Annotated in this window: 107 protein-coding genes and 1 tRNA gene (2 of these 108 running past the window's edge); 52 read left to right on the top strand and 56 right to left on the bottom strand. The window is 65.1% G+C overall.

Annotated elements, in window-relative coordinates; genetic code table 11:
- The 4 genes in view from FCT00_RS03255 to FCT00_RS03240 are tightly spaced (at most 11 nt apart) and all read left to right on the top strand, a layout consistent with a single transcriptional unit that may run on beyond the window.
- Window positions 1-901: the 3' portion of a phosphotransferase family protein gene (locus FCT00_RS03255; RefSeq protein WP_138421822.1), read on the top strand. It extends 122 nt beyond the left edge of the window; only the last 901 of its 1,023 coding nucleotides appear in the window; its start codon lies beyond the left edge, outside the window; its stop codon occupies window positions 899-901.
- Window positions 894-1,676 (top strand): SDR family NAD(P)-dependent oxidoreductase, encoded by a 783-nt coding sequence (locus tag FCT00_RS03250; RefSeq protein ID WP_138421821.1) that lies wholly within the window; start codon window positions 894-896, stop codon window positions 1,674-1,676. Before FCT00_RS03255 ends, FCT00_RS03250 begins: the two co-directional genes overlap by 8 nt.
- Window positions 1,677-1,687: 11 nt before the next feature.
- Window positions 1,688-2,506, top strand: a complete 819-nt coding sequence (locus FCT00_RS03245) for an IclR family transcriptional regulator (RefSeq protein ID WP_008334005.1) — start codon at window positions 1,688-1,690, stop codon at window positions 2,504-2,506.
- Window positions 2,503-2,907 carry a PaaI family thioesterase gene (locus FCT00_RS03240; RefSeq protein ID WP_138421820.1) on the top strand — a complete coding sequence of 135 codons (405 nt, stop codon included), beginning with the start codon at window positions 2,503-2,505 and terminating at the stop codon, window positions 2,905-2,907. The genes FCT00_RS03245 and FCT00_RS03240 overlap by 4 nt, the downstream gene beginning before the upstream one ends.
- A 213-nt stretch (window positions 2,908-3,120) precedes the next feature.
- Here the strand turns inward: FCT00_RS03240 and FCT00_RS03235 are convergent, their stop codons facing one another.
- The 4 genes from FCT00_RS03235 to FCT00_RS03220 are packed head-to-tail and all read right to left on the bottom strand — an operon-like array spanning window position 3,121 to window position 8,999.
- Entirely contained in the window at window positions 3,121-4,179 is a 1,059-nt protein-coding gene (locus FCT00_RS03235; RefSeq protein ID WP_138421819.1) for an acyl-CoA dehydrogenase family protein, read from the bottom strand.
- A 1-nt stretch (window position 4,180) separates the two neighbouring features.
- Window positions 4,181-5,368 carry an acyl-CoA dehydrogenase family protein gene (locus FCT00_RS03230; protein ID WP_138421818.1) on the bottom strand — a complete coding sequence of 396 codons (1,188 nt, stop codon included), beginning with the start codon at window positions 5,366-5,368 and terminating at the stop codon, window positions 4,181-4,183.
- Window position 5,369: 1 nt separating this feature from the next.
- Window positions 5,370-7,466 (bottom strand): 3-hydroxyacyl-CoA dehydrogenase NAD-binding domain-containing protein, encoded by a 2,097-nt coding sequence (locus FCT00_RS03225; RefSeq protein ID WP_138421817.1) that lies wholly within the window; start codon window positions 7,464-7,466, stop codon window positions 5,370-5,372.
- 18 nt (window positions 7,467-7,484) lie between these two features.
- Window positions 7,485-8,999 (bottom strand): class I adenylate-forming enzyme family protein, encoded by a 1,515-nt coding sequence (locus FCT00_RS03220; RefSeq protein ID WP_138421816.1) that lies wholly within the window; start codon window positions 8,997-8,999, stop codon window positions 7,485-7,487.
- Window positions 9,000-9,216: 217 nt separating this feature from the next.
- Between FCT00_RS03220 and FCT00_RS03215 the strand changes: the two genes are divergently transcribed.
- Complete coding sequence (locus tag FCT00_RS03215) at window positions 9,217-10,071, top strand: urea carboxylase-associated family protein (protein WP_138421815.1); 855 nt, start codon at window positions 9,217-9,219, stop codon at window positions 10,069-10,071.
- Between the two features lie 6 nt (window positions 10,072-10,077).
- Here FCT00_RS03215 and FCT00_RS03210 read toward each other — a convergent pair whose 3' ends face one another.
- Genes FCT00_RS03210 through FCT00_RS03195 form a run of 4 tightly spaced genes read right to left on the bottom strand, consistent with a single transcriptional unit; the run spans window position 10,078 to window position 16,806 of the window.
- Window positions 10,078-12,147: a hypothetical protein gene (locus FCT00_RS03210; RefSeq protein WP_138421814.1), complete on the bottom strand. Its 2,070-nt coding sequence runs from the start codon at window positions 12,145-12,147 to the stop codon at window positions 10,078-10,080.
- The gene (locus tag FCT00_RS03205; RefSeq protein WP_138421813.1) at window positions 12,144-14,936 is read right to left on the bottom strand and encodes a DUF4159 domain-containing protein; all 2,793 of its coding nucleotides are present in this window, start codon (window positions 14,934-14,936) and stop codon (window positions 12,144-12,146) included. Before FCT00_RS03205 ends, FCT00_RS03210 begins: the two co-directional genes overlap by 4 nt.
- Entirely contained in the window at window positions 14,936-15,802 is an 867-nt protein-coding gene (locus FCT00_RS03200; protein WP_040885145.1) for a DUF58 domain-containing protein, read from the bottom strand. The genes FCT00_RS03205 and FCT00_RS03200 overlap by 1 nt, the downstream gene beginning before the upstream one ends.
- Window positions 15,799-16,806: an AAA family ATPase gene (locus tag FCT00_RS03195; RefSeq protein ID WP_138421812.1), complete on the bottom strand. Its 1,008-nt coding sequence runs from the start codon at window positions 16,804-16,806 to the stop codon at window positions 15,799-15,801. The genes FCT00_RS03200 and FCT00_RS03195 overlap by 4 nt, the downstream gene beginning before the upstream one ends.
- A 286-nt stretch (window positions 16,807-17,092) precedes the next feature.
- Between FCT00_RS03195 and FCT00_RS03190 the strand changes: the two genes are divergently transcribed.
- Window positions 17,093-17,662, top strand: a complete 570-nt coding sequence (locus tag FCT00_RS03190) for a DUF1285 domain-containing protein (protein WP_138421811.1) — start codon at window positions 17,093-17,095, stop codon at window positions 17,660-17,662.
- 3 nt (window positions 17,663-17,665) lie between these two features.
- On the opposite strand, the gene FCT00_RS03185 is transcribed toward FCT00_RS03190, so the two are convergent.
- The 4 genes from FCT00_RS03185 to FCT00_RS03170 form a co-directional block, all read right to left on the bottom strand.
- Window positions 17,666-18,370 carry a hypothetical protein gene (locus FCT00_RS03185; RefSeq protein WP_138421810.1) on the bottom strand — a complete coding sequence of 235 codons (705 nt, stop codon included), beginning with the start codon at window positions 18,368-18,370 and terminating at the stop codon, window positions 17,666-17,668.
- Between the two features lie 108 nt (window positions 18,371-18,478).
- On the bottom strand, window positions 18,479-19,168 hold the full coding sequence (locus FCT00_RS03180) for a HupA family protein (protein ID WP_138421809.1): 690 nt from the start codon (window positions 19,166-19,168) through the stop codon (window positions 18,479-18,481).
- A 75-nt stretch (window positions 19,169-19,243) separates the two neighbouring features.
- Window positions 19,244-19,567 (bottom strand): ArsR/SmtB family transcription factor, encoded by a 324-nt coding sequence (locus FCT00_RS03175; RefSeq protein WP_008334031.1) that lies wholly within the window; start codon window positions 19,565-19,567, stop codon window positions 19,244-19,246.
- A gap of 76 nt (window positions 19,568-19,643) precedes the next feature.
- Window positions 19,644-20,324, bottom strand: a complete 681-nt coding sequence (locus FCT00_RS03170) for a hypothetical protein (RefSeq protein ID WP_138421808.1) — start codon at window positions 20,322-20,324, stop codon at window positions 19,644-19,646.
- A 415-nt stretch (window positions 20,325-20,739) separates the two neighbouring features.
- Between FCT00_RS03170 and FCT00_RS03165 the strand changes: the two genes are divergently transcribed.
- From FCT00_RS03165 to FCT00_RS03145, 5 genes are all read left to right on the top strand, one after another.
- Entirely contained in the window at window positions 20,740-21,087 is a 348-nt protein-coding gene (locus FCT00_RS03165; protein WP_138421807.1) for an AtpZ/AtpI family protein, read from the top strand.
- Entirely contained in the window at window positions 21,077-21,838 is a 762-nt protein-coding gene (locus FCT00_RS03160; protein ID WP_008334041.1) for a F0F1 ATP synthase subunit A, read from the top strand. Before FCT00_RS03165 ends, FCT00_RS03160 begins: the two co-directional genes overlap by 11 nt.
- Window positions 21,839-21,912: 74 nt before the next feature.
- The gene (locus tag FCT00_RS03155; protein WP_008334043.1) at window positions 21,913-22,149 is read left to right on the top strand and encodes a F0F1 ATP synthase subunit C; all 237 of its coding nucleotides are present in this window, start codon (window positions 21,913-21,915) and stop codon (window positions 22,147-22,149) included.
- A gap of 80 nt (window positions 22,150-22,229) precedes the next feature.
- On the top strand, window positions 22,230-22,781 hold the full coding sequence (locus FCT00_RS03150) for a F0F1 ATP synthase subunit B' (RefSeq protein ID WP_040885150.1): 552 nt from the start codon (window positions 22,230-22,232) through the stop codon (window positions 22,779-22,781).
- 4 nt (window positions 22,782-22,785) lie between these two features.
- Entirely contained in the window at window positions 22,786-23,343 is a 558-nt protein-coding gene (locus FCT00_RS03145) for a F0F1 ATP synthase subunit B (RefSeq protein WP_008334045.1), read from the top strand.
- 60 nt (window positions 23,344-23,403) lie between these two features.
- Here the strand turns inward: FCT00_RS03145 and FCT00_RS03140 are convergent, their stop codons facing one another.
- From FCT00_RS03140 to FCT00_RS03130, 3 genes are read right to left on the bottom strand one after another with little or no spacing between them, the layout of a single operon-like run.
- Window positions 23,404-23,730 carry a hypothetical protein gene (locus FCT00_RS03140; RefSeq protein WP_138421806.1) on the bottom strand — a complete coding sequence of 109 codons (327 nt, stop codon included), beginning with the start codon at window positions 23,728-23,730 and terminating at the stop codon, window positions 23,404-23,406.
- Window positions 23,730-24,431 carry a DUF599 domain-containing protein gene (locus tag FCT00_RS03135; protein ID WP_138421805.1) on the bottom strand — a complete coding sequence of 234 codons (702 nt, stop codon included), beginning with the start codon at window positions 24,429-24,431 and terminating at the stop codon, window positions 23,730-23,732. Before FCT00_RS03135 ends, FCT00_RS03140 begins: the two co-directional genes overlap by 1 nt.
- A 3-nt stretch (window positions 24,432-24,434) precedes the next feature.
- Entirely contained in the window at window positions 24,435-24,845 is a 411-nt protein-coding gene (locus tag FCT00_RS03130) for a CopD family protein (protein WP_138421804.1), read from the bottom strand.
- Window positions 24,846-24,947: 102 nt separating this feature from the next.
- On the opposite strand from FCT00_RS03130, the gene FCT00_RS03125 reads away from it, so the two are divergent.
- The 6 genes from FCT00_RS03125 (at window position 24,948) to FCT00_RS03100 (ending at window position 31,068) form a co-directional block, all read left to right on the top strand.
- Entirely contained in the window at window positions 24,948-26,378 is a 1,431-nt protein-coding gene (locus tag FCT00_RS03125) for an FAD-linked oxidase C-terminal domain-containing protein (RefSeq protein ID WP_138421803.1), read from the top strand.
- Between the two features lie 84 nt (window positions 26,379-26,462).
- Window positions 26,463-27,587 carry an FAD-binding protein gene (locus FCT00_RS03120; RefSeq protein WP_171042869.1) on the top strand — a complete coding sequence of 375 codons (1,125 nt, stop codon included), beginning with the start codon at window positions 26,463-26,465 and terminating at the stop codon, window positions 27,585-27,587.
- On the top strand, window positions 27,588-28,874 hold the full coding sequence (gene glcF, locus FCT00_RS03115; RefSeq protein ID WP_138421801.1) for a glycolate oxidase subunit GlcF: 1,287 nt from the start codon (window positions 27,588-27,590) through the stop codon (window positions 28,872-28,874).
- Window positions 28,875-28,958: 84 nt separating this feature from the next.
- A complete protein-coding gene (locus FCT00_RS03110; protein ID WP_138421800.1) occupies window positions 28,959-29,789 on the top strand; it encodes a trypsin-like serine peptidase in 831 nt (276 codons plus the stop codon).
- A gap of 139 nt (window positions 29,790-29,928) precedes the next feature.
- Window positions 29,929-30,384 (top strand): Hsp20 family protein, encoded by a 456-nt coding sequence (locus FCT00_RS03105; protein WP_040885152.1) that lies wholly within the window; start codon window positions 29,929-29,931, stop codon window positions 30,382-30,384.
- Window positions 30,385-30,549: 165 nt separating this feature from the next.
- Entirely contained in the window at window positions 30,550-31,068 is a 519-nt protein-coding gene (locus tag FCT00_RS03100) for a globin domain-containing protein (RefSeq protein ID WP_171042868.1), read from the top strand.
- 182 nt (window positions 31,069-31,250) lie between these two features.
- On the opposite strand, the gene FCT00_RS03095 is transcribed toward FCT00_RS03100, so the two are convergent.
- The 10 genes from FCT00_RS03095 to FCT00_RS03050 form a co-directional block, all read right to left on the bottom strand.
- A complete protein-coding gene (locus FCT00_RS03095; RefSeq protein ID WP_138421798.1) occupies window positions 31,251-32,729 on the bottom strand; it encodes an NAD-dependent succinate-semialdehyde dehydrogenase in 1,479 nt (492 codons plus the stop codon).
- 87 nt (window positions 32,730-32,816) lie between these two features.
- Window positions 32,817-33,371, bottom strand: coding sequence for a hypothetical protein (locus tag FCT00_RS03090; protein WP_008334072.1), 555 nt, complete (start codon window positions 33,369-33,371; stop codon window positions 32,817-32,819).
- A gap of 59 nt (window positions 33,372-33,430) precedes the next feature.
- On the bottom strand, window positions 33,431-34,423 hold the full coding sequence (locus FCT00_RS03085; RefSeq protein ID WP_138421797.1) for a P1 family peptidase: 993 nt from the start codon (window positions 34,421-34,423) through the stop codon (window positions 33,431-33,433).
- Between the two features lie 80 nt (window positions 34,424-34,503).
- Window positions 34,504-35,244, bottom strand: a complete 741-nt coding sequence (locus FCT00_RS03080; protein WP_138421796.1) for a glucose 1-dehydrogenase — start codon at window positions 35,242-35,244, stop codon at window positions 34,504-34,506.
- Window positions 35,245-35,280: 36 nt separating this feature from the next.
- Window positions 35,281-36,438, bottom strand: coding sequence for a winged helix-turn-helix domain-containing protein (locus FCT00_RS03075; RefSeq protein ID WP_138421795.1), 1,158 nt, complete (start codon window positions 36,436-36,438; stop codon window positions 35,281-35,283).
- A 111-nt stretch (window positions 36,439-36,549) separates the two neighbouring features.
- Window positions 36,550-38,001: an aldehyde dehydrogenase family protein gene (locus FCT00_RS03070; protein WP_138421794.1), complete on the bottom strand. Its 1,452-nt coding sequence runs from the start codon at window positions 37,999-38,001 to the stop codon at window positions 36,550-36,552.
- On the bottom strand, window positions 37,994-39,580 hold the full coding sequence (locus FCT00_RS03065; RefSeq protein ID WP_138421793.1) for an ABC transporter ATP-binding protein: 1,587 nt from the start codon (window positions 39,578-39,580) through the stop codon (window positions 37,994-37,996). The genes FCT00_RS03070 and FCT00_RS03065 overlap by 8 nt, the downstream gene beginning before the upstream one ends.
- Window positions 39,577-40,398, bottom strand: a complete 822-nt coding sequence (locus FCT00_RS03060; RefSeq protein ID WP_407943648.1) for an ABC transporter permease — start codon at window positions 40,396-40,398, stop codon at window positions 39,577-39,579. The genes FCT00_RS03065 and FCT00_RS03060 overlap by 4 nt, the downstream gene beginning before the upstream one ends.
- On the bottom strand, window positions 40,395-41,342 hold the full coding sequence (locus tag FCT00_RS03055; protein ID WP_008334094.1) for an ABC transporter permease: 948 nt from the start codon (window positions 41,340-41,342) through the stop codon (window positions 40,395-40,397). Before FCT00_RS03055 ends, FCT00_RS03060 begins: the two co-directional genes overlap by 4 nt.
- Window positions 41,343-41,574: 232 nt before the next feature.
- Window positions 41,575-42,102 (bottom strand): CoxG family protein, encoded by a 528-nt coding sequence (locus FCT00_RS03050; RefSeq protein ID WP_138421792.1) that lies wholly within the window; start codon window positions 42,100-42,102, stop codon window positions 41,575-41,577.
- Between the two features lie 290 nt (window positions 42,103-42,392).
- Between FCT00_RS03050 and FCT00_RS03045 the strand changes: the two genes are divergently transcribed.
- Genes FCT00_RS03045 through FCT00_RS03035 form a run of 3 tightly spaced genes read left to right on the top strand, consistent with a single transcriptional unit; the run spans window position 42,393 to window position 46,475 of the window.
- A complete protein-coding gene (locus FCT00_RS03045; protein WP_138421791.1) occupies window positions 42,393-43,070 on the top strand; it encodes a response regulator transcription factor in 678 nt (225 codons plus the stop codon).
- Between the two features lie 34 nt (window positions 43,071-43,104).
- Entirely contained in the window at window positions 43,105-44,280 is a 1,176-nt protein-coding gene (locus tag FCT00_RS03040; RefSeq protein WP_138421790.1) for an FIST N-terminal domain-containing protein, read from the top strand.
- Entirely contained in the window at window positions 44,277-46,475 is a 2,199-nt protein-coding gene (locus tag FCT00_RS03035) for a hybrid sensor histidine kinase/response regulator (protein ID WP_171042867.1), read from the top strand. Before FCT00_RS03040 ends, FCT00_RS03035 begins: the two co-directional genes overlap by 4 nt.
- A 74-nt stretch (window positions 46,476-46,549) precedes the next feature.
- Here FCT00_RS03035 and FCT00_RS03030 read toward each other — a convergent pair whose 3' ends face one another.
- The 10 genes from FCT00_RS03030 to FCT00_RS02985 all read right to left on the bottom strand — a co-directional run bounded on the left by FCT00_RS03030 (window position 46,550) and on the right by FCT00_RS02985 (window position 56,164).
- The gene (locus tag FCT00_RS03030) at window positions 46,550-48,019 is read right to left on the bottom strand and encodes an ABC transporter substrate-binding protein (RefSeq protein WP_138421789.1); all 1,470 of its coding nucleotides are present in this window, start codon (window positions 48,017-48,019) and stop codon (window positions 46,550-46,552) included.
- A gap of 120 nt (window positions 48,020-48,139) precedes the next feature.
- Window positions 48,140-48,817: a DUF1523 family protein gene (locus FCT00_RS03025; RefSeq protein WP_138421788.1), complete on the bottom strand. Its 678-nt coding sequence runs from the start codon at window positions 48,815-48,817 to the stop codon at window positions 48,140-48,142.
- 7 nt (window positions 48,818-48,824) lie between these two features.
- Window positions 48,825-49,100, bottom strand: a complete 276-nt coding sequence (locus FCT00_RS03020; RefSeq protein WP_008334104.1) for a hypothetical protein — start codon at window positions 49,098-49,100, stop codon at window positions 48,825-48,827.
- Between the two features lie 4 nt (window positions 49,101-49,104).
- Window positions 49,105-50,454, bottom strand: a complete 1,350-nt coding sequence (locus FCT00_RS03015) for a DUF6638 family protein (protein ID WP_138421787.1) — start codon at window positions 50,452-50,454, stop codon at window positions 49,105-49,107.
- Window positions 50,451-51,065 (bottom strand): hypothetical protein, encoded by a 615-nt coding sequence (locus FCT00_RS03010; RefSeq protein ID WP_138421786.1) that lies wholly within the window; start codon window positions 51,063-51,065, stop codon window positions 50,451-50,453. Before FCT00_RS03010 ends, FCT00_RS03015 begins: the two co-directional genes overlap by 4 nt.
- 307 nt (window positions 51,066-51,372) lie before the next feature.
- Window positions 51,373-51,708 (bottom strand): hypothetical protein, encoded by a 336-nt coding sequence (locus tag FCT00_RS03005; protein WP_138421785.1) that lies wholly within the window; start codon window positions 51,706-51,708, stop codon window positions 51,373-51,375.
- On the bottom strand, window positions 51,705-53,642 hold the full coding sequence (locus tag FCT00_RS03000) for an AAA family ATPase (protein WP_138421784.1): 1,938 nt from the start codon (window positions 53,640-53,642) through the stop codon (window positions 51,705-51,707). Before FCT00_RS03000 ends, FCT00_RS03005 begins: the two co-directional genes overlap by 4 nt.
- Window positions 53,643-53,737: 95 nt before the next feature.
- Entirely contained in the window at window positions 53,738-54,880 is a 1,143-nt protein-coding gene (locus tag FCT00_RS02995; RefSeq protein WP_008334108.1) for a hypothetical protein, read from the bottom strand.
- The gene (locus FCT00_RS02990; RefSeq protein ID WP_138421783.1) at window positions 54,873-55,082 is read right to left on the bottom strand and encodes a hypothetical protein; all 210 of its coding nucleotides are present in this window, start codon (window positions 55,080-55,082) and stop codon (window positions 54,873-54,875) included. Before FCT00_RS02990 ends, FCT00_RS02995 begins: the two co-directional genes overlap by 8 nt.
- A 2-nt stretch (window positions 55,083-55,084) precedes the next feature.
- Window positions 55,085-56,164 carry a coiled-coil domain-containing protein gene (locus FCT00_RS02985; protein ID WP_138421782.1) on the bottom strand — a complete coding sequence of 360 codons (1,080 nt, stop codon included), beginning with the start codon at window positions 56,162-56,164 and terminating at the stop codon, window positions 55,085-55,087.
- A gap of 156 nt (window positions 56,165-56,320) precedes the next feature.
- Between FCT00_RS02985 and FCT00_RS02980 the strand changes: the two genes are divergently transcribed.
- The gene (locus FCT00_RS02980) at window positions 56,321-57,601 is read left to right on the top strand and encodes an acetylornithine deacetylase/succinyl-diaminopimelate desuccinylase family protein (RefSeq protein ID WP_138421781.1); all 1,281 of its coding nucleotides are present in this window, start codon (window positions 56,321-56,323) and stop codon (window positions 57,599-57,601) included.
- Window positions 57,602-57,704: 103 nt separating this feature from the next.
- On the opposite strand, the gene FCT00_RS02975 is transcribed toward FCT00_RS02980, so the two are convergent.
- From FCT00_RS02975 to FCT00_RS02960, 4 genes are all read right to left on the bottom strand, one after another.
- A complete protein-coding gene (locus FCT00_RS02975; protein WP_138421780.1) occupies window positions 57,705-59,183 on the bottom strand; it encodes an inorganic phosphate transporter in 1,479 nt (492 codons plus the stop codon).
- An 84-nt stretch (window positions 59,184-59,267) separates the two neighbouring features.
- Entirely contained in the window at window positions 59,268-59,726 is a 459-nt protein-coding gene (locus FCT00_RS02970) for an NUDIX hydrolase (RefSeq protein ID WP_138421779.1), read from the bottom strand.
- A gap of 102 nt (window positions 59,727-59,828) precedes the next feature.
- On the bottom strand, window positions 59,829-62,243 hold the full coding sequence (hrpB, locus tag FCT00_RS02965) for an ATP-dependent helicase HrpB (RefSeq protein WP_138421778.1): 2,415 nt from the start codon (window positions 62,241-62,243) through the stop codon (window positions 59,829-59,831).
- A gap of 36 nt (window positions 62,244-62,279) precedes the next feature.
- Entirely contained in the window at window positions 62,280-62,909 is a 630-nt protein-coding gene (locus FCT00_RS02960; protein WP_083783417.1) for a DUF3108 domain-containing protein, read from the bottom strand.
- A 149-nt stretch (window positions 62,910-63,058) separates the two neighbouring features.
- Between FCT00_RS02960 and meaB the strand changes: the two genes are divergently transcribed.
- The 3 genes from meaB (at window position 63,059) to FCT00_RS02945 (ending at window position 68,090) form a co-directional block, all read left to right on the top strand.
- Window positions 63,059-64,036 (top strand): methylmalonyl Co-A mutase-associated GTPase MeaB, encoded by a 978-nt coding sequence (gene meaB, locus FCT00_RS02955; RefSeq protein WP_138421777.1) that lies wholly within the window; start codon window positions 63,059-63,061, stop codon window positions 64,034-64,036.
- A 350-nt stretch (window positions 64,037-64,386) separates the two neighbouring features.
- The gene (locus FCT00_RS02950; protein WP_138421776.1) at window positions 64,387-66,210 is read left to right on the top strand and encodes an ABC transporter ATP-binding protein; all 1,824 of its coding nucleotides are present in this window, start codon (window positions 64,387-64,389) and stop codon (window positions 66,208-66,210) included.
- 47 nt (window positions 66,211-66,257) lie between these two features.
- Window positions 66,258-68,090, top strand: coding sequence for an ABC transporter ATP-binding protein (locus tag FCT00_RS02945; protein WP_138421775.1), 1,833 nt, complete (start codon window positions 66,258-66,260; stop codon window positions 68,088-68,090).
- A 1-nt stretch (window position 68,091) separates the two neighbouring features.
- Here FCT00_RS02945 and FCT00_RS02940 read toward each other — a convergent pair whose 3' ends face one another.
- Complete coding sequence (locus tag FCT00_RS02940) at window positions 68,092-69,309, bottom strand: MFS transporter (protein ID WP_171042866.1); 1,218 nt, start codon at window positions 69,307-69,309, stop codon at window positions 68,092-68,094.
- Between the two features lie 242 nt (window positions 69,310-69,551).
- On the opposite strand from FCT00_RS02940, the gene FCT00_RS02935 reads away from it, so the two are divergent.
- The 5 genes from FCT00_RS02935 to rpmB all read left to right on the top strand — a co-directional run bounded on the left by FCT00_RS02935 (window position 69,552) and on the right by rpmB (window position 72,844).
- On the top strand, window positions 69,552-70,199 hold the full coding sequence (locus FCT00_RS02935; protein ID WP_040885162.1) for a DUF1236 domain-containing protein: 648 nt from the start codon (window positions 69,552-69,554) through the stop codon (window positions 70,197-70,199).
- A gap of 147 nt (window positions 70,200-70,346) precedes the next feature.
- Entirely contained in the window at window positions 70,347-71,099 is a 753-nt protein-coding gene (locus FCT00_RS02930) for a hypothetical protein (RefSeq protein ID WP_138421773.1), read from the top strand.
- Between the two features lie 57 nt (window positions 71,100-71,156).
- Window positions 71,157-71,369 carry a hypervirulence associated TUDOR domain-containing protein gene (locus tag FCT00_RS02925; protein WP_008334131.1) on the top strand — a complete coding sequence of 71 codons (213 nt, stop codon included), beginning with the start codon at window positions 71,157-71,159 and terminating at the stop codon, window positions 71,367-71,369.
- A gap of 1 nt (window position 71,370) precedes the next feature.
- Window positions 71,371-72,342, top strand: a complete 972-nt coding sequence (locus FCT00_RS02920) for a DNA topoisomerase IB (RefSeq protein ID WP_138421772.1) — start codon at window positions 71,371-71,373, stop codon at window positions 72,340-72,342.
- Between the two features lie 214 nt (window positions 72,343-72,556).
- Window positions 72,557-72,844, top strand: coding sequence for a 50S ribosomal protein L28 (gene rpmB / locus FCT00_RS02915; RefSeq protein ID WP_008334140.1), 288 nt, complete (start codon window positions 72,557-72,559; stop codon window positions 72,842-72,844).
- A 212-nt stretch (window positions 72,845-73,056) separates the two neighbouring features.
- On the opposite strand, the gene FCT00_RS02910 is transcribed toward rpmB, so the two are convergent.
- Window positions 73,057-74,070 carry a methyltransferase gene (locus FCT00_RS02910; RefSeq protein WP_138421771.1) on the bottom strand — a complete coding sequence of 338 codons (1,014 nt, stop codon included), beginning with the start codon at window positions 74,068-74,070 and terminating at the stop codon, window positions 73,057-73,059.
- Between the two features lie 119 nt (window positions 74,071-74,189).
- Here FCT00_RS02910 and FCT00_RS02905 point away from each other — a divergent pair, with 119 nt between their 5' ends.
- Together FCT00_RS02905 and FCT00_RS02900 are read left to right on the top strand one after the other, a co-directional pair.
- The gene (locus FCT00_RS02905; RefSeq protein WP_138421770.1) at window positions 74,190-74,528 is read left to right on the top strand and encodes a hypothetical protein; all 339 of its coding nucleotides are present in this window, start codon (window positions 74,190-74,192) and stop codon (window positions 74,526-74,528) included.
- A gap of 34 nt (window positions 74,529-74,562) precedes the next feature.
- Window positions 74,563-75,042: a copper chaperone PCu(A)C gene (locus tag FCT00_RS02900; RefSeq protein WP_008334146.1), complete on the top strand. Its 480-nt coding sequence runs from the start codon at window positions 74,563-74,565 to the stop codon at window positions 75,040-75,042.
- Here the strand turns inward: FCT00_RS02900 and FCT00_RS02895 are convergent.
- Complete coding sequence (locus tag FCT00_RS02895; RefSeq protein ID WP_008334149.1) at window positions 75,039-75,725, bottom strand: NAD-dependent deacylase; 687 nt, start codon at window positions 75,723-75,725, stop codon at window positions 75,039-75,041. The two genes, FCT00_RS02900 and FCT00_RS02895, sit on opposite strands and share 4 nt — an antisense overlap.
- Before the next feature lie 73 nt (window positions 75,726-75,798).
- Here FCT00_RS02895 and FCT00_RS02890 point away from each other — a divergent pair, with 73 nt between their 5' ends.
- The 10 genes from FCT00_RS02890 (at window position 75,799) to FCT00_RS02845 (ending at window position 87,523) form a co-directional block, all read left to right on the top strand.
- Window positions 75,799-76,224 carry a hypothetical protein gene (locus tag FCT00_RS02890; RefSeq protein ID WP_008334150.1) on the top strand — a complete coding sequence of 142 codons (426 nt, stop codon included), beginning with the start codon at window positions 75,799-75,801 and terminating at the stop codon, window positions 76,222-76,224.
- 77 nt (window positions 76,225-76,301) lie between these two features.
- A complete protein-coding gene (gene pcaD, locus FCT00_RS02885; RefSeq protein ID WP_138421769.1) occupies window positions 76,302-77,096 on the top strand; it encodes a 3-oxoadipate enol-lactonase in 795 nt (264 codons plus the stop codon).
- Window positions 77,096-77,809 (top strand): alpha/beta fold hydrolase, encoded by a 714-nt coding sequence (locus FCT00_RS02880; protein ID WP_008334152.1) that lies wholly within the window; start codon window positions 77,096-77,098, stop codon window positions 77,807-77,809. Before pcaD ends, FCT00_RS02880 begins: the two co-directional genes overlap by 1 nt.
- A gap of 78 nt (window positions 77,810-77,887) precedes the next feature.
- The gene (locus FCT00_RS02875) at window positions 77,888-78,979 is read left to right on the top strand and encodes a Zn-dependent alcohol dehydrogenase (protein ID WP_138421768.1); all 1,092 of its coding nucleotides are present in this window, start codon (window positions 77,888-77,890) and stop codon (window positions 78,977-78,979) included.
- A gap of 322 nt (window positions 78,980-79,301) precedes the next feature.
- Window positions 79,302-80,018, top strand: a complete 717-nt coding sequence (locus FCT00_RS02870) for a Crp/Fnr family transcriptional regulator (protein WP_008334154.1) — start codon at window positions 79,302-79,304, stop codon at window positions 80,016-80,018.
- A gap of 13 nt (window positions 80,019-80,031) precedes the next feature.
- A complete protein-coding gene (locus FCT00_RS02865) occupies window positions 80,032-82,185 on the top strand; it encodes a cyclic nucleotide-binding domain-containing protein (RefSeq protein WP_171042865.1) in 2,154 nt (717 codons plus the stop codon).
- Window positions 82,182-82,562 (top strand): DUF3307 domain-containing protein, encoded by a 381-nt coding sequence (locus FCT00_RS02860; RefSeq protein WP_008334156.1) that lies wholly within the window; start codon window positions 82,182-82,184, stop codon window positions 82,560-82,562. Before FCT00_RS02865 ends, FCT00_RS02860 begins: the two co-directional genes overlap by 4 nt.
- 136 nt (window positions 82,563-82,698) lie before the next feature.
- Complete coding sequence (locus FCT00_RS02855) at window positions 82,699-84,081, top strand: TolC family protein (protein ID WP_138421766.1); 1,383 nt, start codon at window positions 82,699-82,701, stop codon at window positions 84,079-84,081.
- Entirely contained in the window at window positions 84,078-86,216 is a 2,139-nt protein-coding gene (locus tag FCT00_RS02850; RefSeq protein WP_138421765.1) for a type I secretion system permease/ATPase, read from the top strand. The genes FCT00_RS02855 and FCT00_RS02850 overlap by 4 nt, the downstream gene beginning before the upstream one ends.
- Window positions 86,216-87,523 carry an HlyD family type I secretion periplasmic adaptor subunit gene (locus tag FCT00_RS02845; RefSeq protein WP_138421764.1) on the top strand — a complete coding sequence of 436 codons (1,308 nt, stop codon included), beginning with the start codon at window positions 86,216-86,218 and terminating at the stop codon, window positions 87,521-87,523. The genes FCT00_RS02850 and FCT00_RS02845 overlap by 1 nt, the downstream gene beginning before the upstream one ends.
- 12 nt (window positions 87,524-87,535) lie before the next feature.
- Here the strand turns inward: FCT00_RS02845 and FCT00_RS02840 are convergent, their stop codons facing one another.
- Window positions 87,536-89,728 (bottom strand): CHASE2 domain-containing protein, encoded by a 2,193-nt coding sequence (locus tag FCT00_RS02840; RefSeq protein WP_171042864.1) that lies wholly within the window; start codon window positions 89,726-89,728, stop codon window positions 87,536-87,538.
- 237 nt (window positions 89,729-89,965) lie between these two features.
- On the opposite strand from FCT00_RS02840, the gene FCT00_RS02835 reads away from it, so the two are divergent.
- The 3 genes from FCT00_RS02835 to FCT00_RS02825 all read left to right on the top strand — a co-directional run bounded on the left by FCT00_RS02835 (window position 89,966) and on the right by FCT00_RS02825 (window position 96,176).
- Window positions 89,966-94,786: an Ig-like domain-containing protein gene (locus FCT00_RS02835; RefSeq protein WP_138421762.1), complete on the top strand. Its 4,821-nt coding sequence runs from the start codon at window positions 89,966-89,968 to the stop codon at window positions 94,784-94,786.
- 78 nt (window positions 94,787-94,864) lie between these two features.
- Window positions 94,865-95,830, top strand: coding sequence for an MDR family oxidoreductase (locus FCT00_RS02830; protein WP_138421761.1), 966 nt, complete (start codon window positions 94,865-94,867; stop codon window positions 95,828-95,830).
- A gap of 4 nt (window positions 95,831-95,834) precedes the next feature.
- Entirely contained in the window at window positions 95,835-96,176 is a 342-nt protein-coding gene (locus FCT00_RS02825; protein ID WP_138421760.1) for an ArsR/SmtB family transcription factor, read from the top strand.
- Between the two features lie 95 nt (window positions 96,177-96,271).
- Here the strand turns inward: FCT00_RS02825 and FCT00_RS02820 are convergent, their stop codons facing one another.
- Window positions 96,272-97,171 carry a LysR family transcriptional regulator gene (locus FCT00_RS02820; RefSeq protein WP_235888928.1) on the bottom strand — a complete coding sequence of 300 codons (900 nt, stop codon included), beginning with the start codon at window positions 97,169-97,171 and terminating at the stop codon, window positions 96,272-96,274.
- 127 nt (window positions 97,172-97,298) lie between these two features.
- On the opposite strand from FCT00_RS02820, the gene FCT00_RS02815 reads away from it, so the two are divergent.
- From FCT00_RS02815 to FCT00_RS02795, 5 genes are all read left to right on the top strand, one after another.
- Window positions 97,299-98,306, top strand: coding sequence for a TAXI family TRAP transporter solute-binding subunit (locus FCT00_RS02815; RefSeq protein ID WP_138421758.1), 1,008 nt, complete (start codon window positions 97,299-97,301; stop codon window positions 98,304-98,306).
- Window positions 98,307-98,414: 108 nt separating this feature from the next.
- Complete coding sequence (locus FCT00_RS02810) at window positions 98,415-100,331, top strand: TRAP transporter permease (RefSeq protein ID WP_138421757.1); 1,917 nt, start codon at window positions 98,415-98,417, stop codon at window positions 100,329-100,331.
- Window positions 100,318-101,364 (top strand): amidohydrolase family protein, encoded by a 1,047-nt coding sequence (locus FCT00_RS02805; RefSeq protein ID WP_008334170.1) that lies wholly within the window; start codon window positions 100,318-100,320, stop codon window positions 101,362-101,364. The genes FCT00_RS02810 and FCT00_RS02805 overlap by 14 nt, the downstream gene beginning before the upstream one ends.
- Window positions 101,361-103,010, top strand: coding sequence for an FAD-dependent monooxygenase (locus tag FCT00_RS02800; protein WP_138421756.1), 1,650 nt, complete (start codon window positions 101,361-101,363; stop codon window positions 103,008-103,010). Before FCT00_RS02805 ends, FCT00_RS02800 begins: the two co-directional genes overlap by 4 nt.
- Window positions 103,007-103,978, top strand: a complete 972-nt coding sequence (locus FCT00_RS02795; protein ID WP_138421755.1) for an amidohydrolase family protein — start codon at window positions 103,007-103,009, stop codon at window positions 103,976-103,978. The genes FCT00_RS02800 and FCT00_RS02795 overlap by 4 nt, the downstream gene beginning before the upstream one ends.
- A 254-nt stretch (window positions 103,979-104,232) precedes the next feature.
- Here FCT00_RS02795 and FCT00_RS02790 read toward each other — a convergent pair.
- The 10 genes from FCT00_RS02790 to lepA all read right to left on the bottom strand — a co-directional run bounded on the left by FCT00_RS02790 (window position 104,233) and on the right by lepA (window position 110,375).
- A tRNA-Arg gene (locus tag FCT00_RS02790) sits at window positions 104,233-104,309 on the bottom strand.
- A gap of 52 nt (window positions 104,310-104,361) precedes the next feature.
- On the bottom strand, window positions 104,362-104,538 hold the full coding sequence (locus FCT00_RS02785) for a hypothetical protein (RefSeq protein WP_008334176.1): 177 nt from the start codon (window positions 104,536-104,538) through the stop codon (window positions 104,362-104,364).
- Between the two features lie 82 nt (window positions 104,539-104,620).
- On the bottom strand, window positions 104,621-104,797 hold the full coding sequence (locus FCT00_RS02780; RefSeq protein ID WP_138421754.1) for a CTP synthetase: 177 nt from the start codon (window positions 104,795-104,797) through the stop codon (window positions 104,621-104,623).
- A complete protein-coding gene (locus FCT00_RS02775; RefSeq protein ID WP_008334179.1) occupies window positions 104,794-105,279 on the bottom strand; it encodes a cytochrome b in 486 nt (161 codons plus the stop codon). Before FCT00_RS02775 ends, FCT00_RS02780 begins: the two co-directional genes overlap by 4 nt.
- A gap of 68 nt (window positions 105,280-105,347) precedes the next feature.
- Window positions 105,348-105,569, bottom strand: coding sequence for a hypothetical protein (locus tag FCT00_RS02770; RefSeq protein WP_138421753.1), 222 nt, complete (start codon window positions 105,567-105,569; stop codon window positions 105,348-105,350).
- Between the two features lie 63 nt (window positions 105,570-105,632).
- Window positions 105,633-106,007: a DUF4112 domain-containing protein gene (locus FCT00_RS02765; RefSeq protein ID WP_138421752.1), complete on the bottom strand. Its 375-nt coding sequence runs from the start codon at window positions 106,005-106,007 to the stop codon at window positions 105,633-105,635.
- Between the two features lie 83 nt (window positions 106,008-106,090).
- A complete protein-coding gene (locus FCT00_RS02760) occupies window positions 106,091-106,522 on the bottom strand; it encodes an adenylyltransferase/cytidyltransferase family protein (protein ID WP_138421751.1) in 432 nt (143 codons plus the stop codon).
- Entirely contained in the window at window positions 106,495-107,277 is a 783-nt protein-coding gene (locus FCT00_RS02755; RefSeq protein ID WP_171042863.1) for a LicD family protein, read from the bottom strand. The genes FCT00_RS02760 and FCT00_RS02755 overlap by 28 nt, the downstream gene beginning before the upstream one ends.
- Before the next feature lie 328 nt (window positions 107,278-107,605).
- Window positions 107,606-108,583, bottom strand: a complete 978-nt coding sequence (locus tag FCT00_RS02750; protein WP_138421749.1) for a hypothetical protein — start codon at window positions 108,581-108,583, stop codon at window positions 107,606-107,608.
- Window positions 108,576-110,375: a translation elongation factor 4 gene (gene lepA / locus FCT00_RS02745; RefSeq protein WP_138421748.1), complete on the bottom strand. Its 1,800-nt coding sequence runs from the start codon at window positions 110,373-110,375 to the stop codon at window positions 108,576-108,578. Before lepA ends, FCT00_RS02750 begins: the two co-directional genes overlap by 8 nt.
- A 124-nt stretch (window positions 110,376-110,499) precedes the next feature.
- On the opposite strand from lepA, the gene FCT00_RS21380 reads away from it, so the two are divergent.
- The gene (locus FCT00_RS21380; RefSeq protein WP_008334195.1) at window positions 110,500-110,664 is read left to right on the top strand and encodes a glycine zipper domain-containing protein; all 165 of its coding nucleotides are present in this window, start codon (window positions 110,500-110,502) and stop codon (window positions 110,662-110,664) included.
- Between the two features lie 9 nt (window positions 110,665-110,673).
- Complete coding sequence (locus FCT00_RS21375; RefSeq protein WP_171042862.1) at window positions 110,674-110,832, top strand: hypothetical protein; 159 nt, start codon at window positions 110,674-110,676, stop codon at window positions 110,830-110,832.
- Window positions 110,833-110,839: 7 nt separating this feature from the next.
- Here the strand turns inward: FCT00_RS21375 and FCT00_RS02740 are convergent, their stop codons facing one another.
- Window positions 110,840-111,679, bottom strand: a complete 840-nt coding sequence (locus FCT00_RS02740; RefSeq protein WP_138421747.1) for a helix-turn-helix domain-containing protein — start codon at window positions 111,677-111,679, stop codon at window positions 110,840-110,842.
- A gap of 119 nt (window positions 111,680-111,798) precedes the next feature.
- Here FCT00_RS02740 and FCT00_RS02735 point away from each other — a divergent pair, with 119 nt between their 5' ends.
- Window positions 111,799-112,026 (top strand): DUF2061 domain-containing protein, encoded by a 228-nt coding sequence (locus tag FCT00_RS02735; protein ID WP_138421746.1) that lies wholly within the window; start codon window positions 111,799-111,801, stop codon window positions 112,024-112,026.
- A gap of 99 nt (window positions 112,027-112,125) precedes the next feature.
- Here the strand turns inward: FCT00_RS02735 and FCT00_RS02730 are convergent, their stop codons facing one another.
- On the bottom strand, window positions 112,126-112,600 hold the 3' end of the coding sequence (locus FCT00_RS02730) for a glycerophosphodiester phosphodiesterase family protein (RefSeq protein WP_171042861.1). The gene runs 731 nt beyond the window's last position; 475 of the gene's 1,206 nt are visible here — the last part of the coding sequence; its start codon lies off the right edge, out of view — the gene reads right to left on this strand; its stop codon occupies window positions 112,126-112,128.

Below are 112,600 nucleotides of genomic sequence, written 5' to 3'. Positions count from 1 at the left end.
CCGGCTCGACACCCCTACGGGTCCGTATGTTCTGCGGCGAAAGCCGCCCGGGCAGCTTCTGAAATCGGCCCATGCGGTAGATCGCGAGTTTCGGGTGCAGTCGGCGCTGGCGGATACGGACGTGCCGGTCGCCAAGATGCATGTCCTTTGCGAAGACCCCGACGTGATCGGCTCGGATTTCTACGTGATGGAGGCGGTCGCGGGCCGCAACATCGACGACCCGCGCATCCCGGACGTGTCGAACGAGGAACGCGCGGCGATCTATGCCGAAATGTGCCGCGTGCTCGCCGCGATCCACGAGGTCGATATCGAGGCCGTTGGTCTGTCGGACTATGGCCCGCCGGGGAACTACTTCGAGCGCCAGATCGGGCGCTGGACCAAGCAGTATCGCGCTTCCAAGACCGAAAGCATCGCGGACATGGATGCGCTGATCGACTGGCTTCCGACGAACATACCCGAAGACGATCAGCGGCGGCTGGTGCATGGCGACTACCGCATCGACAACATGCTGTTCGAGACGGACGGGCCGCGCTGCGCCGCCGTGCTGGACTGGGAGCTATCGACCATCGGGCATCCTTATGCCGATCTCGCCTCGCTCCTCATGCAGTGGCAGATGCCGCCGGGGGCCGAGGGGCGGGGGCTGGCTGGCGTGGACCGGGCGGCGCTGGGTATCCCGACCGACGAGGAGTTTCTTGCGATGTATTGCCAGCGGCGTGGGCTGCCGGGGATTGCGGGCATGAACTTCTACCTCGCCTTCGCGTTCTTCCGCATGGGGGCGATCATTCAGGGCGTCTATAAACGGGCGCTCGACGGCAATGCGTCGAACCCGGAACGCGCAATGCGGCTGGGCAAGGCGGTTCCACAATTCGCGGCAGGGGGGCTGAAGGCGGCGCATGGCTGAATTCGACGGAAAAGTGGTGCAAATCACCGGCGCGGCTTCGGGTTTCGGCGCGATGGCGGCGACGGAGTTCGCGCGGGCGGGCGCAAAGCTGATGCTGTCCGACATCAATGGCGACGGGCTGGACGAGGTCGCGCGCAATCTCGAAAGCCTCGGGGCCGAGGTGGTTGCCGACGCGCTGTCGGTGTCCGACGACGCTGCGATGCGGGCGCATATCGAAAAGGGCGTGGACCGCTTCGGACGGCTCGACATCGCACTGAACAATGCCGGGATCGGGGGCGGGCTGGCGCGGCTGCCGGACATACCGCTCGACACCTACGATCAGATCATGGAGATCAACGCGAAGGGCGTCTTTATCGGGATGCGACATCAGTTGCCGGTGATGCTGAAGCAGGGGGCGGGGTCGATCCTGAACACCGCCTCGGCTGCGGGGCTGGTCGGGTCGGGGCAGCTTTCGGCCTATGCCGCATCGAAGCACGCGGTGATCGGCATGACCAAGGCCGCCGCCGACGAGGTCGCGCGCAAGGGCATTCGCGTGAACGCGATCTGCCCCAGCTTCGCGTCCACCCCGATGGTCGAGGCGATGGGCGATGCGATGGGCGAACGCCACGGCGTCAGCCGGGACGATGCGTACGGCATGATCGCCAGCCGTGTTCCGATGCGCCGGGTGGCGGACCCAATGGAGGTGGTGCAGGCGATGCTCTGGATCGTCTCGGACGCGAACACGTTCATGACAGGCCAATCCATTTCGATTGATGGGGGCCTGACCGCTGTATAAAGGGGACTGTCATGGGTAAGGACGATCTGATCGACGACATCGACGCGGATGGTGACCGCAAGTTCGTGACCGCGCTTGCGCGGGGTCTCGACGTGCTCAGATGCTTCCGGCCCTATGAAACGAACCTGACCAATCAGGAAATCGCGCAGCGCACGGGCCTGCCGAAACCGACGATTTCACGTCTGACGCATACGCTGCGCAAGCTCGACTATCTCGTCTATTCCGAACGCACCGGCACCTACCGCCTTGGCGCGGGGGTTCTGGCCTTGGGCTTCGGAGTGCTGTCGTCTATCGAGATGACCGACCGCGCCCGGGAGGAACTGGCCGCCCTGTGCGATGAGGGGCCGAACCCGCACATCACCTCGGCGCTGGCCGAACAGCACCGGATGCGCGCGGTTTATACGACCGTTCATCGGTCGAAAGAGGCGATTGCCCTGACGATCAACGTCGGTGCGCGGCTGCCTCTGTTCTACTCGGCCATAGGTCGCGCTATCCTTGTCGGCATGACGGAGAAACAGCGAACCGCACTGGTGGATCAGGGGCTCGCGCAACTGCCCGACGAGCGGGAGCGGATCATCTCATCGGTCGAAAAGGGCCTGCGCGACTATGAAGAGCACGGGCTTTGCACCGGCTTCGGGGAGTGGCGCAAAGATGTGAACGGGCTGGCGGTGCCGGTGTTTTCCCTGAACGGCGACCGGATCTATGGGTTGAACGTCGGGGGGCCGTCGTTCTTCGTCGAGCCGGATCAACTGCTTGAACACTATGCCGAGCGGGTGAAGCGCGCGGCGCATAACCTGTCGTCGGGGGCACCGGGGAAACCGGCGGCGTGAGCCTCGACCCGTCGCTCATCGAAGACCCGTATGAATTCCAGAAGCTTCTGGGGTTCGAGATCGAGGACTGGTCCGAGGACTATGCCCGATTCAGGCTGCCGATCACCGACAAGCTGGGCAACCGTTATGGCATTCCGCATGGCGGCGTCTACGCGACCCTGATCGACACGGTCATGGGGTTCGCTGCCTGCTACACGGGCGACCCGGAAACGCGGCGGCTGGCGATGACCCTTTCCCTGAACGTGAATTACCTGGCGCAGCCCAAGGGCACGGTCCTGATCGCCGAGGGTCGGCGGACGGGCGGGGGGCGCAAGAGTGTCTTCGCCGAAGCGTCGATCACCGATGACACCGGGGTGACGGTCGCGACCGGGACGGGCGTTTTCCGGTATCGCTCTACCTGACATTTGGAGTTTGCCGGGTGTGCATGGGGCCGTGATCGGTGCCTGTTCGCAATACCAGAATACTAGGATTCTAGTATCCTAGGCGGCTCTCAATGCCTTTGAATATATCATAAAATCAGTGGCTTGCTTGATTTTCCGCGTCGCCCGGCGCCGTGAAAAAGTTAATGCGGGGCGATGGCCCCGCATTGGAATTCGCAAGATCAACCCGCCCGATCAGGCCGCGTAGGTCGCGATCACACGTTCGAGGTGGTAGTCCACATCACCCAGTTGCGCGTCGATCATGACGAGCCGTTTGGCATAGTGGCTGACCGCGGCCTCCCAGGTCATAGCGATGCCGCCATGCATCTGGATCGCTTCCTCGGCCACCAGCCGCGCCGCCCGGCCGATCAGAGTCTTGGCCATTGCGACGAACTTCGCCTGCTCCTCGGTGCCCATCTTGCTCGCGGCGAGGATGGTGATGGACCGGGCCTGTTCGATCTCGGTCACAAGGTCCACGGCCCGGTGTTGCAGGGCCTGAAACTTGCCGATGGCCACGCCGAACTGCTTTCGCGTGCGCAGATAGTCGAGCAGGATTTCGTTGGTCGCATCCATCGCGCCGACAGCCTCGGCGCACAGGGCGAGGCGACCTGCGTCCAGCGCGTCTTCGAGCGCGGCGGTGGCATCGGCGAGCACTTCCGTCCCCGGCGTGGCGTCGAGGAACAGTTCCGCCGCGCCGCCGCCATCGATCAAGGCGTAGCCCGTGACCTGCGCGTCCGAGGCCTTGACCTCATAGACCGCGAGGGTGCCACCGGATCTGGCCGCGACGAGGAACACCTTGGCATCAGCGCCGCCATAGACCACGGCCTTGCGGCCCGTCAGCTTGCCGTCCTTCGCCTCGGTCTCGATCGCGTCGAGGTCGTAGGGCGCGTCGAGTTCGCCGATGGCGACCGCGTAGCGCACCGAACCGTCGAGGAGCGCCGACTGGTCGGCCCCGGCGGCGGTCAGCAGTTTCGAGGCCAAGAGCGAACCGAGAACCGGGGCGGGGCAAATGCCGCGCCCGAGCGCCTCGAACACCGTCGTGATGTCGAAGCCAGCGCCGCCGAACCCGCCCGCATCCTCGGGCGCGAGGGCGTAGAGCACGCCCAACTCGCACATCTCGGCCCAGAGCGCGGTGTCGTGGAACGGCAAGTCGTAGGCCACTTTCACGCGGTGGTCGTAGCCGTATTTGTCCGAAATGAAGCGGTTCAGCGAGTCCGATAGCATCCGGCGGTCTTCGGTCAGGGAAAAGTCCATGTCAGAGCTCCAGCATCGCTTTGGTCAGGATGTTTCGCTGGATCTCGTTCGACCCCCCGAAAATCGACAGTTTGCGGTTGTTGAAATAGTCGGCGGCGTTGTTCACGTCGCCCGCTTCGACGAGGGCGGCGTTGCCGAACATCGCCTCGGACGGGAAGGGGGCCGCGGCCGGACCCAGCGCGCGGCGGCTGAGGTCGTTCAACGCCTGACGGATCACGGTTCCCTTGATCTTGAGGATCGAGGTTTCCGGCCCAGGCGCGCCCTGCGTCTGTGCGGTGTAGAGCATCCGAAGGTTGGTGATCTTCATCGCCTCAAGCTCGATATCGACATCCGCGATCCGGGCGGCGAAAAGCGGGTTCTCGATCAGCGGCTTGCCGTTCCGCTTGGTCCGGCGCGCGAGCGCCTTGACCTCTTCCAGCGCCTTCATGCTGAACCCGACACCCGCGATGTTGGTGCGCTCGTGACCCAGCAGGAACTTGGCGATGGTCCAGCCCATGTTCTCTTCGCCCACGAGGTTCGCGGCAGGCACGCGGACGTCGGTGAAGAACACTTCGTTCACCTCGTGGCCGCCTTCGATCAGCTTGATCGGGCGCATCTCGATCCCCGGCGTGGCGAGGTCGACGAGGATGAAGCTGATCCCCTCCTGCGGCTTGCCGTCGGTCTTGGTGCGCACGAGGCAGAAGATCCAGTCGGCGTGCTGGCCGAGCGTGGTCCATGTCTTTTGCCCGTTGATGACGTATTCGTCACCATCGCGCACCGCGCGGGTCTTGAGCGAGGCAAGGTCCGATCCGGCGCCCGGTTCGGAATAGCCCTGACACCACCAGTCGGTCCCGTCGAGGATGCGGGGCAGATAGTGGTCCTGCTGTTCTTTCGATCCGAATTTCTGAAGAACCGGCCCCAGCATGGCGAGGCCGAAGGGCACGATGCGCGGCGCGTTGGCGCGCGCGGCCTCTTCCTCGAAAATGTGCTTCTCCACGGGCGACCAGCCGGTGCCACCGAATTCGACCGGCCAGCCATAGGCGAGCCAGCCCTTGTCGTTCAGGATCGCGTGCCAGCGTTCCATGTCGTGTTTTTCCAGCTCTCCGCCGATCCGCACCTTTTCGGCAAGGTCGTCGGGCAGGTTGTCGGCAAGGAACGTGCGCACCTCATCGCGGAACGCCTCCTCTTCCTTGGTGAAGCTCAGGTCCATCTCACCCCTCCTTGTTCAGATCGGCAAAGGTCGTCCCGTCCTCGGCCATACGCCGCAGGATCGCGGGCACTTTCCAGTAATACGCATCATCCTCGGCATAGCGTTCAATCCGCGCGACGAGTTCTTTCGCGCCGATGGTGTCCGCATAGTGAAGCGGGCCGCCGCGGAAGCGCGGGAAGCCGTAGCCGAACAGGAACACCGCATCCACGTCGATGGGCCGCAGCGCGATCCCCTCTTCGACCACGCGCGCGGCTTCGGAGATCATGGCGGTCATGTAGCGCTCGACGATCTCTTCGTCGGTGAACGGCTTGGGCGTGATGCCTTTGGCCGCCTGTTCCGCGTCGATGATTTCCAGCGCACGGGGGTTCGGGCGGATGCCCTCGTCGTCGTAGATGTAGAACCCCGATCCGGTCTTGCGGCCAAACATGCCCTCTTCGCAGATCTTGTCGTGGATGCGCACGTAGCGTTCGTCGTTCGGGCGTGTTGCCGACATGCGTTTGCGGTTGGCCCAGCCGATGTCGAGGCCTGCGAGGTCGCCGACCTTGTAAGGCCCCATCGCGAAACCGAAATCCTCAAGCGCGTTGTCGATCTGCTGTGGGCTCGCACCATCCTCCATCAGGTATCCGGCGGTCTTGCCGTAATAGGCGAGGATGCGGTTGCCGATGAAGCCGTCGCAGACGCCGGCGCGCACGCCGACCTTCTTCATCTTCTTGGCCAGCGCAAAGCCGGTGGCGACCACTTCCGGCGCGGTCTTGTCGGCGACCACGACTTCGAGCAGGCGCATGAGGTTCGCGGGCGAGAAGAAGTGAAGGCCGATCACATCTGCGGGCCGGGACGTGGCCGAGGCGATTTCGTTGATGTCCAGATAGGACGTGTTCGACGCCAGAATGGCCCCCGGTTTGCAGATCTTGTCGAGCTGACCGAAGATGTCCTTCTTCACGTCCATATTCTCGAACACCGCCTCGATCACGAGGTCGACGTCGGATAGCGATTCCATGTCGGTCGACGGTTCAAGCCGCGCTATCGCGTCGTCGCGCTTGGCCTCGCTCATCTTGCCGCGTTTCACGGCACCGTCGAGGTTTCCTGTGATGAAGCCGACGCCCTTGTCGAGCCCCTCCTGCGAAATCTCGATCAGGCGCACCGCGAAGCCCGAGGTCAGGGCCGCCGTGGCGATGCCGGACCCCATCGTGCCGCCGCCGATGACGCCGATCTTTGCGATCTCGCGCGGCGTCGCCTTGCCTTCGGGGATCTTCGACACGGCGCGTTCGGCGAAGAAGGCGTGGCGCATCCCCTGCGACGCGGGGTCTTTCAGCCCTTCCATGAAACTCTTGCGCTCATAGGCCATGCCGTCGGCCATCGGGCCGGTCGACATCCTGACGGCTTCGATCATGTTCGGCGCGGTCGGGTGGTGCTTCATCTTCTTCGCGACCATCTTGGCCGCATCGTCCAGCGCGGCTTCGTCCAGTTCGACGCCAAGGTCGCTGGTGCGGCGGGTCTTGAGCTTGCCCGCGAGCACGTCTTCGGCGGCGGCGAGCGCCACGTCGCGCGGCGCGCCCGCCTCGAGCCCGTCGATCAGGCCCATCGACAACGCCTCTTCGCCCGAGACCTGCCGCCCGGACAGGGCCATGTCGAGCGTGTTCTTCATCCCCATCAGGCGCGGCCCGCGCTGGGTGCCGGACGCGCCGGGCAACAGGCCAAGGTCCACCTCGGGCAGACCGACGCGCAGCCCCTTGACCCCCACGCGCGCGTGGGTGCCCATGCAGATTTCCAGACCACCGCCAAGCGCGGTGCCGTGCGGGGCAGAGATCACGGGTTTTTCGCTCGCCTCGATCGCGTTGATCGTGTCGGGCAGCGACGGCTCCAGCGGCGTCTTCCCGAACTCCTTGATGTCGGCACCTGCGACGAAGGTGCGTCCTGCGGCGTAGATTGCGATGACCTCGATCCCGGCGTCCGCGTTGGCGGCGGCGACCGCGTCGACCAGCCCCTGTCGCACGGCTTGGCCCGAGGCGTTGACGGGCGGGTTGTCGATGCAGATCAGCCCGACCTTGCCCACACGTTCGAGGGTCATGACGTCGTTGATCTTGGTGGTCTCACTCATGGGTGGCTCTGTCCTCTGTCAGGTCGCGACCGCCGCATCCCGCTCGTCGAGCAGGTGGGCGAAAGTCTCGGTCAGTTTGTGTTTCAGAATCTTCCCGGTCGCTGCCGCCGGGAACTGTTCGATGATGAAGATATGCTGGGGCACCTTGTAGGGCACGAGGTGCTCGTGAAGAAAGGCCTTGAGATCCGCTTCCGACACGCCGGGCTTCGCGGTGACGAACGCCAGCACCTCTTCGTTGCCGGATACGCGACGCCCGACGACGGCGGTCTGGTAGACGTCGGGATGGCGTGTGAGCATCGCTTCGACTTCCGGCGGGTAGATGTTGAAGCCCGACCGAATGATGAGTTCCTTCTTGCGGCCCATGATCCAAAGCGTTCCGTCCGGGTCGATCTTCGCGAAATCCCCGGACCGGAAGAACCCGTCCTCGCGAATGGCGGCCCGCGTCGCTTCGGGGTTTCGGTAGTAGCCCTTCATGATGTTGGGGCCACGGATCAGAAGCTCTCCGATCCCCTCGTCATCCGGCTCGTCGATGATGCATTCCACACCGTCGAGGATCTGGCCGCAGGACGTGTCGTCGCGCGGGGTGTCGCGCCGAGTGCCCGACACGCCGGGAGAGGTTTCGGTCAGGCCATAGCCGTTCTGGAGATGCAGGCCGAAGGTCGCTTCGATCTTTTCCTTCCACTCGGGGTCCAGCGGCGCCCCGCCGGATGAGATGTAGCGCAGGTTCGGGGCGTCGGGCGGTGTGCCACGCTTTGCGAGTTCGGCGAGGATCGCCTGATACATCTGCGGCACGGCGGGCATGACGCTGCCGCCTTCGGCGAAGGCGTCGAGGATTGCGGGCGCCGAGAAGCGCGGCAGGAACCGGATCGCGCTGCCCCCGGCAAGCGAGGCGAGGAAGACCGAGGCGAAGCCGAAGATATGCGTGCCGGGCAAAACGCCGACCACCAGATCGCCGGGGGCCATCCCACGCAGGCGCGCCGATATTTCCGCGTTCCAGATCAGGTTCCCATGGGTGAGCATGACCCCCTTGGGGGCAGATGTGGTCCCGGTCGTGTAAATCAGAGCCGCGACGGCATCGCGCGGTGTCCCGGTCTCGGGTTCGGGCGCGGTGTTTTCGCCGGGCAGGGGGCCAGCCACCAGAACGTCGCCGCAAGACAGGGTGCCGCGCGACGTCGCGCCAAGTCGGTCGGCATGGGCTGCGGACGGCACAGATGCCTCGGGCGTGAAGATCGCGAAGCGGGCGCCTGCGTGGTTGCGCAGGGCGTCCAGTTCATCGTCGGACATGCGGGCGTTCACGGGCATGACCCAGGCACCGAGGCGGCTCGCCGCGAGAATCGCGATGGCATAGGTGGCGCAGTTTTCCGAAACGATCATCAGCCGGTCGCCGCGCTCGACCCCTGCGGCTTTGAGCATCCCGGCCATGGTATCGGCCATGGCTTCGACATCCCCGAAGCTGTAGTGCGCCCCGTCATGGTCGACGATTGCAAGGGCGTCGGGCGACTGCCCGCGGGTCAGTTCGTGAATGCGATCCATTGATCCTCCCTCGGGCTCTGGCGGCCCGTATTCGGACCGTAGTCCAGCAAAGCGAGCAGGTCAATATTGTGAAACGACCGTTTGCATTGCGGAATAATGGCCGACCAGATGGTCGATTATTCACGCCCCATTGCGCCGCGGTCAAGTCTGGTCCTGTCCGCCGCCGATCAGGCTGCACGATCTGGCGCGGATCGCCTTAACCGTTATAGTCCCGCCCATGACGACGATCCCCACGACACCGCCCGAAGACGCAGAAAAGCGCCGCGCGATCGCGCCGGTGATCTGTTATCCGACCGACACGCTACCTGCGCCCGATCTTGCGCTCTATCGGGCGGCGCGGCGGACGGCGCGGAAGGTGGGCGAGGTGCTCGTCCCGCCCCGTGACGCTGCGACCTTCACCGTCCCGGCTGGGTCGTTCTTCCGGATTTCGAGCGTCGAGGGGCCGCAGGTCGGTGACCTGAACCTGTGGAACGCGCAGGATTTGTCGGAGCGATTCTACTCCGGCAAGACCCGCGCCCTTCATGGCACGCATCTGACGGCGGGCGAGCGGATGTGGTCGAGCTTTCCGGGCATGCGGCCGATCGCGACCATCACCGAAGATACGCTCGGCTGGTATGGGATCGACAGCTTCGGCGGTTCGGTCCACGACGTGATCGGCACGCGCTGCGATCCTTACACCAACAATCTGCTGTCGGGCGGACAGTATCACCACTGTTGCCATTCCAACCTGACGCGGGCGCTGGCGGATCACCTTGGGGTCTGTCCGGCCGAGGCCGAGCCGCATGTGCATGACGTGCTGAACGTGTTCATGTGCACCGGCTTCACGCGCGACACGGGGCAGTATTTCATGAAGGCCTCGCCCGTGCGCCCCGGCGATTATCTGGAGTTTTTCGCCGAGATCGACCTTCTCGGCGCCCTGTCGGCCTGTCCCGGCGGCGATTGTTCGTCCGAGCACTCGTCGGACACTGCTGCCTGCCATCCGCTGCTGGTCGAAGTCTTCACGCCCGAGGCCGCGCTGGGCGGTTGGACGCCGCCCGCACTAAACGGCTACGACCGCAGTCACGGGCGCTGAACCGGATCAGGCGGTTTTTCGGGTCCGTGCGCGGCCTTCCCACAACCAAGCGGCAACGGCGAGGCCGGCCGCGATCAGCAGCATGAGCCACGGGGGCGCGAGCGGCATGACGCGCAGGTTTTCGACCACGTATGCCCCGCGCGGGGTGTAGCCGATCCAGCCGCGACCGATGGCGGCGCGGCCCGCGTTGACCGACCGAAGCTGCGGATTGCCTTCTTCGATGGCGGCCGTCCCGCCACGCATCGCGCCCATGATCGGGGCGAGGGGGTCACCGCTGGCGATGGTTTCCTCGAATTCCTTGGGCGAAGCGGGGCCGACCGCGACGACCGATGTCTGGTCGCCCTCTTCGAGCCGGAACAGACCGATCTGGGCCGAGGCGAATTCCGAGCGGTAGAGACCGGGCGCGACCTCTTCCATCTGCACCTCTTCCTCGGTCCCGTCCGGGCGGGTGACGGTGACGGATCTTGCGCCCTCGCTCATGGTGCGGCGGGTGATCGTGACCTGATTGCCGGTGGCTTCCGCGGTCAGCGCCTCTTCCTCCAATTCCGGTTCCTTCATCATCCAGTGGGCGAGGCGGCGCAGCAATTCCAGTTGCGGCCCGCCGCCCTCGAAGCCGCGATCCCAAAGCCACGCGTGGTCGGAGGCGAGGAGCGCGACGCGACCTTCGCCCACGCGGTCCAGTGTGAGGAGCGGACGGTCGCCCGCGCCCTGCATGACGGTCATGCCAGCGGTTTCTTCGAGTTCGACAAGGCGCATCCAGCGGCCCCAGCCGCCCTCGGGCGCGAAATCTTCGAGCCCGCGCGTCACGGGGTGGCGTTGACCCAACTCGGAGATCTGGGGTGAGAAACCTTCCTCGACCACCCGCGCGGTGGGTTCGCCGGGGAGCACCTGCCCGAGAGGTGAGCGCGCGAGGCTCTGGGCTGAGGCGAGGTCTGGGCCAGCCGCGACGAGAACGGCGCCGCCCTGTTCGATATAGTTGCGCACCGACAGGAGGTAGCTGGCGGGTAGGATGCCGCGTAGTTTGTAGCGGTCGAAGATGATGAGGTCGAACTCGTCGATCTTCTCCATGAACAGTTCCTGCGTCGGGAAGGCGATGAGCGACAGTTCCGAAACCGGCACCTCGTCCTGCTTTTCGGGCGGGCGCAGGATGGTGAAGTGGACGAGGTCCACCGCCGAATCCGACTTCAGAAGGTTGCGCCACGTGCGCGTGCCGGGATGCGGCTCGCCACTAACGAGCAGGACCCGCAGGCGATCGCGCACGCCGTTCATGGTGACGACGGCGGTGTTGTTGCGGTCTGTCAGCTCGCCGTCGAGCGTGGGCGTGGTGAACTGGATCACGTTCTGGCCGCCGTGGGTCAGCGTGATCGGCACGGTCAGCTCGCGGCCCGTGGGCACCTGAACCACTTCCGGCTCGCCGCCGTCGATCGAGATCGACAGGTCGACCAGTCCGCTTTCGTCCGCGTCCCCCATGTCGTCGATGCGCAGCCCGATCTGCTGCTCCTCGTCCAGAATGCCGAACGCCGGGGCGTTGGTGACCACCAGCCGCCGGTCCCAGTCCTCTTCCCGGCCGGTCCTGAGCAGATGCAGCGGGGCGGGCAGATCGGGCGCGGCTTCGAGATCGTGCAGGCGGCCGTCCGAGATCAGGACCATCCCGGCGACGCGGTCGCGCGGCACTTCGGCCAGCGCCTCGGCCAAGGTGGTCATGAGGAGAGAGCCGCGATTGTCCTCGCCGTCGCTCATCCGCGTGATGCGCAGTTCCAGACCTTCCGTCGCCGCAACGCGGGCGGTGAGCGCGTCCAGCGCCGCCTCGGTTTGCTCCGCGCGGTCCGACAGGCCCTGCGAGGCGCTTTCGTCCACGATGGCGAGCATGATGTCACCCTCGGGCGCGCGTTCTTCCATCTGAAGCGACGGCCCCGCGAGCGCGAGCAGAAGCGCCGCCGCGCCCAGCATCCTGAGTGCCCAGCCCTTGAGCCCGCGCCAGATGGCGAAGATCAGGATCGCGGCGACGATCCCGCCGGCGATCCAGAGGACCGGCCAGTCGAAGGCCGGGTCGAAGATAACGGACGAGGCGTTCATTGGCCGAGCCTTTCCAGCAGGGCAGGCACGTGGACCTGATCCGACTTGTAGTTGCCGGTGAGCACATGCATCACGAGGTTCACGCCGAAGCGATAAGCCATCTCGCGCTGCCGCTCGCCTGCAAAGCCCCGGCCCACCGGAAACATCGGCGATCCGTTCTCGTTCACCGCCCAGGCCGACGCCCAGTCGTTGCCGCCGATCAGAACCGGCGTCACCCCGTCGTTGAGGTTGCGAAACGGCATGCCCTCGGCCCGTTCGGCGTCGGGCGGCGAGCTTTCGACCCAGACCGACTGACCGAAATAGCGGCCCGGGAAATCGGCGAGCAGGTAGAAGGTGCGCGTCAGCACGTGATCGTTCGGGATCGGCTCCAGCGGCGGAATGTCGAGCGGGCGGGCCAGCGATCTCAGCCGTGTCCCTTCGGCCGTCGCGCCTGAGCCGAACCCGGCCACGTCCCCGTCACGCGTGTCGAACACGATCATGCCGCCACCGCGCAGATAGGCGTTGAGCTTGGCATAGGCTTCGGACGAGGGCGCGGGCTGGGTTTCCTCGACCGGCCAGTAGAGCAGGGGATAGACCGCGAGTTCGTCGGTCTCGATGTCGATCCCGACCGGGGCGACGGGTTCGACGGAGGTGCGGGCGAAAAGCTGTTGGCCGAGGCCCAGAAGCCCGGCCTCGGATACGCGGTCGAGTTGGGCGTTGCCCGTGCGCACATAGGCAAGAGTGACCTCGCCGGCGGCCGCGACCAGTGCCGCTTCGTCGATGGGGGTCGCCTCGGCCTCGTCCTGTGCGCGGGCGTATTGCGGCGCGATCATCAGGGCGACCCCGATCACCGCGGCGGTCGCCGCCGCCTTGCCGCGCTTGCCGCTCAGACGACCCGTGAGGAACAGCGAGGCGATCACGTCGATGGCCAGCGCCGCCAGCGCCAGCAGGAGAAGCCAGCCGGACAGATCGGTTTCTTCGCGCTCGCCCTGCCATTCGGGGACGACGCCCGCGGGCCAAGCGGCGGGGCGCAGCACGGTGTCTTCATCGATCACGTTGACGGCGACGCGGCGATCCTCGTCGGCATAAAGGCCCGGCGGCAGGTCGGGGCCGACGCCCTGTGTCAGTTCCTCGCCCGGCACGCCGGGCCGCTCGCCCGCGTCGTCGAGCGCGCCGAAGCCGTCGAGCAGGGTCTCGGGCACCCATGTCGTGCCCTCCAATTCGCCCGCGTCGGGCGTGCCGGTCCGGGTCGAAACCGCGAGGCGTTCGAGCATCTGAACGAACAGGCCCGACAGCGGAAGCGACGACCATTCGGCATTGGCCGACACGTGGATCAGTACGACCTGACCATCGGCCAGCGTCTTGCGGGTGACGAGCGGGGTGCCATCGACCAGTTCCGCGATGGTGCGCTCGGCCAGCAGGGGGCCGGGTTCGGCCAGAACCTGACTGGTGACTTCGATGTCATCGGGGATCGCGAGACCGTAGAACGGGCTGTCCTCGGGGAACGGGGCCAGCGTGCGGGGTTCACCCCAGCTCATCGCGCCGCCCACTTCGCGCCCGCCCACACGAAGACGCACGGGGAGAAGCGGATCTTCCTCCGCGCGGCCCGTGTCGGCAGCGGCAAGCCGTGGTCCGGCGAAGCGCAGCAGCAGGCCGCCCTCGGCCACCCATTCCTCCAGCGCGTCCTTGTCACTGGGCGCAAGCGCCGCGACATCGGCAAGGACGACCACATCGGGGCTGGCGGCGATCAGGTCGGACAGCGCGCCCTCCAGCACATCCGCGGTCGGCACGAGCGCTTCGCGCAGGTAGTGAAGCGGTGAAAGCAGTTCCAGCCCCTCTTCGCTGTCGCCGCCGATCAGCGCGACCTTGCGGCGGCGCAGGGTGTCGTCGGCCAGCGTCACGGTTCCGGCGCTGCGCACCCCCTCGACCTCGAACCGGGCGATCCGGTTGCGCAGTTCGGGGGGCAGGGAAATCTCGGTCACCGCTTCGGTCGCACCCTGTTCGAAGGTAAGCGTGGCGCGGGCCAGTTCGCGTTCGATGCCAGCCGGATCGGGGCCTTGGCCGGTCACCTCTATGCTTTGCGCGGCATCGGACGTGGAACGGGTGGCCGACAGACGCACTAAGCCGTCCGCGATCCGAGCCGGTTGCAGACCGATACGCGGGGCAGGCGGCTCCGACACCGTCAGCGCACCGCGCGACTGAAGCTCGCGGGCCAAGGCGGCGCGGGAGTCGCCCGCCAATCCGTCGGACAGCCAAAGCGTGTCGAACCCCTCGTCCACCGTGTCCAGCCAATCGAGCGCGGGCGCATGATCGACGGGCCACGCTTTCGGCAGAAGGCCGTCGAGCCGGGCTTGCGCGTCGGCGGCCGAGCGCAGGGGCAGGCCGCCTTCGGGTGGGAGGTCGTTCAGCGCCACCACGGCCACGCGGCGCCCGGTCGATGCCGCCGCCTCCAACCGCCGATCCGCAGCCTCGAGCCGCGGGCGCCAGTCGGGCGCGGCGGCGTAGCTGTCATCGACCAGCACGACCAGCGGGCCTGAGCCGGTCTCGACCGGCTCCGGGTTCAGGATCGGGCCGGAAAAGCCGAAGATCATCGCGGCGACGGCCAGCATCCGCAGAAGGAGAAGCCACCAAGGGGTTCGGTCGGCCTCGCTGTCCTCGTCCTCGAGACCCAGCAGAAGCGCGACACCCGGAAAGGCACGGCGGATCGGTGCGGGGGGGATCGCGCGCAGGATGATCCAGAGGATCGGCAGGGCGGCCAGCGCGATCAGCAGCCATGGGGTCACGAAACCGATGGGACCGAGCGTGAACATCAGGCGCGGCCCTCCAGCGCCTGATACATCCAAAGCAGCGCCGAGGCGGGGCTGTCATTGGTGTGATGCGTGTGAAACCGCCATCCGGTCAGTCCCGCCATCGCGGTCAGCCGTTCCTTGCGCCGTGCCAGCCGGGCCAGATAGCGATCCCGCAATTCACCGGCTTTGCGCGTTTCGAATTCAAGCGTGTTGCCCATCGAATGAAACACGGTGCGCCCGTCGAAGGGAAACGCCTCTTCCGAGGGGTCGAGCACCTGAAGCAGAACGCCTTGCACACCCCGGTCGGCGGCGGTCGCCAGCGCCTCTTCCACCGGGCCGGGGTCCGCCATGAAATCCGAGATGAAGACGGCCCGCGAATGGCGCGGCAGGATCGACACGTCCGGCACGCCGTAATCCTGCGGGGTCTTGTCCGCCAGACGTTCGGCCACGCGGCCAAGCTGGACCTCGCCGCGCATCGGGCGGATGCCCATATCGGTCAGCCCCACGCGTTCACCCGCCTGCACCAGCAGCACGGCGGCCGCGAGCGACAGGAGCGCGGCGCGGTCGGCCTTGGTGACAAGGTTCTTTTCCGACGAGAACTGCATCGACTGGCCGCGATCGACCCAGAAGACGACGGATTGCGCCGCCTGCCATTCTTTTTCGGCGACGAAATGGACGTCGGACCGGGCCGAGCGGCGCCAGTCGATCGACCTGGCGGGGTCGCCGGGTTGAGCCGTGCGGTATTGCCAGAAGGCATCGCCCATGCCGGGTCGGCGCCGCCCGTGTTCCCCCAGCACGACACCCCGGGCCAGTTGGCTGGCCTCGGCGAGCAGGGGGGGGAGCGGCGCGGCAAGCGCCTCGGCCCTTGGGCGCAGGGGAAGGGTCAAGCGGCGGCCTCGGACAGGCTCAGGCTTCCGACCACACCATCGATGATCCCGCCCAAAGATTCGCCACGGGCACGCGCCGCGTAGGTCAGCGCCATCCGGTGAATGAGCACCGGGCGGGCCAGTGCGCGCACGTCGTCGGGGCCGGGGGCGAGCCGCCCGTCCATCAGCGCACGTGCACGGGTCAGCAGCATCAGCGCCTGCGCGGCACGGGGGCCGGGGCCCCAGGCGACGGATTCGCGCACCGTGTCGGGGGCGGACGTGTCGTCAGGGCGGCAGGCCCGCACGAGGTCGAGGATCATTTCGACGATGTTCTCGCCCACCGGCATCCGGCGGAGCAGGCGCTGCGCGGCGATCAGGTCGTCGGTGTTGAACACGGCGCTCGCCTGTTCCTCGTCCGCGCCGGTCGTGGCCAGAATGATGTCACGCTCGGCATCGCGGTCCGGGTATTCGACATCCACCTGCAAGAGAAAGCGGTCGAGCTGCGCTTCGGGCAGCGGATAGGTGCCTTCCTGCTCCAGCGGGTTCTGGGTCGCCAGCACGTGAAACGGCTTGTCGAGCGCGTGTTCGTGGCCCGCGACCGTCACCGCGCGTTCCTGCATCGCCTGAAGCAGCGCCGACTGCGTGCGCGGCGACGCCCGGTTGATCTCGTCGGCCAGCAGGAGCTGGCAGAACACCGGACCCTGAATGAACCGGAACGAACGGGTGCCGTCGGCGCCCTCTTCCAGAACCTCGGAGCCGAGGATGTCGGCGGGCATCAGGTCGGGCGTGAACTGGATGCGCCCACCCGACAGACCCATGACGGTCGACAGCGTTTCCACCAGCCGTGTCTTGCCCAGACCCGGCAGACCGATCAGAAGCGCGTGACCCCCGGCCAGCATCGCCGCCATGACCTGTTCGACCACGGTGTCCTGTCCGATGATCCGCTTGGCCACCATGCTGCGCGCCTCGGCCAGCCGGCCCCCGAGCGCCTCGATATCTGCCACGAGGTCTTCTGCTTCGTCCATGACACGTCTCCGATCTGTTCGTCGGGATCAGTAAAGGGCAAGGACCGGGGGGAAGCAAATGACAGTTATGACAAAAGCCGTTCACGGCACCGTGTCGGCGGCCCTTGCGGAAAATCGAGGCGGATTCTCGCTGTTCGCGTGCCGGAATAGAACGCCGACTGCCCGTGCGGGCGGGCAGAGCATGGCGGGAATCCGGCACCCGCTTGCCGTGGTTCACGGAACGCGGGCCGGATGATACGTGTTGGGAAGGCCAAACAACCAAGGTGTACGGATGACAAAGACCACGATGACCGGACAAGTCGGAATCAGCGCCGAAAGCCTCGCCTCGTCCGCGAAAAAGGCAGCCAAGGGCGGCTTGCCGCCCGTGGACAAGTGGAACCCCGAATTCTGCGGCGATCTGGATATGCGCATCGCGCGGGACGGGACATGGTTCTACCTTGGCACGCCCATCGGTCGGCATGAGCTGGTGAAGCTGTTCTCGTCTATCCTTCGCAAGGACGGGGACGACTATTTCCTCGTGACGCCGGTCGAAAAGGTCGGGATCACCGTCGATGACGCGCCCTTCGTGGCGGTCGATTTCGCGCGCGAGGGCGACGCGCTGCGTTTCGTCACCAACGTCGAGGATGAGGTGCTGGCAGGCCCCGACCACCCGATCCGCGTGGTCCGCGACCCGGAAACCGGCGAGCCGTCGCCCTACGTCAACATCCGCCGCAACCTTGAAGCCCTGATCGACCGCAAGAGCTTCTACCGGCTCGTCGAGATCGGGGAACATGCCGACCACGAGGGCGAAAGCTGGTTCGGCCTGCGTTCGCAAGGCGCGTTCTTCCCGATCATTCCAAGCGCGGAACTTCCCTGAGCCTTAGTCCCGCTTGGCGTATCCGTTCAGGTAAGCGTCGATCTTGTCACCGTTCAGGGTCATCTCGATGTTCCCGAAATTCGTGCCCGTGATCCTCACGCCGTCGGCGTCCGCGCCGGTCAGGAAGCCATAGATCGGGGCGTCGATGTCGATGTCGGTATCGTCGCCGGTCAGGTTGCCCGAAAGCCGCGTGTTGATGTGCTGATCGGTGATCGTCGTCTCGGCGATCTCCAGCGCGCCGGTCAATATCGCCAATGCGTCGGCATTCGTCGCTTCGACGGCGGTGGTCTTCGCCTGTTCGGGCGTTAACGCGCGGTCGGTCAGAAGCGACTCGAACCCCGCGAATTTCGGGTCGTAGACCGGGATGCGCCCCGCGTTCTCCACCCGCCCGGAAATGGTGCCGCTCGACGCCGAGAACGCGGCTTCCAGCGTCATCGAGGCGAGCATCAGGTCGTGGTCCGTCGCGCCCGGTCGGGTCATGTCGAGGTACATCCCACCCGTGTAGGTGGCCGTCCCGCTGGTGGGCAAAGTCGCGGTCTGGTCGGATTCGTCGGTCGCCAGAATCGCGGCGGTGTAGGCGAAGGCAAAGGCTTCGATCCATCCTTCGTCGTTGCCGACGCCCGTCGTCGACGCGATGGTGCATCCACACAGGGACAACGCGGAAACAGGCCAGACCAGATACGACCTGAAAGTCGTCAAGTAACGCATAACGAATCCCCTAAGTGTCCTAATCATTACATTGATGCACAGAACCCGCGATGCGGCCAGAAATACTCTGCATCCGCGAACACGCTCTTGGGGTGAAGATGGTTCGGGTCAGCGGGCGACCGCGATGCTCTCGAACCACCCGATCAGGGTTTCGCCGTTCCTCGTCGCGCTGAACAGACTCCCGATACTCGGATCGAGCGTGCGGCCATGCGTGTCGTTCACCGCGACCACTTCGCCTGAGTTTCCAAGGATGTTGCCCTGCAAGACCCCGTCAAAGGTCGTCTCGCCGCCCGCGCCATGTTCGACCGATCCCGAGGCGCTCGCGAAGAAAACACCGTTCTGCACGGGTGTTTCGGCCAAGGTGATCTGGCCTGAGACCGCTTTCGCAGGCCGCAAGGCCGCAGTGATCCTTGCGCGTGCGGCCTCTGTGTCGACGCAATACCCGCCGCACGAGACGTTGCTGTCGACCGGGTCTTCGTAAACCCCGAGGTTTTCCAGCACGAGAAAACCGGACACTTCCCCTGAAATGCGCCCTCCCGTGGATGAGAACGCGGCGTTGTAGGTCGCAAGCCCGACGTAAAGGTCTTTCGTGTTTCGGTTCGGATCGACCGCACTGACTTCGGCGATCCCTTCATACCGTGCCGTGCCGGAGGCGGGGACATTGGCCACTTGCTGATCGACCGTTGCGTAGAAGTAGGCGCGTTGGGCGTCGACCCAGACATCTGCGTGTCTGGACCCCATGCATCCGGTCAGGATGGTCAACACCGCCATCGACAGGAGCAACCGAAATGAACTCATGGACAAACCCTCAACAATCGTTCTGAGGGTGGCGTATCAATGCTGCCCGATCAAGCGCCGAGCCTGCATGCGCCATCAGTCCTTGAGCGTGGCTTCCAGAAACCGCTCGAAATCGTCGAGGTTCACCGGCTCGAACTGTCCGAACCCCTGCATCCAGACGCTCGCCGCCTTCAGCGCACCGGGTTCCAGCTTGCACCACGTGACCCGCCCGAGTTTTTCCTGACTGATGAGGCCAGCGGCGGTCAGGATTCGCAGGTGCTTGGAAATCGCGGCCAGCGACATGTCGAAGGGTTCGGCCACGTCCGTCACCGCCATGTCGTCCTCGAGGAGCATGGTCAGGATCGCCCGTCGCGTGGGATCGGCCAGCGCGGCGAAGGTGAGGTCGAGCTTGTCATTCACGTTATGGGCGTAGGTCGCGCGGCGGCTTTGGTCAATGCACTTGGCGGGCGGGGGTGTTCCCCGCCCACCCGTGGGATCACTTTCGGGACAGCGACAAAAGGATACCGAACCGATCCTGACCGCCCTGGTCGAAGCTCAAGCCGTCGTCAGAACTCCCATAGACCGCCAGGTATTCGGCACCGTCGCCCATGAAAGCGCCGCTCGTCTGGCCTGACAGATCGGTCACGCGCGTTCCGCTCGTCAAAGTGCCGTCGGTCGCGAACGTCAAGAAAGATGGGTCGTATTCGCCGCGCGCGGTCAGGATAACTTCGCCGTCGACGACCGATGCGTTCTGCATAATGCTCTTCAACGCGCGTTCCTGTTCCGCCGTCGTATCGGCGCTGGCGTATGCGTTCAGCACCTGCTCCAGTTCCTGAACGCTCAGATCCTCGCGAACCACGAAGTTCTGGAGCTTGCCGTCAATGTCGGCCTCGTACCCGGTGAACCGCGCTTCATAGGTCGATGTCCCCGCGAATAGATCCTGTCTCGTGGTCGCCTGATTGCCGACCGCGATCGTGGCCTGACCCTCGTATGTCGCCGTCCCCGAAACCGGCATGTCGTAAGTTGCGTCCGCGTAGAGCGCGCCCTCCGTCGCTTCGGACGCAGCATAGTAGGCATCGAGCCTTGCATCACGCAGACCGGCGGCATCCGACGACATCTGACACCCGGCGAGCAGGATGATGGGCCCTATGAGGGCACCGTATTTTCCGAATTTCATTATTTTCCCCTTCTGGTTCCGACGTCAGGTCGGAGCCAGTACCGATACTAGGCGTCTTGAAAGTAAGCAACTATTTAATTTTATTGGACAATTTCGTACAAGTGGGTCGATTTCGAGTGAGTATCCTGAGCGGCGCAGCTACGAAATGCCGATTGGCCTGAAGCCCATCCGGTTGCGGGCCGGGACCGTCTTGATCGGTTGCGGTCGAGCACGATCAACCAAAAGGTTGAATATGCCCGGACGCACCAAACGGTCCGCCTGCGCGGGGACGCGCGCGCCATTTCGGATTCTCGATATTGGAAAAAGTCAACCATTACAGATGCTTAACTCCATTTCCCGCGAACCGTTCCGGCGTTGACTCCTCACGTCCCACGGATTAGCAATCCGGCAACTCTTCGAAGGGGGCAAATCCGACTTGGCGAACCCGCTGGACGATCTTCCGAAAGACCGCCTGAAGGCGCTCGAGGACCGGATCGCATCGCGAAAGCCGAAGGCCGAGGATAGCCCCCACCAGAAGAAGGACTATGCGATAGCGAACCTCGCCTGGCGCATGGTGATCGAATTGGTGGCCGGTCTGGGGATCGGTTTCGGGATGGGATACGGGTTGGATTACCTGTTCGGCACTCTGCCCCTGTTCCTCGTCATATTCACGCTGCTCGGGCTGGCAGCCGGCATCAAGACGATGCTGAACTCGGCCCGGGAGCTTGGGGAAAAACAAGCGGCCAAGGCCGCAGATGGTAAGGAAGACGCTCGTGGCGACTGAAGCACATGGTGAGGAAGGCGGCCTGGTATTCCACCCGCTGGACCAGTTCATCGTTAAACCGCTGTTCGGTGAGGCGGGTGATGCGGTTCATTGGTACACGATCACCAACGTGACCCTCTGGATGGCGCTGGCCGTCATCGCCATCGTCGCCCTGTTCGTCTTCGGCTCGCGCGGCCGGGCCATCGTGCCGACCCGCACCCAGTCGATCGGCGAAATCCTTTACGGCTTCACCTACAAGATGGTCGAGGATGTGGCTGGCAAGGATGCGGTCAAGTTCTTCCCCTACATCATGACCCTGTTCATGTTCATCCTGTTCGCGAACTACCTTGGCCTTCTGCCGATGTCCTTCGCGACCACCTCGCACATCGCGGTGACCGCCGTGCTCGCGCTGGCCGTGTTCCTGACCGTGACCATCGTCGGTTTCGTCAAGAACGGCGCCAAGTTCCTGGGTCTCTTCTGGGTCTCGTCGGCGCCGCTCGCCCTGCGCCCGATCCTCGCGATCATCGAGCTGATCTCGTACTTCGTGCGCCCCGTCAGCCACTCCATTCGTCTGGGCGGCAACATCATGGCCGGCCACGCCGTCATGAAAGTGTTCGCGGGCTTCGCCGCCGTCGCGGCCATCTCGCCCTTCGCCGTGGTGTCGATCACCGCCATCTACGGGCTCGAAGTGCTCGTGGCCGGTGTTCAGGCCTACGTCTTCACGATCCTGACCTGCGTCTACCTGCACGACGCGCTGCACCCGTCGCACTAATCCAAGGACAACGGGGGCTCAGGCCCGCTTAACCCAAGAATATCAACTCGAATTCCATCGTAAGGAGAAACATCATGGAAGGCGATATCGCACAACTCGGTCAATTCATCGGCGCTGGTCTTGCTGGCATCGGTTCGGGCGCTGCCGCCATCGGCGTGGGCCACGTGGCTGGTAACTTCCTCGCCGGCGCTCTGCGCAACCCGTCGGCTGCCGGCGGCCAGACCGCCACGCTCTTCATCGGCATCGCCTTCGCGGAAGCTCTGGGGATCTTCTCGTTCCTCGTCGCGCTTCTGCTGATGTTCGCCGTCTGATCCTGCCGAACCATCCTTACGACCGGTGGGGTCGGCACTAGCCGATCCCACCGAAGTATTCAGGGTTCCAGGAGGACACGATGGCAACTGAAACAGAAAACGGCGTAGCCGACGCGGCGCATGGCGCAGCCGAGGCCAGCGGTGCTGGTATGCCGCAGCTCGAGTTCTCGACCTTCGGGAACCAGATCTTCTGGCTCGTCGTCGCGCTCGTCATCATCTTCTTCGTGCTCTCCAAGATCGCGCTGCCGCGCATCGCGGGGGTTCTGGCGGAACGTCAGGGCACGATCACCAACGACCTCGCCGCAGCCGAAGAGCTGAAGCAGAAGGCCGTTGACGCCGAAGAGGCGTACAAGAAAGCACTGGCCGACGCCCGTGCCGAGGCGAACAAGATCGTCGCCGACGCCAAGGCCGAAATCCAGTCGGACCTCGACGCCGCTCAGGCCAAGGCCGATGCGGAAATCGCAGCCAAGACAGCCGAGTCGGAGAAAGCCATCTCCGAAATCCGTGCGGGTGCGCTGGAAAGCGCGACCGAGGTGGCAAAGGACACGACCAAGGAAATCCTCGCCGCGATGGGCTTTTCGGCAGATGCCAAGACCGTCGACGCCGCGGTTTCCGAACGGATCAAGGGGTAAGGCCATGAAGAAACTTCTGACCCTTCTCCCCCTCGTCGCCGCCACGCCCGCGCTGGCCGCGACCGGCCCGTTCATCTCGCTCGGCAACACCGATTTCATCGTGCTGCTGGCGTTCATCCTGTTCGTTCTCGTGCTGGTCTACTTCAAGGTGCCCGGCATGATCGGCGGGATGCTCGACAAGCGGGCGGACACGATCAAGGCCGAACTCGAAGAAGCCCGCGCCCTGCGGGAAGAAGCGCAGACCATCCTCGCCTCCTATGAGCGCAAGCAGCAGGAAGTGAAGGATCAGGCCGCGCAGATCGTGGAACATGCCAAGACGGAAGCCGCCGAGGCTGCCGAACAGGCGAAGATCCAGATCGCCGAGTCGATCAAGCGCCGCCTTGCCGGTGCGGAAGAGCAGATCAAGTCGGCCGAAGCCGCCGCGATCAAGGAAATCCGCGACACCGCCATCGCCGCCGCCATCGGCGCGTCGAAAGAGGTGATCGCCAAGAAGATGACCGCGACCGAGGCGAACAAGCTGATCGATGCGTCGATCGGCGAGGTCGAAGCCAAGCTTCACTGAGCTTCACACGCGATGATTTGGAAAACCCGGGCCACGCGCCCGGGTTTTTCGTTTTCGGGCCTAGCGTTTGACGGGCGCGCGCGTATCGCCCCACCCATTCACAAGGCAGCGCGCCCGAATGGTCAGGGCGCCATCCGGCACCTCCGACAGCGTGAGGCTGCGGGTAAAGGGCTGCTCGTCCACATGGGGGTGCACCAGTTCCCGGATGCCCAGCGAGGTGCCATCCGGCCCGAACACCTCCCATGCATCGGCATAGTGATCCCAGCCTTCGTCCGGGTGGCTCAGGGTCACGTTGACCGTCGTCCCCTCAAGCCACGCGCGTTCGATCACCGGCACGTCGGCCAGCGCGGGCAGGGGGATGAGGGCAAGGATCAGCGCGGGTTTCATTAGGGGTCCGGGGTCATCAGGGTCTTGCGGGAATTCGATGCGAACTCCCGCCGCCAGAGGACCACGAAGGTGATGACGGTTGCAATCAATAGTGCGAGAGGTCCCAAGAGCCACGCCAGCGCCGCCATCGCGAAATAGACGGCCCTGAGGCCCCGGTTGTAGCTGCGGGCCGCGTTGATGTTGATTTCGGCGGCCTTCTCGGCGCGCGGGTAGGCGTCGGGATCGTTCGGGTCGTTGGGCACGCTCGCCATGACGATGGCGTTGTAGCCGAACAGCCGATGCGACCAGACGAACGCCAGAAACCCGGCGGTCACGAAGAGCAGCACGAAGAGGATCTTGATCTCCCACACGATCTGCGGGGCTTGGGCGTCGATCAGGTCTTCGGCCACGTTGCCCAGACGTTCGGCATTGCCCAGAAGCGCGAGGCCAGAGCCGATGGCGATCATGCAGGCCGAGGCGAAGAACGTCGTGCCCTGCCGGAGCGACGACAGCACCGAGGCATCGAAGATGCGCGGTTGACGGGTCACGAACTGCTTCATCCAGTCATGACGATACTGACGCATGACCCGGCCCATCGACGGGCGGTGATCCGGCGAATGTTCGATCAGCCAGCGGATGCCGATCCAGGCCATGAGGAGTGACGCCACGGCCACGCCGTCGAGCCAGGAAAACGCGGCGAGAACCTCGGCCACCGTTCCCATCGGTCAGAACGGCTTGGCCACGACGGCCCAGAGGATCGCGATGACGACGAGGACCGAAAGTTCATTGAAGATGCGCAGGTACTTGTCCGATTGCTCGAACGATCCGCGCTGCGCCTTGATGACGAGCCGTCCGGTCCAGACGTAGTGAACCGCAAGCAGGGCGACGAGGCCGAGTTTCAGCCAGACCCAGCCGGGAAACCCCTGATCCCACGCCATCCAAAGCCCGGTGATCGCCGCGATCACGCCGAGCCCGGCGGAAAAGCGGTACAGGCGGAAAGTCAGGTCGCCAATCGGTCCCTGCGCCGTGTGCCGGTCCCAGTCGCGCTTCCAATAGATGATCGCGCGGGGAACGGCGAAAATCGACGTCATCCAGCCCATGACGCAAAGGATATGTATGATCTTGACCCAAACCATGATGCGAGATGACCCGACATCCGATGCGAGCGCAAGGGCGATACACGGGTTTGCGTCGGTGCCGTGCGGGCCGTATTACGGTTCGGGACAGGGAGGTGCGCCATGCAGATGCCAGAACCGCGCGAGGACATCCTCGCCCGAAAGGACCGGATCGTATCGCGCTTGCGCGAGGTGTTGCCCGCCGACGCCGTGATCGACGACGGGATCGAACTCAAGGCATATGAATGCGACGCCCTGTCGGCCTATCGCTGCCCGCCGATGTGCGCGGTCCTGCCCACCTCGACCGCCGAGGTGAGCGCGGTGATGAAAATCTGCCATGCCGAGGGCGTTCCGGTGGTCCCGCGTGGCTCCGGCACCTCGCTCGCCGGTGGGGCGCTGCCCACGGCGGACAGCGTGATCCTTGGGGTGGCGCGGCTGGCGGACGTGCTAGAGGTCGACTACGCCAATCGGTTCATCCGGGTCGAGGCCGGGCGCACCAACCTTTCGGTCACGGGCGCGGTGGAGGCGGACGGGTTCTTCTACGCCCCCGATCCGTCAAGCCAGCTCGCCTGCGCGATTGCGGGAAATATCGCGATGAACTCCGGCGGGGCGCATTGCCTGAAATACGGGGTCACGACCAACAACCTGATGGGCGTGACGATGGTGATGGCCGATGGCGAAGTGATCGAGATCGGCGGCGCGCATCTGGACGCGGGCGGGCTTGACCTTTTGGGCCTCGTTTGCGGGTCCGAGGGCCAGTTGGGCGTCGTGACCGAGGCGACGCTGCGTATTCTCGCCAAGCCGGAAGGGGCGCGGCCCGTGCTGATCGGTTTCGACTCGAACGTCGTCGCGGGCGCCTGTGTGTCGGACATCATCAAGACGGGCATCGTGCCGGTCGCCATCGAATTCATGGACCGCCCCTGTATCGAGGCGACCGAGGCTTTCACCGGCGCGGGCTATCCCGATTGCGAGGCGCTGCTCATCATCGAAGTCGAGGGCAGCGAGGCCGAGATCGACGACCAGCTGTCGCGCATCATCGCCATCGCCGAACGCCACGACCCGGTGGAGGTGCGCCAGTCGGCTTCGCCCGAGCAGAGCGCCAAGATTTGGCTCGGGCGCAAGTCGGCCTTCGGCGCGATGGGGCAGATCAACGATTACATGTGCCTCGACGGGACGATCCCGGTCAGCGAATTGCCGCATGTGCTGGGCCGGATCGGGGAGTTGTCGGATCAATACGGGCTGAAGGTCGGCAACGTGTTTCACGCGGGCGACGGCAACATGCATCCGCTGATTCTCTACAATGCCAACACCCCCGGCGAGCTTGAGAAATGCGAGGCGATGGGCGCGGATATCCTGAAGCTCTGCGTCGAGGTGGGCGGCTGCCTGACCGGCGAGCACGGGGTCGGGATCGAAAAGCGCGATCTGATGAGGGTGCAATACACGCCCGAGGATCTGGACATGCAGATGGCGGTGAAGGACGTGTTCGATCCGGGGTGGCTCCTGAACCCGGCCAAGGTCTTTCCGCTCGACGTGAGCGCGGCGCGGCGCGGATAGATTTCGCCCGGGCTTGGGCCCGGTCGACCCGGTCGGGGGGCCAGCCCCCCGAACCCCCCGAGGTTTTTTGAAACAGAGAAGATGATGCGGATCGAGAGTGAGACGGACCTCGCGGAGGCGGTGAAGGGGGCGAACGGGCCGCTGCGGATCAAGGGCGGTGGCACGCGCGACGTGGGCGCGCCGGTCGTCGGCGAGGTTCTGGAGGTCGGGATCGTTGGCGTGACGCTCTATGAACCGGGTGCGTTGACGCTGGTGGTCGGGGCCGGGACGCCGCTGGCCGAGATCGAGGCGCTTCTGGAGGCCGAGGGGCAGAGGTTGGCGTTCGAGCCGATGGATCATCGGGTGCTCTTGGGCACCTCGGGCGTGCCGACCATCGGCGGGGCGGTCGCGGCGAACGTGTCGGGGCCACGGCGCATCCAGTCGGGCGCGGCACGCGATTTCACGATGGGCGCGCGGTTCGTCGATGGCGCCGGGCGCATCGTGAAGAACGGCGGGCGGGTGATGAAGAACGTCACAGGCTACGATCTGGTCAAGCTCATGGCCGGGTCCTGGGGCACGCTCGGGGTTTTGAGCGAAGTGAGCCTGAAGGTGCAGGCGCGGCCCGAAGTGCAGGCCTCGCTCGTCGCCGAGGGGCTTTCGTCCGCTCAGGCGGTGGGGAAACTGTCCGCCGCGTTGGGATCGCCCTTCGACGTCACCGCGGCGGCGCATCTGGTGGGCGGGCGCACGCAGGTGCGGCTCGAAGGGCTGGCGGGTGCGGTCGCTTACCGGACCAAGGCGTTGCAGAACGGGGCACTCGCCGGGTTCGAACTGGTCGAGGGGGCCGCGAGTGCGGCGCTCTGGGCCGAGGTGCGCGACGTGGCGCCCTTTGCCGGGACGGATGCGGCGGTGTGGAAAGTCAGCGTGAAGCCGGGGGATGCGCCGAGGCTTCTGGACGCTCTCGGCGCACGGGTGAGCGATGCGATCCTCGACTGGGGCGGGGGGCTCATGTGGCTTGCGGTGCCGGAGGCGGGGGACTGCGGCGCTGAGGTGTTGCGGGGTGAGATCGCGCGGCTCGGTGGGCATGCGACGCTGGTGCGCGCGCGTGCCGAGACTCGGGCCGCCGTGCCGGTGTTCCAGCCGGAGCCTGCGCCCATCGCGGCGCTGAATCGGCAGATCAAGACGAAATTCGATCCCCGGGGCATTCTGAACCCCGGTCTGATGGGGGTTTAGGTGCAGACGTTTTTCTCGAAAGAGCAACTGACCGACCCCGGCATCGCCCGGTCGAACGAGATCCTGCGCGCCTGTGTGCATTGCGGGTTCTGCACCGCGACCTGTCCGACCTATCAGGTGCTTGGCGACGAGTTGGACAGCCCGCGCGGGCGCATCTACCTCATCAAGGATATGCTGGAGAGTGGGCGGCCCGCCGACGAGAAGACGGTCAAGCACATCGACCGGTGTCTGTCCTGTCTGGCCTGCATGACGACCTGCCCGTCTGGCGTGCATTACATGCATCTGGTGGATCATGCGCGGGCGCATATCGAGAAAACCTATAAGCGGCCCCTCATGGACCGTGTGCTGCGCTGGACGCTGGCGCGCATCCTGCCTTATCCGGGGCGGTTCCGGCTCGCTCTGTTGGGTGCGAAGATCGGCAAGCCGTTTCGCAGGTTCGTGCCCGACGCGCGGCTCAGGGCGATGCTGGCGATGGCGCCCAAGCAGATCCCGCCGGTCAGCCGCAACGACGACGCGCAGGTGTTTCCGGCAACGGGGCCGCGCAAGAAGCGCGTCGCGCTGATGACGGGCTGTGCGCAGCGGGCGCTGGATACGGATATCAACGACGCGACGATCCGGCTGCTTCGCCGTCTGGGATGCGACGTTGTGGTGGCCAAGGGGCAGGGCTGCTGCGGGGCGCTGACGCACCACATGGGCAAGGAGGCCGAAGCGCATGGGACGGCGGCCAGGAACATCCGCGCCTGGGTGGCCGAGATGGACGGCGAGGGGCTGGACGCCGTGGTCATCAACACCTCGGGCTGCGGGACGACAGTCAAGGATTACGGCCATATGTTCCGCACGACGGACATGGCGGAGGAAGCGGCGCGGGTGTCGGGGATCGCGATGGATGTCTCGGAACTGCTCATGCAACTCGATCTGCCCGAGGGCACGCAAGACATGCGCGTGGCCTATCACGCGGCCTGTTCGCTTCAGCATGGCCAGCAGATCAAGACCTACCCCAAGGACCTGCTGAAACGCGCCGGGTTCGAGATTGTCGAGCCTGCCGACAGTCACCTGTGCTGCGGCTCGGCGGGAACGTATAATCTGATGCAGCCAGAGATCTCGGGCAAGCTGAAGGAGCGCAAGGTGCGCACGCTCATGGCGAAAAGGCCTGAGGTGATCGCGGCGGGCAACATCGGCTGCATGATCCAGATCGGGAGCGGCGCGGACGTGCCGGTGGTGCATACGGTCGAGCTTCTCGATTGGGCGACGGGCGGGCCGCGTCCGCGCAAGATGGCAACAGACTGAGGTGCGCCGCGCGCCGGGCCACATTTTCGCCCTAAACCCCCGGTAGCCCGAACCTCGACCCGAATTGCAGGCCGAGGTTCACCGATGATCCGATTGTTCGCCGCCCTCATGGCGTTTTTCGCAGCGATGCCCGTGGCCGCGGATCCGTCGGAACTGCGCGCGCTGATGACGGCGAACGACAGCAAGGGGTGGGAAGCGGTCGGGCGGCTCAATATCGCGGGCGAGGCGTTCTGCACCGGGGCGCTGATTTCGGAAACGCTCGTGCTGACGGCGGCGCATTGCGTCTACAACGCCGATACGGGCGAACGGTATCCGGCGAACAGCATCGAGTTTCTCGCAGGCTGGCGCAACGGGCGCGCGGTCGCCTATCGCAGCGTGCGCCGCTACGTCGTGAACGAGGCGTATGATTTCGCGGGTGAGGACAACACCCGGCGCGTGGCGAACGACATCGCGCTTCTGGAACTCGACCAGCCGATCCAGAAAACCAACGTGGCCCCCTTCGCCGTGGGCGACTGGCCGCGCAAGGGCGATGAGGTCGGTGTCGTGTCTTACGCCTTCGACCGGGCCGAGGCCCCGTCGATACAGGAGACGTGCAAGGTGCTGGGTCGTCAGGGCGGATCGCTCGTCATGAATTGCGACGTGGATCACGGATCTTCCGGTGCGCCGATCTTCATGATCCAGTGGAACCGCCCGGTCGTGGTCTCGGTCGTGTCGGCCAAGGCGACGGCGGGTCAGCTTCCGGTGTCACTGGGCACCAGCCTGGGCGAAACGCTCGACACCCTGAAGGTGGCTCTCGCCAATTCGGACGGCATTTTCGTTCATGTCGCGGCCCCGACCGAGGGGGCCGCGCCGGTCGTGGTGCGCCGCGATACGGGCGCGGCGTCGACCGCCAAATTCCTGCGTCCGGGCCACTGATCCGGAACCGTTCGCGCGGGTCTTGAAACCCCGAAAATCCTTCCCCATCTGACTATCACGGGCGCCGATGACCGGGTCCGTATCCCCGCCTGTCCCCTTGGGAAGGCTCAACATTGTTATTGCTCAGATGAGGATGACCATGCGTACGATTGATATGCAGCCGCTCTACCGTGCCACCGTCGGTTTCGACCAGATTGCCGACCTGATGGACCGGGTGTTCACCAACGACGTGAGCCGTGAGAGCTACCCCCCTTACAACATCGAAAAGACCGCCGACGACGGCTGGCGTATCTCGGTGGCCGTGGCCGGCTTCACCGATGAGGAGCTGGGCGTCGAGGTGAAGGAAAAGTCGCTCGTGATTTCGGCGAAAAAGGCCGAAGACGGCGAGCAGAAGACCTACCTCCATCGCGGCATCGCGACCCGCGCGTTCGAGCGCCGTTTCCATCTTGCCGACCACGTCCGCGTGACGGGCGCCGTGCATGAGAACGGTATGCTCCACGTCGATCTTGTGCGCGAAGTGCCGGAAGCACTGAAGCCGCGCCGGATCGAAATCGCGAAAGCGAACGACATCGAGGCGAAAGCCATCGAGGCCTGATCCCGGGCCACATACAAAGGTGCAGACGCGCGGGTTTCGGCCCGCGCGTTTTTCTTTGCGTCGGGTTTGTTTCAAAAACGCCGTGTTCCGATGGCGGTTAGTCACCCATCTTTAACGCGACCCCGGCCATACCCATCCTGCGTGACTATTTTGAGGAGTGGGGTAATGCCATTTGAAAACGCAGGTTTGATACGGGCGTGCCTGAGCGATCTGTATTCGGTCCGGATCGAATTTTCCCGCCGGTTCTACGACCGGTTCTTTGAACAGGTGCCGGAAGCGCGACGCCTGTTCGTCCATAATCAGGACAAGCAGGCGCTGATGCTGTATGCCGCCGTCGCGATGACCATGCGTGGGATGGAGTCCGGTCGCGATCTGGATGGGGAGCTGATCGAGTTCGGCAAACGCCATGCGCGGCTGGGTGTGAAGCAGGATATGTTCCCGATCTTCGGCTCGACCTTTCTGGAAACGCTGATCGAATACCTGCCGCATCACGACCATCCCAAGATCGCGAAGGCGTGGTGGGGCGGTTTCACAGATATGTCCACGCCGATCATCGCCGGCATGATCGCCGAACAGGAGGAGATGATGGCGGACAAGAGGTTGTTCAGGAAGGAGGCCGAAGAATCCGCGGTCATCCGCCTTGGTCGCCGGATGGAGGCGACGATGGACCTTCGGCTGCACTGAAGCGAAACGAGCGGGGCAAAACCCCGCTCGGTCGCCTTGGCCGCACCTCCGACCGCGTCAAGCGCGGGCCAATCCACCGAACGGCCCGCACAGGCTTCAATTGAAGTGGCCCGCGTGCCGCCCCGACCAAAGCCGGGACGCCGCGCCCTTTACGTCTCGGGTTCCCGGACAGCGCAGAAACTTTAGACGGACATGCAGATGTATTTCAGTTCGAGGAAATCCTCGATCCCGTGCTTCGATCCTTCGCGGCCAAGCCCGGACTGCTTCACACCGCCGAACGGGGCGACCTCGGTCGAGATGATGCCTGTGTTCACCCCGACGATGCCGTATTCCAGCGCCTCGGCCACCTTGTAGACCCGGCTGAGATCGCGGGCGTAGAAATAGCTGGCGAGGCCGAAGATGGTATCGTTCGCCTTCTGGATCACATCGGCCTCGTCGGTGAAACGGAAGAGCGGGGCGAACGGACCGAACGTCTCGTCGGTCGCGCAGGCCATGTCCTGCGTCGCGTTCTTGACGATGGTCGGCTGATAGAACAGCCCACCCAGATCGTGCGGCGCGCCGCCGAGGATGATCTCACCGCCCTTGGCGACCGCGTCGTTCTGGTGCTCCTCCACCTTCTCGACCGCCTTCGATGTGATGAGGGGGCCGAGGTCGGTCTCCGGGTCCAGCCCGTCGCCCACCTTGAGTTTGGCGACGGCAGCCGCGAATTTTTCGGCGAAGGCGTCATAAACCCCGTCCTGCACGTAGATCCGGTTGGCGCAGACACAGGTCTGGCCGTTGTTTCTGAACTTGCAGGCGATGGCGCCCTGAACCGCTTCATCGAGGTCCGCGTCGTCGAACACGATGAAGGGCGCGTTGCCGCCCAGCTCCATCGAGCATTTCATGACCTGATCGGCGGCTTGGGCCAGAAGGATGCGCCCGACGCCCGTCGATCCGGTAAAGGTCAGCTTCCGCACGGTCGGGTTCTCGCAGAACTCCTTGCCGATGTCGGACGAGCGCGACGAGGTGACGACGCTGAACAGCCCCGCCGGAATGCCCGCACGTTCGGCCAGCACGGCGAGGGCGAGTGCGGACAGAGGCGTTTCACCCGCCGGTTTGGCCACGAAACCGCAGCCTGCGGCAAGCGCCGGGCCGCATTTCCGCGTAATCATGGCATTGGGGAAGTTCCACGGCGTGATCGAGCCGACGACGCCCACCGGCTGACGAATGACCATAAGGCGCTTGTCCGGCTGATGGCCGGGGATCGTCTCGCCATAGATGCGCTTGCCCTCTTCGGCGAACCACTCGATGAAGGACGCGCCATAGGCGATCTCGCCCTTGGCCTCGGTGATCGCCTTGCCCATCTCCGCCGACAGGATCGCGCCCAGATCCTCCTGGTTCTCCATCATCAGGTTGAACCATGTGCGCAGGATGTTTGCGCGTTCCTTCGCCGTCATCGCCCGCCATCCGGCTTGCGCCGCCTCAGCCGCCGCGATGGCGCGCGCGGTCTCGGCCCGGCCCAGATCGGGGACGGTGCAGATCACATCGCCCCGCGCGGGGTTCGTGACTTGGAATGTGGCGCCATCATCGGCGTCGATCCATTCCCCGGCGACATAGGCTTTGGTCGCCAGAAGCGAGGGGTCTTTCAGAAGTCCGGCCAGATCGGTGGTGTCGCGCGGCATGGCATCCTCCAGTGCTTAACGTGTTAATTGTATCGCTCTAAAGCGAAACGGGGCCTTTGGCAACGCAAGCCGATCTGGACGCGTAGCTCAACCCCCGAAGTCTTCGAGCGCCTCGAAGTCCATGGTTTCGAGGACGGAGAGTACGAGCTCCCGTTCGCCGCCCTCGGCCCGGATCAGAATGCGACCGTCGATCAGCCCGGTGATCTCGTCGTCGTCGACGATGAATTTCTCCCGCCCGATCCGCTCGACCTTCATCCCGAGAAGGGCCGCGTTCTGAAGCATCCCGCCGAATGCTGTGACCATCGGGTTGTCGACCATGATCGAGATCGAGAATTCATCGGACCCGTTGGAATAGGTGCCCTCGGTCCCGACGCCGCCGCCCAGCATCGCCATTCCCGTGCCGACGTCCGTGTCGACCTCGACCGTATAGCCCGCGGGCGGCTCCGGCAGGAACTGCTCCAGCGCGGTCGTCTTCATCGCCCGCATCAGCGACTTGGCGTAGTCCAGTTCCTCGATGGCATAGTCGATGTCGCCCTCCTCATAGGCCTGAAGGGCCGAGGACAGGGTGTCGGTCACTTCATCGGCAAGAAGCGGGGTCGCGGCAAGGGAAAGGGCGGCGGCGAACGCGGCGATACGGGTCATGGTGTCCTCCGAATGACTGGCTGAAATCGCGAGGAGTGTCGGCGCATATCGGCGTCCGGTCAATCGCCGCCGAAACGCGCGGCCCAGGTGGGCATCACGTCGCCCGGTTGCGCGGATGCGGTATAGACCGCGCGCGCAATGGCACGGGCAAGACAGGTGGCGGCCGCATGACCGATGTGCATCAGGTCGATGTCGGGACTTGCAAGCGCGCGCGCGCCGGTGGCGGCGGCGAAGACGAGGTCACCGTCATGCGGCGTGTGACTCGGATGGATCGCGCGCGCCATTCCGTCGTGGGCCGCCGTTGCCATGCGGGTGGCCTGCGCCTGTGTTAGAGCCGCGTCCGTGGCCACGATGGCGATGGTCGTCGCCGTTCGGGGGGTCAGCTTCGTGACCGGCGTTTCGCCCGGGTCGAAGCCGGTGACAGGTCCGCGCGCCCCGAATTCACCGTCGAATTCCCAGGGGCTGGCCCAGAACTGGCCCTGTGGCCCCACGACACCGCCCACCGGGTTCGCCGCGACCAGCGCCCCGACCGTCACCCCGTTGTCCAGCACGAGCGAGGCCGACCCGAGCCCGCCTTTCAGGTCCGCCGTCAAGGCCCCCGTGCCCGCGCCTTCGCTGCCCAGAGAGAAGTCCTCACGCGCGGCCTGGTAAGCTGCGCGCCCCAGTGCCTTGTAAGGGTTCTCGCCCCAATCCTTGTCTCCGCCATTGATGAGGTCGAACAGGATCGCGCCCGGAACGATCGGCACGTTCACCGGCCCGACGAAGAACCCACGCCCTGCCGCGCGCAGCGCATCCGCCACGCCCGAAGCCGCATCCAGCCCGAAAGCCGAGCCACCCGATAGCACAAGCGCGTCGACCTCCTGCACCGTTTTGTCGGGGGCGAGCAGGTCGGTCTCCCGCGTGCCCGGCGCCCCGCCCATGACATGCACGCCCGCGACGAAGGGCGTGTCGCCCACCAGCACCGTCGACCCGGTCTTGATCGTGGCGTCGGAGGCGTTGCCGACCCTCAGGCCCGCCACGTCGGTAATCAGGTTTCGCGCTCCGGGTCGCATCGCCGCCCCTTCTCTGTTTCAAAAAACCTCACGGGGGTCCGGGGGTGTGAAACCCCCGGCCCGCGCCACGGGCGTTGCCCTCAGATGCAGCGCCCGCCGTCCACTTCCATCGCCACCCCTGTGACCATGCTGGCCTCGTCCGAACACAGGAAGCAGGCGGCGTTGCCCATGTCTTCGGGCGTTGAAAAGCGGCCCAGCGGGATCGTGGACACGAATTTGGCGCGCATCTCGGGCGTATCCTCGCCCATGAACGACTTGAGGAGCGGTGTTTCACCGGCCACGGGGGCCAACGCGTTCACGCGGATGCCGAAGGGGGCCAGTTCCACCGCCATGGTCTTGGTCGCCGTGATCATCCAGCCTTTCGAGGCGTTGTACCAGTTCAGGTTCGGGCGCGGGCTTAGGCCTGCGGTCGAGGCGATATTGAGGATCGCGCCCTTGCCCGCCGCCTTCATGTCGGGGATGAAAGCGCGGGCCATGAGGTAGACCGATTTCGCGTTCACCGTGAGCACGCGGTCGAATTCGTCCTCGGTGACCTCTTCCATCGGTTTCGGGAGATGGGTAACGCCCGCGTTGTTCACGAGGATGTCGATTTCCCCCAGCGCCGCTTTCACGTCCCGCGCGAAGGCTTCGACCGACGCGGCTTTGCCCACGTCCACGGACAGCGCGACCCCGCCCACTTCCTCCGCGATCGTCTGCGCGGCGTCGAGGTTGATGTCTGCCACGCAGACCTTCGCGCCTTCGGCTGCGAATTTGCGCACGATGCCCGCGCCGAAGCCCGAACCGCCGCCGGTCACGATCGCTGTCTTGTCTTGAAGCCGCATGGTCCTCTCCCGATTTTGCCGCGAGACTGACGCAGGTCAGGGGCGGGGGCAAGTCCACGTGACGCCTGCCAGACCGCCGAACCGCGCGAAGCGGTCGAGCTCCGCGTCGAGCCGTGCGGTGCGCCCTGCGCCCCAGCGCACACCCGGCTCGGGCCAGAAGCCCGTGACGGTCAGCATGCCCGAGGCCTTGTCCGCCTTCACCTCCGTCCGCCCGACGAACCGGTCCCCTTCAAGCAGGGGATAGACGTAGTATCCGTAGACACGTTTGGCCTGCGGCACGAACATCTCGTTTCGGTAGTGAAAGCCGAACAGACGTTCGGTGCGGGCGCGGTCGCGAAACGCGGGGTCGAACGGGTTCACGATACGGATGCGGCTGGTCGGGTCGGCCAGATCGGGCAGGCGGGCGAGGTGCTCGGGGTGCGCAAAGGACCGGGCCACGGTGCCGTCCGCCGCCTCGACCTCGACCGGGACGAGGTCGGCGCGCTCGATCCAGTCACGAGCCTCGGCGGGGCCTGTCGCATCCCAGTAGCGGTTGAGTTCGCTTGCGTTGGCCAGCCCGAGCCGCGCCATGGCCGCGTCATGCAATGCGCCGGCCTGTTCGGCCTCGCTCCGCGCGTGGTCGATCGCGCCCAAGACGCGGTCGCCCAGATCGTAGAACTTGACGAAATTTTCCCGGTGGCAGGTGGCGAGGTCGCCCGCATACCACATCTGGTCCAGCGCCTTTTTGTGCGGCGGGCGCGCCCACATTTCCCGGCTTTCGACCTTGGTGTCGAAGGCATGGGTGGACAGGGCCCCCTCCTCGGCGATGCGGGTGCGGATCGCGTCGATCTCGCCACGTGCGAGTCCTGACTGATACCACGCGCCGCGCGCGGCCTTTGCGCCGAGCCTGCGAAACTGTCGGTGCCAGTCGGGCAAAACCTCGCGCGGGATGAGCGAGGCGTCGTGGGTGAAATGTTCGAACAGCTCTCGTCGCGCCAGATGTCGCCAGACCCGGCCTTCGCGATAGGTCTGGGCGCGGCTCCAGAGGATGTGGTCATGCGCGCGGACCACGTTTCGGATCGTGTCGATCTGGAGAAAGCCCAGATCACGGATGATCGCCATCACGTCCGGCGTCCGCGTCGGCGCGTCGAGCAGACCGTGGGCCGCGAGCCAGAGGCGGCGGGCGTCTCGGTTCGTCAGGCGTGTCGCGATCACGGGGCTTTCCCCCGCTGGCGCGGGCGATCCGTTGCGGGACGCGCTGGCTTCCTCAAACCCCTACCGGCGTATTCATGGCACGATGAAGGGCAGCGGGCCGTGAGCAGAGTATCAGCCATGTTTCGCGGCGACGGTCTTGAGCGTCGAGAAGCCGTAAAGCGCCTCGAACCCCTTTTCGCGGCCATGGCCGGACTTGCCGGTACCGCCGAAGGGCAGTTCGACGCCGCCGCCCGCGCCGTAGTTGTTGATAAAGACCTGACCGGCGCGGATTTTCTTGGCCATACGCATCTGGCGGGCACCGTTTTCCGTCCAGACGCTCGCGACGAGGCCGTAGTCGGTGCCGTTCGCGACGGCGATGGCTTCGTCCTCGGTGTCAAAGGGGATGGCGACCTGAACCGGGCCGAAGATTTCCTCCTGCGCGAGCGGGTGATCGGGGGGCACGTCGGCAAAGAGCGTGGCGGGTACGTAGTGTCCGCCCTCGGGCGCGCCTTCGGCGATGGAGCCCATGCCGGCCACGCGCAGGTCGCGGCCCTTTTCCAGATAGCCCGTCACGATGTCTTTCTGCTTGGCCGAGATCAGTGGGCCGAGGTTCGCGTCCATCCGGGCGGGGGCCGAGATCATAGCATCGTATCGTGCCGCCATCGCCTCGATCAGTTCTTCGTAGATCGGGCGCTGGATCAGGACGCGGGACGAGGCCGAGCAGGTCTGGCCTGCATTCTGGATGCAGGCGCCGACGAGGAAGGGGATCGCAGCTTCGAGATCGGCATCCGCAAAGACGATCTGTGGCGACTTGCCGCCGAGTTCGAGCGTGACCGGGACCACGTTCCGGGCCGCGGATGCCTGCACGAGCGACCCGACGCCAACGGAGCCGGTGAAGCTGATGTGGTGCACGCCGGGGTGGGAGGTAAGCGCCGCGCCCGCCTCTTCCCCCAATCCCGGCACCACGTTCAGCGCGCCGGGGGGCAGCCCCGCCTCTTCGGCCAGCGCCACGAAGGCCAGCGCGGTGAGGCAGGCTTCTTCGGCGGGTTTCAGGACACATGCGTTGCCCATGGCGAACGCCGCGCCGACCGAGCGGCCGATGATCTGCATCGGGTAGTTCCACGGGATGATGTGTCCGGTCACGCCGTGCGGTTCGCGCAAGGTATAGACGGTGTAGCCGTCGAGATAGGGGATCGTCTCGCCATGCACCTTGTCGGCGGCGCCCGCGTAGAATTCCATGTAGCGGGCAAGCGCGATGGCGTCGTTGCGCGCCTGCGTGAGCGGTTTGCCCACGTCGGTCGCCTCGATGATCGCCAGATCGTCGATCCTGCGTTCGACGAGGCGCCCGATCTCGGCGAGGATGCGACCACGTTCCAGCGCGCTCATCCGGCCCCAGTCGCCATCCAGTGCGGCTTGCGCGGCGGTGACGGCGGCGTCGATGTCTTCGGCGGTGCCGCGCGCGATGGAGCCGATGACCTCGCCCGTCGAGGGGTCTTCGAGGTCGAGCTGTGCGCCGCCGAAGGGCGCGCGCCATTCGCCGCCGATATGCACCTGCGTCGCGTCGTACCAGAGATGATCACGCATGTTTTGCCTCCTGCCAGTCTTCGGGGATGCGCGGGGTCGCGGCGATGAGTTGCCGCGTATAGGGGTGCCGGGGCGCGTTGAACACGGTTTGCGTTTCGCCCGCCTCGACGATCTCGCCCGCCTTCATCACCATCACCCGGTCGGTGACCGCGCGCACGACGGACAGGTCGTGGGAGATGAAGATATAGGCCAGCCGATGCTCGGCCTGAAGCCGCGCGATGAGATCGAGGATCTGGGCGCGGATCGACACGTCGAGCGCCGAGACCGCCTCGTCCAGCACGATCAATTCGGGGCGCGTGATGAGCGCGCGCGCGATGGCGATGCGCTGACGCTGGCCGCCGGAGAATTCGTGAATGTAACGGTCCATCGCATCGGTGGGGAGGCCCACGTCCCTGAGCACTTCGGCCACCCGTTCGCGCCGGTCGGCGGGCGGCGTGGGCATGAGGTGGAAGGGTTCGGCCACCAGCCGTTCGACCCGCCAGCGCGGATTGAAAGAGGCGTAGGGGTCTTGGAACACGACCTGAATGCCGGAGCGCAGGGCGTTCGGGAAATCCGGGCCGATCCGTTTGCCGAAAGCGTTGATCGTGCCGCCCTGGACCGTGTCGAGGCCCAGAATGGCGCGGGTGAGCGTTGATTTACCGCAGCCGGATTCACCCACGAGGCCAAGGCTTTCGCCCGCGTGAAGCTTGAACGACACCTCGTTCACGGCGCGGAAAGGGTCCGAGCGACCGAACAGACCGCGCCGCCTGCCGGGGTATTCGCGCACCACGCCCGCGAGGTCGAGGATCACGTCGTCCGGGGGCAGGGGGCTGCGCTGGGGCTGGTGCGATGTCGCGGCGAACAGGCGCTTGGTGTAGTCGTGCCGCATCCCGCGAAAGAGCGGTTCGGTCGCGTCCGCTTCGACGATCTCGCCCTCTTTCATCACCGCGACCTGATCGGCCATGCCCGCGACCACGGCAAGGTCGTGGGTGATGAGGAGAAGCGACATGCCGCTTTCATCCACCAATTCGTTCAACAGGTCGAGGATCTGCGCTTGCGTGGTGACGTCGAGCGCGGTCGTCGGTTCGTCGGCGATGAGAAGCTCGGGCGAAAGCGCGATGGCCATTGCGATGGCGACGCGCTGACGCTGACCGCCGGACAGTTCGTGCGGGAAGCGCGACAGAGGGAAGCGGTCGGGGGGCAGGCCCACGCGGGTCAGTTTTTCGGCAGCGATGCGATGGGCCTCGGCGCGCGAGGCCTTGCCGTGGATGAGCAGGGTCTCGGCCACTTGGTCGCCGATGGTCTTGACCGGGTTCAGCGCCGTCATCGGCTCCTGAAAGATCATGCCGATCCGGTTGCCCCGGATGCGGTTGAGTTGTTTCTCGTCCGCGTCGAGCAGGTTTCGGTCGTCCAGCATGACCCGCCCGGTGACCTCGGCGCTCCGGGGTTGAAGCCCCATGACTGTGAAGGCGGTCATGGATTTGCCCGAGCCGCTTTCGCCCACGAGCGCGGTCACCTTGCCCGGTGCGATGTCGAACGACACATGGCGCAGGATCGACGCCTCGCCGATGGTGAGGGACAGATCTTCAACCCGGATCATGCGCGGCCTCGTCTGAGCCGCGGATCGGTCAGGTCGCGCAGACCGTCGCCCATGAGGTTGAGGCCCAGCACCATCGCGACGATGGCAAGACCGGGCCAGAGGGCGAGGCGCGGGGCCGTGTAGATCATCGTCTGCGCCTCCGACAGCATCCGGCCCCAGCTTGGCGTTGGCGGCTGCGCGCCGAGGCCGATGTAGGAAAGGGCCGCTTCCGCAAGAATGCCCAGCGAGAACTGGATGGTGCCCTGGACGATCAGCAGGTTCAGGATGTTGGGCAAAATGTGCTCGGCGCTGATCCTGAGCCGCCCCTTACCGGCCACGCGGGCCGCGAGGATGTAGTCGAGGGTCCAGAGGCTGAGCGCGCCGCCGCGCGTGACGCGGGCGAAGACGGGGATGTTGAAAATGCCGATGGCGAGGATCGCGTTCACCGCGGACGGGCCGAAGACGGCGGTAATCAGGATCGCGATGACGAGCGAAGGGAACGCGAAGACGAGGTCGTTGCCGCGCATGATGATCTCGTCGATCAGCGATCCCCGATTGGCGGCGGCGGCGAGACCCAGCGGCACGCCGATGACGATCCCGATGCCGACGGCCACGATGGCGACCGCGATGGAGGTGCGCGCGCCGACCATGAGCATGGACAGCGTGTCGCGCCCGAAATGATCGGTGCCGAGCCAGTAGGTCGCGCTCGGGGCCTGCATCTTGTCCGAGATGTTCAGCGCGGCGACGTCGTGGGGTGTCCAGACGAAGGACAGGAGCGCGACCAGCACGAAGAAGGCCGACAGGATCACGCCGAAGATGAGCGTTGCGGGCACCTTCATCGTGGCTTCCTCAGCCGCGGGTCGACGGCGGCATAGGCGATGTCGACGAGGAAGGTGACGAGGATCACCGCGAAGACCAGCAGCATGACGAGGCTTTCGACCACGACGAGGTCGCGCTGGGTGATGCCTTGGAAGATCAGGCGACCGAGGCCGGGCAGGTAAAACACGTTCTCGATGATGATCGCGCCCGCGAGCAAGAACGAGAACTGAAGCCCGATGATGGTGAGCACCGGAATGAGCGCGTTCCTGAGCGCGTGGCGGGTGGTGGCCTGCCCCCGGCTCAGGCCCTTGGCGCGGGCGGTGCGGATATAGTCCTGCCCGAGTGTTTCGATCAGTGCCGAGCGCATGACGCGGGCAAGGATCGAGGCTTGCGGCAGGGCAAGGGCCACGGCGGGCAGGGTCAGTGCCTTCAGTCCGGGCCACAAGCCTGCGTCCCAGCCCGGAAAGCCGCCCGCGTTGAACCACCTGAGCGTCACGGCGAAGATGAAGACGAGGATCATCGCGAACCAGAAATTCGGCACCGCGATGCCAAGTTGGGTGGCCCCCATGATCCCGTAATCCGCGACCGAACCGCGGGTGGAAGCCGCGATCAGACCCACGGGAATCGCGATGATCGTGGAGAGAACGAGGGCGTAGAGCGCAAGCGGCACCGAGACGTTCAGGCGCTGGGCGACGAGTTCCGACACCGGCACCTTGTAGGTATAGGACGTTCCGAAATCGCCGGTGAGCATCCCGCCCATCCAGCTGATGTAGCGTTCCGGGATCGAGCCGTTCAGGCCAAGCTGATCGCGCAGCGCCTCGACCGCTTCGGGGCTCGCATTCATGCCGAGCATATAGGCCGCCGGATCGCCGGGAATGACCTCGATCACGGCGAAGATCACCACTGACGCCACGACGAGCGACAGCGCGAGGGACAGGGCACGGGTAAGGGCGAACCGCAGCATGGGGGGAGCCTATGCCGGGGCGTGGGGAGGGGAAAGGGGGATTGCGGCCCGGAGGCTTGGCTAAGGTCCGGCCCGGCCCGATCGGGCGCCGGGGCCGGTCAGTGGTTCACGAAAGGAGCGGGCCGACAAGCGGCCCGCGCTTTGGGAGCCTTGGGGTCCGGTTCCCGGACCCCAAGGCGGAATGAGGGGCGCTGCCCCTCAAACTCCCCGAGGTTTCCGGAAACGAAGAAGATCAGGATTTCGAGAATCGGCGCTTCAGCCAGCCTTTCTTGTCGTCCGGCGTGTCGCCCGCGCCCTCGAGTTCGGTTTCGGCTTCGGCCGGTCCTTCGACCACCTCCTGAAACCGCGTGAAGAACTGGTCGGTCATTTTCTTGGCGAAACCGTCGATGATGCGGCTGCCCAACTGGGCGAGCTTGCCGCCGACCTTCGCTTCGACTTCGTAGGTCAGCCGCGTGCCGCCCTCGATCTCGTCCAGCCTGACCCTGGCACCGCCTTTGGCGAACCCGGCGGCACCGCCCTTGCCTTCGCCCATCAGCGTGAGGGCTTCCGGCTGCGTCATGTCCGACAGCGTGACCTGACCTTTGAAGGTCGCTTTGACCGGGCCGACTTTCTGCATGACGACCGCCTGGAAGCCGTCCTCGACCGAGCCCGACATCTCCTGACACCCCGGCACGCAGTCTTTCAGGACATCCGGGTCGAGCAGGGCGTTCCAGACGGTCTGGCGGTCGGCGGCGATGTCACGGGAATCGGTGAGTTCCATGGTCTTGTCCTGTCCTCTGGCCCGTCGGGTTGGACCGGTCGGGGTGTCTGCGGGGTCGTGGGCGCGCGACCTGTGCCTGAGCCTTGGCCGGCAAGCTCGGTCTTGGCGTGCCCTCGATCATCGGGTCCGGTGATACGCGGAGCGGCGCGGTCCGACTATGCGACCTTCGTTCAAGTCGTCCGTGCGCGCCTTATTCGACCTTTGGCGCATATTTCGACCCCTTTCCGATTTGTTAGGGTAAGATGGACAGACCAGCGCGCGCCTTGCGCCCCAGACGGGACCGAAGCCTTATGGACATCACCTCCGCCCTCATCGTCGACGACCATCCGCTGTTCTGCGATGCGCTCGCCATGACGTTGCAGGCGGTCGGCGGGATCAGGAGCGTCACCACGGCGGGGAGCCTGACGGCCGCGATGGCCGAGGTCGAAGGCGGCGCATCGGTCGATCTGATCGTGCTCGACCTCAATCTGCCCGATGTCGACGGGCTCGACGGGTTAATCCGTCTGAGAAAGGCGGCGGGCGTTCCCGTGCTGGTCGTGTCGTCGATGGCGGACAACCGGATGATTTCCGCGGTGACCGAAAGCGGTGCGTCAGGATTCGTCCCGAAGCATAGCCCGCGCGACGTCTTTCGTGCGGCCATCGACACGATCCGGGCCGACGGCCAATACCTTCCCGATGGCTACGTGACGCCGCAGAAAACCGAAGCGAGCGGGCCGCGCCGGGGCGACGACGCCGCCACGCGCATTGCCACGCTCACCAATCAGCAGGCCCGCATTCTGCAACTCATCTGCGAGGGCAAGCTGAACAAACAGATCGCCTATGATCTGTCCATCGCCGAGACGACGGTGAAGGCGCATGTCACGGCGATCATGCGAAAACTTGGCGTGCAGAGCCGAACGCAGGCGGTTCTGATCGCCAAGGAGACGAGCTTTGCGAGCGTCTTGCAGGGGGCGGCGCGTCCGGCATAGGCTCGCCTCCGGGGGGAAATGAGGGAGGAGCCGTGTGGGCCAGCTCGACGCTGCCGCACTGACACGCAGCTATCCCGCAGATGTTCTGCGGACGGTCCATCTGCGCCACGACGACCTCGACAGCCTCGCCGGGCTCGCGGACCGAATGAGCCCGGAAGACATGGAACTGATCGTTCTGTTCGTCTCGTCGATGGCCGATTTCGACGAGGTTCTCGCCCGCATCAGCGCCTGTTGCGCGGGCACGCATGTGATCGGGTGTTCGACGGCGGGTGAGATTTCGCCCGACGGCTACGCCGAGGGAGAGATCGTCGCGGTCGGTTTCCCCCGCGATCTGTTTCGCGCGAAGATCCACCTTATTCCCGATCTCGACGATATCGCGCCGCAGAACCTGATCGACCGCATGATCCAGAGCCGGGGCGAGCTGGACTCCGAAAAGCCGGACTGGCGTTTCGAATTCAACTTCGTGCTGATCGACGGGCTGTCCAAACGCGAAGACGCGCTGACATCGGGGTTGGCGATGGGTCTGGGTCCGGTGCCGCTGTTCGGCGGCTCGGCGGGAGACGGGACCGATTTCGAAGAGACCTTCGTTCTTTACGATGGTCAGGCCTATCGCAATGCCGCCGTTCTGGCGCAGTTTCGGACACGTTGCCCGGTGCGCGTGTTCAAGACCGACCACCTGATCCCGTCCGACACGCGCATGGTCGTGACCGGCGCCGACCCGGAACGGCGCACGGTGCATGAAATCAACGCCGAACCGGCCGCCCGCGAATACGCCCGCATCCTCGGCAAAGACCCCGAGCAGCTGACGACCTTCACCTTCGCGGCCCATCCCGTCGTCGTGCGCATCGGTGGGCAGCATCATGTGCGCGCCATCCAGCGGGTCGCCGAGAACGGCGACCTCGTCTTTTTTTCGGCGATCGACGAGGGCCTTGTCCTGACGTTGGCCGAGGCCGAGAACATGGTGGATCACCTGCGTCGCGAGCTGGGGGCGCTGTCCGATGACGGGCCGCCCGCCAATATCCTCGGCTGCGACTGCCTGCTCCGCCGGATGGAGGCGCAGGAGAACCAGATGACCGGGGAAATCTCGTCGCTGCTGCGGGAAAACCGGGTGATCGGGTTCTCGACCTACGGCGAGCAGTTCAACTCGATGCATGTGAACCAGACCCTGACCGGCGTGGCGATCTATCCGCCCGAGGAGGACAGGCCATGATGCGCGGAATCCTCAACCCCGAGGACCCGATCGAGCGGCAGAACGAAAAGCTCATCAAGATCAGCGAGGCGCTGATGCGCCGGATCGAACAGAACACCGATGCCGAAGGCGCGGCCTATGCCCAGTTCCAGCGCGCGGCCATGCTGGAGGAAGAGGTGCAGGAGCGCACCCGCGATCTAGAACATGCGCTCGACCTGCTCAACACCTCGAACGCGAAACTCGCCGAGGCGAACCGCGAGGCGGAAGAGGCGCGCTCGAACCTCGCCAATGCCATCGAGACCATTCAGGAAGGGTTCGCGCTGTTCGATCCCGACGAGAAGCTCGTCATGTGCAACAGCCGCTTCGGTCTGCACATGCCCGACATTCGTGCGGCGTTCGTCCCGGGGCTCGATTTCCACGACTACGTGCAACTCATCAGCCGGTCGCGGTTCCGCGAACATGCCGACAGCGAAGCGCCGGAGGACTGGGCGCGCGGGCGGCTGGAACGGCACAAGGACGACCATGTCATCTTCAATGTGCGGATGATCTGGAACCGATGGGTGCAGGTGTCCGAGCATCGCACACCGGACGGCGGCACCGTCATCATCCAGACCGACGTGACCGACATCATGCGGCTCGAACGGCAGGAACGCGAACGGATGCTCGACGATCAGGCGCGGGTCATTCAGGCGACGCTCGAACAGCTCAACCAGGGCGTCTGCATCTTCGACGCGCAGGCCCGGCTGGTGGGCTGGAACCAGAGGGTCGGGGAACTCCTGTCGATGCCGGCCACGCTGATGCGGATGGGGATCCGGTTTTCCACGCTGCTCGACCGGTTTCGCGACGATATCTCGTTCACCGACGGGACCACCATCGAAACGGTCGAGGCTTGGGTGCAGATGCCCGGTGGCCGCCCGCCGGTCAACTTCGAGGTCAAGCGCGGCCCCATGCTGATCCTTGCGGTGACGGCGCAGGAGATGCCGGATCAGGGGTTCGTCATCAGCTTTACGGACGTGACGGCGGAACGTGCGGCGGTCCGTGCGATCAAGGATGCCAACGAAATGCTCGAAGCGCGGGTGGCGGAACGCACCCTCGCCCTGAAGGAGGCCCTGTCGGAAGCGGAACGCGCGAATGCGTCGAAGTCCCGTTTCGTGGCGGCTGCGAGCCACGACCTCCTGCAACCGCTCTCGGCCGCGAAACTCTATCTGGCGTCGCTGGAAGGCGAGGGGGAAAGCCCCGTCGTGGCCAAGGTCAGCCGGGCGTTGGAAAGCGTCGAACACATTCTCGACGCCCTACTCGACATCTCGAAACTCGATATCGGCAAGGCCGCGCTGCACGAAGCGCCGGTGTCGGTGGGGACCGTGCTTGCGCAACTGGGCGAGGAACTGATGCCCGTCGCGCGGCAGAAGGGCCTCGATTTGCGGATGGTCTCGACGAGTGCGGTGGTCCGAAGCGACCCGACCTATCTTCGGCGCATCCTGCAAAACCTCGTCTCGAACGCGCTGCGTTACACGGATACGGGCCGGGTGCTTGTCGGCGCGCGGCACGTGCCGCGCGGGGTGCGGATCGAAGTCTGGGATACCGGCCCCGGCATTCCCGAGGATCAGCAGCAGGCGATTTTCGACGAATTTCGCCGCCTCAACGCCTCTGCCAGCGCCGCCGAGGGTATGGGGCTTGGCCTCGCCATCGTCGAGCGGGCCTGCCGGCTTTTGGGGCATGACTTGACGCTCACCTCGGCACCGGGCATCGGCACGTGTTTCCGGGTCACGCTGCCTCTGCATGACGGCGCGGCGCTTCATCCCGAACAGGCGGCGCCACGGGGCTGGAACGCGCCACGAAACCTCGGCGCGGAACTCGTCCTCCTGATCGAGAACGACGCGGATGTTCTGCGCGCGCTCACCACGATCCTCGAAAAATGGGACTTGTCCGTGCTCGCCGCCAGTAGCGAAGCGGAGGCGCATGACTTGGTGGACGAGGTCGGCGTCGCCCCCGACGCGATCATCGCCGATTACCAGCTTGACGACGAGCGGCTCGGCACCGATGCGATTGCATCGCTCAGGGGGCGGCTCGGCCCGATCCCGGCCTGCATCGTGTCCGCGAACCGAAGCCCCGAACTGATCGCGGCCTGTGGCAAGCTCGGCCTCACGTTGTTTCCCAAACCTCTGGAACCGGCCCGGCTTGCGGCTTTCCTTGCGAACGTCGAAGCCAGCACCTGAGCCCCCTCCGTTCGGTCGACAAAGGAAAAGGGCACCGGGTCGCCCCGATGCCCTTCCCAATCCGCCACGCGGGTTTATTCGACCCAGCGCACGCCCGTCAGATCGTTCGCCTGCGTGGGCGCGTTTTCCCACATGCCTTCGATCTTGGCGTTGATGACGCCGACCTTCGCAAGCTGGAACAGGTAGCCGTTGACGAAATCCTCGGCGATCACCTGTTGTGCCTGCTGGTTCAGCTCGGTCCGCATGCTGGGTTCCGAGGTGACCGAAAGCTCTTCGATCAGAGCCTGGAATTCGGCATTGTCGTACTGGAAGTAGTAGTCCGGCCGCGCGTAGATGTTGATGTCCTGCGGTTCGGTATGGCTGACGATGGTCAGGTCGAAATCCTTGCCACCGAACACCTGCTCAAGCCACTGTGCCCATTCGAGGTTGGTGATCTCCGTCTCGATACCCACTTCGCGCAGTTGGCTCGCGATGATCTCGCCGCCGTTGCGGGCATAGCCAGGGGGCGGCAGCATCATGCGCAGGGTCAGGTCGGTGGCACCCGCTTCGTCCAGCAGCGCCTTGGCCTTTTCCGGGTCGTAGTTCGACATCTCGGTCAGGTCGACATAGTCCGGGTTGTGCGGCGCGAAATGCGTGCCGATGGGCGTGCCGTAGCCGAACATGGCGCCGTCGATGATGTCCTGACGGTTGATCGCGTGGCTGATCGCCTCGCGCACGCGCACGTCGTCCAGCGGCGGCTGCTTGTTGTTCATGGCGAGGATGGTCTCGCCTTCGGTCGAGCCCACGACCACCTCGAACCGCGGATCGCTTTCGAACTGCGACAGAAGCTCGACCGCCGGGAAGTTCGGGAAGGCGTCGATGTCGCCCGCCATCATCGCGGCGAAGGCGGCGTTGCCGTCCGAGATGAACTTGAAGGTCGCGGTCGACAGCGCGACCGGCTCGCCCCAGTAATTCTCGTTGCGCACCAGCGTCACGTGATCGCCCTGCACCCATTCCGAAAAGGTGAAGGGGCCGGTGCCGATCGGCGTCGTCGCCAGTTGTTCGACAGTTTCCGGTGCCACGATCACCGCATCGCCCCAAGCCATGTTGAACGGGAAGTTGCCGTTGGGTTCGGACAACGTGACCTCGACGGTCAGCGGCCCGGCGGCGGTTACGCTTTCGATGCCCGCGAACAGCGCCTTCTGCGCGTTGGTCGAATCCTCGGCGCGTGCGCGGTCGAGCGAGAAGACCACGTCATCGGCGTTCATCTCGGACCCGTCGTGGAACGTCACGCCTTCGTTGAGGTAGAAGGTATAGACCATCCCGTCTTCGCTGACGTCCCAATCTTTCGCCAGTGCCGGCTGGACCGAGCCGTCGGGCCCGAAGCGCGTGAGACCCTCGAACACGTTGGCATAGACCACCTCGTCGATGGCAGCCGCCGCGCCGCCGGTCGGGTCGAGGTTGGGCGGCTCCAGCACCATACCGATGCTGATGGTGTCTTGTTGGGCGAGTGCGGGCCCCGCGACGAGCGCAAGCGCAGCCGCGGTCAGATGCAGGTGTTTCATGGAATCTCCCTCTTGGTTCTCGTTGGTCTTTTCGCCCATTCAAGGCGAGGCGCCGTCACGTGGCAAGGCACATTCGCCTGATGGTTGACGTAACGTCCATCGATAAGGCCCCGGAACGGGTTACTTTCCCGTCCAGCTTTTCAACCACCGGGTCACGCGCCCGCGCCGTTCGTCGGCATAAGCATCGACCTTGTCCCATGCGTCCCGCCCGTCCTGCATACGTGGATCGATGGCGCGTTCGCGGAACTGTCGCCACATCGCGCGGACGAACAGGATCGCGGCGCCCAGCAGAATGAAGAAGATGATGTTGAACCACGGGATCACGGTCACATTCGGCCCTTCGACGGGCTTGATCGCGATCATGTTGGGATAGATGGTGAAGAACCGGTTGCGCCAGCCGTATTTGGTGATGACCACCCATTGCTCGTTGCCCGGGGATGACACGTTCGCCAGCGCCTCGGCCTGCAAATCGGACGAGTCGAACTTGAAATAGGGCGGCCAGATCCAACCCGTATCCTCGTTGCGGTAGACGAACACCCGCTCGCTGTCGCGCTGGAAGAAGCCGAAGAACCACGTACGTTTCTTGACCGTATTGATGAGCCGCACGTCGCGTGTCGGCATATCCGTATTGGCGCTGTCGGTCTGGGCGTAGAACGGACGGTTGAGCGCCGAGAAATCCATGCGGATGATCTCGGTCCCGGTGATCCGGGCCACGTCGTGCCGGGGCAGCACGTAGTAGAGCAGCAGCGCGAAGGCGACGACCAGAATGGTTACGATCGTGTTGCGGACATAGCGCATAGGGGCCTCAATTCGCGTTGGTGATATAGAGAACGGCGCCGACGAAGATCGCGGGCACCACGTAGATAAGCAAAAGCAGCTTGGGCCGGATCGAGTCGTTGTAGTCGATCATGCCTTGGGTGATGAAGGTCTGGCGCGCCATCTTGTCGCCGCCGCCTGGATGATCCTCGTCCCATTCCTTTTCCAGCTTTTCATGCCGGACCGAGCGGGAATACCACGCCACGCACAGGTAGACGACGCTGCACAGCAGGAACAAGACGACGATCAGTCTGAGAAGAGCCATTCGGTTACCTCCTGACGGCGCCCCAAGGGCCAACCAATTCGATTATATCGTCTTTCGGCTTGGGCGAAACCGGCTTGGCGGGCGGTTCCTCCCCCCCGAACAGGGCTTCGCGCGCACCGGCCTTGTTGGCGGCGTAGTCGCGATACAGGAATTCGGCCACGTATTCCTTCTTGGCGTCGGGCCAGTCGTGATAGGCGGTGTAGAACGCCTGCTTGTGGCAGATGAACAGCTGCCGGATGTCGAGTGGGGCCAGTTCCGACAGCAGCATGTTGATGAGGTCGCGGTCCGGATGATCGGGCCGGGCGCGCAGGGTGTAGAAATAGCTCGCATCATCGCTGGCGATCCGGGGCCATTTGCCGCCGTTCAGCGCCCAGCGGACAAGTTGGTTCAGTTTGAGGAATTCTTCGGGCAGCGACGACCCCATCCGCTGCGCCAGCCGATGCAGCGCCCGGTGATCCATCCCGTCGATCTCCACCCCTTGCGTGGTGGCGGCATCGACAAGGATGAAATCCATCTTCTGCCTGAGGATCGCCGCGCCATCGACGCCGCGCGCCTTGATGATCGGCTCGACCAACTCGTTCACCTCAAGGAAGGCAGCGATCCCGTTGCGGTCGGCGAAGTCGAGCGTCGTTTCGATCGGCAGAACGCCCAGCGGTTCTTTCGGCCCGACCGAGATCACGGCCGGTTCTGCCACGTCGCGGAACACATAAAGGCCGCCGAAATGCGCGGTCCAGAAGTTGTCCTGCGTATACGTGGGGCGGGCAAGATCGATGGGCTGGCGTGTCACGTCGCCCGTAGTCTTGGCGAGCGTAATCATCTCGGCGATCAGCACGTCGTCGAACCAAGCGTCCTCCTCGCTCTGGAACCGCTCGATCTTGGCCGCCAGATCGCGCGCGTTCTTGACATGGCTCTGGGTCGTGTCGGCGTTCACGGTGATCGTGCGAATGTCGAGAAGCCGCGCCGCCTGCGACACCTCGAAGACCGAATTGTCGAGTTCCCCGGCGACGGCGTCATTGGCGGTAAGCGCGAAAAGCTTGGCCTCGTTTTCCTCGATGAACTGCCGCAGGATGCCCCGCGAGGTCGAGAATTTGGCATTGAGCAGCGGCGCGGTCTTCTGCTCGGTCGTCAGGATGATGAACAGCCGGTTCACGCCGTTGGGGTTGAGGTAGAGGTGATCGCCAAGCTCCTCGCCCACCTCGTAGGAATAGCCCGAAATGTCGATGTGAAACTCGGTCAGATCGGTGCGCTTGCCGGTGAGGGAGTGCAGCGCGCGGTTGTAGCGTTCGATCAGGGCGGGGGAGTCCACCCGGATCAGGTTGCCGAACATCAGACCGCGTTGGATGAGGCGTTTCATTTGTTGTCTTGATCCTCGCTCCTTAGGAACAATGGAATCTTCATTTCTTCATGTGAAGCAGCCATGTCTTTGGATAGCCATTTGACTTCCTGTCGAGCGACTTTCTTGGGGAATACATCCAGTACCAATTCTCGATGAAATTTATAGTTCACACGATCAAGCCAAGATCCAGCTTGCGTGGTCCAGTTGAACCAAAGATCAAACAGCTCTAGCAAGTCCTGCGTAGACTTTCCTCCACCAGCGTAGGCAGTTACACCCGCCATGAACATCAGTTCCTCACCAAAAGGATAGAATGAGTTTCCCCCTTTGTTGTGGAGATACATATTGCAGTTCGCCTTTATGGGTAGGTGTCTTAAATTCTTCTTTGCTGCGGCAAACGAATAATGTGCCGTCGCTTCGTGCCTCATCTTTCTTGCCAGCCTGTAGCCGTCTGTATTTTTGATCGACTCGAAATCAGACAAAGCGTCTTCCGCTAATCGCAAGATGATCGCGTCTTCGGTCGTTTTCTTTCGTCCTCCAAAACTTAGGAAATCCTGAACTTCAAATAGTTTTGCAGATATCAATCGAAGGAAAATGAACCGCTGTACGAATAGTCCTGTGTCTAAGGTCATATCGCCGATAATGTCATGTGATGCGTGGAGATATGATCGGCGAAGTACATTCGACTCACTCGCCGCAAAACTCAGAACGCCGAGACATGCTGCTTGGTCGGCAGGTAGAGAAGCGATCTCTGCGGGCGATATCTCGTACTTATAAATGTGTTCGATCCTAGTGTTCGACATTTATTCAACTAACAATGCGGCCATTGCCTAGCGTCTTCGATGTTGCCTTCGTAAGTTCCAACTGTTTGGCGGTGCTCATCCGGAGCGTTACAATCTTTTGAGAAGCGCCAATCCAATTGTGCCTGACGTAAATCCATCACGCCCCCTTCCGCGTCCGCCGGAAGCTCCAGAAGAACGCCGCCACATAGGCCGCGATCACGACGAGCGTTCCGGCGAATGTCACCACCTGAAGCTGCCCGCCGCAGACGCCCAGCGGGTCGACCCCGGCCCAGCCGTAGACCCAGAGCGTCATCACGGCGAGCCGCGCGCCCAGTTGCAGGACGACCAGCGACACCACGATGATGGCGAGGATCACCCATGCGTTCGCCTCGCGCATCCGGCCCGTGGCGCGGCCCACGAACCATGCCGCCACCGCGACCGCGATGGCCAGAACCAGCGTCAGGCCGACGGCATATCCGCAATCCATCATCATCGCGACTTCGCCTCCACATACCGCCGCTTCGCTTCCTCGGTCAGCCCGAACTCGCGCACCATCTTCTCGATGGCGACCTCGTCCGACTTGTCGGCATAGCGGAATTCACTGTCGGCGTAGCGGTTGATCTCCTGAATGACCATCTCGATGGTGATGGGCCGGCGCAGTTCCTCGATCATTCCCTTCTTCTCGCCGTAGGACTTGAAGAGGAACAGGTCCGGCTCCTCCATCCACTCGTCGGGCAGTTCAAAGTCCATCGCGCGGACTTTGACGGCATCGGTGATGTTCTTGATCGCGCGACCCGTGAAACGATGATCGGCCTCCTGAATCCCCTTCAGATAGGTGCCCAGCTTGGCGATCGTGTCGAGTTTGCCGATATCCTTGGCGACCCGTTCATAGACCCGAAGCAGCCCGTCCTCATGCGGTTTCGAATGGCTCTCGAAACTCGCCGCGACCGCTTTCTTGATCTCCTGCGCGGCATAGAGGTCATGGCTGCCCAGCGGAATGTCATGGTTCTTGCCCATGAGCAGCGCGAGGATGTCGATGTAATCCTCCCGCGTCTGCGGCCCATCGACGAGGAACCGGGCGCCCGCCCGCTGGCGCAGCGCGTCGTCCACGTTCTCCGGGTAGTTACTGAACATCCCGAAGGTGCAGTTCCCGCGCACGACCGTATTCGCGCCCGCGAAGCTTTCCATGAGCACCGCGGTGATTTCCAACTGCCCCGCACTCGACTGCCGGTCGCCGCGCTTGCCGGCAAGCTGGTCGATGTCGTCGATGGTGCCGAAGCCGATGACGTTCGGGTCGATCACGTTGTTGATGAAGGCCTTGGCGTTCTGCGCCGACTTGCCCTGATAGCTGTCGATGCTTTCGGTGGACAGGTTTTGATAGCGGAAGGGATACCCCGCCACCTCGCAATACCCGTGAATGAGGCCAGCCATCATCTGAATGAGCGTGGTCTTCCCCGTGCCCGGCGCGCCGTCCCCCATGAAGGTGAAGATGAACCCGCCGAGATCGGCGAAGGGGTTCAGCTTGCGGTCGAAATCATAGGCCATCAGCATCTTCGACAGCTTCATCGCCTGATACTTGGCGATGTGGTTGCCGACCACCTGATGCGGCTTCTTGAACTGCATGGTCAGGGTCGAGCCACGTGCCTTGCGGCTGGCCGCGAAGCCCGAAATCGTGAAATCGTCCGCTTCGATCCGGTAGTTGGCGCCCTTGAACGGCTCCAGCCGCGGCGCGGTCTGGGCGCGCAGAGACACCTTTTCCATTAGCGCCTCGGCAAAGGCGGTGACGGTGGCCACAAGGCGCGGCTCGTCGGCGGCATGGGACGCGATCTCCTGATCCAGTTCCCAAAGCGCGCCGTGCAGGGCGAGAAGCGCATTGTCCGTCAGCACCTCTTCGACGCTGCCGACCTCGACCGACACTTCGCCTGCGTGGGAGGCGAGCAGGAACGACGTCGCGTTGGCGAAAACGCCCAAAACAGCCAGCGCCTCACCCGCCAGCAACTCCGCGAACTCTACCGATTTTTCGCGCGGAAGGGCCCCGCCAAGGTTCGCCTTCTTCAACTCGGCCAGCCCCGTCTGCTGCGCATAACCCTCACCGACGGCAAGCGCGATGGCGATGGCCCGGCGCAGCGAAAACAGCACCGACGCCTCGACCGGGGACACGAGCGGGTCGTCGCCCCCGACGGCCTCGACCCGCTGGGCCAGATGCACCCCGTCGGGCTTCGCGGTCGAGCGCGTCACAAGCCCCGGCGTGGTCGAGCGGAACCGCCGCGTGCGCGTCACGCCCGGCGAACGCTCCACCGGCGCCTCGGCCCGCGCCTTGCCGATCCTTGGGGCATGTTCGAAACCCTCGAGCATTGCCGCCGCCGCCTCGTAATGCGCGCGGATCTCCTCCTCCGAGAGCTCCATCTGGTCAGCGGGCAGCGACATTCCTTATCCTCTTCTTCGTTTCAAAAAACCTCGGGGGGTCCGGGGGGCAGCGCCCCCCGGCGGGTCGGACAGGGCGCAGCCCGGTCCGAAACCGATCAAGAATAACTCAAAACCTGCCCTCCCGGGCTTACGACGAATTTGCGCACGTCCCGAAACCCCGGCGGGTTCTTTTCGGCCAGCACCTGAAACGGGCGTTGCGGCAGGATCACCGCGCGGGTCATGCGGGTGGCGCCGGTGTCGGCGCCGCGCCCGGAAAAGGGGTCAAGCGCAAAGATCTGCCGCTCCACGCTGCCGAACCAGCCGGATTTCTCGCGCTCCACCCGCTCGCTTTCCAACTCCTCGACGGTCCAGGCCAGTGCCCAATCCTCGCCCTCCGGGGCACGCGCCTCTTCCAGCACCTGACGCAGCGGGCCGGTCTGGCGCGTATAGGCATGGGAATACATCGGGCCGATGTGGATGCGGCGCAGGCGCTTGGGGTGCAGGTCGTCGAAATCGCGGTCGAACCCGCTCGCGATCGTCACGAGCTTCAGGCCGCCGACGGATTGCGCCATGAGGTGTTGCTGGGCCTGCGGCCAGCGGGTCTCGTCCTTTGGCAGGGCGGTGCGCCCCGTGTCCTCGCATTCCATAAGATAGATGGTGGGAAGATTCAGGCCGCTGTCGTAGACCGCCCAGTGCAAAAGGTAGCGCCTGCGCGGCTCCCGCCCGTCCGACAGGTTTCCCATCCAGAGCGAATCCGGGTCCATCTGCGGCCAGAACAGGTCACCCTTGGCCAGTTCCTCGTAGTAAAGCCGCTGGCTCATCGCGAATTGCAGCTTGGTCGGGATCGTCTGGCGCCCGACGATCTCTTCGATCATTTCGTCCTTGAGCTTCGCCGTGGACGGCATGTTCTTCAGGTGCTTCATCGCCTGCGCCGCGTCCGCCGACATCTGAAGCAGTTCGGCATGGATCGGGAAGCCGCTTTCCTCGCGGTCGAAGGTCAGCTTGCCGGGCGCCATGCCCTGCACCCGGCCCGACATGTGATACTTGTTGGCAAGCGCCCGGAAGGTGAAGCTGAGGTTCACGATGTAGCGGGCGATGACCGAAACCTCGTCGCGGCTCAGGCTGCCCTCGGCCTCCATCTGCGCGGCGACCCGGCCCAGATGCGTCGTGATGGATTGCCATTTCGAGAAATAGCGCCGCGTGACACTCGTATCTTCGAGGTCCGTGTGGTCGTGGGTCAGGGCGTCTGTCTCAGGCATGATCGCCCTTGGTCTTTTCCCAGCGGCCAAGTCCGAACAGGCGCATCAGCCCGACCGTCAGCGCGCCGACGATTGCGCCCATGACGATCTTGCCGCCAAGGCTTTCCAGCGGCCCCGCGTCCTTGGTCACGATGGCAAGCCCGGTGCTGATCCCAAGGACCAGCGCCACGACCGCCACCCATTTGACCACCCGCAGGATCATGTTCAGGCCCCGTAAAGGTTCTTGTCGTGTTTCTCGACGATCTCGGCGAACCGGCGGGCGAAGCGTTCGTCCGCCTTGGCCTTGGCTTCCAGCACGTCACGCGCGAACACCATGTGTTCCTCGTGCGCTTCCATCATGTCGGCCATCTTCTGGTTCGTCGCCGTCCCGATCGAGGCCATGGCGGCCTGCGCCTCCTGATCGGTCTTGACCCCGATCTCGTTGATCCGGTGCGCCACGTCCTGTTGCTGGGCGGTCTTCAGCGACTTCGACAGGGCATCGTAGAGCACGACGCGCTGCTTGGTGTCCGTTTGCAGCTTGTTGATGAGCACCATCTGCGTCGCGGCCTGATTTTGCAGGGAGTCGACCCAGGTCTTGCCCTTCTCGATATAGCGTTCCAGCGTCTGCGAGCGGGCCAGTTTCACCTGCTCCTGCTGCACCATCTCGTTGTATTTAGCGTTCAGGTCGGCCAGTTCGCTTTCGAGTTTGGTCCGCGCGGCGGCGTCCTGTTCCATCGAAATCTTCTGCTCGAGCTCGATGATCTTCGGGTCCAGCGCCTGAATGTCGGCCTTGAGCGTTTCAAGCTCGCCCACCACCATTTCGCGCTCGTCCAGCGTTTCGGTCAGGTTCACTTCGACGCGCGTCTTTTGCTCGTTCAGCATGTCGAGCTGGCTTTGCAGAAGCTGCACGATCACGTCGGATTTCGAGATGAGGTCTTGAAGCTTGTCGTCGATGGACGCCGTGCGCATCCGCTCCTGCCGCAGACTTTCCGACCGGTGTTTCGAGAAGACGCCGACGAAACTTTCCCAGCCCGTCTTGGACCGCATCTCGTCGAAGTCCTTCGAGAACCCGGCGGTCACGTCGTCCAGCCCCATGATGAGCTCGGCGATATTCGCGTTCATCACCTGCGTATGGGCATGCACGTCGTCCAGCGTCGCGTTCTCGATGTCGATGGAGATGTCCGCGCCCGTGTTCAACTTGTCGCGGGCGGTTTCGATCCGGCTGGTCAGCTCGGCGATCTTCGATTGCGCCTCCTGCACCTGGGCCTGGCTTTCCTTGATCTGCGCATCGAGATTTCCGGCCATGACATCCTCAAAGTTAATGGGCGTAACATTATCTGATATGGTGAGCCTACCGCGAATGTGAAGAGGGCGTCACCCCGCAAATCGGGGGCGTGGGCAAAATTAGCGGCAGGGCCGTTTGCGATTGCCCCCCGCCGCCGGCCCGCCTAGCTTTGCGCCATGACCGAGACCCAATCCCCCGTCATTCGTGAAGTCGAAGCCCGGCGCGATGCGCTTGTCGCCCTGTGTCAGGATCTGATCCGTATCCCCACGTTGAACCCGCCGGGACGTGATTACCTGGAAATCTGCGAGATGCTGGGCGGGCGGTTGCGCGGCGCAGGCTGGCAGGTCGAACTGATCCGGGCCGAGGGAACGCCGGGCGACAGCGACACATGGCCCCGATGGAACATGGTGGCCCGCTACGAAGGCGCGCGGCCCGGCGACTGCGTCCACTTCAACTCGCATCACGACGTGGTCGAGGTCGGGCATGGCTGGACCGTGCCGCCCTTCGACGGCGTGGTGAAGGACGGGCGCGTCTATGGGCGCGGCGCCTGCGATATGAAGGGCGGGTTGGCCGCCAGCGTGATCGCCGCTGAAGCGTTCATTGCGGCCAATCCTGATTTCGCGGGCGCGGTCGAAATTTCCGCGACGGCGGACGAGGAAACGGGCGGCTACGGCGGCGTCGCATACCTTGCCGAACGCGGATACTTCGACCCCGAGCGCGTGCAGCACGTCATCATCCCCGAGCCTTTGAACAAGGATCGTATCTGTCTGGGCCATCGTGGCGTCTGGTGGGCCGAGATCGAGACCCACGGGCGCATCGCCCACGGGTCGATGCCGTTTCTGGGCGACAGCGCGATCCGGCACATGGGCGCGGTGCTGGAAGAGATCGAGGCGACGCTTTATCCGCTCCTCGCCTCCAAGCACACGGCGATGCCGGTGGTGCCCGAGGGCGCCCGGCAATCGACGTTGAACATCAACTCGATCCACGGGGGCGAACGCGAGCCGGAAGACGGCTACACCGGCCTGCCCGCACCCTGCGTGGCCGACCGCTGCCGCATCGTGATCGACCGCCGCTTCCTGATCGAAGAGGACATCGACGAGGTGAAAGCCGAGGTCCGTTCGCTGCTGGAGAAGGTCAAAGCCGACCGTCCCGGCTTCGACTACGAGGTGCGCGAACTGTTCGAAGTGATCCCGTCCATGACCGATGAAGATGCGCCGGTCGTGCGCTCGACTGCGGCGGCGATCGAAAAGGTTCTGGGAAAGCGGCCCGATTACGTGGTCAGCCCCGGCACCTATGACCAGAAGCACATCGACCGGATCGGGCGGCTGAAGAACTGCATCGCCTATGGCCCGGGTATCCTCGACCTGGCGCACCAGCCGGACGAATGGGTGGGGATCGACGACATGGTGGACAGCGCGGGCGTCATGGCGCTGGTGCTGGAAGAACTGCTGACCTGATGTCGCGCCAGCACGCTGGCACGACCCGGTTTGGGGGGAGGCCAGCCTCCCCCCAAACCCCCCTCCGAGGTATTTTAGGACCGAAGAAGAAGCGGGCTTGGCTTCAGGGTGTAAGCAGGTTCAGGACCGTGAAGATCAGGCCGGAGAGCAGCGCGGCGGCGGGAACGGTGATGATCCAGGCCGCGACGATGGTCATGAAATGCGAGCGGCGGACCAGCTTGCGGCGGCGGCGTTCTTCGGGCGGTAGACGGCGCTCGACGCCGCGGCGCTGCGCGTTCTGGCGATAGCGGCGTTCGGCGTGCCATTCGCGGAAAAAGCCGACGCCGAAAACGCCGCCGACCGCGATATGGGTCGAGGACACCGGCAGGCCGAGCCACGAGGCGACGATCACGGTGATGGCGGCGGACAGCGCCACGCAATAGGCGCGCATCGGGTTCAGCTTGGTGATCTGGCTGCCGACCATGCGGATGAGCTTGGGGCCGAACAGGACCAGACCGAAGGAAATGCCGAATGCGCCGATCACCATGACCCATGTCGGAATCGAAACCTTGCCCGCGAATTCGCCCACCTGCTCGGCATGGACGATGGCCGCAAGCGGGCCCACCGCGTTCGCCACGTCGTTCGCACCGTGCGCGAAGGACAGGAGGGCCGCGGAAATCACCAGAGGTAGGCCGAACAGAACCTTGAGCGACTTGTTGCGGTTCTCCAGCCCCTCGGATTTGCGCCGGATATAGGGGCGCGAGATCAGGGTGGTGACCACGGCGGTGACGAGGCCGATCAAAAGCGCCATGGGCAGGTCGATCGCCACGATCCGCTTCAGCCCCTTGACCGCGAGATAGGTCGCGAAGGCCCCGGCCATGATGCCGATCAGCACCGGCACCCAGCGGCGCGCGGCGGCGATCTTGTCGTCGACGTAGATGATGTTGGCCTTGATGAAGGCGAGGAAGGCGGCGGCAACCGCCCCGCCCAGAACCGGCGAAATGACCCAGCTTGCGGCAATGGCGCCCATCGACGGCCAGTTCACCGCCGAGAACCCGGCTGCGGCGATGCCTGCACCCATGACCCCGCCGACGACCGAATGGGTGGTCGAGACCGGCGCGCCGACCCATGTTGCGAGGTTCACCCAGAGCGCGGACGAGATCAGCGCGGCCATCATCGCCCAGACGAAAATGCGCAGATCGGCCATCGAGGACGGGTCGACGATACCTTTGGAAATGGTCGAAACCACGTCGCCGCCTGCCAGAAGCGCGCCCGCGCTTTCGCAGATCGCCGCGATCAGGATCGCGCCACCCATGGTCAGCGCATTGGCCCCGACGGCGGGGCCCATGTTGTTGGCGACATCGTTGGCGCCGATGTTCAGCGCCATGTAGGCCCCGAACCCGGCGGCGACGATGACGATCAGGCTGCCGGGCTGGAACCCGAAGAACAGCGCGGCACCCAGCCCCGCGACCACGATGAAGGCGAGCGAAACGCCCAGACCGACCATCGGCCGCGACACGTATTGCGTGCCGCGCTCGAGGGTCGCGATGCGGTCGAGGTCTCTGTCCAGCGTTTTCCACTGGTTACCGCTCTTTTCGGTCATCCGTGCCCCGTTACCTGTCTGTTACACGCCTGTCACAATCGCGCTGCGCGTACCGCACGGAACGGCGAATTGCAACGAAAGCGGTCAGAAACGACGCAGGATATCCTTGAGCCCGTCTTCTTCGACAAGCTCGGCGGCTTCGTCCACGGGTAGCCAGCGACGCTCGCGCTCGCCCGCTTCGGGATAATCGTCGGACAGGTCGGCCACTTCCACCGGATAGACGACGGTGTCGCAGGGCGTCGGAAGGCCCTCGTCCCGGTCCTTGATGTAGTCGAACGTGCCCAGCGACGTCTCACCCACCGCCTTCGCTTCGACCCCGGCTTCTTCCCATGCTTCCATGCGCGCGGCTTCGGCGGCACTCATGCCGTCCATCGGCCAGCCTTTGGGCAGAATCCAGCGGCCCGTGCCGCGCGATGTGATGAGAAGCACGTCCTTGCCGCCATCGGTCTTGCGGTAGCAGAGCGCCGCGACCTGGAACTTGTTGGGGCGCTTGATGAGAGGTTTGAACACCTCGTCCCACGCCTTTGAAAAAAGGGTTGTCATCCGAAACCGCCTGTATCGTTTATTTTTACTTGGTGATCCAAACTAGCTGTAAACGCTCCAAAAATCAACTTTGTTCGCGATATGTGCCGAGAACGTGAGCCCTTATGTCCCGCGTGGCTTCGCGCGCAGCGTCGGCGCGGCGTCCGCGGGGTTCTCGGGCCAGGGGTGTTTGGGGTAGCGCCCGCGCATGTCCTTGCGGACATCGGCATAGGTGTTGGCCCAGAACGCGGGCAGGTCGGTCGTGGTCTGAACCGGGCGGCCAGCGGGCGACAAGAGCGTGATGCGCAGGGGCGTTCGTCCGACGGTGGGGTGGTCGGTCACGCCGAACATCTCCTGCAAGCGCACTTCGATTTCTGGGGCCTCGCCGGCATAGTCGATGGGCACCTTGCGTGCCATCGGCGTGGTGAAATGCGAAGGCGCCGCGCGGTCGAGGCGCTGCATCTGGTCCCATGACAGCGTGGCGCGCAACGCGTCGAGCATGTCGAAAGCCTTCCAGTCGCCCGTGCTTCGAACGCCCGAAATGTGCGGCAGCAGCCAGTCTTCCAACGACGCCATCAGCCTGTCGTCGGACAGGTCCGGCAGGTCCGGGTCGCTCGCGCGCACCAGTGCCACGCGGGCGCGGAAACGTTCGGCGGCGGGGGAGGGGGAGAGGCCCAGCTGGCGAACACCGTCGAGCATGGCGCGCGCCACCAGCTCCAGGTCCGCATCGGACCAGACCCGGTCGCTCAGGGCGATGGCGCCGAACCTCTCCTGCTCCCGCGCGATCACGCGGCCCTCGCGTCGGGACCATTCGCAGACCTGCTGCCATGCGATGCGTTCGCCGTGGATCGCCCGCAATTCGGCTTCGCTGATCGCGATGGCCTGACGAATGCGGGCCTCGCGCGGATTGCCGTCGGTGTCGGTCACGACGATCAGCCGCGTGCCGGCCAGCGGGTCGGCCTCGTCCATCACCGCGCCTTTTCCACCCGAAAGCACATAGCGCGGATCGGTGCCTTTCCGGCGCAGCCCGACGCGGTCGGGATAGGCGAGCGCGGCCATTTCCGCCGGGCTCATCTTCTGCTCATGGTCGGTGAGCCGGGACAGGCGTTTCGCTTCGGCCCGGATGCGCTCGACCGCTCCGCGATTGGCATTGTGTCGTCCCGGATCGCGCAACGCGGCAAGCCGCAGCGCAAGGTCGCAAGATGCGCCACGGGGCAGGGGGTCACGGTCGGCCAGAAGCGCGGCGAGGTCGGCGGCGCCCCGTCCGGCGATGGTCAGCATATGTCCGAGGCGGGGATGAAGCGGCAGCCGCGCCAGAGCCTTGCCGTGGTCCGTTATGTGCCCGCCGTGCAGCGCCCCAAGGTCGGTGAGAAGCGCGCGCGCCTCGTCCAGAACGCCGGGATTGGGCGGGGTCAGAAAAGCCAGTCCCTCACCATCGCCCGCGCCCCACAGGGCGAGTTCCAGCGCCAGCGGGGCGAGGTCCGCGACCTCGATCTCGGGCGGGGCGAAGGCAGGCAGCGCGCCCTCTTCGCCCTTGGTCCACATCCGGTAACAGGTGCCCTCCGCCACCCGGCCCGCGCGGCCCCGGCGTTGTTCGGCCTCGGCCTTGGATACCCGCTCGGTCACTAGCCGTGACATGCCGGAACCGGGATCGAACCGCGCTCGTCGCGCGCGGCCCGCATCGACCACGACGCGCACGTCTTCGATGGTGAGGGAGGTTTCGGCGATCGCCGTGGCGAGCACCACTTTGCGCCCCTCGCGTGCTGGGCGGATCGCGGCGCGCTGGGCCTTCATCTCCATCGCCCCGAACAGCATGTGGACATGGCAGTCCGGCGGCAGCGACAGGGCCGACGCGACGCGGCGGATCTCGCCCTCGCCGGGAAGAAAGACGAGCAGCCCGCCCTCGGTCTCGGACACGGCCTTTTCGACCAGCCCGGCCACGGAGGTTTCGAACCGCACCTCCTTGCGGAGCGGCGCGTCGAGCCACCGGGTTTCGACCGGAAACGCACGCCCCTGCGAAAGCAACACCGGAGCGCCATCCAGCAGGTCGGCCACGGGGTCGGCGTCCAGCGTGGCGGACATGACGATCAGCACGAGGTCCTCGCGCAGCGCCCCGCGCGCTTCCCATGCCAGTGCAAGGCCGAGATCGGCATTCAGCGAGCGTTCGTGGAATTCGTCGAAGATCAACGCGCCGATCCCGGTCAATCCGGGGTCCGATTGCAGCATTCGTGTCAGAATACCCTCGGTCACGACCTCGATGCGGGTGGCCTTGCCGACCTTGGCCTCGCCCCGGATGCGATAGCCGACGGTGTCGCCCACCGCCTCGCCCAGCGTTTCGGCCATTCGTTCGGCAGCCGCCCGCGCCGCAAGGCGACGCGGTTCCAGCATGACGATCCGGCCCGGGATTGCGTCCAGCAGGGCAAGCGGCACCCGTGTCGTCTTGCCCGCGCCGGGCGGGGCCATGAGCACGGCGCGGCCCTCTGCCCGGATGGCCGACAGGAGGTCGGGGATCACGTCGTCGATGGGTAACGGTGTCATGGCTCGCTTATCGGCGAGGTGCCGGGGCGGGGCAAGTCAGCGAGGCGTGATGGTCACGTCGCCATAGACGGTCTGGGTCCGCACCTCGGTCAGCACATAGGCGTCCCCTCGCGCGGTATAGGTCAAACGCAAATCGTGGCGGCGCTTTTCGAGTTCCTCGGCGGAATAGCCCGCGACCCGCGTCATCGACCCGGTGCAGGTGATCGTGCTGGCGGTGCGGGCCACCTCGACCAGCGACAGGTCGTTGGTCCGCTCGCCGTCGAACAGCCTGCGGTCAAGCGCGCACCCGGCCTCACGCGGGCGGGGGGAGAGGGCATAGACCATCGCGGTGTTCGGGTCCCACCGCCTGTCGCCGCTCGGAAAGGTGATCGCCGCGTTCGACACACGTTGCCCGGTGTCCATCCGTTCGCCGTAGCTGCGCGGGATCGGTAGGTGCCCGGACAGAAGCCCGCGCGACTGCATGATGAACTGAACCTTCTTCACGACGCCGGCCACGCCGGACGTGTGAAACTGCGACCGGAAATCGAAGCGGTCGGCGTCGCGGCTGTGGTCTACCGTCAGGGTGCCGATCGTGATCCCCCGCAGTTTGATCTGGAACTGGTCGGCTGCCGCGGCGGGCAGCGGTCCTGCGACAAGGGCGGCGAGGGCCAAAGCTCTCCAGTCCATGGCGTAGGCTCCTGAAATAGGTTTCGGCAATGGGCAGTCGGAAACGTGTGGTCATAATGAGGGGGCAGGCCCATCTGGCAACCCCTGATCTTGCCCGGCTGGACATCGGCGGACGGGCGTTGCAAGACGGTCCAAACCGGAGGGCTTGGATGGACATCGACGATCTGGCGAAGCGGGTGATGGCTAGCGAACGGCGCGCGATGAGCCGCGCGATCACGCTTGTCGAAAGCGGCCGGGCCGATCACCGGGCGCAGGCCGTCGAGTTGATCGAGGCGCTGAAAACCTCCGGCAACACGGCCTTGCGCATCGGTCTGTCCGGCACGCCGGGCGTCGGCAAATCCACCTTCATCGAAGCCTTCGGGATGTTCCTACTAGATCGCGGGCTCAAGGTCGCCGTGCTTGCGGTCGACCCGTCCTCGACCCGGTCGGGCGGCTCCATTCTGGGCGACAAGACCCGGATGGAGCAGCTGTCGCGGCAAAAGGATGCCTTCATCCGGCCGTCGCCTTCGCAAAGCCATCTGGGCGGCGTGGCGCGGCGCACGCGTGAGGCGATCGCGATCTGCGAGGCGGCGGGTTTCGATGTCGTGCTGGTCGAGACGGTGGGCGTCGGCCAGTCCGAGACGATGGTCGCCGAGATGACCGACCTGTTCCTTCTGCTGCTCGCCCCGGCGGGCGGCGACGAGTTGCAGGGGGTCAAACGCGGGATCATGGAGATCGCCGACATCATCCTCGTCAACAAGGCCGACGGTGAGTTGAAATCGACGGCGACCCGGACCTGTGCCGACTATGCGGGCGCCTTGAAGCTCCTGCGCAAGCGGCCGCAGGACCCGGAAGGGTTTCCCAAGGCGATGACCGTCTCCGCCTATACGCAGGACGGTCTGCCGGCCGCGTGGGAGGCGATGGAGGCCCTGTCGGACTGGCGCAAGGAAGCCGGTCATTTCGACGCCCGCCGCGCCGAACAGGCCCGGCACTGGTTTCTCGAAGACCTGCGGGCCGGTCTGTTGGCGCAACTCGATCGCGACCCCGAGGTGAAGGCGATGGTTCAGCGTTTGGGACAGGACGTGGCCGAAGGCGCGATTTCCGCGACCGCCGCCGCCGATGAGGTGCTCGCCGCGATGCGCGGCTGACCCGAAAAAGGTCGCGCCTGCGGCGCGGCATGGCAAGCGCGACCCCGCCTGCGGCAGGGTCGCGCGGATGGGGGAGGCCAGCCTCCCCGTCGCGCTGAAGCGCGACTCCCCTCCGAGGTATTTTCGGACCAGAGAAGAGCGATCCTGCAGTGCTTGGTCAGACAGGGGTGACAAAATGCGGTCGGCAGGCTAAGACCGTGCCATCCCATGACGGAGGTCAAGATGCCAACAGACAGGTTCCACGTTCACGCCTAACGGCCCGAACCTGTCGGGCTGTGCGCAGCCCATTCGCATTTTTGCCAGCACAATTCAGACATTGCTGGTCCGTTTTCAGACCAAGAGTCCCCGTCATGTTTCGTTTTTTCGAGAATCTCGTGAACCCCTTCGCCCCGTTCCGCGAAGACACGCCGCCCGGCCACTACTGGCCCTACATCAAGTCGCAACTCGGTAACTTCCGTCGCATCCTGCCGTTCATGGCGCTGACCGGGATGTTCGTCGCGATCACCGAGACGGCGATCATCGCCTATTCGGGCCGGGTCGTGGACCTGCTCGACACCGGGCAGGCCGGGTTCTGGGCCGCGCACGGGTGGGAACTCGCGCTCGCCGCGCTGTTCATCTTGTTGCTGCGTCCGCTCGTAATCGGCCTCAACTCGCTGTTTCTTGAAAACGTGCTGGTGTCCAACATGCAGGATCAGGTGCGTTGGCGGGCGCACAAGCACCTGCTCGGCCAGTCCATGAGTTTCTTCCAGAACGACTTCGCCGGGCGGTTGTCGAACCGCGTGATGCAGCTCGGCCCGGCGGTCGAGGACAGCGTGTTCATGGCGTTCGAGGCGCTCTGGTTCTCGGCCACATACGTGGTCGCGGCGGCGTTCATCGTGAGCCAGATGGACCCGGTCCTCGCCATTCCGCTGGTGCTCTGGGTCGTCGGGTTCGTCTGGTACACCCTGTTCATCTCACAACGCGTGGGTGCGGCAAGCGAGAAGTGGTCGGATGCCCGAAGCCTCGTCACCGGGCGGATCGTGGACGCCTATGCCAATGTCGAGACGGTGAAACTGTTCGGTCAGGGCAATGCCGAGGAGGTTTATGTCGGCTCCGCCATGCGCCGCCACCGGGCACGGCTGCAACGCTTCCTGAGGCTCATGACCGAAATGGCGGTGGGGCAGAACCTGCTGAACGGGCTGCTCATCGCCGGAATGCTCGGTCCCGCCGTGTGGCTTTGGTCCATCGGGCGGGTCACGGTCGGCGACGTGGCCGCGGCTTCCGCGTTGACGCTGCGCCTCAATGGCATGTCCGGCTGGCTCATGTGGGTGGCGATCCGGATGTTCGAACATGCGGGCGTGATCCGCGAGGGGCTGCGCTCGATCTCGGTCGATCACGCCGTGGTGGATGCGCCGGGCGCGCCCGCCCTCGTGGTGCATAAGGGGGCGATCCGTTTCGACGACCTGTCGCATCACTACGGCAAGGGGCAGGGCGGGCTGGATCACGTTACGCTCGACATTCCCGCCGGGCAGAAGGTGGGGCTTGTTGGCCGGTCGGGCGCGGGCAAATCCTCGCTCGTGAACCTGCTTTTACGGTTTCGCGATGCCGAGGGCGGGCGCATCCTGATCGACGGTCAGGACGTAAGCCAAGTGACGCAGGACAGCCTGCGCCGGTCCATTGGGATGGTGACGCAGGACTCGTCGCTTTTGCATCGGTCGGTCCGGGCCAACATCCTTTACGGCCGGCCCGATGCGACCGAGGCGCAGATGGTCGAAGCCGCCCGGCGGGCCGAGGCGCATGAGTTCATCGGCGCACTGGCCGACCCCAAGGGACGCACCGGCTACAACGCGCAGGTGGGCGAGCGCGGCGTGAAGCTGTCCGGCGGACAACGCCAGCGGATCGCCATCGCGCGGGTCATGCTGAAGGACGCGCCCATTCTCGTGCTGGACGAGGCGACGAGCGCCTTGGACAGCGAGGTCGAGGCCGCCATACAGGAAACGCTCTACGGGATGATGGAGGGCAAGACGGTGATCGCCATCGCGCACCGGCTGTCGACCATCGCGGCGATGGACCGGATCGTGGTGATGGACGAAGGGCGGATCGCCGAGGACGGGACGCATGAGGAACTGCTCGCGCTGGGCGGCACCTATGCCGGTCTCTGGGCGCGCCAGTCGGGCGGCTTCCTCGGCGGATAACGCGGGGGTGACTTGGCCGCCGCACGCCGAGGGCTTAGGTAGAACCGGTGAAGATCGCGAACCTCATCGACCCGTTCCGCCCGGCGGACGGCCCGCCGCCCGGCACGTTCATCGCCTTCGTGCGCTGGACGCTGAAGGGCGCGTGGCCGGTCCTGTGGCTCGCGGCCTTCGTGTCGGTGCTTGCGGGCCTGTCGGAAACCGGCACCGCCTGGGTGCTTGGCAAGGTCATCGACGGCGTCGTGGAAAGCGGCCGGGAGAACTTTTTCTCGGCCCGCAACCTTGGCCTTTTCGCGCTTGCGCTGGGCTTTTTCATGGTTCTGCGGCCCGTGATCTTCGCCATTTCGAACCTCATGACGCAGGTGGTCGTGACGCCCGCCATCGCGCCGTTGGTCATCATGCGGCTGCATCGCTGGATGCTCGGTCAGTCGGTCGATTTCTTCGACAACGACTTCGCCGGGCGGCTGGCGCAGAAGCAGGCCCAGACGTCGAACGCGATGACGAACTTCGTGACCGAGGCGATCAACGTGGTCGCCTTCGCGCTCGCCTCGCTCGTCGGGGCCTTCGCGCTGATCGTGTCCATCGACCTTTGGCTCGCGCCGATCTTCATCCTGTGGTTCGTGGCCTATGCCGGGGTGATCCGCTATTTCATCCCGAAGGTGCGCAAGCGCGCCAAGGCGCGGGCCGGCGCGCGGGCGGTGGTGACGGGGCGCGTGGTCGACACGATCACCAACATCCGCACGGTGAAGCTTTTCGCCAATGCCGGGCATGAGGACGGCTCCGCGCTCGACGCGGTCAAGACGTTCCGCGACACGGTCATTCACTTCGGCCAACTGTCGGCCACCTTCCGGCTGGTCCTGATGACACTCGCGGGCACCTTGCCGGTGATGCTCGTCGGGGGCACGCTCGTCGCGTGGCAGGGCGGCACGGCGACCGAGGGCGATATCGTCGCCGCCGGGACGATCTCGGTCCGGCTGGCGCAGATGACCGGGTGGGTGAGCTTCGCGCTCATGGGGCTTTACCGCGACATCGGCGAGATCGAGGACGGGATGCGCACGCTCACGCCCGACAAGCAGTTGCGCGATGCGCCGGGGTCGACGGACCTTGCGATCAGCGAGGGCGAGATCCGGTTCGAAGGCGTGGATTTTGCCTATGGCCGGTTGAAGGGTGGCGTGCAGAACATCGACCTGACGATCAGGTCCGGCGAAAAGCTGGCGATCGTCGGCCCGTCGGGTGCGGGCAAGTCGACGATGGTGTCGCTCCTTCTCAGGCTCTACGACCCCGAGGCGGGGCGCATCACCATCGACGGTCAGGACATCCGCACGGTGACGCAGGACAGCCTGCGCCGGGCCATCGGGATGGTCACGCAGGACACGGCGATGTTCAATCGCTCGGCCTGGGACAACATCCTGTATGGTCGTCCCGAAGCGGATGAAGAGGCGGTGATCCGCGCCGCCGAACGGGCCGAGGCGCATGACTTCGTGACCGATCTCGAAGATGCGGATGGGCGCGAAGGGTATGACGCGCATCTGGGCGAGCGCGGGGTGAAGCTGTCGGGCGGCCAGCGCCAGCGCATCGCCATCGCGCGCGCGATCCTCAAGAACGCGCCCATTCTGGTGCTGGACGAGGCGACTTCGGCGCTCGACAGCGCGGTCGAGGCCGCTATTCAGGAAACGCTCTACGACGTCATGTCCGACAAGACGGTGATCGCGATTGCACACCGCCTTTCGACCATCGCCCATATGGACCGGATCGTCGTGCTGGACGAGGGCCACATCGTCGAACAGGGCAGCCATGCGGAATTGCTCGCACAGGGCGGGATTTATGCCGATCTCTGGGCGCGCCAGTCAGGCGGGTTTCTGGGCGAGGCGGCAGCCGAATAGGTCAGTCGCCGACCGGGCGCATCCAGATCGCGAGGGTCGCGACCGCGCACAGCGTCAGCAACGTGACCACGGCAAAGCCGATGGATTGCCATTCGGTGAAGGCGGACAGCAGAAAGGCGAGCGCCGCGGTCGAGCCGGTGTTGGCCAGCATCCAGATCGACATGACGCGGCCGCGCAGTTCGTCCTCGAGCCGCGCCTGCACGCCGATCTGCAACGACACGCCGACATAGGTCGACGCGAACCCGATCGCCGCGGCGGGCGGGAGCGCCCAATTGAAGCTCGGCGCGAAGGCGGTGCCGAGGATACCCGCGAAGCCGACCCAGATCAGCGCGAACCGCAAAAGGCGGTGCCGCACGAGCCGGTTTCCCGCGACGACCTGAAAGACCGCCGCAATCAATGCGCCGCCACCGACGCACGAAGTTAGCAGCCCCAGCCCGGCGGCGCCGCGTTCGAAGACGCCATCCGCCAGAACCGCCATGATCTCGGAAAAGCCGCGCAGAATGCCGAGCGCGGCGACGGCGAGCAGGATCGACCGCCGGATCGGCCAGCGTTGCCAGACGACGCGGAACCCTTCGCTCAGATCGTCGATCATCCGGCCATGTGCGGAATGATCGCCTTCGCGCGGGATCAGCGTCGGCGCGATCACCACGTTCGGGATCGTCATAACCAGCGCGAGGCACGCGGCCGGCAACGTGCCGAATTCGGCGATCAGCATCCCGCCGAGCGCCGGGGCGAGCAGCCGCCCGATGTTGAAGTTCAACGCCGAGAGCGCGACCACCGACCCGATCGCGGGCCGCTCCACAAGGCGCGGTCCCAGCGACTGGCGCACCGGGTGGTAGCACGACATGACGGTGCCGAAGGTCAGCGAGACGAAGAAAAGCGCCGGGGCCGTCAGGACGTCGAGAAGCATCAGGGTAATCAGAAGCGCGGGCGCCCCCATCATCGCGAAAGCCACGCGCCGGAAGGCGAGCCGCGTGGACATGCGGTCGATGACCGCGCCGAAGAACGGGCCGAAGATCGCGACGGGCAGGAGCGTGGTCGCCGCGATCACGCCGACGAAGGTCGCGGAATGGGTCAGATCCCACGCAAGCCATGACATCAGGATGCGACTGACCCAACCACCGTTCGTGCCCGACACCGCGCCCACGTAGAACCGCCGGAACTGCGGATAGGACAGGGCGCGTTCGCTTGCCTCCGGGATGTCGGGAATGTCGGTCATGGGGCGGTTAGACGCCAAACCTGTGCCTTGTGCAAGCATTTGCGCCTGACAGCCATGTGGGGGTCCGCAGGCAGTTCTCCGCGCGCGGTCGCGGGTCGTTTCCCGTGGAATCCGGGCGGTTCCGACGGCCCACAAGCAAACCTCCGCCGAATGTCCCGGATGCGTTGGAACGTATCGCGGGTCCGGACCGTTGTCGCACCACGCTCAAGGGCGATGACGCCCGAAAAGAGAAGGAGAATGAGATGTTTAAGAAAACTCTGCTGCTTGGGTCCGCTGCGGCCCTGACCCTTGGTGCCGGCGCGGCCTATGCCGCCGAAGGGACCGCCTCGGCTGCGACCGACCTGAACATGCGCGTCGGCCCCGGCCCGAACTATTCCATCGTCGACGTGATCCCCGCCGAAGGCATGGTCGACCTGAACGGCTGCGTGCCCGGCGGTGGCTGGTGCGAAGTGACGTTCGAAGGCACGACCGGCTGGGCCTATTCGCCCTACCTGACGGTCGAAGAGACCCCGGTCGCCGAAATGCAGAACGTCACCGTCATCGAGTATGAAGAAGACAACAACGCGGGCGAAGCGGCCTTCGTGACCGGCGCGGCGGGTGCTGCGGTCGGCGCGACGCTGGGCGGCCCGGTCGGCGCCGTCATCGGCGGCATCGTCGGTTCCGCGACCGGCGGCACGGCGGCCTCGCTCGAGCAGGAAGTCGTGACCTACGTGCAGGCGAACCCGGTCCAGCCGGTGATCCTCGAAGGCGAGCCGGTGGTCGGCGTGACCGTTCCGCAGGAAGTGCAGACCTACGAGGTTCCGGAGTACCAGTATTCCTACCTCAACGTGAACGGCGACACCGTGATCGTCGACAATGAGAGCCGTCAGATCGTGCGCGTCGTGCGCTAACGACCTGAACAGGTTCGGACGACCTAGTGAGCGGCTCCCGCCAGAACGGCGGTGAGCCGCTCATCACGTCCATATGATGTGTCCGTTCATTGATTGGGAACAATATAGGCTTAGTTGCGTTGTCGGGGTAACTGAAAGGACAGTGACATGACCGCCAGTATCCATTATCTCCGCCCGTATCACGAGGCCCGTCTGGACGATATTCCGCTGCTCTGGACCCTGCCTGAAGGTGACCCCACCGGCATCGTGATCCACATCCCCGACTTCGGACAGCGCAAGGAAGAGACCACGGGTCTGCTCGAGCTTTTCAATCGGCAGGGTCTGATCGCGGTCACGCTGGACCTGCAACGTCATGGCGCACGCCGGGATGGCCATTCGCTCGAAGCCGAGGTGGCGAACGATTACACCCGTGTGCTCTGGACGCTTCTCGGCGAAACCATCCTCGACATCCCGACCGTCGCGACATGGGCGCGCCGCCGTTTCGGCGATCTGCCGCTTTCGCTTTCGGGCTTCGGCCTTGGGGGCGATGTGGCGCTGGGGGCCGCGCGCATGGTCAGCCGGGTCAAGGACGTGACCGTGGTGGGCGCCTCGCCCGACTGGACCTGTCCGCTCGACGGGTTCGACAAGATGACGGGCACTGCCGACACCCGTGCGGGCGTGTTCCGTCAAATGCTGGAACCTATGACCCACGCGGCCGATTACGTCGGCCAGCGCATCCACTTCCTGCGCCTGCGCGGTTCGGACCGCTCCGCTGCCATCGACCAGTTCAAGTCGCAGATCCTCGATCTGTCGACCGGAGAGGGCGGCGAAATCGTCACCACAACGCTCGCCGCCCGCGACGGTGTCGATTTCGCCGACCCGACCGTCTGGTGGCCCCACATGGGGGCCGTCGCCGCCTGACATCGGAACCCGGCCTTCCGCTGCCGCGTTCATACGGCACCCGGAAGGAGGCTTGAGATGAGCATTACGGTCGGCGACACGGTGAAATGGCCCTGGGGCAACGGGACCGCCAAGGGCACGGTGCGCAAACGCTATACCCAGAAGGTCACCCGCAAGATCAAGGGGTCCAAGATCACGCGGGACGGGTCCGACGACAACCCGGCGCTGGTCATCAAGCAGGACGACGGAGACGAAGTTCTCAAGCTCGCATCCGAAGTGAAGTCGGCGTGAAATGGTTCCCGCGGGCCTGATCTACTACCCTGACAATCGCCCGGGCATCACCCGGATGCGGCACGGGCGGGGCTTCACCTACAAAGGAGCGGATGGCACGACCATCGCGCGCGGGCCCGAACGCGCCCGGCTGGAAGCCATGGCGATCCCGCCGGCTTACGAGCGCGTCTGGATGACCCCGAAGGACAACGGACATCTTCTCGCCACCGGATATGACGCCCGTGCGCGAAAGCAGTATCGCTATCACCCGGACTGGTCCGAGGCGCGGTCCCAGACCAAATATAGCGAACTCGCCGGGTTCGGGCGGCTTCTGCCGACGATCCGGCGCCGGGTGGCGCGCGACCTGAACGAAGAGCCGGGGGAGCGGGAATTCGCGCTGGCGGCCACGCTGGCGCTGATCGACAAGCTGGCGCTGCGGGTCGGCAACCCGACCTATGCCGAAGAGAACGGCTCCTACGGCGCGGTGACCCTGACCCGGCGCCACCTGCGGCTGAAGGACGGCGAGATGCAGATCGCCTTCACCGCCAAGGGCGGCAAACGGGCCAGACGCCGGGTCACCGACAAGCGGTTGATGAAGGCGCTGGCACAGGCGCGCGATCTTCCCGGCGCGGAATTGATCACCTGGGTCGATGACGACGGCACGCCGCATGGGGTCACGTCGCAGGGGCTGAACGCTTATCTCGCCGAAGCTGCCGGCAAGGACGGTGTGACCGCCAAGGTCTTTCGCACCTGGACCGGCACCCTTGCCGCGTTCCGCACCGTGCTCGACGGTGAGGGGCATACGATCAAGGCCTTGTGCGATGCTGCGGCGGACAGGCTTCAGAATACGCCCGCGATCGCGCGCAAGAGCTATATCCACCCGGCGGTCATCGATCTGGCGGGGGTGGAACGGCCCAAGCTGCCGAAACCCGACCGACTGCCGGGACTGGCGGCGGGCGAGGGGGCGTTGCTCGCGTTTCTGGATCGCCAGTGACAGGGCCTGCCCTGTTGGCGCGTCGGGCAGCGGGGATATCGCGACAAACCCCTGTTTTTCGGGAGGCGACTCACTTGACGCACCCGGAAAAACCGCCTAAAGCCCGCGGACGGAATTCAGGGCGCTGCGCGTGCGGCGCCCGTTTGTATTGACTGGCAAGTCTGGAAAACGGCGAAAACGTTCCGGAAACTGCCCGATAGATGAGGATGAACCCATGTCGCGCGTCTGCGAATTGACTGGCAAAGGCCCCGCAACGGGCAACAATGTCAGCCACGCCAACAACAAGACCAAGCGTCGGTTTCTGCCGAACCTGAACGACGTGTCGCTGGTCTCCGAGACCCTCGGTCGCCCGATCAAGTTCCGCATCTCGGCTTCGGCCCTGCGGACCGTCGACCACCGTGGTGGTCTCGACAAGTTCCTTGCCAAAGCCAAGGACGCGGAGCTGTCGGCCAAGGCGCTGAAGGTCAAGAAAGAGATCGCGAAGGCTCAGGCCAGCGCCTGATCGCTTCCCGACGGATTTTGGAAACGGCCCTGCCAGAGCGGCGGGGCCGTTTTTCTTTGTGGGTGCTGCCGAAAGGTGCGCGCCAAGGCGCGCGCAGGGTTTGCGCCGCCTCGCGTTCCGCGAGTCGTCGCGATGGGGGAGGCCAGCCTCCCCTGAGTGCGTTTTCGAGAAAACGCCCTCCACCCCTCCGAGGTTTTCGGAAACGAAGAAGATCAGGGGCGGGTGCCCTGTGCGAGTTTCGTCATGCCCGGAATGAGGGGGCCGACGGCGACATCCGTGAACCCTGCGGTTTCGATCGCTCTCGCGAGCCAGTCGTCGTCGAGCGAGCGGGCCTCGGGCGTGAAGGCCGTGTGCTGGAGTTGCCAGAGCGCGGTGTTTTTCGGCCCCGACAGGTCGGCGTCGACCACGAAGTCATGGATCAGCAGGCGTCCGCCCGGCGCGAGGTGGGCGAAGGCCTTTGCGATCAGGCCCTCGTGCGCGTGATCGGGCACGCCCGAAAACAGGTAGGACATGAGGATCGCGTCCTGCCCATCGGGCCAGTCGCCCTCAAGCGCGTTGCCGTGGCGGTAGGTCACGCGGTCCGACAGCCCCGCGTCGGCCACATAGGCTTCGCCCAGGGCGGCGACGTTGGGGAAGTCGATGATCGTCGCCGTGAGGTCGGGGTTCGCCTTGCACAGCGTGATCGCGAAGGCGCCCGTGCCGCCGCCCACGTCGAGCAGGGTGCGGACCCCGGACAGGTCGACGCGCTTGGCGAGGCCGCGCGCCGGGCCCAGGGATCCGGCGTGCTGGCTTTCGGAATAGAGCCGCGCCTCTTCGGGGTCGGAGAACCACTTGTCGTAGCTGTCGGTCGCATCCTCGGCCATGTCGCCGGACAGGGCATCGTCGATCTGGTCCATCAGCGGATACATCTGCTGGCCCACCTGCCGTTCGAGGTAGTCGGAGAAGTCGTATTTCGCCCCTTTCACCAGAAACGCGGCGGCGGCGGGGGAATTGGCGAAGGTGCCGTCATCGTCGACCGTCGTCAGGTCGAGGCTGGTGAGCGCGGTCATGAGCGTGCGGCACCGCTCGGTCGGCAATCCGACCCGTTGGGCCAGCGTGCCCGCGTCCAACGGACCCGCCGCGAGCGTCGTGAAGATGTCGAACTTGATCGCGGCGAACAGGGCCTTGGACCCCATGTAGGCGAACGCGATATCTGAAATGTCTTCGGCTTCGGTCAGGCCGGCCATCTGTCTCCCCTCATGTTGGTGTAGGGGCAGCCTAGGCCGGTTCCGGCCCAAGACCAACCCGATACCTGCGACGTCATGGGACTTGCCGCCCGCTTTCGCCCGCGCTACCCCGACAGGCGATGAAACGGCTCGTTGCCATAGTTCTAAGCACGCTCATTGCGTTTTCCAGCGTGGTTCTCGCCGGGGCCAAGGGCGTGCCGGCGGTGCACGGCACGGACATCGTCATCTGTTCCGGCGTGAACGTGACCACGATCACCCTCGGGCCGGACGGCGAGCCGGTCGAAAAGGTCGAGGTCTGCCCGGAAGGTCATACGATCTTCGGGGCCGTCTTCGCCGTGCCGGACATGCCCACGCCGATGGCACGGCTGGTCGCGACGGTCGCGCCGGTCGAGCCGGAAGGTCGCCTGTCGCGTGATGAACTCAGCCCCTCGGCACGGGGGCCTCCTGCTGCGGTCTGAACCCAAACCTCAGACACCCTTTCAGGAGACAGCAATGAAACGCATCCTTATTGGCGCGCTGACCGCCGCCACCTTCGCTCTGCCCGCCATGGCCGGCAGCGAGATCACCATCACCGACGCCTATGCCCGTGCCGCCGGCGCCTCTGCCATGGCGGGGGCCGCGTTCTTCGTCATCGAGAACACCGGCGACGTGGACGACCGCCTGATCGGCGCGCGTTCGGACATCGCCGCCAAGGTCGAGCTTCACACGCATATCGAGGGTGAGGGCGGGGTCATGCAGATGCGGCAGGTGGAAGACGGTTTCCCGGTCGCGGCCGGGTCCAGCCACGTGCTTCAGCGCGGCAGCGACCACGTCATGTTCATGGGGCTGAAAGCACCGATGGAACAGGACGCCACCGTCACGGTCACCCTCGTGTTCGAGAAAGCCGGAGAGATCGAGGTGGACATTCCCGTCGATCTCGAGCGGCAGCCGAACATGGGCGGCATGAACCACGGGTCCATGGGGTCGAACTAGCGCCCCAGCACCTCGTCCACCCACAGGGGCACCACCTGCGATGCCGGGCCATAGCGCCCGGCGTCGAACAGGCCGCGCGCGTCCGTGGGTTCGAGATTGAGTTCGAGCGTCTCGGCGCCGTTCTGTTTCGCCTCGGTGACGAACCCCGCCGCCGGATAGACGTTGCCCGATGTGCCGATGGCGACGAACAGGTCCACCTCTGCCATCGCGTCGTAGATCCGTTCCATGTGGTAGGGCATCTCACCGAACCAGACCACGTCGGGCCGCGTCGCCTTGGTCCCGCAGGCGGGGCAGGGATCGTCGACCGACATCTCGTCCGGCGCGTCCCACCGATGGTCGCAGGCCGCACACAGGGCGCGCGCCAATTCGCCGTGCATGTGGATCACCCCGGTCGCGCCGCCGCGCTCATGCAGGTCGTCGACGTTCTGGGTGACGAGGATGACGTCTTCGCGCGCCGAGACGAGCTGGCCGAGCGCGACATGCGCCGCATTCGGCGTGGCCCCCCGGCAGTTGGCGCGGCGCGCGTTGTAGAACGTCTGGACGTGTTTCGGATTGCGCGCGAACCCTTCGGGCGTCGCGACTTCGTTCAGGTCGTATTTCGTCCAGAGCCCGTCCTTGTCGCGAAACGTGCCAAGACCGCTTTCCGCCGAAATGCCTGCGCCTGTGAGGATGAGGATCGTCATGGGGCGAGACTAGGCCGCTTGACCGGGCGCAGTCCACCAGCAAGGATCGTGACAAAACGGGGAGGGATATCCGATGAAAGCACCGTGGCATTTGTGGGTCGTGGGCGTGCTGTCGCTTTTGTGGAACGCGGGCGGCGCCTATGACTGGGTGATGGCCCATTTCGCGGCGGACAGCTACATGGGCATGATGACCGAGGAACAGCGCGCTTGGTATTCCGACTTCCCGCTCTGGGCCGAGATCTTCTGGGCGCTGGGCGTCTGGGGCGCTGTGATCGGGTCGATCCTCTTGCTTCTGCGGTCAGGCTTCGCGCAACTGGCCTTCGTCCTGTCGCTGATCGGGCTGTTGGGCAATACGCTCCACTCGCTCACCAGCATGGGCAACGCGCTGGTCGACATGATGGGGCCGGGGTCCATGGCATTCACGGCTGCGATCATTATCGTGGCGCTTCTGTTGTGGTTCTACGCCCGCGCGATGGCGCGAAAGCGCGTGCTCCGCTAGTCCCTTGTCCCGGCCCCGACGGGGCGTGACCTTTCAATTTCCGTGCCGGGCCGCGACGTTCGGAGCGAGGAGGATTCATGCAGATCGCAAGGCTCGCGGATATCCGTGTCCACTATGACGACAGGGGGCCCAAGGACGGCCCGACCGTGTTGTTCGCCAATTCGCTGGGCACGGATTTCCGGCTTTGGGATCGGGTGGTCGCGCGGCTGCCGGACCATCTGCGCCTGATCCGATACGACAAGCGGGGTCACGGGCTGACGACGGCGCCGGACGGTCCCTATTTCATGGGTGACCTCGTGCAGGATGCCGCGCGACTGCTCGACCATCTGAAGGTGCGCGACGTGGTGGTCGTGGGCCTGTCCATCGGCGGTTTCATCGCGCAGGGGCTGGCGGCCGAACGGCTCGACCTGATCCGCGCGATGGTGCTGTCGAACACGGCCGCCAAGATCGGCACCACGGCAATGTGGGAAGAGCGGGTGGCGACGGTCCGTCGAGACGGGGTCGAGGCGCTGGCGGACGCGACGATGGAGCGGTGGTTCGGCCGGAAGTTCCGCGACAGCGACCCGGATACGGTCGAGGCTTTCCGCAACATGATGGTGAGCCAGCCGGTGGAAGGTTACGCGGGCTGCGCCGCCGCCATCGGCGAAAGCGATCTTTACGAGTCCACCGCGCGGCTCAAACTGCCGACACTCGGGATCGCCGGGTCCGAGGACGGGTCGACGCCGCCCGATCTGGTGCGCGAGACGACCGAACTGGTCGCAGGGTCCAAGTTCCACCTCATCCGCGGGTCCGGGCATCTGCCCTGCGTCGACAACCCGGACGAATACGCCCGGGTGCTCACCACATTCCTCACCGAGATAGGACATATCTGATGGCGCATTTTCTGCTTGTTCATGGCTCGAACCACGGGGCTTGGTGCTGGCGCGACGTGGTGCCGGAACTCGAGGCGCGTGGGCACACGGCCACCGCGCTCGACCTGCCGTCGCATGGTGCTGACAAAACCCCCATCGCTGAGGTCACGCTGGATGCGTATGCCGACAAGATCCTCGCCGCGCTCGACGGTCCGACCATCCTCGTCGGCCATTCGGCGGGCGGCTACGCGATCACGCAGGCCGCCGAACGCGATCCGACCAACGTGGCGGGCCTCGTCTTTCTGACCGCCTATGTGCCGCAGCCGGGCAAGAGCCTTGTCGATATGCTGGGCGAGGCGCCCGAGCAGCCGATGAAAGGCGCGTTCGACATGGCGCCCGACAAGAAGAGCTTTCGGTTCAAGCCGGAATTCCTGACCCGCGCGCTCTACGGCGACTGTCCCGAGGGCACTTATGACTACGCGATGGCGCATATCGGCTGGCAGCCGCTTTCGACCCAGACCGTGCCCGCCACTCTGACCGGGGCCTCTGATACCGTGCCGCGGCGCTATATCTTCTGCACCGAGGATCGCGCCATACCGCTCGCCCATCAGAAACAGATGGCGGCCGGGTTCAGCGCGGACGAGACCTTCGACCTCGCCACCGGGCATTCCCCGTTCTTTTCGGCCCCCGGACCGTTGGCCGACATCCTCGACCGGATCGCGAACGCCACGTAAGTCAGTTCGCACTTGCCTTGCCGCGCGAACCGGATCAAAAGCATTTGCGAAACGGCGTTTCATTTTCGGGAGGGCATCATGGACACCATCAAGGCCGCGGTCTGCCACGAACACGGCAAGCCGCTCGTGATCGAGGAAATCACCATCCGTCCCCCCGAAGCCGACGAGATCGAGGTCGAGGTTCACGCGGTCGCGATCTGCCAGTCCGACATTTCCTTTGCCGAAGGCGGGTTCGGCGGTCCGGTTCCGGCTGTCTACGGCCACGAAGCGTCGGGGAAGGTCACACGGGTCGGGGCGAACGTGCGCGGTTTGGCCGAGGGCGACACGGTCGTCGTCACGCTCATCCGCGCCTGCGGCCATTGCCCATCGTGCCAGACCGCGCGACCTGTGACCTGCGAAACGCCGTATGACTCGCTAACCGAAGGGCCGCTCAAGACGGCCTCGGGCGATCCGATCTATCAAGGGCTGGAAACCGGGGCGTTCGCGGAAAAGGTCGTCGTTCTGGCATCGCAGGCCGCCAAGATCCCCGACAGCGTGCCGATGGACAGCGCAGCCCTTCTGGCCTGCGGGGTCATCACCGGGCTGGGGTCGGTGGTCAACGTGGCCAAGGTGCGCCCCGGACAGAACGTGGTGGTGATCGGCGCGGGCGGCGTGGGCCTCAACGCCATTCAGGGCGCCCGGATCGCAGGGGCGGCGCGGATCATCGCGGTCGACATGACCGAAGACAAGCTCGCCATGGCCAAGGAGTTCGGCGCGACACATGGCGTTCTCGGCACAGAGGAAAAGCCGTGGTCTGCGGTCAAGAAATTGACGGGCGGACGTGGGGCGGACGCGGTCTTCGTCACCGTGGGCGTCGCGCCGGTCTATGATGTGGCGCCCCGCTACCTCGCCCCGGGCGGCGAGGTCATCATGGTCGGGCTGCCGCACGCGACCGAGAAGGCGAAGTATTCGCCGCTCGGCATGGGCAACGCCAGTCAGGGCATTCAGGGCACGATGATGGGCGACACCGTGATCCGCCGCGACATCCCGTGGATGGTCGATCTGTATGAGCAGGGGCGGTTGAAACTGGACGAGCTGATCTCGAACCGCTTTTCGCTCGACCAGATCAACGAGGCGATCGCGAGCACCAAGTCGGGCAGCGCCAAGCGCAATGTGATCGTGCTGAAGTAAGGTCTGTTCCGGCGCTGCTCGTCTTTCAGGGTGAGGGTTCGCCAAGCGAGATTGGGCGCTTTTCCCGACCTTTCCCGAGGCGGCCCCGTCATACGACGGCGCATCCCTCTGGGAGCGAAAAACACGATGAATGCCTGCGGGACGCACCGCCCGCAAACCGCGCCGATGCGGCCGCGATGAGCGTCGCGGGCATAATAAGGGTGCGGGCGAAATCGACTTTCAGGGCCAGACGAATCTTGCCGACCGGGAAAGGCACGATAAAACAGGGGGATGAGACAAATAGACTTTGGTTCGCCCGAAAATCACGTTAGGCACGTTTGCGATGATCGCGTTTGACACACTCACCCCTTTGGCGCTTGCAGGATTTCTGGGTGTCGTGCTCTACGTCGGCGCCTACGCCATGCTGGCCTTCGGGGCCATTCGCGGAAATGGCTACGTCTATCCGGCATTGAATCTGGTCGCGAGCCTTCTGGTCCTCGCCGGTCTCGCGGACGCCTTCAACTGGCCGGCGGCTGCGCTTCAGATCGGCTGGGCGGCGATTTCGGTCTTCGGCATCGTGCGTATCTACCTTCAGAACTCCCGGCTCAACTTTTCCGAAGAAGAGCAGACGCTCATCGCCTACGGGCTGCCCCGGATGTCGAAGCCGACCGCGCGCAACCTGCTCAATCGGGGTGTCTGGGTGAATGCCGAGCCGGGCACGATCCTGACGGCCGAGGGCGAATGCGTGACGCATCTGCACTTCATGCTGCACGGGTCGGCAGCGGTGAAATCGGGCGGGGCCGAGATCGCCGAGATCAAGCGCGGTTTCGTGGGCGAGATGAACGTGATGGAAGCGGCGCCCGCCTCGGCCACGGTCACGGTCGCCGAGCCGTCGCGCATCTTCACCGTCTCGGGCACCACGCTGCGGTCTCTGGCCGAAAGCGATGCGGATTTCGCGTCGAGCCTGTCCGTTCATCTGGCGCGCTCGACCAAGGAAAAGCTGATCGAAGCGAACCGCAAGCTGTCTGCGCCGGCCAGAACCCCGGACCATGTCGACTGACGTTCAAGGCAGGGTGCCGCTACCAAGACGCGCACTCGCCGGTGTCGTCATGGGTTTCGACAATCTGGGCCGTTGCGTCGCGCTGGCGAGCCTCGTGTTCACCGGCAGTCTGGTGGCCGGTGCGCCACTGTCCATCGTCCTGTTTCTTCTGAGCGGGATCGTCGGGACCGGAACGCTTCTGCTCAACCGCTACTTCGTCGGGCCCGCGTTCTCGAACGTGCAGAATACCACCGTCGCGATCCTGCTGCCTGCGGTCGTGATGGTCGCCGCGTTCGACATGCCAGACGAGGCGCGGATCGTCACGGTGTTCGCCCTTCTCGGGGTGACCGCCGTTCTCGCCGGGATCGCCATGCTCGTGATCGCGACGATGGGGTGGAGCCGGTATGTCCAGCTTATCCCGTTCCCGGTTTCATCCGGCTATCTGGCTGCGACCGGGGCGATTCTGATCGTGTCGGCGCTGCGCATGGTCTGCCCCCCCGACCTTTGCATGTCGGGCGTGACCGGGCCGATCTCGCCCGCCGAGGCATGGCTCGTCGCGCTCACGCTCGTGACCGCCGCGATCTTCTTCCTCGCGATCCGTATCTGGCCGAACTACGGGCTGGTGGGGGCGCTGTTCACGGTGCTCGCGGGGTTCTACATCGCGTTGAGCGTGCTGGGCATCGGCATCGGCGAGGCGCGGGGCATCGGGCTGTTGCCCGCCATCGACCCGTCCCGCGTGCCGCTCGACCTGCACCCCGACATGATCCGCGCGGTGCGCTTCGATCTCATTTTCGACGCCGCGCCCGTCATCGTCGCCGCCGTCATCGTCAGCCTGTTTTCCGCGATGCTCAACATCACCGGGGTCGAACTGGTCCTGCGTCGCGACATGAACACCGTGCGCGAGCTCAAGCGCGAAGGTGCGATCAACATCGCGACGGGTCTGCTTGGAAGCACGGTGAATTTCCTCAGCTCCTCCAACACCACCGCCGCGCTTCTTCTGGGTGGGCAGGGGCGTGTGACGGGTGCCGTGACCATTGCGGTTCTCGCCCTCGGCATGGTGTTCGCGCGTCCGATCCTCGCCTTCGTGCCGCCCTTCCTGACCGCCGGGCTGTTGGTCTTTTTCGGCGTGTCGATCTTCAACCGTTGGTGGCTGGGCACGCGCGCCCAGCATTCGCTTGCCGAGTGGCTGCTGGCCGGGGCGATCGTCCTCGCCTCGGTCACGATCGGGATGCCCGCCGCCGTCGTTCTGGGCCTGACCGCGGCGTCGGTGATCTTCGTGATCTCCTATGCCCGTCTTCCGGTGGTGCGCGCCGTGTCCGACCTGACCGTGACGCGCTCCACCGTGGATCGCGGGCGCAAACAGGCGAAGTATCTCAAGAAACACGGCCACGAGGTCGGGGTCGTCGCCTTGCAGGGGTTCCTGTTCTTCGGCTCCATCGAACGGCTGATTTCTCGTGTCCGCGACCTGCTGGACAGTCAGGCGGATCTGACGACCGTCATCCTCGATTGCAGCCGGGTCAGCCGTATGGATGCCTCCTCCATGGCCGCGCTCGAAAAGCTGGACATCCTTGCCCAGAGCCGTGGCGTGAACGTCGTTCTGGCCGAACTGAACGCCGACACGGTGCGCGAGGTGACGCGCAGCGGCGTGATCGGCCCCGAGAGCAACCTGTCGTTCGCCAAGACCACCGATATGGCGCTCGAGGCGGCCGAGGATGCGCTGATCGCCCGGATGAAGCCCGCCGATGCGCAGGATGACGCTTTGTCGTCGCTCGTCTCGTTGCTGGGCGACGCCGGGGCGGCGGAACGCCTGTTCGCCCAGATGGAGCGCGAGGTGGTTGCCGCAGGCACGCGGATCGTCACGCAGGGCGAGACGTCGGGCGATGTCTATCTGTTGGAAAGCGGGGCGCTTTCAGTGTCGATCCGCACCTCGGACGGCCACAGTATCCGGGTTCTGAAACAAAGGCCCGGCGCCATCGTGGGCGAGATCGCAGCCTATGCGGGCATCCCGCGCACGGCCGATGTCATTGCCGACGCGGATTCGGTCGTTTACCGTCTGAGCGAGAAAAAGGTGCGGCAGTTGCAGGACACGGCTCCGACACTGGCGGCCCATTGGCACAAGGCCATGGCGGCGGGGCTGGCGGAAAAACTCGACCGCACGAACAAGATACTGGGGCAAAGGGCATCATGACACCGGCTTTCGTTCTGCTCATCCTGCTGCTCTTGCAGTTCAAGCATCTGCTGGCGGACTATGTCTGGCAGAACGGCTGGATGATCGCGAACAAGGGCAACTACGGCCATCCCGGTGGGCTGGCGCATGCGGGTCTTCATGCGCTTTTGACCGTGATCGTGCTGGTCGTGACCGGCTTCGCGCTGTGGCCGATCCTGATCCTCGGCCTTCTGGAATTCGCGATCCACTATCACATCGACTTCGCCAAGGACCGGATCACGCGTGTTCGCAAGCCGGACCCGAAGAAGCGTGAATACTGGGTGTTTCACGGAATAGACCAGTTCTGCCATCAGGTGACGCTCGTCGGAGTCGTCGCCGCGCTCTTGTGGTTTGGCTGACACAGACGGGGCGGGCCTGACCGGGAGTCGAAAGCAGGTTTGCACCCAACGGGCAAATCCATATTCTTTCACGAGTATTTGCAAATTTGAGATTCTGCCGCATGGAAGTCTGCCCGTGCGGCGAGGGGAGACAGGGATGATCCGCCACGCCGGACAGTGGGCCGCAGCACTCGGGCTATCGCTCGCGCTGGGCGTCCCGGTCCAAGCCGAAAGCCTGAAGTCTGCCGTTCAGGCCGCTGTGACCGAAAACCCGACGGCCCGCGTGCGCAATGCGGACGTGCAGGCGACGACCCTCGACCTGTTGGCCCGCGAACGCGATTTTCTGCCCACGGTGACCGCGACGGCCGAGGCGGGAGCCTATTACTACAACGACCCCGCGCGTCTGGCGCCCGCCAACAACAACCGCGTCACGGCCGGCGCACGCGCGAATGTCGAAGCGAAATACGTCATCTTCGACGGGTTCCGCCGGGCCAATGCGGTCTATCGCGACGCGGCGCGGGTGGACGAGTCGATCTTCCGCCTGCTCGATGCGTCGGAAACGCTCGCCCTGTCGGCGGTCGAGGCCTATATCGACGTGCTGCGCCATCGCAACCTCGCCGCCGTCACGCGCCAGAACCTCGTCAAGCATCAGGACATCGGCAATCAGGTCATGGACCTCGTCGACGGGGGCCGGTTGCCTGCCTCCGAACGGTTCGAGGTCGATCAACGTATCGCCGCCGCGCGTCTGGTCGGCGTGCAGGTGCAACAGGCCCTTCGCGATGCCGAGGATCGGTACGAGGCGGTCGTGGGCCACAAGCCCGAGGGGCCGATGTCGATGCAGTGGGTGCGCAACCTGCCGCTGACGAAAGAGGCCTTTCTGCGTCAGGCCGTGGCCCAGAGCTTTCAGGTCAAGGCCGCCGAGACCGCGATCCGGCAAAGCCGCTACGACGAAGAGATCGTCCGGTCCGGCACCTTGCCGCAGGTCGCCGCGCGCACCGGGGTGAACGCGGGCCTCAATCAGAACGGCGTGCCGGGCCGCTCGGTCGATGCCTATGCCGCCGTCGGTGTGGAGTGGGAGATCTTCTCGGGCGGGCGCAAGGCGCAGCGATCCGCCGCGATCATGCGCACCGTGCAGGCGCAGGCCGCGCGGGATGCCGTGGTGCTCGACGTGCGCGAACTGGCCGCGACCACGTGGAACGCCTATTCCGCCAACATCGAACGCACGGTGCTGATCGACCGCCAGCTTTCCGCGACGCGCCGGACGGCGGATCAGTATTTCACGCAGTTTCAGGCCGGCACCCGCAGCCTGATCGAAGTGCTGGACGCCGAGGCCGCGTGGTTCAACGCCCGCTTCGAGGATGTGAGCGCGGAAGCCTCGTACGCCTTCAACCAGTATCAGATGCTCGCCGTCGAAAGTCGTCTGGCCAGCCATTTCGGCGTGCGTGCGTCCAACATGGCGCTGGCGCCGGGTTTTGAACGCCGCGCGGTCGAGGCCGGTCCGTTCTCGGTCTTTTCGACGGACATCCCGGCGCTGAAATGAACCAGTCACCTGCGGCGACAACCGGGAACGGGTCCGACGCCGGACTCCGGACCGCCGCATGGCTTGCCGATCACCACAACCGCCCTTGGACGGATGACGCCGCCCGCGCACGCCTGCCGGGGGGCGAAGACACGTGCAGACCGGAAGTGCTTTCGCGCGCGCTAGCGTCGGCGGGCCTACGCGCCCGTATGGTCACGCGCCGCCCGGACCGGCTGGACCCGGCGACGCTCCCCGCGATCCTGTTCGACTTCGAGGGCACGCCCTTCGTCGTCACCGCCGCACGGGGCAACCGGCTGACAATCGTGGAACCCGCGAAAGACGGGCTGGAGAGCGAGGTCAGTCCCCGCGAATTGCGCCACCGCGCCCGGCGCATGGCCATGCTGGTCACGCCCGATGCGCAGCGCGACGAAGCTGCCGGCCCCCCGGACGGCCACTGGTTCTGGCGTCCGATGCGCGACAACCGCTGGGCTTGGGTGCAGATCGTGATTGCGGCGCTCGCGATCAATCTTCTGGGCCTCGCCATGCCGATATTCGTGATGAACGTCTATGACCGCGTGATCCCGAACCTCGCCTTCGTCACGCTGACCACGCTGGCGCTGGGCGTCGGCCTTGCCGTTGCGCTCGACTTCGCGCTTCGGTCGGTGCGGGCGGCCGTGCTCGAACGGATCGGACGTCGTCTGGACGTCGGCATCTCGGCCACGCTCTTTCGCCATGCGCTTGGTCTCAGGCCCGCCGACATGCCCGGCGGCGCACTGGGCACCGCCACCTTTCTGCGCGACTTCGAAATGGTGCGGGAGTTCTTCGGCTCCCAAAGCCTCGTCGCCGCCATCGACCTCGTGTTCATCGGCATTTTCATCGCGGTGCTCTGGCTGATCGTCGGGCCGCTCGCGTTCGTCCCGCTGATCGCGATCCCGATCATGCTGGTCCTCGCCTTCGCCGCACAGATCCCGATGGGCAGCGCCGTGGCCAAGGCGCAGGCCGCTGCGAACCGCCGCCAGAAGGTGCTGATCGAGGGGCTCGCGGGGTTGGAGACGGTCAAATCCCTGAACGCCGAACCCGTGATGCAGCGCGAATGGGATGCGGCCACCGCCGCCTCGGCCCGCGTCTCGGGACGTTCGCGGTTCTGGTCCAACTTCGCGGCCAACGGCACCATGGTCATCCAGCAAGGCGTGAGCATCGGGATCATCACCTGGGGCGTGTTCCTGATCGCGGACGGGCGCATCTCCATCGGTGCGCTGATCGCCGCCAATATCCTGTCGGGCCGGGCGCTGGCCCCCTTGGGCGCGATCGCACAGACCGTGTTTCGCGCCCAGCATGCCCGGCGGGCGATGGCTTCGCTCGCCGACCTCATGGCGGTGAAGCCGGAGCGCCGAGACACGATCACCAGTCCGCTGGTCGTCGGTACGGGCCGGGTCGAGACGAAGGGCCTGACCTTCACCTATCCCGGCAGCACCGTGGCCGCCGTCAACGACGTGACGCTCGACATCGAGCCGGGGGAAATCGTCGCGCTCGTCGGGCGGGTAGGATCGGGGAAATCCACGCTCGGCAAATTGATGAGCGGGCTTCTGGCGGCCCAGCAGGGCACGATCCTGATCGACGGTCAGAACATCGCGCAATACGACCCGGCAGAACTGCGCCGCGGTGTCGGTTACCTTCCGCAGGAGCCGGAGTTGTTCACCGGAACACTGGCCGAAAACCTCACCATCGGCGCGCCGCGCGCTACGTCGGACGAGATCGCGCGCGCCCTGTCGCTGTCCGGCATGGACGGCTTCGTCGCGACACTCCCCAACGGCCTGAACACCTTTATCGGTGAGCGGGGCGGCAACCTGTCGGGGGGGCAGCGTCAGGGCCTGTCGCTTGCGCGCCTCATCCTGCGCCGCCCGCGCATCCTGTTCCTCGACGAGCCGACGAACGCGATGGACCGGGACATGGAAACGCAGGTGACCGAGCGTCTGTCGGGCCTGCGCGAAGATGGCGCCGCGCTGATCCTGTGCACCCACCGCCCCGGCCTCGCCGCGCTTGCAGGCCGCATGATCGTCATGGACAAGGGCCGCAAGGTGCTCGACGGATCCAGCCAGCAGGTGCTCGGCACGCTCAAACAGGCCGCGCTGACCCGGCAGGGGGAGGCAACCTGATGTTCGGTCCGACCATCGACGAGGACTTCGTGAATGCCGCCGGAGCGGGGCCACAGGGCGAGGGGCGGCGCGGGGCGCTTTTGTTGACGGTTCTGGTCGCGGGGATCGCCGGGTTCATCTGGTGGGCCGCCGTGTTCGAGATTGAAGAGGTCACGCGCGGCGCCGGTCGCGTGGTGCCGAGCCAACAGGTGCAAGTGATCCAGAGCCTCGAGGGTGGCATCGTGCGCGAGATCCTGATCGAAGAGGGCGCGACGGTCGATCGGAACACGCCTCTCCTGCGGATCGACGACACCGCCGCCGGGGCGCAGCGCGGCGAACTTCTGGAACAGGAAGCGACGTTGATGGCCGAACTCATCCGGGTCCGCACCGAAGCCGACGGGGGCGAGGCGCTCGCCTTTCCCGAAGCTCTCGCCGCGCGGGCGCCCGAGGCCGTCGCGGCTGAGCAGGAGGTGTTCGCCTCCCGCCGGTCGCAGCTTTCGTCGGAATTGCAGGTTCTTCAGGATCAGCTGACCCAAAGGCGGGCCGAAATCGAAGAGGCGCGCGCGATGATCGCCAAGCTGGAGGGGCAGATCGCCCCGCTGGCCGAAGAAGTGCGCCTGACCCGGCAATACGTGGAAACGGGCGCGGTCACGCAGATCGAATTGTTGCGGCTGGAAACCCGGCTTGCCGAGCTTGAGGGCGACCTTGCCGTGAGCCGCGCGCGGATGCCCCGGCTCGACGCCGCCATTGCCGAGGCCGAAGCCCAGCTTGAAACGGCGCGCCGTGCCTATGTTCTGACCGCGCGCGAACGGCTGGCGCGGGTGCAGGGCGAACTGTCCGTTCTGCGCGAAACCCTGCGGGCCGCCGAAGACCGCGTGACGCGCACCACGCTGCGCGCCCCCGTGCGCGGAGTCGTGAACACGCTCAACGTCACCACCATCGGTGCGGTCGTCGGCCCCGGTGATCCGCTGGTCGAGATCGTGCCGGTCGACGACCACCTGCTGATCGAAGCGCGCATCAGTCCGCAGGACGTGGCTTTCCTTCGGCCCGGCGACCCGGCCTCGGTCAAGATCACCGCCTTCGACTACGTGATCTACGGTTCGCTGTCGGGCACCGTCGAACGGATCGGCGCGGACACCCTGACCGACGAGGACGGCAACGCGTTCTTTCAGGTCGCCGTGCGCACCGACAGCACGGATCTTGGCGGAAACCAGATCAGCCCCGGCATGGTGGCTCAGGTGGATATCCAGACCGGACGCAAGACGGTGCTGGATTACCTGTTGAACCCGTTCCTGCGCGTTCGGGACGAGGCGCTGCGCGAGCGGTAACGGGCGGGGCCGCTATTTCGAGGTGGCGGTGAAGACCCCGTCCCAGTCGTCGGGTGGGGGCGTGCCGCGAAACGCCGCCACGCGCCCGCGATACAATTCGACATACCCGTCCAGAGCCAGCCCAGCCGATTGTCCCGCATCGGCCAGCGCGGTCAGCGCCGCGTCGCAGGCCTCCCAATCCTGCGTCGCATAGGCGACGCGCATCCGGTGGTTCGCCTTCGCCACGCGTGGCCAATCGGGATGGGACAACAGGTCAGCTCCGCCCAGCAATCCGAAGATCGTCACCGGCATGGTCTTGCCCTTGACCCGCACCATGTCGATTTCGAGCATCGCGAAATCGGGGCCCACCCCGTCGTGAACGCTTTCGGAGATGATGATCCCCAGTCCATAGGTCTTGGACAGCCCTTCGAGCCGGGAGGCGAGGTTCACCGTGTCGCCGAGCGCGGTGTAGTCGAAGCGCGTGTCGCTTCCCATGTTGCCCACGGTGCAGGGTCCGGTCGACATGCCGATGCCCACGTCGATCAGCAGCACGTCTTCGCCCTCTTCCGCGATCCGCTCGCGGTTGATTTCCTGCACCCGGTCATACATCGCCAGCGCAGCGCGACAGGCGGCGTGCGGGTGGTCGGGGATGTCGAGCGGGGCGTTCCAGAACGCCATGACGGCGTCGCCCATGAATTTGTCGATGGTGCCCTTTTCGTCGAGGATCGCGTTGGACAGGGCGGTGAGGAAGCGGTTCATCAGGTGGGTTAGTCCCACCGGGTCGGTGCGGTAGCTTTCCGCGATGGTGGTGAAGCCGCGCACGTCGGAAAAGAGCAGCGTCAACTCCTTGCGCTCGCCGCCCAGCGTCAGGGCGTCGGGGTTTTCGGACAACTGGTCGACAAGATCGGGCGACACATACTGACCGAAGGCCGACCTGATCTGCCGCCGCATCCGTTCCTCGCGCAGATAGTTCAGGCTGGCCATCAGGATCAGCGTCAGGACCGCGGTGATGATCGGGAAGGTCGGGTCGAGCAGCAGGCGCCGCGCGTCGAAGGCGTACCACGACGCGCCCGCATATCCGGCCATGACGACGACGGCGAGGATCATGACGAAGCTCGCCCGGAACGCGGGCACGAGGGTCACGATCACCAGCCCGAGAAGCGCGGTGATGACCAGCTCCACCGCGATGGTGGTATTCGGCCGCTCCAACATCGTCCCGGCGAGGATGTTTTCGAGGATCTGAGCGTGAACCTCCACACCCGCCATCGAAACGCCCAGCGGGGTCGGGCGGAAGTCTTCCAGCCCGATGGCGGAGGTGCCGACAAAAACGAGGTGCCCGGCGAGCCGCCCCTGCGGCATCCGTCCGGTCAGCACATCGGCGGCCGAGACGTAGCGCGCATCGTTCGACGGTGTGAGATAGGGCCAGACCGAACCGTCCGCCGCCGTCGGCACCAACTGCCGGGCGACCACCACGCCCTCGATGCCGGCGGCATTCGTGCGCACGGCAAAGGCGTCGCCCCCGGTCGCGGCACGCAGGAGTTCGGGCGCCAGACCGAGCCGTAGGCTGTCCTGAACCATCAGGACGAGCGGGGCGCGCCGATAGATGCCGTCGGGGTCCGGACGCGTGGAAAACACCCCATGCCCCAGCGCCGCGTCTTCGATCACCGGCAGGTTCTGCAAGAGACGGGGGTATTTCTGGAGGAACGGTGTCGGGTCGTCGCCGAGGATCGCGTGGGGCACCTCGCGGATCGGGGAGGCATCGCCACGGTCGCCGGCAAGGCGCACACTGGTCTGGCCCGCCACGACGCGGGATCGGGCGATGGCTTCGGCGAAGAGCTGATCGTTGTCCGGCAGATCGACCAGTTCGTCGCGCAAGGCGTCCGGCAGACCGGGTCGTTCGGCAAGTCGGGCGGGCGACAGGCGATCGGGTTCGGAAAAGATGACGTCGAAGGCGATTGCCGCCGCCCCATCCGCCGTGATCGCATCGACGAGGTCGGCAAGACGATCCCGTGGCCACGGCCACTGCCCCAAGGCTTCGATGCTGGCGTCGTCCAGATCCACGATGGCGACCGGCTGGCGCGTAAACTCACGCGGTTTCATCTGCTGAAACAGGTCGAATGCCCCGAACCTGAGGGCCTGAACCGGGGATGGGTCCGCGATCCGCAGCGCCAGAAGCAGGCACACGAGGCCGAGGCCAAGGGCCCTTGACGACGTGAACCGGCGCACCCCGTTTGCGAACCGTGACCAGATACTCCCTGCGCCCATACCGCCCCTGCCTGTTGTCCCGCCAAGCAAACGGGCGCGGGGGCCGTGGGTCAATCCTCAATCGAAACAATGCCCCGCCGATGACGCGCGCAAGGCGCATCCGCGAAACCATTCGACACCCAAGATGCAATTTTCTTTCGAATCGGGTAAGAAAAGATGGCAATTTTGTGAAGCTACATTTCTTAGGCACGGGACATTATGCGCCAGCTCGACTTCTCGACCGGCTCCGGGGCCGCGCCATCGGCTGTTCAACACGTGACGAGTGCCGACCCGGTCGTCGTCGATGACCGCCCGATCTTTACCGCCGATTTCAGCCGCGAGGGCTATGACCTCGTCCTTACCTCGCCCGGCCAACCCGACCTCCGGCTCGTCGATTATTTCCTGCAAGAGACGCCCCCCGATCTCGTGGCCGGGAACGGCGCGGTCCTGCGCGGCGACCTGGCTGCGCGGCTCGCGGGTCCGATCATGCCCGGTCAGTATGCGCAGGTCGGAGGCGCCGCCAGCACCGATCCCATCGGTCAGGTCGAGGCGCTGGACGGCGTGGCCTTCGCCGAGCGCGCCGACGGAACGCGCGTGCAACTGGACGTGGGTTCCAAGATCTACCAGAACGACGTGCTCATCACCGAGGGCGGAAAACTGTCGGTCACCTTCGCCGACGGGACGATCTTCACCCTCGCCGCCGACAGCCGCATGGTCATCGACTCGCTCGTCTACGATGCCGAGTCACAGGATGGGAACAGCGGGGCCTTTTCGCTGATCGAGGGCGGGTTCGTCTTCATCGCGGGCGAGGTGGCCAAGACGGGCGGCATGGACGTCACGACGCCGACCGCCACCATGGGCATCCGGGGCACGACCGTGCTGGTCGAGATCACCACGCTGGACGGTATCTCGACCGTCGAAGTGTCGCTCAACACCGACCCGGATGGTGGTCAGGGCGCGTTCGAACTGCGTGATCTGGATGGCAACCTGATCGCGACCATCGACTCGACCGACACCAAGTGGATCGTGTCGCCCGTCGAAGGCGAAACGCGCGAGGTCGTGCGCACGGCGGAAGACCTGGCCGACGACCAGACGCTCCTCCTCGACGCCGCCCGCGCCTATGCGCTCGCCTTCGAGCGGGTCGATGCCGGCGGCACCTTCGTCGAACTCGTCTCGAACGCCGGCTCCGGGTCGAACGGCCCCGACATCGGCGACGACACCGGGACGCAAGGCAACCAGAGCGACCCGGACAACACGCCACCGCCGCCGCCGCCCGGCACCTCCGGCGGCACCACGGGCGGCGCGCCCAGCCCGCCGCCGCCCACGACCCAGACGGGGGGCGACGAGGCACCGCAGAATACGGCCCCCGAAGCCCGGAACGATGCCAGATCGACGGTCGAGGACGGCCCGGTGACCGGCAACGTGTTGTCGAACGACAGCGATACGGACGACGACGACCTGTCGGTCATCATCAATACGCGGCCCAAGCACGGGACGCTCACGATCGGTCAGGACGGCAGCTACAGCTACACGCCGGAGCCGGACTTCAACGGGACCGACAGCTTCACCTACACGGTGTCGGACGGGAACGGCGGCACCGACAGCGGCACCGTGACCTTCACCGTGACCTCGGCGCAGGATGCGCCCGTCGCGGCGGACGACGCACTGACCCTCGCGGAGGACGCCGGTCCGGTGACCGTCAACGTGCTCGCCAACGACAGTGATGCCGACGGCGACACGCTGAGTGTCATCGACTGGTCCGTGCTGGACGTCGAAGGCCCGTGGACGCCGGGGGAAGACGGCGACATCAGCTTCGATCCGCCCGCCGATTTCAACGGATCGGAAACCATCGAATACACCGTGTCGGACGGGCACGGGAACACGGATACGGCGACGCTCACCGTCACGGTCACGCCCGTCGGCGACGCGCCCGTTGCCGAAGATCAGGCAAGCGAAACGGCTGAGGATACGCCGGTTCAGATCCTACCCGCGTTCGCGACGGCAGATGCCGACGGCGACCCGGTTTCGATCATCGCGTTCACCCAAGGCTCATTCGGCACGGTCGTGGACGATGGCGAAGGCGGGTTTCTTTATACCCCAGCCGAAAACGCCCACGGCACCGACAGCTTCACCTACACGGTCAGCGACGGCACGGGCGCGACGGACATAGCGACGGTCAGCGTGACGGTGACACCCGTCAACGACGACCCGGTCGCGACGCCCGAGAGCCTGACGGTGGCCGAGGATGGCTCGGGCGCGGTTTATCCGGCGTTTGCCGGGACAGACGTGGACGGCGACCCGGTGTCGATCAGCGGCTATTCGCAAGGTTCTCACGGCAGCGTGGACACGGACGAAGAGGGCGGACTGGTCTACACTCCCGACGCGGAGTTCAACGGCACCGACAGCTTCACCTACACGGTGAACGACGGGCAGGGCGGGACGGATACGCAGACGGTCAGCGTCACGGTGACTCCCGTCAACGATGACCCCGTCGCGTCGCCCGAGAGCCTGACGGTGGCCGAGGACGGTTCAGGCGCGGTCTATCCCGCCTTCGACGGGACCGACGTGGACGGCGACCCGGTGGCGATCAGCGGCTATTCGCAAGGTTCTCACGGCAGCGTGGACACGGACGAAGAGGGCGGTCTGGTCTACACTCCTGACGCGGATTTCAACGGAAGCGACAGCTTCACCTACACGGTGAGCGACGGGCAGGGCGGGACGGATACGCAGACGGTGACCGTCACGGTGACAGCCGTGAACGACGACCCCGTCGCGACGCCGGAAAGCCTGACGGTGGCGGAGGACGGCTCGGGCGTGGTCTATCCGGCGTTTGCCGGGACCGACGTGGACGGCGCCCCGGTTTCGATTAGCGGTTTCACGCAAGGCACGCACGGCAGCGTGGACACGGACGAAGAGGGCGGTCTGGTCTACACTCCCGACGCGGACTTCAACGGCACCGACAGTTTCACCTACACGGTGAGCGACGGGCAGGGCGGGACGGACACGCAGACGGTCAGCGTCACCGTGACGCCGGTGGAAGACGGACCGGAGGCCGTCGACGCCGCCGTCAGCACGGATGAGGATGTGGGCGTCACCGTCTATCCGTCGTTCGCGGGCACCGATCCGGACGGTGACGAGGTGTTCATTTCGTCCTATTCCCAAGGGGCGCACGGTGCGGTCGTACCCGATCTGGAAGGCGGCCTGACCTATACGCCGGATCCCGATTACAACGGAAACGATACCTTCACCTACACGGTCAGCGACGGGAACGGGAACACGGATACGGCCGAAGTCACCGTCACGGTCGACGCGGTGAACGATGCGCCCAAGGCGCAGGACAGCGTGCTCGAGGTCGATGTCGATACCGCCACCGCGGGCGCGGTCGTGGCGACCGATACCGAGGGCGATACGCTGACCTACACGCTGGCCGAAGCGCCGGACCACGGCACGGTCGAGCTGGATGGGGATGGGGGCTACATCTATACGCCGGACGAGGGCTACACCGGGTTCGACAACTTCGTCATGCAGGTCTCGGACGGCAATGGGGGGAGCGACCTTGCCACCGTAACGCTTGAAGTCGCGCAGGAGAATTTTCCGGTGTCGGGCGGGCAGTCCGTCTCGCTCGCCCTGTCGGAAGAGCCTGTGGGCGATGCCCCGGCCGGGAACCTCAGGATCGGCGTGAGCGAGGTTCAGTCCAACACGATCAACCTGTCCTTCGCGCTGGATGCGTCGGGGTCGGTCGGGTCGACGGGTTGGAACCAGATGCGTGCGGCCGTCGGAAATGCGCTGTCGGCTTTGTCCGACCAGTTCGCCGGGTCCGAGACGACCGTGAACGTCCAGTTCATCCGCTATGCCTCGGACGTCAGTTACAACCAGACCTTCGACCTCGTGGAAGACAAGGTCTCACTCATCGACGCAATCACGACGCTCGGCTTTACGGGGGGCGGCACACAATGGGACGACGCGCTCGATGCGGCGAAAGGCTTTTTCGACGCATCGGAATCGGACGCGGCGAATGCTACGAACATTCTCTACTTCGTCACCGATGGGCAGCCCACCTCGAACTCGCCGTGGGAAACGTCGCTTCAGAACATCGAGAACGCGCCCTATGACGTCGACATTCAGGCTTTCGGTATAGGATCTGGATACAACACGACCCAGCTTGCGCGGGTCGACAGCGACGATGAACCGACGGCGGTTTCGGAGCCGGGTGCTCTGCTCGCCGCGATACAACAGTCCCCCCTGTTCGCCGCACAACTCGTCGGGCTGTCGATTTCGCTGGTGGCGGACGGTGTGGAGCATCTGGGCATTGCCGACGAGACGAGCCCGGCCCTTACGTCCGACGGCCTGAATTTCGACTTGCCGCTGGCCGAGATCGCCGGGATCGGAGAGCTTCTGGGAGAAGAGAACCTGTTCTCCGCATTCGCGACGTTCGATCTGGACGGTGACCTCGGAACCACGGACGATCAGGTGACGATCAATTCGTTCGAACGGATCGCGAAGAAGGACGCGGCGCAGACCCCCACGGGCACCGACAAGTCCGACCTCCTGCTGGGCAGCGACGAGGATGACGTGCTGTCCGGTGGCGCCGGGGACGACATCCTTATCGGTTTCGGCGGGACCGACGTGTTCGACGGCGGCGCGGGGCGCGATCTTCTGGAACTCGCGACCGGGGCTGCCTCGGACCTGATCGAGACGCTTTCGGGGTCCGATATCGAGGCCATAAGCCTGTCGAACGGGCTTGCCGATACGCTGTTCCTCGACGTGACGGACGTTATCAACCTGTCCTCGACGGCGGATACCGACCTCGAGCTTCTGTTGAACGCGGCACTTGGCGAGAGTGCCACGATCCTCGGCGAGACGGGCGATGTCATCACGCTTCTGCCTGATGGGCCGGGCGCCTGGCAGGCGGTTCAGAGCGGCGTGGCCGACGGGCAGGGCAACACGCTCGACATCTATCAGTTCGTCGAAGGCGGCGTGGTGATGGCGACGCTGGGCATCGACGACGACGTGACCGTGAACATTCCGTTGCCTGCCTGATCCGCTTCGCTTGACGGCCAGGCCGCGCGCGCCTAGCGTCAATTCGAAAATTTTCGAACTGACGACGGGAGGTGCATCATGCGTGCATGGGTTCAGAACGACAAGGAAACGCGCGGCGGCTGGGCCGAGATCGACGAGGTCGTGCCGGGCGACGGCGAGGCGCTGATCCGCGTCACGCATTCCGCGATCAACTACAAGGACGGGCTGGCGCTGACCGGCACCTCGCCCATTTTCCGAAGCTTTCCGATGGTGCCGGGCATCGACGTGGCTGGCGTGGTCGAGCACGATCCCTCGGGCCGCATGGCGCCGGGCACGGACGTGGTCATCACCGGACATGGCATGGGCGAAACGCGCTGGGGCGGCTATGCCGAAAAGCTGGCGGTGCCCGCCGACTGGCTGATCGCGATCCCGTCGTCGATGTCGAACGAACATGCCGCCGCCATCGGGACCGCGGGCCTCACGGCCGCGCTTTGCCTCGACGCGCTCGAGGATCATGGCGTGCGCCCGGACAGCGGGCCGATGGTCATCACCGGCGCGTCGGGTGGCGTGGGCGGCTATGCCGTCGCCCTTGCCGCAACCGCCGGGTTCGACGTGAAGGCGGTTTCGGGCCGGTCCTCGGAAAAGGACTACCTGATGGGCCTCGGCGCCTCGGAAGTGGTCGACCGCGCGCCATTCGAGGAAAAGCCCCGTCCGCTGGGGAAAGAACAGTGGGCCTCGGCCATCGACGTGGCGGGTGGCGAAATCCTCGCCAATGTCATTTCGGGCATGCAGTATGGCGGTGCGGTCGCGGCCTGCGGGCTGGCCCAGTCGATGAACCTGCCCACTTCGGTCGCACCCTTCATCCTGCGGGCGGTCGCGCTGCTCGGCGTCGATTCCGTCTATGCGCCGCCCGAAAAGCGCGCGCGGGCCTGGGGCCGGTTCACGCCGGAGGTGGTGAAAAGCTTCGACCCGATGCTGGTGCGCGAGAAATTCGACGCGGTCGACGGCTTGGCGCAAGACCTGCTCGACCAGAAAGTCCGGGGCCGGGTCGTCCTGTCGTGGTGACGCGATGACGGCCCCGGACAACCGCACGCTGGACCTCTTCGAGGCGCTTGGGCATCCCCTGCGCCTCAGGATGGTCGAGATGATGGCGGCGGTCGACGACCTCGCCTGCACGACACTGGAAGCGGAATTGCCGATCGCGAAATCGACGATTTCCTACCACGTCAAAATCCTCTCGCAAGCCGGGCTGATCGACGTGCGGCGGGACGGACGGTGGTTCAACTACCGCCTGCGTCGGGACGTGCTCAAGGACCAGCTAACGGATTTCGCGGCCTCACTCGACCAGCCGCGCCAAGCGTCCGACGCGCGGCATTCGCCAGCCGGGGTGGCAGGCGAACGCGCCGGGTGAGGGTGGGGTCCACCCAAAAGCGGTGCCCTGCCAGTCCTGGCGGTGCAGATCGGCTGGAGCGGTGGTAACCACCGTCCCGGCCCCTCGGCAACACCCTACTCCTGAAGGTCTTCTGCAAGCATCTCGATGAACCGCTCTGCACTATGCGATAGCGTATGGCGGCGGCGCTTCACGAGGCCGGCGTCGCGGGCCACGACCGGGTCGACCAGCGGGACGCTGCGAATGCCGGGGGCGGGTTGCGCGCGGGCGAGCCGGCCGGGCAGGATGGCGAAGCCGATGCCGCAGGCCGACATCCAGGCCGCGCTGCCCAGAAAGCCCACCTCGGCGACCACGCGCGCCCGAATGTTGAGTTTCGCCAAGGTCGTTTCGACCATGCCCCGCACGCCGTAGTCGCGGCGCGACAGGATGAGCGGTTCGTCCTTCAATTCGCGCCACCCGACGCAATCCCGTTCGGCGAAAGGGTGGTCGACGGCGCAGATGATGCACAGCGGATCGGAATGGAGACTTTGCCAGTCGAGCGCGGACTTGTCCTCGGGCTCGGTCCCGATCCCGAAATCGGCCCGTTGCTCGATAATGTTGGAATAGAATTGGTCGGGCGCGCAGTCGTCGAGGATCAGGCTGACGGCGGGATAGGCGGCCCGGAACCGCCGCACCGTCTCGGGCAGAAGCGTTAGCCCGGTCGCGGGGGTCGCGGTCAACCGGATGCGACCGCGTTCGAGGTCGCGCAGTCCGCGAATGGTTTCTTCCAGCGTCGACAGGTCGCCGAGGATGCGTTCGACCAGCCCGATTACGCTTTCGCCCGCCGCCGACGGGGCCAACGAGCGCGTCGTACGCTCGAACAACGTGGCGCCGAGGACCGTCTCGGCCTGCCGGATCAGAACGCTGGTGGCCGATTGCGTGATATTGAGCGCCTCTGCCGCGGCCGAAATCTGGCCGGTGCGATAGACCTGCTGGATCGCGCGAAGCTGTTTCAGGGTGAGGCGTGAGACGGACATCGGATACATAAATTTGGCTCATGAATAAATTAGAAAAATTCGATTATCTTATCAAGTATCCCGGTTTAGCCTGTCATCACACGTCGGTCGCACCGAAGAAAAGACGACGGCGTGCAGGGAGGAACACATGATTTCGAAGATCAAAGGACTTGCCGCCTCGGTGGCACTTGTCGCTTCAATGGGCTTTGCAGCGGATGATGCGGCCGCACAGGGGCGCGTCACCATCGGGACCAACCCGCAGGGCTCGCTCTACTACACGATCGGCAGCGGGATCGCGGCCGCGCTTCAGGATGCGATGGGGCGGCAGGTGACGGTGCAGCCGTTCACCGGCTCGTCGGTCTATCTGCCGCTTATCTCGGCGGGCGAAGTGACGGTCGGGTTGAACTCCGCCATTGACGCCGGCGGCTGGTATTCCGGCGAAACCTCGGGCGAGGCGCTGACGGACCTGCGCGTGCTGGCCCGTCTCTGGCCGCTCCGGCAGGCCTTCATCACCCGTGCCAACGATGGGATGACCGAGGTCAGCGACCTTGCGGGCAAACGCACGGTGATCGACATGACCGCGCTGACGGGTGTGACCGCCGTGAACCTCGCGACGATTCAGGCCGCGGGCCTGACGCGCGACGATGTCGAACCGGTCGAGGTGTCCGGTCTGAAAGCCGGGCTCGACGCGCTCGTCGAAGGCTCGGTCGATGCGACCGCCGCGGCCATCGGTATCCCACTGACGCAGCAGGCCAACGCGGCGATCCCCGGTGGCATCCGCTATCTCAGCCTGACGGGAGAGACCGCGACGGAGGCCTTTTTCGATGAGACTCTGCCGGGCGTCTACCCGCTCGAGGTCGGTCCGAACCCGGCCATGCCCGAGATCACCGAGCCGGTCGTGGTGTCGGCCTACGACATCTTCCTGACGACCAGCGCGGCGCTTTCTGATGATGAGGCGACCGCCATCCTCACCGCGCTCTACGATGCCTTCCCGCAACTGCGCGAGGATTATCCGCCGCTGCGTGGCGGTGCGCAGGACGCGATGGGCAACGCAAGCAACACGGTGCCGTATCACCCGGCCGCCATCGCCTTCTTCCAAGAGAAGGGGTTGTGGACGGACGCGAACGAAGCCCGCGAAGCGAGCTTCGCGCAGTAACCGCGCAACCGGCGGCCGGGTCCGGCCCGGCCGCCACGTCTCGTCGCCCAAGGGGCGTTGATCGGTGTGCCGGTGTCCCGGCGCACGCCCAATCCCGGAGCACCAGAAATGCGCGCCGTTGCCGCTGTCCTTGCCGCGAGCCTGCCTTTGCTCGGCATCGCGTGGACCTTCAACCTGCCGGGCCTGCTGGGGCAGGTCTACATCACCGAGCAATACCTCGCGGTGATTTTGGGCCTGACCGTGCTCGCCGGATTGGTGCTCAAGCGCCAGCCCCCGGTGCCGATGGTCGTGGATGTGGGGTTCGGCCTGCTCTCGCTTGCAGGCTGGTGGTGGCTGGCCCTGAATTATCAGGACTGGCTGCTCGATCCGGTGAACCGGGGGCCTGAGAAATGGGTGCCTGCGGTGGTGGGCATTCTCGGCCTGTTCGAAGCGACCCGCCGTCATTGCGGGCTGGTTCTGAGCGCACTGGGCGTCGGCTTCATGCTGTACGGCTTTATCGGTCACTTCGCGCCCGGCATCTTCGAAGCGGCCTATCTGTCGCCGCCCCGCTACCTTCTTTACGTCTACAACGATTCGAACGGCGTGCCGGGGCTGGTCCTCGGTGTCGGCGCCACGCAGATCCTCGGGTTCATCATTTTCGGCGCGGTGCTGACGGCCGTGGGTGGCTCGGCGGCCATGACCGACCTTGCGATGGCCACGATGGGCCATCGGCGGGGTGGCCCGGCCAAAGTCGCGATCCTCGCCTCGTCGCTGTTCGGCACCCTCTCGGGCTCGACCGTCGCGAACGTCATGTCAACCGGGGTCGTCACGATCCCGATGATGAAGAAAAGCGGCTGGCCTGCGCGCCATGCCGGGGCGATCGAGGCGGTGGCCTCCAACGGCGGGCAGATCGCGCCGCCGGTCATGGGCGCGACGGCCTTCATCATCGCCGAGTTTTTGCAGATTTCCTACACCGACGTCGTGATCGCGGCGCTTCTGCCTGCGGCGTTCTACTATATCCTGCTCTATCGGCAGGTGGACAGCTACGCCGCCGCGAACGGGCTGGTCGGCGAGCCGCGCGAGTCGCTGCCGCGCCTCGGCGCGGCGCTCAAAGGGAGCACGCCGCTGATCGTTCCGTTGGGCGTGTTGATGTATTTCCTGTTCTGGCTGGGCTATGCGCCAGGCAAGTCGGCGCTATATGCCTCCGGCGCGGCGCTCGTGCTGTATCTCGCGACGGGAATGCGGCTTGTGTCGGGGCTTCGCGAACTCCCCGGCATCCTCGTCAGGGCCGGCGAAACGCTGATCCCGATCCTGCTGGTCTGCGCCATCGCCGGTATCATCATCGGGACGATCAACGTGACCGGGCTCGGCTTTGCGCTGACGCTCGCCCTCGGCAAGATCGCCGAACTGGGCGGGGTGCTGCCGCTGCTCCTCACCACCGCCGTGATCGCCATTGTTCTGGGCGTCGGAATGCCGACCTCGGGCGTCTACGTGGTGGTCGCGGTGCTGCTGGCCCCTGCGTTGGTGCGTCAGGGGATCGACATCACCGCCGCGCACCTTTTCATCCTCTACTTCGGCCTGCTGTCGATGCTGACGCCGCCGGTGGCCATCGCGAGCTATGCCGCCGCCTCCATCGCCAAAAGCGATATGTGGCAAACCGGCGTGACCGGGGTGCGGCTTGCCTTCGTGGCCTATCTGCTGCCGTTCGTCTTTGCCTTCAATCCCGCGCTTATCATGGACGGAACATGGCTCGAGATCGCGGTCTCCTGCGCGACCGTCTATGCCGGAGGATACATTCTGGCCGACATACTGGCCCGAAAGCACGCCTTCGGCGGCGGGCTGGGCCGGATCGCGGCGGCGCTCGCAGGGCTCGTCCTGTTCTGCGCGACGGCGGTCTTCGATCCCGCCCATCCGGTCGCCGTGGTCGCGGCGGTGGGCAGTATCGCCCTCGTGGTCCTTTTCGGCTGGCAGGCACGGCGCGCTGCGGCCCTTCCAGAGCTTTCCACCAAAACCCCGAAGAACGGAGAATCCGATGCCCGAGCATAACCCGAACCCGCCCTACAAACGGATCGCCACCGAAGAGGCGTGGCTGCCGCAGGAGATTCTCGAACTCTACCGCGCCGAGATCCGCGACAAGGCGATCAACGAACCCGGCTTTCAGGCACTTTGGGGTTTCTTCGCAGGCGACAATCCGATCGCAAAGGATCACAACCGCCGGATCGTCGATCTGGGGGAGGAACGGCTTGCGGACATGGACCGCGCGGGCATCGACATCGCGGTTCTGTCGCTGTCTTCGCCCGGCGTCCAGATCTTCGACGCCGCGACCGCGACGAGCCTGGCCATTCGCGCCAACGACGAACTCGCCGAAGGGATCGCGAAGAACCCGGATCGCTACGTGGGTCTGGCCGCGTTTTCGCCGCTCGACCCGGAAGGCGGCGCGAAAGAGCTCGAGCGCGGCGTGACCAAGCTGGGCCTAAGGGGCGGCATCCTGAACTCGCACACGCTCGGCACCTATATGGACGACGAAAAATACTGGGACGTGTTCGAAGCGGCCGAAAGCCTCGGCGTGCCGATCTACCTGCACCCGAACACGCCGTCGCCGCAGATGTTGGAGCCGTTCCTGTCGCGCGGTCTCGACGCGGCGGTCTACGGTTTCGCCTGCGAGACGGGGCTGCACGCGTTGCGGCTGATCGTGTCCGGGCTGTTCGACCGGTTCCCGAAGCTTCAGATCGTGCTCGGCCATACCGGCGAGGCTTTGCCGTTCTGGCTCTACCGGCTCGACTTCATGCACACCCGTCTGTCGCATTCGAACCGGTATCCGGGCGTCGGGCCGCTCAAGCGCAAGATGTCCGAATACCTGCGTGAGAACTTCTACTACACCTCCTCCGGCGTCGGAGACCCCAAGCCGGTCATGTACGTGCAAGACGTCATCGGTGCCGACCGCATGATGTATGCGATGGATTATCCGTGGCAGTACGTGGTCGAGGAAACCGCGTTCTTCGACGCAATGCCGGTGCCGCCCGAGACGCTGAAGGCGTTCTACGAGGATAACGCCCGCAAGGTCTTCGGCATCTCATGACCGCCCTGTCCGCAGATGTCGTGATCGTCGGTGCCGGCCCTGTCGGGCTGACGCTGGCGATGGAGCTTGACCGGCACAGTGTCTCGACCCTCATCGTCGAAAAGCGCCGCGCCGGTGAACCGCCGAGCGTCAAGTGCAATCACGTCTCGGCGCGCTCGATGGAGATCTTCAGGGGCCTCGGCATCGCCGACGATATTCGCGCGACCGGCCTGCCGGACGATTATCCGCACAGTGTCAGCTATCGCACCACACTCACGGGGCGCGAGATCGCCTGCGTTCCCATCCCGTCGCGTGCGGGGCGGGAGCGCGGCGATCCTGGACCGGATACCGACTGGCCGACACCGGAACCTCCGCATCGCATCAACCAGATCTATCTCGAACCCGTTCTGTTCGAGGCGGCGCAGGCGCGGTCGGGGATCACGGTGCTGAATGAGGCGGAGGTGACGGATTTCACCCAATCCGCGGGCGGTGTCAGGGTCGAGATACGGGGGGCGGGCGGCGAGGCCCTCAGCGCCCAAGGCCGGTATCTGGTCGGATGCGACGGCGGGCGGTCGATGGTCCGCGGCGCGATCGGTGCCAAGCTTCGCGGTGACGCTGTCGTTCAGCGCGTGCAATCGACCTACATCCGTGCGCCCGGTCTGATCGACCTGATGGAGGTGCCGCCGACATGGGGGATGTTCGCCTTCAACCCCGTGCGCACCGGCGTCGTCTATTCCATCGACGGGCGCGAAACATGGCTCGTCCACAATTACCTGAGGGATGACGAGGCTGATTTCGACAGCATCGACCGCGACTGGGCGATCCGGCAGATCCTTGGGGTCGATGACGATTTCGAATTCGACATGCTCGCGCGCGAAGACTGGTTCGGGCGCCGACTGGTGTCTGACAAGCTGCGCGAGGGCAATGTCTTCATCTGTGGCGACGCGGCGCATCTGTGGGTGCCATACGCGGGCTACGGCATGAACGCCGGGATCGCGGATGCGCACAATCTGGCCATGCACATTGGCGGCGTCTTTGCCGGGTGGGCCGACCCACGGTCGCTGGACGCGCACGAGGCCGAGCGACTGCCGATTACCGAGCAGGTGTCCTATTTCGCGATGAACCATGCGCATGAGATGGCCCGCAAGCGCAAGGCCGTGCCGCCCGAGATCGACGACGATACGCCCGAAGGCGCGGCTGCGCGCGAGACGGCGGGGCGGGCGCTCTATGACCTCAACGTTCAGCAGTATTGCTGTGCGGGCCTGAACTTCGGCTATTATTACGACGCCTCTCCGCTGATCGCGAAGGACGGCACGCCGCCGCCCTACACGATGGGCAGTTTCACGGCTTCGACCGTTCCGGGCGCCCGCCTGCCGAACGTGCAGGTGGATGCGGAGCGGTGGCTCTACGACGTTCAGGGCGACCGCTTCGCCTTGGTGCGCACCGACACGTCCGTCGACGTGGATGCGCTTCTGGACGCGGCGCGGGCCGCCGGTTTGCCGATCACGTTGATCGACCTGCCGGATGCCCCCGCGCCCTATGCCGAGGCGCTGGTGCTGGCCCGCCCGGACAACCACATCGCATGGCGCGGGAACGCACTCCCGCCTGACCCGGCGGCCCTTGTCGCACTGCTGCGGGGCGCCAAGATGGCCGAGGTGGCGGCATGATCGTCGACGTCCACACGCACATGCTTACCGAAGACTACCTCGATCTGCTGCGCCGCGAGGGCGGGCCGGACTATACGTTCCGCACGCTTCCCGGCGGGGGCGAGGTGATCGACAAGTGCGGGGTGCCGTTCTTCACGCTCTTGCCGCCGATGTGGGATTTCGATCAACGCATTCGCGACATGGAAGCCGCCGGGGTCGATGTCGCGGTCATCTCGCTGACCTCGCCCAATGCGATCTTCCCGGATGCCGATCTGGGCAGGCGCGCGGCCCGGCTGATGAACGATGCCTTCGCCGAGGCGCGCACTGCCCATCCCGATCGACTGCGGTGGTTCGCCTCGCTCCCGTGGACCGATCCGACCGCTGCGGTCGAGGAACTCTTGCGCGCGGTCGCGCTCGGGGCCTCGGGCGTCATCGCGGTCGCGACCGTTGACGGCACGCCGCTCACGGATCGCGCCTTCGCGCCGATCTGGGCCGCGATCGACGCGGCGGGCCTGCCGGTCTTCCTGCATCCGTCCGTGCCGCCGGGTGGCGAGGCGCTGGGCCTTGGCGACTACAACCTCTCGCCCCCGGTCGGCTTCGTCTTCGATACCACGCTCGCAATCAGCCGGATGCTCTATGACGGGTTTTTCGATCGCTATCCGAACCTGCACATGATTCTGGCCCACGGGGGCGGCACGCTGCCGTTCCTGATCGGGCGGCTGGACATCTGCCACGAACGCATCCCGGCCTGCGCGGCCGGCACGAACCATCGACCCTCGCACTTCCTTGACCGGATCTACCTCGACAGTGTGGTTTACACCAAAGGCGCCCTCGGCTTGTGCATCGAGACGGTGGGTGCGGATCGGATCCTGTTCGGGTCCGATTACCCCCACAACATTGGGGACATGAAGGGGCGGCTCGACCTGCTCCGGGCGAGTGCGGCGGCGCACGAAGGCGCGGCAGCGAGTCTGTTCGGTCTGCTGGACTGACGGTTTGGGAAGGCAAGCCGTTTTCGTGAAGCGGGGCAAGGCAATAATGGGCGGTCGATCACGAAACGAGGGTTAGGCCTCGGCCCGGACTGTGCGGCGGTCTGGCCAGCTTGCGTCCGAGCGGCGGGATTTAGCTAGAGTCTCTGCACGCAACCGTCGAAACTGCGTGCGGGAAGTGCCAAGCAAAAGCGCACCCTGCGCTTGACCACTGCGACGACAAGACGACCAATTTCCTGCCAATGACCTGATGTCCTTGGCGACCCCTCCAGGACTCGAACCCGGAACCTGCTGATTAGAAGTCAGCTGCTCTATCCAGTTGAGCTAAGGGGCCGCTTGCAGGCGAGATAGCCGCAGCAACCGACCCCATGCAACCGCTTTCACGCCTATCCGCGCAGCTTGCGGCCCACCATCCACACGACCGGCAGCGCCACCACGAAGCCCGCGACGGCGGCCCAGACGATCGGCATGGTCGTGGTGTAGCCCGCCGTCAGCGCGGCGACGATGAATATACCGGCGAGCGTCGTGCCGCCCATTGCGTAAAGCGCAATCCAAAGGAACATCGTTCCCTCCCCAATTCACACGCGCGTTCCGGGTGAAGATGGGCGGGCAGGCCGGACCTGTCCTTGATCTACGTCATTCCGTTTACTGAATACGTTTGGCGATGACGAAGGCAATGGGCCACGCGATCACCCAGCCCGCGACGGCCGAAGCCAAAAGAGGCCAGAGGCCTGTCACACTCGACACAAGGGCGATCACGACGGCCACGCCCGCAAGCGTGGCCCCGATGATCGAGTGCATCATGAAGACGAGGCGGGTCACGGGTTCGGGCGCACCATCCGCGTCATCACGTCGGACTTGAAGATCACCCGTTGCGCGACGGCACCGAGGAAATGGATCAGCACGACGATGAGCAGAACGGTCTTGAGCAGTTCATGCCCCTCGGCCGCGTTCTCGATGCCGCCGAACCAGGCGACCGCGCCCGACACCGGGACGAGGATCATCAGAAGATAAAGGGTGACGTGCGTGGCATGTGCGGCAAGCTTCAGCACGGCAGGCTCGTTCTCGGGCAACGGCGGGGCACCCCGCCGCAACTTGATCGCGAGCCGCCAGATCGCCAGAGCCAGAACGGCCAACCCGGTGAACACGTGCTGCGCCACAAGCGCGTTGGCCTCGTAGCCGCCCGTGCGCATGAGGCTGCGCCACGCCTCGGACATGGCGTCGTGAAACACGAATTGCGCGGCGATCAGAAGGAAGATGGCCCAGTGAAGAATGATCTGGGTGCGGGTATATCCATGCGGCATGGCGAAGCTCCGGGTTGTTCACCCCTAACATACGCCACGCCACGGCAATTCCGTCGCGGTAATTCGCCTCAGGCCGGGATGTGCCGGTCGGTCTTCCAGTCGGGATCGTCGCGGCGCACCTTCTTGGTGTTCCACAGGCCCGCGGGGATGCCCACGACCAGACCGACGACGCCGGCGACGACGAAGGTCACCCATGTGAACAGCCCAAGCGCAAGCCCGGCGATCACCACCACACCGGCGACGCAGAGCGCCCAGAGCGGGATGAAAAGCAGTCTCCAACCATGTTTCATGATGTGTCTCCTTTGCCGCTCAACGCGCGGGCAAAGGGGCCGGTTCCGGTGCGCGTCGGGCCTCTAGGCACCGTTCGCAAGCGCCTCGCGCAGAAGCGCGGCGTTCTTGCGGTGCGACTTGAACACGAGGTCGAACAGATCACCGACGAGCGGGATGCTCCCTATGACGTAATCGACGCCCGCATTCCACGCCATCCGCCCGATGGTGCGCTTGGGCACGCCATGTTTCCACGCGACCGACATGATCCAGAGCGAGGGCAGGAGCATCGCCGTATCACCGACGCCGGGGATCAGCCCGATGATCGAGTCGAGGCCGAAGCGCAGGCGCGTGCCGGGGATGCCGTAGCGCGTGTCGAGCAGCCGGGCGACCCGGTCCACACGGGCGAGGTCCTCGGCACGGTCGGGCAGTCGGGCGGTCAGGGAAGTGTCGGTCGGCATCGGTATCTCCTTCGGGAAACCGAACGACCGCCCGCGCGCTCTTGTTCCGCCGGGGGGCGGATGCCGCAGGGGCCATGCGGGCGTCAGAGTGTCCCGTCCGCCAGACGCCGCCGCACCGTTTCGATGATCTGCGAGGTCGAGATGCCCTCGTGATAAGGTAACCGCCGAAGCAACCCGCGCCGTGTCATCGGCTCGAACGCATCGTCGAACCCCTCGCCGAAATAGACGAAATGATCGGGGCGGAACCGCTGATACCGCGCCTCGTAGCTGTCCGCGACCTCCGGCAGCGGGTCGATATAGGCCTCATCGACCCAACGCACCGCCTGAACCTGTTTCAGCCGTTCCTCGGCAGGCAGGATCGGCGTGCGCTTGTAGCTTTCGACGACGGTATCGACATGGACGCCCACGATCAGGTGGTCGCCGAATGCCTTGGCCTCGCGCAGCGCGGCGAGGTGGTTGGAGTGCATGAGGTCGAAGACCCCAGTGGTCAGAACCACGGAATGCGGTTTCGCCATCCTCGTCTCTCCTTGATTTCGAGCGGCGGCATCGGGTCGGCGGGGGGCATCGGCGGCGGCCCGTCGCCCGCACCCTGCGCCTCGGTCCAGCGCCCCGCGACGCGGCGCAGAAATTCGGGCGCGCCGGTGGCCCGGACAAGGCCGGGCGGGCTGAAGAAATGGTCCCAATGGGTGACGGGCACGCGCCAGCCGGGGCCGTAGAAGGCTCCGAGCATCCGCTCGGGCGCGCTCGGACGCCAGAGCCTGACCCCGGCCACGGTGAACCGTTCCCGGCCCGTGTGCGGAAACCCGTAGGTGAGGAAGCCGTTGCGAAAACACCCGCTCGGATGCAGCATCGGCTGGTCGTAGAACGCCGTGCCGTCCTCGCTATAAAGCCCCGCAATATCGATGTGAAAGCTGTCACGGGACACCCCGACATTGACCAGCCTGTTCTGCACGAAGATCTGGCGGAACGGCACGAACCCTGCACCGGCGAGCGTGGCGACAAGGTCGGGGGTCATAGCCTCCAGCGGCAGCTTCACGTCGATGTCGTTGTCGCCGGGAATGAAGCCCGCGTCACGGATCAGGCCAAGGAGCGTGCCGTCCGACACGAAATGCTCGACCCCCGCCTTGTCGAGTGTGCGTGAGAGGTCGCCAAGCGTCGCCAACGCCGCCTCCCAATGGTCTGAGAGCACACGAAACCGGGGCCGCTCATCAGCGCCCAACCGCTCCATCCGGACGCCCACCCGGTGCTTGATGACGAGTTGCAGGTTCACGGTGTGGGTTGTCCTCCCTCGTTGGGAGAATAGCGGGTTTGGGTGTGGGGGGTAGGTCCGACGATTTGTTTCAACACATCTGTGGCGAGGGCGACTTCGCGGGGCTTCTGCGGAGGTGTTGGGTGAGCCCGGTGAACCAGGGGTCGCCGGACGGCCCGAGGCTTGGCCGTGGTCGTCGGTGTGACGGGATGGGCGGTTTAGGGTGGGGATGGATTTGACGTTGTGATGACATGGCATCGTGGAGAAGCGATTGCGTAGGGCGGGCGTCAGCCCGCCATTTGGCGCGAGGGATTGGCGGGGAGGCGGGCTAAAGCCCGCCCGTCGGTTGCTATTCTGCCAATTCTCTAAGAATTGATGTCAGCACGAATTCACCGTCAAACCTGAAACCAATTCCGTCTAGAACGATGCTATGAATTGCACGTTCGTCCAAACTAGATTGAGTACCTATCTCCGCATGATGGACCAGATTGTCACGCAAGGACTTTAGTCGCGATACTGTCTGCTCAGCAGCATTCTTGGCCTTTGGGTGTCTCTTGTACCTCCTCCGAATTTCATTGATATAGTTTCGTCCCAATGACTGTTCTAGCGCAGCACGGTAATAAACCCACTTCGCAGCTTCATCCTTACTACCCCGTGCCTTGGTCAACATCCTTAAGGCTTTCTTCGCAGGTTCTCCAAGCAAGGTAAAATCCACCTCAGCATCAATTAGGTTTCCAAATTTTTGGGCAATGTCGTCAAGCGGAGCCTTCTCGCGAATAGTGAGTTTCCGAGTAAAAAATTTTCGCTCTTTTGCACTGAAGAAAGACGAAATGATGGGTGGAAAAATCATCCCAGAACCAAGAAAACATGAAACTAAACCCGTTTCTGAATAAGCCCTATGAGTTGAAAAGCCATCCTCCTTCTCAACAGAAGCCTCCCTAAAGGCGACCAATACCTCCTCTTCATTGAAACGATGTGAAAACTCGGAAACCTTGACGTTCTTCACACAATCAGAGTTGAAGTTGAGCGAAAGATGATGTGACCGGAACTCATCTCCAGTTTTGGTCGTAAGAATGATATAATGGGCATCGCTACCAGCGAACTTCAACATTCTGCGGTGATATTCTTTTTCGGATAGCCTAGGCGATAGGGAATAGAGGGAGAGAAAAACAAAATCAATCTCGGAACAAATCCCTCTTATGGTTGTGGCGAGACGTTCCTCGAACTCAGTTGGCTCGCTGGCGGAACAAATCCAAAACCACGAACCAACTTGCAGGTCTGGTGCCACTTGCGCAGCATCAGTTTCTTCTTCTTTCCCCTCACCCATCCATCTTCAAAGCCGAGATAAATGCCTCCTGCGGGATCTCCACCTTGCCGAACTGGCGCATCTTCTTCTTACCGGCTTTTTGCTTCTCCAGCAGCTTCTTCTTCCGGGTCGCGTCGCCGCCATAGCACTTGGCCGTCACGTCTTTGCGGAGCGCCGACAACGTCTCCCGCGCGATGACCTTGCCGCCGATGGCCGCCTGGATCGGGATTTTGAACATGTGGCGCGGGATCAGGTCTTTTAGCTTCTCGCACATCGCCCGGCCACGCATTTCGGCGCGGTCGCGGTGGACCATCATCGACAGCGCGTCGACGGGTTCGTCGTTCACGAGGATCTGCATCTTCACGAGGTTGTCCTGCCGGTAGCCCTCAATCGAATAATCGAAGCTCGCGTAACCTTTCGTTACCGATTTCAGCCTATCGTAGAAGTCGAAGACCACTTCGTTCAGCGGCAGGTCATAGACCACCATAGCGCGTGACCCGGCATAGGTGAGGTCGAGCTGGATGCCGCGACGGTCCTGGCAGAGTTTCAGCACGTCCCCCAGAAACTCGTCCGGGACCATGATCGTCGCCTTGATGCGCGGTTCCTCGACGTGGTCCACATAGGTCAGGTCGGGCATGTCGGCCGGGTTGTGCAACTCCTGCATCGTCCCGTCCTTCATGTAGATGTTGTAGACCACCGAGGGCGCGGTGGTGATGAGTTCGATGTCGTATTCGCGTTCCAGCCGGTCGCGCACGACTTCCAGATGAAGGAGGCCAAGGAAACCACAGCGGAACCCGAACCCGAGCGCGGCCGAGGTCTCCATCTCGTAGCTGAAGGAAGCGTCGTTCAAGGCGAGTTTCTCGATCGCGTCGCGCAGATCCTCGAACTCCGCCGAATCCACAGGGAACAGGCCGCAGAACACCACCGGGATCGACGGGTTGAAGCCGGGCAGGGGCTTTTCGCACCCCTTCTTCTCATGCGTGATCGTGTCGCCGACCTTCGTGTCGCGCACCTGTTTGATCGACGCGGTGATAAAGCCGATCTCGCCCGGTCCAAGCTCCTTCACGTCCTGCATCTTGGGGCGGAACACGCCGATCTTGTCGATCTGGTGAACCGTGCCGTTCTGCATGAACATCACGCGGTCGTTCTTCTTCATCCTGCCGTCCATGACGCGCACCAGCACGACGACGCCGAGATAGGGGTCATACCAACTGTCGACCAGCATAGCCTTGAGCGGCGCATCGGCGTCGCCCGTGGGGGCGGGCAGGCGGTGCACGATGGCTTCCAGCACCTCGCGGATGCCCTCGCCGGTCTTGGCCGACACCGCGATGGCGCCCGAGGCGTCGATCCCGATCACGTCCTCGACCTGTTCGGCCACGCGCGAAATGTCCGACGCGGGCAGGTCGATCTTGTTGAACACCGGCACGATCTCATGATCCGCGTCGATCGCCTGATAGACGTTGGCGAGCGTCTGCGCCTCGACCCCTTGGGTCGAGTCCACAACCAGCAGCGAACCTTCGACCGCGCGCATGGACCGGCTGACCTCATAGGCGAAGTCGACGTGGCCGGGCGTGTCGATCAGGTTCAGCACATAGGACTGGCCATCCAGCGCGTCGTATTCGATGCGCACGGTGTTGGCCTTGATGGTGATGCCCCGCTCGCGCTCGATATCCATGGCGTCGAGTAACTGCTCTTTCATGTCGCGATCCGGCACGGTGTTCGTGGCCTGGATCAGGCGGTCGGCGAGCGTGGATTTCCCGTGGTCGATATGGGCGACGATGGAGAAATTGCGGATGTGAGCGAGGTCAGTCATGGCGGTGGGAGATAACACCCTTCCGACAGGCGTGGAAGTGGGCAAAATCGTGCTGGCGGGTTTTGTTTGCAAGGCCCGGATATGTTACGTGACAGATATGCTTTTACTGTGAAAGGAGGCCGGCATGAGGCTGAACATGGGTATCTGCGTCGCCTTGGGCATCGCCATCGGCGCGTCGTTCGGGGCGGCCACCGGGGCTGCGGCCGAGGGGGCCGCCTGGGGCGTGGCGCTGGGTGCCGCCATCGGCGCGGTGGCCAGTGGCCTACGCAGCCGGATGGACCGGGGCTAGGGGGCCACCATGAACATGGGGGCCGCCATCGCGCTGGGCATCGGGATCGGCACGGCCATCGGCGTGGCGATGGACAATGTCGGCGCGGGCATCGCGATCGGGGCCGGGATGGGCGCCGCCATCGGCGCGGCCCTGTCTGGCCGCACGAAGGACGACGACGAGACCTGATATCGGCTCACAGCCGCGCCAGATACCGCCCGAAATCGCGGGCATCCACCTCCGCCTCGCGCACCAGCCAGTCGAAGTGCTCGGTCAGCGACCGCAGGCGCGAGGATTCGCGAAAGGCGAGGTAGAAGCGCCCGACGTAGATGACCCCGATCAACGGTCCATAGACCGTCAGGGGCGCCGAAAACACGCGCCGCGCATCGTACAGGAACACCCGCAGGCTGGGAAAATACTCCTCGTGAAGCGCGATCAGATGGTCGATCTGCGCCCGTCGCGCGCCGGCCCCCAGCCCCCGGTAATAGCCTTCGCCTGCGGCCAGCGCCGTCACCTCCTGAACGGGCAGGGCGATCTCATGATCGGATGACCGGGCGCGCAGGAAATCCAGCCGCTCGCGCATCGCGGAAATCGCCTGATCCGACGTCTTCGACAGGAAATCCGCGTATTCCCAGCGCAGCACATCCTCGGTCTTGAGCATATCGGGCAGGGTCGCGGGCACGTGGCGCACCTTGTATCCCGCCGCCTCGCGATACCAGTCGAGAAGCTGGTCGTCGGCGGGGGTGCGGTCGGCCTCGGTCATCTGCATGGCCGCCGCGATGGCGTCGCCGGGCCGTTCGGGCCGGTCGGTGAGCCCCAGCAGCCAGTCGGTCGAAACGCCCAGTTCCTGCGCCAGGTCGGCGGTCAGCTGGGCCGAGGGCAGGCGTGCGGCCTCGGCCTCCAGAACCTGCGATATCGTGGACCGGTTCACGCCCGTCGCACGGGCGATCCCGGCGCGGCTGGCCCCCGCGAGGGTCATCGCCGACAGCAGGCGTTCACGGAACAGGCTCGCACGGTCGCGCTTGTCGATTTTCATAAGCGATGTTGTCTATTATAAACAAATGGCCGGTTCAGTTTACGGGTAACAGACTTCGCGCCCACCCGTCCAGCCGATAAGCCTTTCCCACGCAACGCCAAAACGAACGGGAGCCTCGGATGGACACCGCGCGCCGCACAGTCGCGAAAGCGATCACATGGCAATTGCTCGGTCTCGTCACGACCACCGTTCTCGGCTATGTCGCCACCGGATCGCTCACCACAGGCGGGGCGCTCGCCCTCACGTCGGCCCTCGTCGGCTTCGTCTGCTACGCGGCCCACGAACGGCTCTGGTCCCGCATCCGCTGGGGCCGCATCTTCCCCCAGAACGACAAAAGCGCGACCTGAGCCGCGCCTCTTCTCTGTTTCCAGAAACCTCGGGGGAGCGCGAGGGGGCAGCGCCCCCTCGCATGGATCGTCGCGGGCGCAAGCCCGCGGCGAAACCGCCTACATGCCCTGCGCCATGCAGTTGGCGTAATAGGTGACGGTCGCGGGCCAGTCCGAGAACACGGCGTCCACGCCCACGTCCTGCGCCAGCACGTCGAGCACGGTGAAATAGTCGGCGTCGTTATCCACGGCCTCCGCGACAGACTGGTAATACCAGCCGCCGCCGGTGGTGAGCGGGCCGGAGCGTTCCAGCGTCCACGTGATGAGGTTCAGGCCAGCGTCCTTCGCCGCCAGCGCATATTCCGACGCGGCGATTTCGCCGTCCTTCACGGTGACCAGCATGTTGATCGACGGGGCGAGGTAGTTGACGCCCTGATCCACCAGCGCCGCGAAATCCTCGGCCCACGTCTCGGCATTCTGCTCGTCGAAGCCCTCGGACCATTCGACCAGATACACCGCCTGCTCACCGAACTCCGGTTCGTTCTCGATCCAGTAGAGCACGTCTTCGAGGTTGAAGGATTGCGGCCAGACGCGG

This window comes from Maritimibacter alexandrii (genome assembly GCF_005871115.1).
GTDB classification, from domain to species: Bacteria; Pseudomonadota; Alphaproteobacteria; order Rhodobacterales; family Rhodobacteraceae; genus Maritimibacter; species Maritimibacter alkaliphilus.
Note: the sequence above shows the minus strand (reverse complement) of the source record. Positions and strands in the feature narration are given on the sequence as shown.

Bases quoted from the DNA above. Each gene is read 5' to 3' on its own strand.
- FCT00_RS02925 (WP_008334131.1), top strand. From the start codon at position 71,157: ATGAGCATTACGGTCGGCGACACGGTGAAATGGCCCTGGGGCAACGGG.
- FCT00_RS03045 (WP_138421791.1), top strand. From the start codon at position 42,393: ATGGACATCACCTCCGCCCTCATCGTCGACGACCATCCGCTGTTCTGC.
- FCT00_RS03005 (WP_138421785.1), bottom strand. From the start codon at position 51,708: ATGATGATGGATTGCGGATATGCCGTCGGCCTGACGCTGGTTCTGGCC.
- FCT00_RS02835 (WP_138421762.1), top strand. From the start codon at position 89,966: ATGCGCCAGCTCGACTTCTCGACCGGCTCCGGGGCCGCGCCATCGGCT.
- FCT00_RS02900 (WP_008334146.1), top strand. From the start codon at position 74,563: ATGAAACGCATCCTTATTGGCGCGCTGACCGCCGCCACCTTCGCTCTG.
- FCT00_RS02960 (WP_083783417.1), bottom strand. From the start codon at position 62,909: ATGGACTGGAGAGCTTTGGCCCTCGCCGCCCTTGTCGCAGGACCGCTG.
- FCT00_RS02890 (WP_008334150.1), top strand. From the start codon at position 75,799: ATGAAAGCACCGTGGCATTTGTGGGTCGTGGGCGTGCTGTCGCTTTTG.
- FCT00_RS03205 (WP_138421813.1), bottom strand. From the start codon at position 14,936: ATGTTCACGCTCGGTCCCATCGGTTTCGTGACCCCATGGCTGCTGATC.
- FCT00_RS02820 (WP_235888928.1), bottom strand. From the start codon at position 97,171: ATGTCCGTCTCACGCCTCACCCTGAAACAGCTTCGCGCGATCCAGCAG.
- FCT00_RS02990 (WP_138421783.1), bottom strand. From the start codon at position 55,082: ATGATCCTGCGGGTGGTCAAATGGGTGGCGGTCGTGGCGCTGGTCCTT.
- FCT00_RS03140 (WP_138421806.1), bottom strand. From the start codon at position 23,730: ATGAAACCCGCGCTGATCCTTGCCCTCATCCCCCTGCCCGCGCTGGCC.
- FCT00_RS03130 (WP_138421804.1), bottom strand. From the start codon at position 24,845: ATGGTTTGGGTCAAGATCATACATATCCTTTGCGTCATGGGCTGGATG.
- FCT00_RS03000 (WP_138421784.1), bottom strand. From the start codon at position 53,642: ATGTCGCTGCCCGCTGACCAGATGGAGCTCTCGGAGGAGGAGATCCGC.
- FCT00_RS03185 (WP_138421810.1), bottom strand. From the start codon at position 18,370: ATGCGTTACTTGACGACTTTCAGGTCGTATCTGGTCTGGCCTGTTTCC.
- FCT00_RS03195 (WP_138421812.1), bottom strand. From the start codon at position 16,806: ATGGACGAAGCAGAAGACCTCGTGGCAGATATCGAGGCGCTCGGGGGC.
- FCT00_RS02920 (WP_138421772.1), top strand. From the start codon at position 71,371: ATGGTTCCCGCGGGCCTGATCTACTACCCTGACAATCGCCCGGGCATC.
- FCT00_RS02975 (WP_138421780.1), bottom strand. From the start codon at position 59,183: ATGACCGAAAAGAGCGGTAACCAGTGGAAAACGCTGGACAGAGACCTC.
- FCT00_RS02870 (WP_008334154.1), top strand. From the start codon at position 79,302: ATGATCGCGTTTGACACACTCACCCCTTTGGCGCTTGCAGGATTTCTG.
- rpmB (WP_008334140.1), top strand. From the start codon at position 72,557: ATGTCGCGCGTCTGCGAATTGACTGGCAAAGGCCCCGCAACGGGCAAC.
- FCT00_RS02815 (WP_138421758.1), top strand. From the start codon at position 97,299: ATGATTTCGAAGATCAAAGGACTTGCCGCCTCGGTGGCACTTGTCGCT.
- FCT00_RS03010 (WP_138421786.1), bottom strand. From the start codon at position 51,065: ATGACCTTAGACACAGGACTATTCGTACAGCGGTTCATTTTCCTTCGA.
- FCT00_RS03050 (WP_138421792.1), bottom strand. From the start codon at position 42,102: ATGGAACTCACCGATTCCCGTGACATCGCCGCCGACCGCCAGACCGTC.
- FCT00_RS02875 (WP_138421768.1), top strand. From the start codon at position 77,888: ATGGACACCATCAAGGCCGCGGTCTGCCACGAACACGGCAAGCCGCTC.
- FCT00_RS03245 (WP_008334005.1), top strand. From the start codon at position 1,688: ATGGGTAAGGACGATCTGATCGACGACATCGACGCGGATGGTGACCGC.
- FCT00_RS02765 (WP_138421752.1), bottom strand. From the start codon at position 106,007: ATGCCGACCGACACTTCCCTGACCGCCCGACTGCCCGACCGTGCCGAG.
- FCT00_RS02980 (WP_138421781.1), top strand. From the start codon at position 56,321: ATGACCGAGACCCAATCCCCCGTCATTCGTGAAGTCGAAGCCCGGCGC.
- FCT00_RS02995 (WP_008334108.1), bottom strand. From the start codon at position 54,880: ATGCCTGAGACAGACGCCCTGACCCACGACCACACGGACCTCGAAGAT.
- FCT00_RS03235 (WP_138421819.1), bottom strand. From the start codon at position 4,179: ATGGACTTTTCCCTGACCGAAGACCGCCGGATGCTATCGGACTCGCTG.
- FCT00_RS02735 (WP_138421746.1), top strand. From the start codon at position 111,799: ATGGACACCGCGCGCCGCACAGTCGCGAAAGCGATCACATGGCAATTG.
- FCT00_RS02750 (WP_138421749.1), bottom strand. From the start codon at position 108,583: ATGGGTGAGGGGAAAGAAGAAGAAACTGATGCTGCGCAAGTGGCACCA.
- FCT00_RS03060 (WP_407943648.1), bottom strand. From the start codon at position 40,398: ATGAAGGTGCCCGCAACGCTCATCTTCGGCGTGATCCTGTCGGCCTTC.
- FCT00_RS02880 (WP_008334152.1), top strand. From the start codon at position 77,096: ATGGCGCATTTTCTGCTTGTTCATGGCTCGAACCACGGGGCTTGGTGC.
- FCT00_RS03120 (WP_171042869.1), top strand. From the start codon at position 26,463: ATGCGGATCGAGAGTGAGACGGACCTCGCGGAGGCGGTGAAGGGGGCG.
- FCT00_RS03180 (WP_138421809.1), bottom strand. From the start codon at position 19,168: ATGAGTTCATTTCGGTTGCTCCTGTCGATGGCGGTGTTGACCATCCTG.
- FCT00_RS03110 (WP_138421800.1), top strand. From the start codon at position 28,959: ATGATCCGATTGTTCGCCGCCCTCATGGCGTTTTTCGCAGCGATGCCC.
- FCT00_RS03250 (WP_138421821.1), top strand. From the start codon at position 894: ATGGCTGAATTCGACGGAAAAGTGGTGCAAATCACCGGCGCGGCTTCG.
- FCT00_RS02910 (WP_138421771.1), bottom strand. From the start codon at position 74,070: ATGGCCGGCCTGACCGAAGCCGAAGACATTTCAGATATCGCGTTCGCC.
- FCT00_RS02830 (WP_138421761.1), top strand. From the start codon at position 94,865: ATGCGTGCATGGGTTCAGAACGACAAGGAAACGCGCGGCGGCTGGGCC.
- FCT00_RS03150 (WP_040885150.1), top strand. From the start codon at position 22,230: ATGGCAACTGAAACAGAAAACGGCGTAGCCGACGCGGCGCATGGCGCA.
- FCT00_RS02935 (WP_040885162.1), top strand. From the start codon at position 69,552: ATGTTTAAGAAAACTCTGCTGCTTGGGTCCGCTGCGGCCCTGACCCTT.
- meaB (WP_138421777.1), top strand. From the start codon at position 63,059: ATGGACATCGACGATCTGGCGAAGCGGGTGATGGCTAGCGAACGGCGC.
- FCT00_RS03215 (WP_138421815.1), top strand. From the start codon at position 9,217: ATGACGACGATCCCCACGACACCGCCCGAAGACGCAGAAAAGCGCCGC.
- FCT00_RS03105 (WP_040885152.1), top strand. From the start codon at position 29,929: ATGCGTACGATTGATATGCAGCCGCTCTACCGTGCCACCGTCGGTTTC.
- FCT00_RS03070 (WP_138421794.1), bottom strand. From the start codon at position 38,001: ATGCGTGATCATCTCTGGTACGACGCGACGCAGGTGCATATCGGCGGC.
- FCT00_RS02930 (WP_138421773.1), top strand. From the start codon at position 70,347: ATGACCGCCAGTATCCATTATCTCCGCCCGTATCACGAGGCCCGTCTG.
- FCT00_RS03015 (WP_138421787.1), bottom strand. From the start codon at position 50,454: ATGAAACGCCTCATCCAACGCGGTCTGATGTTCGGCAACCTGATCCGG.
- FCT00_RS02950 (WP_138421776.1), top strand. From the start codon at position 64,387: ATGTTTCGTTTTTTCGAGAATCTCGTGAACCCCTTCGCCCCGTTCCGC.
- FCT00_RS02770 (WP_138421753.1), bottom strand. From the start codon at position 105,569: ATGAAACATGGTTGGAGACTGCTTTTCATCCCGCTCTGGGCGCTCTGC.
- FCT00_RS03090 (WP_008334072.1), bottom strand. From the start codon at position 33,371: ATGACCCGTATCGCCGCGTTCGCCGCCGCCCTTTCCCTTGCCGCGACC.
- FCT00_RS02760 (WP_138421751.1), bottom strand. From the start codon at position 106,522: ATGGCGAAACCGCATTCCGTGGTTCTGACCACTGGGGTCTTCGACCTC.
- FCT00_RS03020 (WP_008334104.1), bottom strand. From the start codon at position 49,100: ATGGCTCTTCTCAGACTGATCGTCGTCTTGTTCCTGCTGTGCAGCGTC.
- FCT00_RS03065 (WP_138421793.1), bottom strand. From the start codon at position 39,580: ATGATCCGGGTTGAAGATCTGTCCCTCACCATCGGCGAGGCGTCGATC.
- FCT00_RS21375 (WP_171042862.1), top strand. From the start codon at position 110,674: ATGAACATGGGGGCCGCCATCGCGCTGGGCATCGGGATCGGCACGGCC.
- FCT00_RS02855 (WP_138421766.1), top strand. From the start codon at position 82,699: ATGATCCGCCACGCCGGACAGTGGGCCGCAGCACTCGGGCTATCGCTC.
- pcaD (WP_138421769.1), top strand. From the start codon at position 76,302: ATGCAGATCGCAAGGCTCGCGGATATCCGTGTCCACTATGACGACAGG.
- FCT00_RS02985 (WP_138421782.1), bottom strand. From the start codon at position 56,164: ATGGCCGGAAATCTCGATGCGCAGATCAAGGAAAGCCAGGCCCAGGTG.
- FCT00_RS03025 (WP_138421788.1), bottom strand. From the start codon at position 48,817: ATGCGCTATGTCCGCAACACGATCGTAACCATTCTGGTCGTCGCCTTC.
- FCT00_RS02905 (WP_138421770.1), top strand. From the start codon at position 74,190: ATGAAACGGCTCGTTGCCATAGTTCTAAGCACGCTCATTGCGTTTTCC.
- FCT00_RS02800 (WP_138421756.1), top strand. From the start codon at position 101,361: ATGACCGCCCTGTCCGCAGATGTCGTGATCGTCGGTGCCGGCCCTGTC.
- FCT00_RS03225 (WP_138421817.1), bottom strand. From the start codon at position 7,466: ATGAGTGAGACCACCAAGATCAACGACGTCATGACCCTCGAACGTGTG.
- FCT00_RS03030 (WP_138421789.1), bottom strand. From the start codon at position 48,019: ATGAAACACCTGCATCTGACCGCGGCTGCGCTTGCGCTCGTCGCGGGG.
- FCT00_RS02825 (WP_138421760.1), top strand. From the start codon at position 95,835: ATGACGGCCCCGGACAACCGCACGCTGGACCTCTTCGAGGCGCTTGGG.
- FCT00_RS02795 (WP_138421755.1), top strand. From the start codon at position 103,007: ATGATCGTCGACGTCCACACGCACATGCTTACCGAAGACTACCTCGAT.
- FCT00_RS03080 (WP_138421796.1), bottom strand. From the start codon at position 35,244: ATGCGGCTTCAAGACAAGACAGCGATCGTGACCGGCGGCGGTTCGGGC.
- FCT00_RS02810 (WP_138421757.1), top strand. From the start codon at position 98,415: ATGCGCGCCGTTGCCGCTGTCCTTGCCGCGAGCCTGCCTTTGCTCGGC.
- FCT00_RS02845 (WP_138421764.1), top strand. From the start codon at position 86,216: ATGTTCGGTCCGACCATCGACGAGGACTTCGTGAATGCCGCCGGAGCG.
- FCT00_RS03145 (WP_008334045.1), top strand. From the start codon at position 22,786: ATGAAGAAACTTCTGACCCTTCTCCCCCTCGTCGCCGCCACGCCCGCG.
- FCT00_RS03230 (WP_138421818.1), bottom strand. From the start codon at position 5,368: ATGGACCTGAGCTTCACCAAGGAAGAGGAGGCGTTCCGCGATGAGGTG.
- FCT00_RS03190 (WP_138421811.1), top strand. From the start codon at position 17,093: ATGACCGGACAAGTCGGAATCAGCGCCGAAAGCCTCGCCTCGTCCGCG.
- FCT00_RS03055 (WP_008334094.1), bottom strand. From the start codon at position 41,342: ATGCTGCGGTTCGCCCTTACCCGTGCCCTGTCCCTCGCGCTGTCGCTC.
- FCT00_RS02805 (WP_008334170.1), top strand. From the start codon at position 100,318: ATGCCCGAGCATAACCCGAACCCGCCCTACAAACGGATCGCCACCGAA.
- FCT00_RS03170 (WP_138421808.1), bottom strand. From the start codon at position 20,324: ATGAAATTCGGAAAATACGGTGCCCTCATAGGGCCCATCATCCTGCTC.
- lepA (WP_138421748.1), bottom strand. From the start codon at position 110,375: ATGACTGACCTCGCTCACATCCGCAATTTCTCCATCGTCGCCCATATC.
- FCT00_RS03210 (WP_138421814.1), bottom strand. From the start codon at position 12,147: ATGAACGCCTCGTCCGTTATCTTCGACCCGGCCTTCGACTGGCCGGTC.
- FCT00_RS02785 (WP_008334176.1), bottom strand. From the start codon at position 104,538: ATGTTCCTTTGGATTGCGCTTTACGCAATGGGCGGCACGACGCTCGCC.
- FCT00_RS21380 (WP_008334195.1), top strand. From the start codon at position 110,500: ATGAGGCTGAACATGGGTATCTGCGTCGCCTTGGGCATCGCCATCGGC.
- hrpB (WP_138421778.1), bottom strand. From the start codon at position 62,243: ATGACACCGTTACCCATCGACGACGTGATCCCCGACCTCCTGTCGGCC.
- FCT00_RS02775 (WP_008334179.1), bottom strand. From the start codon at position 105,279: ATGCCGCATGGATATACCCGCACCCAGATCATTCTTCACTGGGCCATC.
- FCT00_RS03100 (WP_171042868.1), top strand. From the start codon at position 30,550: ATGCCATTTGAAAACGCAGGTTTGATACGGGCGTGCCTGAGCGATCTG.
- FCT00_RS02970 (WP_138421779.1), bottom strand. From the start codon at position 59,726: ATGACAACCCTTTTTTCAAAGGCGTGGGACGAGGTGTTCAAACCTCTC.
- FCT00_RS02895 (WP_008334149.1), bottom strand. From the start codon at position 75,725: ATGACGATCCTCATCCTCACAGGCGCAGGCATTTCGGCGGAAAGCGGT.
- FCT00_RS03220 (WP_138421816.1), bottom strand. From the start codon at position 8,999: ATGGATCGCATTCACGAACTGACCCGCGGGCAGTCGCCCGACGCCCTT.
- FCT00_RS03125 (WP_138421803.1), top strand. From the start codon at position 24,948: ATGCAGATGCCAGAACCGCGCGAGGACATCCTCGCCCGAAAGGACCGG.
- FCT00_RS03155 (WP_008334043.1), top strand. From the start codon at position 21,913: ATGGAAGGCGATATCGCACAACTCGGTCAATTCATCGGCGCTGGTCTT.
- FCT00_RS02940 (WP_171042866.1), bottom strand. From the start codon at position 69,309: ATGACCGACATTCCCGACATCCCGGAGGCAAGCGAACGCGCCCTGTCC.
- FCT00_RS03135 (WP_138421805.1), bottom strand. From the start codon at position 24,431: ATGGGAACGGTGGCCGAGGTTCTCGCCGCGTTTTCCTGGCTCGACGGC.
- FCT00_RS02850 (WP_138421765.1), top strand. From the start codon at position 84,078: ATGAACCAGTCACCTGCGGCGACAACCGGGAACGGGTCCGACGCCGGA.
- FCT00_RS02860 (WP_008334156.1), top strand. From the start codon at position 82,182: ATGACACCGGCTTTCGTTCTGCTCATCCTGCTGCTCTTGCAGTTCAAG.
- FCT00_RS02740 (WP_138421747.1), bottom strand. From the start codon at position 111,679: ATGAAAATCGACAAGCGCGACCGTGCGAGCCTGTTCCGTGAACGCCTG.
- FCT00_RS03035 (WP_171042867.1), top strand. From the start codon at position 44,277: ATGATGCGCGGAATCCTCAACCCCGAGGACCCGATCGAGCGGCAGAAC.
- FCT00_RS03085 (WP_138421797.1), bottom strand. From the start codon at position 34,423: ATGCGACCCGGAGCGCGAAACCTGATTACCGACGTGGCGGGCCTGAGG.
- FCT00_RS03095 (WP_138421798.1), bottom strand. From the start codon at position 32,729: ATGCCGCGCGACACCACCGATCTGGCCGGACTTCTGAAAGACCCCTCG.